The organism is Paenibacillus sp. FSL W7-1332, assembly GCF_037969785.1.
Taxonomy (GTDB): Bacteria; Bacillota; Bacilli; order Paenibacillales; family Paenibacillaceae; genus Paenibacillus_AQ.
The window spans coordinates 3,257,189-3,372,531 of the sequence record NZ_CP150209.1; the positions used below are offsets into that span (position 1 = coordinate 3,257,189).

A 115,343-nucleotide genomic window follows, 5' to 3' on the forward strand; every position below is an offset into this window, starting at 1 on the left:
CCCCGTAATGACGGAGTAAAATATCCTGGTAATAACGAAACATATTCAATTGAAGCTGATGGATGACGGTACCGATCTTGTCACTGTTCGCCGGCGGGAGCTCGTTATGATCACGCGATATGTAATATCCATGCTCGATGAAAAAATCGAACTGATAAGCGATCTCTTCAAGAAATGTTTCCCTGCGGGATAACCCTTTTTTGCGGATCTGTTCTACGGCATCAATCATATCCTGCTGTCGTTTCTCCAGAATACGGATGTATAGCTCTTCTTTGGAACCATAGTATTTATAGATTGAGCCTTTAGCAATGCTGCAATCATCCGCGATATCTTGAATCGAAGTCGCTTGGTATCCTTTTTCGGCAAAGGAACGAATAGCCGATTGCAATATTTTTTCTTTTAACAAACTCATAGCGCGGCCCCCTTAACGATGTACAAATATACCGGATTCGATCACTATCATATCGTTTTTTGCAGAGCTAATCCACAGGCACAAGAAAGATGCCTCAATCTTGAACGAGCTCGATATCCGGATATTCCTTCGATAGTTCATCCATGGCGTTATGCCGTATTCCCTTGAGATGCTGGTCAAAGAAAGCAACGCTTACCTCGTTTATGATGTGATGAACCGATTCTGGATCCTCTCCCGGGTTAGGCAGCAGCGGAGAGAACAGATGAAAATCCGTATAACTCATATGGGAAGTATGTGGAATCGTCATCGTGTATCCGCCTCCCTGCAGAGCATTCATGCGACGCCTTACCGTCTCCTCCCAAAAATCTTCGTAATACTCCCGTGTATGGCCGCTTTGCGCCATAGCTTGATCCAGCGAGTTATCGAATATCGACTTGTCGATACTCTTCTCACCATTCATCTGTAGATATGGCTTATTAAGTCCCGTGCTCGGCATAGGTTCTCCATATAAGGTCCCATCCATATTGATCGCAGCCTGGATACGAGAATCCTTCAGCAGCATCTGGGCTGCAGTCGCACCGCCGTAAGAATGACCGAACATGCCGATTCGTTCCAGATCAAAACGACCGGTAAAACGGTCCTGTTCATCCTGTCTATTCAATTGTTCCAGCCGATTCAAAATAAAAGATACATCCTGAGTCCATAATGTCATGTGCTCGTCAAGCGCTTCAAAACCTGAAAGCTGGTGCTTGTTGATCAAAACCTCCCGGCCGTCCGGGAATACGGTTGCAGCCGCATCATAGGCATGGTCGATTCCAACCACGATATATCCATGGCTGGCCAGCTCTTCGATCTGGAAGGTATTCTGGTTGCGGAAACCCGTCATGCCATGTGAAAAAATCAAGATCGGATATTCCTGCTCCATGGAGGACAGCGGGGCATTGCTGTAGGCATGGGTCTCCACGAGACCCAGATGGCTTAACGTCCAGGCTGGGAAGGACAAGGCCTGTTCGAGACCTTGTGTAATCGCTGTTACATTGCGGATATAGGGTTCGGCTTCTTCCCCCGTTTCGGGCTCGGAAGGATACCATAACTGTACCATCAGCTCACGGTGATCCGTCGGATCGGCAGAGTACTCATCGGGCCGGTCATTGTCAATGAAGTGGTATACCGCAGTTCCCACAGGATAGGGTCCCTGAGGTTGATGAAATCCGAATACAGGGAGCAGGAGAGGCAGTGCGACCATGACTGATGCGTATAGGAACAATACCGTGGTCCATAACCAGGCTAACCATCTTCTCCTGCTCTTCTTACTGGACGGTTTCTTTTCGGGTTTTCTAAAAATGATGACAACCGTCAGGATAACGGAAGCCGCGTAACAAGGAATCATTTGCCACCGGCAATCCTCAACGATGATCTGCACAACCGTAACGATATATAGCGCTATTAACGAGTAGATCAGCCGGCTTTTCTTCGATTTTGGTCCCCAAATCGTAGCTATAGCCAAAGCGTTAATGAATAGTATGATAACCATTTCTCCGAATCTCAAGTAAGCTCCTCCTATGTGTAACGGTTATTGTGGTTTATTCGATGTCTGCTGTTCAATGGAACGAAGATTCCTCGGTTATTTGTTTGGGTTTTCTAAGAAACAAGCTGAGAACCAGTCCTACACAAGCAATGCAGGCAGCCAGGAAAAAGGTGTCCGAAAAGGATGCAGCATGGGACTCCATAGGGTTGGTTCCAACAGAGTTACTCGGCAGGCTAGATGTCATCCGGGAAGATAAATATCCCGTGAAGCCGGCTACGGCAAACGAGGCGATGACCTGCTGTGATGCACTTGTGAGCGGAGTAACCCGGCTTACAAGGTGCTTAGGGGTTGCATTTAATACATGCGTATTCAAGGACATCATCGATAACCCCATGCCGGAGCCCATGAAGAACAATACGATCATGATGAGTAGTACAGGGGTATCGGTTCGAACAAAGGACATCGTGAACAACGCAGCTGTCATCAGCGTCATTCCGGCCACAAGCGGGGGACGTGCGCCCACCTTATCAAAAAGCTTTCCTGCCAGAGGCATAAAGATCATGGAACCGACTGCCTGCGGCAGCAGAATGAGCCCGGTTGTCAGCGGAGTAAAACCTCTAATCTGCTGAAGAAGCAGCGGGAATAGTAGCACGGAGCCGAACATCGCTGCCTGCATGATCCAGGAGATGATGATGCCACGTGTAAAATCAGCCGATCTGAACGCACGCAGCTCAAGCAAAGGCTGTTCTTGTTTTAAGCAAGACCATATGAAAAGAACAAGTGCTAACCCACCAATGATAAGACCGGATAAAGTCCTGGTGGAAGTCCAGCTTACCCCTCCCTCACTGACTCCATAAGTAATCATGGCAAAAGCTGCGGGTCCAAGAAGTATGCCGACAATGTCCAGAGACGGAGCTTCCTTTTCTGAAAAGGAAGGCAGATGTCTGATGCCCACGAATAGTCCGATCATGCCAATGGGGAGATTGATCAGAAAGATCCATTGCCAGCTGACAAACTCAATCAGCCATCCGGACAATACGGGACCGAGCGCTGGGGCAAGCAGTAATGGAATTCCAAACATTCCTATGATAGAACCTCTTTTGTCCGGAGGTGCCAAACGGTATACCATGGCCATCCCGATCGGCGATACCATACCGCCACCCATGCCTTGAATAACCCGAAAGGCGATGAGCTGCTCGGCTGTCTGGGCAAAAGCACATAACACGGATCCTATCGTAAACAATCCGATCGATATGAGAAACACCCGTTTGGGCTGAAATTTATCCGATAGCCATCCCGCGAGTGGGATGACCGCGGACAATGCAAGCGTGTATGCGGCGATCGACCATTGAATGGTTTGCAGGGGGCTATCAAAATATTGAACCAGCGTAGGTACGGCGACATTGACAACCGTGCTGTCCAACAGGACCATGAAGGTGCCGATGATGACGGCAAGCAATGGCGCAAGGATGTCTTTAATTGCAAAAGCTCTTTCTTCTGAGGTGTTACGGATAATTGCAGATGGATCTGACATGATGGTGAACCTACTTTCTTTTAAAAATTTCGAGTTTTGCACTATTTGGTTTTTTAAAAAACCATTGAGTCATTTATAATAGTAACGATGAACGTAATTTGTGTCAAACGGGCACCCATCAAGTTTTTTTCGAAAAATATAACATTTCGGTATACTCGTCCATCTAATCTTATAGAGGGCCCTCAAGAAGGAGATGAATATCGTGCGAGAATTGGAACATGAAGTCAAGAGAGCGCAGCGAGGAGATCTTGAAGCGTTTATCCGGCTCTTCCGGAGGCTGGAACCCGAACTGTATGGCTTGGCGAAGTCCATTCTAAAACGCGATGAAGATTGTGCGGATGCTTTTCAGGAGACAACACTTAAAGCATATAAATCTTTATCTACATTACAAAAACCAAAGTATTTTAAAACCTGGGTGATTCGGATTCTGATCAATGAATGCAATCAGCTGCTTCGAAGCAGAGAGCGTACTGTAGTCATGGCAGAAGTGCCTGAGCGCGTAGGAACATCCAACTATTACGAGGACAGCCACAAGCTGGATCTTCGTGAAGCGGTAGAACGCTTAGATGAATCGCTTCGAATCGTTATACACTTGTTCTATTTTCAGGATTTGCCCATTAAGGAAATCGCAAGCGTGCTTGATATCACGGATGGAGCGGTAAGGGCACGACTTCACAGAGCACGGGGAATATTGTTTGATCAGGTAAAACAAAATCGGAAGGGGAAGCTGGCCTATGAATCCTTTTGACTTGGACAAAGAACTTCGGGAGATAGGGAAAGTGCCTCAGCGCGAGGTTCCGGATATAATTCGCCGTCATCAGGACGAGGTTTACGCTTCTCTGACAAATCTTCCGATGTTAACGAGATCGAACCAGCAACAGCGTTCCACTAAGATACGCAGAATGGTAGCAGCTACAGCCGCGGCGGCCATGATTGCGGTGATAAGCAGTGCTTACGTTTCACCGGCAATGGCAGAATCGCTAAAAAAAATTCCGCTGATCAGCAGTATTTTCAGGTTAGCCGATGATTTGGGGCTACAAACAGCGGGGGAGCGGGGGTTGGCATCTGAACCGAACGCTAGCGTAACGCATCAAGGTGTGACCCTTCGAATACCGCAGGTTGTATATGACGGGACTCGTTTGTCCCTGGCGGTGAAGCGCGAAGGTGAAGGATTTACCGGGGGGATATCGGATGTTGAAGTTATCCAGGAGGACTTGGATACAACGCATAGATTTCAAAGAGGAGCCATCACCGATGTGGAGATGCTCATTGACGGTACCTCCATCCATGACCCCGGCCTAAGCGATAAACCGGGTCTGATTGGCAAGCCGACTTCGGATCCCAACGTCGTACTGTACGAACTCATAGGATTTTCACATTCAGAAAATCAACATCAATCCCTGCCGGATCAATTCCAGTTAACGGCCAAAATTACGCTTGAAGGAATTGATGCCCCTTATATCTTTAATGTACCTGTTCGGAAAAATACAGATCAAATTACGGTCTCGTCTGGAGAAACAAGAGAATGGAACGGATTTCAAATTACGCTGGAGCAGCTGAAGTTCACTCCAATCACCACAGATCTCATCTTGAATCTGGAACGTACGGACAAGTCAGGAGAGCTTGGGCTTGGTGAGCATCATCTGCTGTTCGAGGTTTGGGATGATCGGGGGAGAGAGCTCGGCCGGATTTCCGGGAAGGGAGTCTACCGGGATGATCGACAACAACAAGAGCTGCTGGAGTTGATGTTTGACCGGTTTGAAGATGCGCCAGAATCCATAACGATCAAGCCATTTCTGCCCGTCTTTCAAGATCCCGCAGCTAACAGCGGCTTGTACAAAGTCGATAGTACCGGAGAAATGGCCAAGGCGTACCTGAAGGAATTGGAGATTACCATTCCAGTGGATCATCTCGGTTTGGATAAGCTCTATGACGTTCAATGGTAAAAATATAAAAAGACATATCAAGGAGATCCTATGAAAAAAAAATGTAAAGTCATGTCTACGGCAGCACTCGCTGCGATGCTTCTTGGGGGAACGGTCTTGGGTCATGCTGACGCAGCCGCCGAGAAAACTAGTGCCAACAGCAATTCTACGCAGATAATGGCTGCTGCTTCAGCTATATCTGTTACCCAATCCGGAATCACTCTTCGGGTAACCAAGGCAGTATACGACGGGAACCATGTCAGCATTACGATCAAACGGAGTGGCAAAGGATTTACTGGTGGAATTACGGAAGGGAAGCTGGATAGTAAGACCGGTGAATATATTATGGAGAAAGGTTCCATCAGCAATATGAACATCCTGATCGACGGCAAATCAATCCATAGTACCGGAAGTCTGTCACAAAGACCGAGTTTAAGCTGGAAAGCAGGCGGTGATCCGAACACAGCGATCATTACCCTGACGGATGCATCACAGCTTGGAGGAAACATCAAGGCTTTTCCCGATAAATTCAAGCTCAATGCCGCTGTTACCCTTGAAGGTGTAAGCAAACCCTTTACCTTGGATATTCCGATACAGAAAGGTTCGAGCAAGCCGGTTGTCTTAAAGCCAAATCTCACCAAGAAATCGAATGGTCTAAGCATGACATTGAACAAGGCTACCCTTACGACTACTTCGACAAGATTACAGCTCATACTAAAAGGTCCTGGCAAGAATTCGATTTCCTTTGATGTTGTGGATGATCAAAGTAGACAGCTTAACATGATCAGTGGCAGGGGGACCGACGAGAATAATAAAAAAGGTGATTACTATTATGATATCCTCCTTGATGGGCTGGGCAAAAATGTGAACTCATTGACCATAAAGCCCTTTAAGCCTGAGCTGGAAGATGACGCCTCCGGTCAATATAAGTTGGACAGCAAAGGCAACATCATCAAACAATACATGAAAGATATTGAGATTCGCCTTTTGGTCAAATAGAGCTCATAAGATAAATCCGGATTAGAAAAGAACAAACATAAAAAATAGAAATCGAATGGAGAGAAAAAAACATGAAAACAATGTATAAAGTAATGAGTACCGTGGCACTGACAGGTATGATTCTGGGTGGAGCAGTATGGGGAACTGCTCAAGCGGCGAGTATAACGGCAACAAAGCCTCAAGCGTCCAAGAGCATGGTCCAAGACGAATCCAAGGTAGCTAGCGATACCCAACAAGGGATTACCCTTGGAGTGTCCAAAGCATTATACGACGGCAACCATGTTAAAGTTGAACTGCAGCGAAGCGGTAAAGGACTTTCCGGCAGTTTAACCGGTGGCCATTGGGATGAGCAGATGGGTGAATATATCCATGATAAAGGTTCTATCCGCCAAATGGACGTCTTCATTGACGGCAAATCCATACACGAATTTGCGGGAGGGGATTTGTCGAAAAGACCAAGCGTAAGCACATCGCCGGGTTCAGATGCGAATCATGCGATTATGATACTGAGCGATGCTTCCCTGCTTGGAGGCAATCTTGAAGCTTTTCCTGACAAGTTCAAGTTAACGGCTAAAATAGATCTGGAAGGTGTTCAAAAACCGTTTACATTGGAGCTTCCTATTCAAAAAATGGCGAACAAATCGGTTGTTCTTCAGCCTAACATAATTAAAAAAATGGATGATCTCCGCTTGACGCTAAAGCAGGTTCATTCAACAGCTCACTCCACCCGAATTCAGTTCGTTCTGAAGGGCGGACATGATTCAACGATCCTGTATGATTTCTTTGATGATCAAGGTAATGAACTGGAGCGAATTTCGGGAAGAGGCACCGATGAGAACAACAAGAACGGTGATTACTATTACGACTTTATTCTGGAGGCTCCGGAAGCGAACGCAAAATCGATTATCATGAAGCCGTTCACGCCTGAATTCAAAGATCCCAATGCAGCTTCAGGCGAATTCAAACTGGATAAGAACGGAGAGATCGTCAAAAATCACTTGAAAGATCTTGAGGTGAGTATCCCTATTAAATAATTCACTAGACTACTCATTTGGAGCAAGTGAAGAAGTGCCCGCAAAATATCTCGACGGGCACTTCTTTTTTATATTTCGCTAAATTACGAAATTTAACCAAAAGTTAACCTAAAATCGCAATGGATAAGAAATATACCTGCATCTGGCATGCAATGCTCTGAAGAGAAATGGAAGTCTTAGAAGCAATCTGGTTTTGACGTTTAATTTACTTATACGAGGGAGTGTACCAATCGATGATTAGCAAAGTTGGTCAAATATTGGTGTACCTGAATAATCAGGATCAAGCCGTAAAGTATGAAGAAAACTATTTTGCTGTCATGGAAAAATAATAATAACCGGTCCGCAAGAACAACCATAGATCACATGGATGTGAAGTCGCCTATTTGGCGGCTTTTTTTGCATGTTCTTTTATAGGGAAGAAATGCTCCCGCTGACAAGCTTTAGCCGCCTGATTCAGACCGCTGAAATGATGTGCGTTATACTTTTTCCCTGCATTCGCTATAATGGATACAGTGATTTAAGGAAGGGAATGTCATGCATGAAGAACGTGATCGTCATTGGTTCGGGAATACTTGGGGCATCGACTGCTTATCAGTTAGCCAAAATGGGAGCGGAAGTGCTTATTATAGACCGCCATGATAAAGGACAGGCTACGGATGCCGCGGCAGGCATTATCTGCCCCTGGTTATCGCAAAGACGGAATCAGGCTTGGTACCAATTAGCCAAGGCCGGCGCGCGTTATTACCCTGATTTAGTGAGAGAACTCATCAGCGAAGGTGAGACAGAAACGGGCTACGCACAAGTCGGGGCCCTTAGCATTCACGAGGATTTGGATAAAATCCGCAAGATGGAGGAACGGGCTCATAACAGAAAAGCGGATGCTCCGGAAATCGGTGAGATCACCCGGCTGAATGAGGAAGAAACCCATGAGCGTTTCCCATTGCTTCGAGATGGCTATCATTCCGTTCACATTAGCGGCGCCGCCCGTGTCGATGGTCGTGCACTGCGCGATGCGCTGATCCGGTCCGCTCAGAGGAACGGGGCCAAGCTTATAAACGGGGATGCCGCATTGTTATATCAAGCTAATCGCGTAACCGGAGCCGCTGTCGGAGCAAGGAGATTTGAGGCAGATGAAGTCATTGTTTGTGCTGGTGCATGGGCTAATCAATTGCTTCAACCACTAGGCATTCACTTTCAGGTTCGTTTTCAAAAAGCGCAAATCATGCATGTGCAGGCGACTGACCGGCAAGATACAGGCACCTGGCCGGTCGTAATGCCGCCATCGGATCAATATTTACTCTCTTTTGATAACCAGAAGATTGTGATCGGAGCAACTCACGAAAATGAAGTCAAAGGCTACGATACGAGAATAACAGCCGGCGGCATGCAGGAAATCCTGAATAAAGGATTGGCCTTGGCGCCGGGACTAGCTGACAGCACGTTTCAAGAGGTCCGTGTCGGATTTCGTCCGTTTACCCCCGGATTTCTTCCGGTTATAGGTGCTGTCCCTGGCTGGGAAGGCCTTATAACCGCAAACGGACTGGGCGCGTCCGGATTGACGATGGGCCCCTTTATCGGTAGTCAATTAGCGAAATTGGCTCTTGGAATACCACTGGATATCGACATCGATGCTTATGATATTCGTACAGCGATCGAAGAGCGTTGAAGCATGCCGGCTAAATCGATCTGAGCATGCAATTGGTGAGCGGCATCTTCAGTCACTATAAAGAAAGCCGCGAAAATCGCGGCTTTTGTTGTTGAGAGAAATTGTATTCCAATCGATTATACGGCAGATAATGATTCGTTCACGCGTTTTGCTTTCAACCTGCCAAACAGGAAGCGAACGGTCGGGCCTACAATGAGAAGTTGAAGCGGCAGCGCAAACACGAAATTTTTAATGAAAATGGAGAAGTAGCTTCCAAGCAGTGATTCCCCTCCAAGCTGATTTGCATAATAGGAGGAAGCTAGCCCGTACATGGACATAAAAGTAACCATGCCGATCACCATACAAAATGCCATCATCACAATCATAAGGATTTTACTGGATTTATTACGCAATAAGGAAAAAACAATTTTCTTTGCTATGGGTCCGACAACAAACGATTCCAATAAGAAGGCAATCACGAAGCCCAACACCAATTGCAGGAGTATGGCCATAAACGATATGTTCCCAATTAATCCGTTTGTGAACAAATTGTAGGAGGTCATCATGATAACCATCCCCAGACACATCATCAAACCAAAATAAAAATTTTCTTTTTTTGTTGCTGGCAATTTCATCATCCTTTCTAGTTACCTTTGTCATTATAGAGATCGGAGAAAGTCTCTCGTAAGTGAAAATTCTGTGAACATTTTCTGAAAACATTCCTTTGCAAAGTACAGCAATGACTAATTTCATTGCATTTCAGGGTGGGAGATCCTTTATTTGGTTTTATAGTCCTAAAGGACCTACGGCTGATATGCGTGACCTTCATATCGTGATAGGGTAAAGGCTAGGATAAGACAGCCAAGCGAAGTGGAAACTAACGAAGCCGCCGTCAATCCTCCTTTTTTATCGCAAAATGACCACATTACGATATTGGTCAATGAGTACTGGATGCGATTTCACCCGTCCGGTCAAAGGGACGCATACTAAAGAAACTATGGATCATGGAGGGAGATCGAATGTCGCATATGAAGCAAGTACCTCAACCTAAAACTTACGGACCGCTCGGCAATCTGCCGCTGCTGGATTCCGCTGCTCCGGTCCAATCGCTTGTGAAGGTCGCCTCGGAACTTGGGCCGATATTTCAATTTCAATATCCGGGTGGACGCAGGGAGCTGTACGTCTCCGGCCACGAATATGTCAAGGACGCGTGTGATGAGAAGCGTTTTGATAAACGAATCTGGGCGCCGCTTCAGAATGTCCGTCCTTTTGCAGGTGATGGATTGTTTACGAGCGCTACACACGAGCCCAACTGGAAAAAGGCACATAACATCCTGCTCTCCAGCTTTAGCCAGCGTGCGATGCAAGGCTACCATACCAAAATGGTTGATATCGCGATGCAGCTCATCCAGAAATGGGCTAGGCTCAACCCTGACGAATCTGTGGACGTTCCTGCCGACATGACTCGTCTGACGCTGGATACCATCGGCCTGTGTGGTTTTAATTATCGCTTTAACAGCTTCTACCGGGAAGACAATCACCCGTTTATCGACAGCATGGTGCGGGCCCTTGATGAAGGCATGAATCAGCTGCACCGTCTCGGAATACAGGACATGTTTATGATTAAAAAGAAGCGGCAGTTTCAGGAAGATGTCCAGAACATGTTCTCGCTAGTTGACGAGCTCATACAAGATCGCAAGAAGTATGGCGGTGAAGAAGGGGATTTGCTCGCGCATATGCTGGAAGGCGTCGATCCAGACACAGGCGAGCGCCTGGATCAAGAGAATATTCGTTATCAGATGATTACCTTTCTTATCGCGGGGCATGAGACGACAAGCGGATTGCTGGCCTTTGCTATTTATTATTTGCTGAAAAATCCGGATAAATTGCATAAAGCGGTAAGCGAAGTGGACCGCGTTCTGAAAGATCCCGTGCCGACTTACAACCAGGTGCGGGAGCTCAAATACGTCCGCATGGTTCTTAGCGAGTCGCTGCGTTTATGGCCAACGGCGCCTGCCTTCTCGTTATATGCGAAGGAAGATACGGCAATCGGAGGAACCTATCCGATTCAGAAGGGGGACAGCGTAACGGTCCTGATTCCGGGACTGCACAGGGACTCCCGCGTGTGGGGAGACGACGTGGAGACGTTCAGACCGGAGCGCTTCGAAGATCCCAGCAAGGTACCGCATGACGCGTATAAACCATTTGGCAACGGACAACGCGCATGCATCGGGCAGCAGTTTGCGCTGCAGGAGGCAACCTTGGTGCTTGGCCTGGTGCTCAAATATTTTGAATTGATCGATAACCAGTCTTATGAGTTAAAGGTTAAGGAAACACTCACTTTGAAGCCGGAAGGGTTCCATATTCAAGTTCGAAGCCGTCAGGACGGGGCTGCACTGTTGGTTCCGGCAGGAGGCAAGACGGGGGCAAACGATTCGGAGAAGCGGGAATATGCCACGTTGTCCGATACAACCGGGACTAATGCTCATCATACGCCGCTCCTCGCGTTATACGGGTCCAATCTGGGCACGGCAGAGGGAATTGCCCGAGAGGTGGCGGATGCTGCGAAGCACCAAGGGTTCGACAGCCAGGTGGGCACACTGGACGATTATGCCGGAAGGCTTCCGAAGGAAGGCGCCGTCATCATTGTAACCGCCTCGTACAACGGGCAGCCCCCTTCCAATGCCAAAGCATTTATGGAATGGCTGGAGGATGCCGATGTATCAGAAATTGAGGGTGTGCGATATGCGGTATTCGGCTGCGGAGACCACAACTGGGCAAGCACCTATCAGCGGATTCCGCGCTTGATAGACGATCAGCTTGCAATCAAAGGGGCGCAGCGACTGCTTACGCGTGGTGAGAGTGATGCCAGCGGAGACTTTGAGCGTGAAGTCGACGAATGGACGGAGCATTTATGGCCGGATCTGATGCAATCGCTAGGACTCCCTCTTACGTCCGTCAATGTGGCGAAGCGCAGTGCCCTGTCCGTCCAGTTCGTGCAGGGAGCGGCCGCCGTGCCTCTGGCTGAAACCTACCAGGCTGTAACCGGGCACGTTGCTCATACCCGCAATCTGCAGCATGCGGATAGTGGAAGGATCACGCAGCATATCGAAATCTCGCTTCCCGCGGGAACGGATTATCGTGAAGGAGATCATCTGGGGGTGCTTCCGGTCAATCCGGTGACGCTGGTTCAGCGAGTGCTCCGAAGATTCAAACTGGACGCGGGTGCTCATCTTATCTTGTCTGCTGAAGGAAGAAGCGGTGCGCATTTGCCGACAGGCATTCCTGTCCGTCTGGACGACCTGCTGTTCCGCAGCGTGGAGCTGCAGGAGCCAGCCACAAGAGCACAGATTCGGGAGATGGCCGCTTACACGGTATGCCCGCCGCATGCCAAAGAGCTTCAAGAACTGCTTGCGGAAGCGACCTATCAGGCTGAAGTGCGGGCCAAACGGATCACCATGCTCGACCTGCTGGAGCGGTATGAAGCCTGCGAGCTGCCGTTTGAACGGTTTCTTGAGCTCCTGCCACCATTGAAGCCGAGATATTATTCAATTTCCAGCTCCCCGAAGGTTAGCCCGAATACGGCAAGCATCACGGTCAGTGTCGTTCGGGGCAGTGCTTGGAGCGGTCAAGGGGAATACCGGGGCGTGGCTTCCAACTATTTGGAACAGATGGAGACGGGCGCAGAGGTTCTGATGTTCATTCGTTCTCCGGAGTCGGGCTTTGCGCTGCCTGAGGATCCGGCAACGCCAATGATTATGATCGGTCCAGGCACGGGCGTGGCTCCGTTCAGGGGGTTCATCCAGGCAAGACAAGCGCTTCGGGAGGCTGGGCAGGAGCTGGGTGCTGCGCATCTGTACTTCGGCTGTCGGAATCCGGAGCAAGACTATCTTTACCGCGAGGAGTTTGAGCAGGCGGAGAGAGAAGGCTTGGTCACCTTGCATACAGCCTTTTCAAGGATAGACGGTGTAGATAAATGCTACGTCCAGCATTTAATGACACAAGACGGAGCGTTATTGCTGTCACTGCTTGAGGCAGGAGCACGAATGTACATTTGCGGTGACGGTTCCCGGATGGCCCCGGAGGTAGAGCAAACACTAATGCTTTCCTATCGGGAAAGACATGGCGTTAGTGCAGAAGAGGCTGCCGCCTGGCTATCCGAGCTGGAGGCGTCGGGACAATATGTAAAAGACGTCTGGGCGGGATGAGGGTCATTCCAGCGAATTTGTTCTACAGATCTCCTTTCGATCCAGTACTGTTTTTATGTTAAGATGATCAGTACATGAGTAATGGAAGAGATTCGAAGGAGAGTGTGACTTATGCACGAAGAAACCTGTGTTCCGACTGGCGTGAAACCTCAAGACACCGGCTTTGGTTATACGTTATCCTTGATCGGCGGTAAATATAAAATGATCATCTTGTACTGGCTGTCTGAAAATAAGGTGATGCGGCATAATGAGCTGAAGCGAAGCATTGGTTCTATATCCTTTAAAACGCTAAGCATCATGTTAAAGGAGCTGGAGGCCGATGAGCTAATCGTTCGCACGGAATATCCCCAGGTCCCTCCAAAAGTCGAATACACCTTGTCGGAACGCGGACTATCCCTCATTCCTGTGTTACATATGATGTGCGAGTGGGGAGAGAAAAACAGTGTGCCGGCTCTGGAAGCTGTGCAACTGGAAGCATGAGGTTTTGTTATATTCAAAGAAGTATTTCCTGAACAAGGAAATACTTCTTTTTTAACGGCTTCATTCGGTTTATTTATCACATGTTGTCTATGAACTTCAAATAGTCTCGTGCACTTATATCCAGTGCGTTATCAGGAGGCGATAGGTCCATGTCAGGCGTGTTGCCTCCAGGAGCAGCCTCTTGCCCATAGTAGGCAAAGAACGAACGATAATCTGCGTCGCAGTACAGGAAGGTCGTTTCAAAAGGAGTTAGGATCTGGGCAAGCGTGTAGCGATACCTTCCGTCTTCCCGATAATCTTCTTTCTTGATGCCGGCGGATACAGCTAAAGCCACTTTCCGATTCTTTAATTTATCGCCTCTTGAACCGTAAGCCCAACCATAAGCAAAAACATCGTCAAGCCATTTCTTGAGGAGTGGCGGGCAATTAAACCAATAGATCGGAAACTGCAAAACAAGATGGCTATGCGATTCAATAAGCTGTTGTTCTTGTTGCACATCAATGTTTCCGTCGGGATAAACCCTATGCAATTCGTGTACGGTATATTTTTCCGGGTATTGTCGGAGTTCTTCTACCCACTTCTTATTAATGACGGATGTTTCCAGGTTTGGGTGTGTAACGATAACAAGTGTTTTCAATGATGTATCCTCCTTGAGTATGATTGATATTCTTGAGTATAAAGCGCGCACTGCAATTATGTAAGTATGCACTTTTAGTACAGGTACTTACCAAAAGGTGAGTGTTGGCGGAGGATATCGTTGATTGTAAATTGTAGAGTTTTCAGAAAAATAAAAGACAACCATCATCGCATATTATGATATATAATAATTTGCACTGGCTGCATTAGAATGAACGCACGCGGGTACATAATTTCTAGATCACCCTCTGAATAACCGTTAAATGTATGTAAGGTCTATATTCGGAGATATTATCTGGTATCATATTATTTTCATAAAGGAGTTCTTGTTTAATGGTAGATTTTTTTATGAAATTCAATCCCATTATCCAAGCATTACTAGCCACCTTGTTTACTTGGGGAATGACGGCGTTAGGGGCGGCTCTTGTTTTTTTTACAAAAACATTGAACCAGCGTCTGCTGGATAGTATGTTGGGTTTTGCCGGCGGTGTCATGATTGCGGCCAGTTACTGGTCCTTATTGGCTCCAGCCATCGAGATGTCGGAAGGCAATGCGATTGGAAACTGGTTTCCGGCGGCCTTCGGATTTTTATTAGGTGGAGTTTTTATATGGGGAATCGATAAGGTATTACCCCATCTTCATCCCAATTCTCCGATTGGAGGAGCGGAAGGATATAACCCCAAAGTGAGAAAACGGAGTACTCTGCTGGTCCTCGCTATTACCCTCCACAACATTCCGGAAGGGTTAGCGGTCGGGATCGCATTCGGTGCGCTTGCCAATGGAGGGACTGAAGCATCGTTGGTAGGGGCTTTGACGCTGGCCTTGGGCATCGGTATTCAAAACTTCCCGGAAGGCGTTGCAGTTTCCATGCCCTTACGAGGTGACGGAATGTCCCAGAGAAAAAGCTTCTTCTATGGACAGTTCTCGGGTATGGTGGAACCCATTGCCGCGGTAATCGGCGCGGTAGCCGTTGCCTTTATTGAACCCATGCTCCCTTACGCATTGAGTTTCGCGGCCGGTGCGATGATTTTCGTTGTAGCCGAAGAGGTTATTCCAAGTTCGCAAGAAAAAGGGAATAAGGATTTGGCTTCCATGAGTTTAATGTTCGGTTTCGTATTGATGATGATTCTTGATGTGGCGTTGGGATAGCGACGAGAACAGCCAGCCGGGTGCGGACTGGCTGTTTTGTCGTTCACCCCGGCTAAGCTATACTGGACTAAAGTCGAGGTTCTCGTCTCATTCGCTGGACCAATGCTCAAGTCTCTAAATGGATGCTATACTGAATAGGACTTCAGGATTTGGCAGAAGAGAGACAAAAAGGGACGACGGAAGGAATGGGAACACATTATGCAAAAGAAAACAGGTATATTGATCGTAGTGGCCGGCGTACTGCTGTTGCTCTTTACGATGAACCCGAGGAACATTTTTTCGGATGTTCAATTCGGATTTCCCTTTAAGACCAAGAAAATTAATGATGAGAAAACATTCGCCGCTGATGATTACCGGGATTTGTCCATTCAAACTGGAAGCTCCGACATTGAAATCACAAAAGGAAATGCAGACGAGATTAAAGTCCGGTTGAACGGAAAGGTAAGCACAAAAAATGCAGACCAAGTGAAATTGAAGGTCGAGCCGAACGGAGATACGCTGGAAATCGGGGTTGATGTTCCTGACGGTATTGAGTTTGGTGTGAATATTATGGATATCGTTTTATCCGTGGAAATACCGGAAAAGCAATGGACAGCGGCCCAAATTGAAAGTGGAAGCGGCGATATCGAGATCGGGAATATGCGTGGAGATGCTGTCACCGTTAAGGCAGGCAGCGGGAATATCAATATTCAGGAAGTAAATGCAGGTTCACTTACGGTGTATACCGGCAGTGGTGATATTGAGGCAATGGAGATTGAAGCCGAATCCTTTATGTTGGAATCCGGATCCGGCACTATAGAGGCGGAACGCTACCATGCCACAACGCTGAACTTTCAGACTGGAAGCGGCGATGTTGAACTGAAAGACGGGGAGTCGGACGTACAAGGAACGACAGGTTCTGGAAACATACACCTGGAATCGGAGCGGTTGATCCATAATACCGACCTCCGAGCCGGAAGCGGGAACGTAAACATCGATTTGGCTCAAGAGCCTTCCTCCCTGGAAGTTGATTTTCAAGGAAGCTCCGGTGAAGGAAAAATCGAGTGGGACGGAATACAGTATGAGGTAAAAGACGAAGACGAAGGCAGGCTGAAGGGGACGTTCGGCAATGGCGACATAGCACTGAAAGTTCGCACTGGCTCTGGAAACTTCAAGCTGGAATAAAGTTGAATACAATAGAATCGACGATTTGAAGAGAAGACACCCCGAATTGGAATTCTCCCCTCATGGCAGACAACGAAAAAGAGACATCTGTTAAGATGGCTTTACATGTTGTCTGCTGGAGGGGATTTTTTCATTGGAATAAAGGACGTGCTAACAAGAAACTTTCAGTCGGACACGCCGGTGAAAAAACTGGTCAGGGATATTGTCTTCATTCGTGCGGGGGAGCGCAAACTTACGGAGACTGTTCAGAAAAGCTAAACGACCGCTTCCCATTGGAGTTCCGGGAAACGGTCGCAGCTTACAGATGTCACTTTATTGGCGTCAACTTGGCAGGGGTATGACCAACTTCGATGTCTCTTTCATTAAAAGCCAAAGGCTTGTTGAACCAGTCTCGCATAGATGGCGGCAGCTTCCTTGCGCAGAAGTTTGTCGGACGGCCGATAATCGGCGGCCCCGTTTGCGTCTGTTGTCACCTCGGGTCCATGCATCCCGGATCCGACCATGAACTGTACGGCTTCGTCTGCCCATGCAGCCGGTTTTGAGCTGAGTTTGGCAGGAACCGCCTTGGCGCCAAGCGTGTTTTGGGCCACACGCCATATTATAGCAGCAGCCTCTTGGCGCGTGATCGGCTGATCCGGTTCAAAGTTCTGGCCTGGTGTGCCGGTGACACCTCCCATGTCCGCGACATTCTGCACATAACCAGCGAGAGGGTGCCCTTGCATATCCTTAAACGAACTCGCGCTATCGCTAGGCTTCATCCCGGCCAGCCGGCTGATAACACTGACAAACTCTGCCCGCGTAATCGGTTCATTCGGTCGGAAGGTGGATTGCTCATTCTCCCCAAAAGCCTTGAGGGACTGCATGAAGTAGATATCCATGGCATAAGGATTCTCTTCCGGAACGTCGTTGTACGCAGCAGGCTCCGCGAGCTTTTCGGACATGCTGTCTATCGCCGTATAATACATATACGCCACATTGCCGTTATCATCTTCCTTGAAGGCGGCAGGCGTACCGTTCTCATCTACGAATCGCAGCGGACCGACCGGCGTGAGTTTATGTTCGCCCAATGCATCCGAGACTAACAACTCACCTTGGCCGGCCTTCACCTGTGTGGCGATAATCGGTGTTCTCAAACTTCTGAACATGCCCTCGAATTTCTTGAGCTGCTCCTGATTAAGCGGGAAGTCGTCCGGCTGAACCTGCTTCTTCGGATAAAAATGATCCATAAATGCGGTGAAAAATTCGGCTCGGATCGATGTGCTCGCGTCACTGTTAACAACGATCAGGCCTCCGACATTCTGGTCGGGAAGGAGCCAAAGCCAGGAATGATAGCCATCCAAATCGCCACCTTTGCCAATCAGGGTTTGGCCGTTATGGCTGCTGTGCATGAACGATTCAAAACCGTATGACATCAACGGAAGACCAGCTGCATCATAATGCGTCTGATGCATCAAACGCATGGTCTCTTCCTTCATAATGTGGGAAGATCCGAACTGGCCCTTATTTAGATGGGCAGTGATGAAATTGGCCATATCGGTACCGGTGGCGAACATGCCGCCTTCCGGCGCGATGGTAGGTATGTTTTGGTACGGCTTAAACGGATGACGTTCGGCATTGTAGCCAGTCGCAAGGTTTGCGATGATATCCTCATCCATCCGAAATGCAGCGTGCTCCATTTGTAGCGGGGTGAAAATATGCTTTTTTACATAATCTTCAAACGGTTCTCCTGATACCCGCTCGACAATGTAGCCCTGCATGGAGGAGGCAAGATTATCATAGCGGTAAGCCTCTCCTGGCGTGCGAACCACAGCCGGTGCATTTAACCGGATAAAGTCGGCAAGCGGCATCTCGCCCTTCTGAATGATATGCTGCGGAAGCGAGTAGTCGTCCGTAAAGTCGAAGCCTGTTGTATGGGTCAATAAATGCTCAACGGTGACGGGTGTCCCGGTGTTGTTGGTGATTTTAACATCCGGCATATAATCGGTTATGTCTTGCTTCAGGTCGATTTTTCCTTCCTCTACCAGTTGCATGACCGCCGTCGCGGTTATCGATTTGGATATCGAGGCCATGCGGAATAAGGTTCGATCGGGGTCAATCTTTTTCTTGGATTCAAGGTCGGCATAGCCGTAGCCCGTATTCAGCAGCACCTTGTCGTCTTTTACGACCACAACAAGCGCACCAGCCAGCATGTCCGAAACCTGGGGTTTGGCAAAATAGGCGTCGGTGAACGCCTTGACTTCTTTGGCACTCAGTACCGGTGCTCCCGTTTGCTGTGTTAAAGCTGTACTTGAGGCGGGTTTAGCCGTATCGGCAAAGATATCGGCAGGGAAAGCCAGCAGGCTAGCGGACAGTACGGAGGCTGCCAGGGCACGAATGGTTCTGGATTTGCTTTGTTTATTTGGCTTCATGGGTTCCTCTCCTTGTCAATCGTATTTGATTTCCACTTCATGGTAGACGAAGGAGGGAGATGGAAGAACGGTCCGCAGAATGAGTTTTAACTGGCTCTTCGGAGGGAACCAGGCCTCGACTTTGGTCCAGGGGAGATAGAATAACCGAGGCGAAATCAATCGTTTTATATCGATTGTTTTTAATTAGTACAATTTGATTGCGTTATTTAGGTAATATACTATCAAAATTTATACTTGTTATTTTATAATAGTATAAACATAGAGATGTCTGGGGGATGAGGAAACTGAATCTATACATCAAGGAGAGCGGAAATAAGCAGGCAGCAAGGATGATCGTTTTTTTGCATGGCGGCGGTGTAAGCGGATGGATGTGGAGCAAGCAGATTCCCTTTTTTGAAAACAGCTTCTGCCTGATACCTGACTTGCCCGGACATGGGCGCAGTCCCGGCAATCCGCCTTTTTCCATAAGCCGCACCGCGGAGCAGCTTAACGAGGTCATTTCGACCAAAGCTGATGGACGGGAGATTGTTGTCTTCGGCTTTTCACTAGGTGCGCAAATTCTCGTGGAGATGATATGTCAGCGACCCGGCCTTATTGATTACGCCATCGTAAACAGCGCATTGCTGAGGCCGATGCCGACAGCGCTTAAGCTGATTGAACCTTCCGTTCGAATAAGCTTCCCATTAACAAGATACAGATGGTTTTCCAGATGGCAGGCAAGCACGCTGTATGTGAATGAGGTTGACTTTGAACAGTATTACGCGGAAACTCTGCATATGAAGCGGGAGATGCTGGTTTCGGTGCTGAAGGAGAATATGTCCTATTCAATCTCTCCGCGGATTCAAGAATCCACAACGAAGCTATTGGTCACGGTTGGGGAGAAGGAGAGAGGCATTGTTAAAAAGTCGGCTGAAGATCTCGTGCAGCTGAGCGAAAACGCTGACGGGATCATCTTTCCCGGTGTTGGGCACGGCATACCGCTTGCTGATCCGGCGCTGTTTAATCGGGTAGTGAACCACTGGCTTAACACCGGTACAATTCCGGAGGGTACTCCTCATTTATAGCGGGGACGGGCAGATCATAATCCTCCTCATAAAATGGCTGTAGACTTTGCCCTTAGGGCAAGGTGTATAGTGATCTTGAACCAAGAGCGATAAACCAGAAAAGAGGTGAACCTTTGCTGTCGATTGGAGAATTCTCCAAAATATGCGAAGTATCTACAAAGACACTTCGATATTACGATGAGATCGGATTAATTCATCCGGACCAGATCAATCCGGAAAACGGTTACCGATATTATTCCATTAGTCAATTAAAGAAAATGCTCTATATTAACCGTTTGAAGTCTTATCATTTTTCGCTGGAAGAAATCAAGGAGATTCTGGACGAGGAAGCGGATCCATCCGAAGAGAAGCTTCGCTTCGCCCTTCATCGCAAACGTAGGGATATTCAGGAGAAGTTAGACACGTATGAATATATCCTAAAACAAATGAACCAGGATATCTTGATTCTGGAGCAGGGCATACATCTGATGTCATATCTGGATGATATCGAAGTACGGCTTGTTGAAACAGGACCAATGAATATCCTTTACATTCGTCAGATGATGAGCAGTGATGACTATGCTTTAGGATATGGCGGGTATTACAGCAGATTGTACGAAAAGATTGCCAGGGAGCAGCTTACCTTGGTCGGAACACCCATGACGATATATCACAGTCCGGAATTCCACCCTGCAGGCAATGACACCGAGTTTGCCCTTCCGGTCAGGGAGGCTGTAAAGGGAACGAGAGTGTTGTCCGGTGGCCTTTGCGCGAGGTCTGTTTTAAAGGGGGCTTATTCCAATTTGACATCGGTATATGCCAAACTGAGGGAATGGATAGAAGATGAAGGATATGCTTTGACTCAATCGCCCTATGAAGTTTATGTAACCGACCCCTATCAGGCCTTGACTGCCGAGGAATTGGTGACCGAGGTGTATTTCCCCGTGACCAAAAAATAAGAGATTTACATATACCATATAGCTTGTATAACGAATTCTGCGAGGTATCTATTATGAAAAGAAGCTGCTGGCCAACGACATTATGGCAAACCCTAGCCCCGGCGACGGTGGGAATGGACGCTGACAAGCTTTCAGGGCTGGATTCATGGATCAAAACCGAATATCCCGATATTCATGGCATAGTCGTGGCTCGACACGGAGCTATCGTTTATGAAAAATACGATCATGGTTATGGCCCGGAAGATCGGCACCATGTTGCATCGGTTACAAAGAGTATCATATCTGCACTCATTGGCATTGCTATAGATGCAGGCTATATACAACATGCAGATCAGAAGGTGCTTGATTTTTTTCCCGAATATGAACCTAAGGCTGACGCTCGACAACAACGGGAAGTAACGATACGCCATCTGCTCACGATGACGGCTCCATATCCATTTGAGGATTGGCACGAACCGCTGGACAAACTGTGCATGCAATCGGATTGGGTTCATTATACGCTGGATATGCTGGGCATCGGTGGAAGTCTGGGAGCATTTAAGTATTCTACTGCAGGGGTGCATCTCCTCTCAGCTGTCATAACTCGCAGCACAGGAAAAAGTGCCCGCGCGTTTGCTAACGAATACTTGTTTAAACCGATCGGCATGAACGAAATTCCGGATTATGACATGAATTCATTCGGATTTGATGATTTATTCGGAAAAGACGTCAGGGGATGGGTCAAAGATCCAGCCGGTAATTCTACTGGAGGATGGGGGCTTACGCTAAGTCCTCGAGATATGGCTCGTTTCGGCTTTCTTTATCTGAACCGCGGCACATGGGACAATCAGCCCATTATATCGGGGGCATGGATTGACCAATCAACGGCGATGAATCCCAACCATTATGGATATCTATGGTGGTTGCGCGATGAGGACGGAGTATCTGCATACTCGGCAGTAGGCGATGGAGGCAATATCATATGCTGCATTCCGAAGCAAGACTTGGTCGTAGCCATTGCATCAGCATTTACCGTCAATCCGCGGGATCGATGGACACTGATTAAAGAACGCATTATCCCGGCGGTTATCGACTAAATAGATCATCGCAATCTTTGTCTCGGTATCAGTTTCAATATGTGGTTGATGTCAAAAAAACAAAAATATCTGCGCATCTGAAGCCGCCAAATTGGCGGCTTTTACGGTTGCTGCACACTCTTTCAGGCAAAAATCGCAATCGGTGGCCCTTCTTAGCCATTCTGATGTTACGTGTATTTTCATACATTGTATGGACAAGCGAAAACAGAAATAAGCAGAGGGTGGGGAGGAATCGTTGTGAAGCTGCATCAAATCCAAGTGACGGGCATGACTTGCACGGCTTGTGCAGCCCGGATCGAGAAAGTCCTTCGTAAGGTGCAAGGCATTCAATCTGTCCGTGTTAGCCTCGCCTTATCTCAGGCCACGATTCATTATGAACCGACGCAGATTGGTATAGAGAAGATCATGGAGAAAATCGAAAAACTTGGCTATGGAGCGACTGACAGGCTGTCGCATCCACAGGCCGGGATCGGTGCGGAGACGGGAGCTTATCGCATCCGGTTTATTATTGCCGCTTGTTTATCCATGCCGCTCATATGGGCGATGATGGCGCATGTTGCCGATTGGCCAGCACAATGGATACCGAATTTGTTGATGGAACCCGTATTTCAATGGGTGCTCGCTACCTTGCTTCAGTTTGGCGTTGGGTATCCTTTCTATTATGGAGCTTACCAGGCATTGATCCATCGTACGGCAAACATGGATACTCTCGTTGCGTTAAGTACCTCGGTGGCTTACTTCTACAGCCACTATGTCATGTTTGAATCCCGGGACAGCTTCACGCATCCAACGCTTTATTTTGATACGATCGCGATGGTGATGACCGCGGTTCTGCTGGGCAAGTGGCTTGAGACCATGGCCAAAGGCAGAGCGCTGAAACAGCTTAGTGCCTTATATGAGCTTCAGGTTAAACGGGTTCGAGTTTTACGCAGTCATGGGGAAGAATGGCTTTCAGCGGATCAGGTGCAGATCGGAGACCGCATCCGGGTGAATCAGGGGGAATGGATCTCCATTGACGGCTTTGTTCAGTCGGGATCGGCGGATGCCGATGAATCTATGCTGACAGGTGAAAGTACAGCAGTGGCCAAGGGCATGAAAGATCGAGTCTACGCCGGAACGCGTTGTCTGATCGGAAGTTTGGACATCGTGGTTGATAAGTATCATGACGAAACCCGCCTGTCTCAAATGATTGGGCTAATCGAGTCCGCGCAGCAGGGGAAACCGGCCATTCAGCGAACCGTAGATCGTATAGCAGCGATTTTTGTTCCCTTGATGATCGGTTGTGCTGCGCTTACATATGCGGGGTGGCTCTGGATTTCCCAATCTCCCGATGCATCCGAAACGGCCATGCGCCACGCGCTGTCTGTTTTACTGATCGCCTGTCCCTGTGCGCTTGGGTTAGCTACGCCGGTATCCGTCCTGATCGCAACCGGCTCGTCAGCCCAAAGAGGCGTTCTGTTCAAAGACGGCCGTTCTCTGGAGAGTTTGCGCCGAACCGATGTCGTATTGTTGGATAAGACCGGCACGTTGACGGAAGGAACGCCTCAACTTACGGCGATTCACACTGCGGACGGCGTCAAAGCCAAAGCTGCCTACGTGCTATCCATGTCGGCTGCGGTGGCTTCCCGGTCCGCCCACCCGTTAGCACAAGCCATTGTACGAGCTGCCCAAGACAAACATTCCCCCATTTTGGAAACCCAGAAATTTCAAGAGCGGGTTGGGAAAGGGATGGAAGGCTATGTCAGAGGTGAGCACGTATGCGTGGGAAATCGAAGATGGCTGCTGGAGCAGGGCATACAGCCGGAGAGTCCTCCAGATCACCCCGGCTATACCAGGATTTATGTCGCCGTGAACGGGAAGTGCATCGGGTCGCTTGTATTGATTGACAAGCTTAGAAAAGACGCCCGGAAGATTGTACAGGAGTTAAAGCGCCGAGCCGATGTGTGGATGGTGACCGGCGATGAGGAGCAGGCCGCCGTGGCGGTGGCTGCCGCGGCTGGGATCGATCAGATGCGTGCAGGCATGCTTCCTGAAGACAAGCTGGCATTCATCCGCGAGCTTCAACATCAAGGGCGTTCCGTTGCGATGATTGGCGATGGCATAAACGATGCGGCTGCGCTAGCCGTGGCAGATGTCGGCATGGCGATGGGCGGGGGAGCGGACGCCGCTAAACAGGCCGGCGACATCGTACTGATCGGAAACAAGCTATTCAACATCATCGATGCGTATAGGTGGAGCCGCCAAACGATGCGGAACGTTCATCAGAATTTGCTGTTTGCTCTATTGTATAACGCCGTTACCGTACCATTGGCCGCATGCGGTTATTTGGATCCGCGCATCGCTTGCATCGGCATGGCGGCAAGCTCCGTGATTGTTGTTGCGAATGCGCTTAGATTGCAGCTGAAGGTGCAGAGACTGGATAAGAGCCGCATAATAATGTGAAGACGGAGTCCCAACCCGTTGATATGCAGCCACCGGTACGAGTCCGAGAGCCTGGGATATCACCCGCACCTGGAATATGGTCATACCTTTGGCTAGATAAAGAGCAGGGATGTACGAGGTGTGGAAGACATAACAGCTTATTGGCAGGGTACCGTGTTGACTCTACCGCTAACTGATCCTGAGTAGCCTCCCTCTCAGATGTAAACCGTCATTTCTTGCGATGTAATAGCGAATTGAGATCTAAAAGATAACAGGAAAAGCCGCAGTCCGGGGACTGCGGCTTTTCCTCAAGCCAGAGTTGTGTGCCATCACTCATCTATGGCAGGAACGATCACTACGCCAGCTCCAACACAACCATTTGGTGATTATCCAAATAAGGAACCGTGTAGTTAATCTCGTCTTGATTGTTGACAGTATAAGGAAGTTCCTCCATCGAAGGAGCTAAATAGACCCGTTTAACCGAGGCCTGAGACGGGAGACGCAAGCCGACGGAAACATCCCGCAGCGGAACGATGTCTTCAATGACTTCAACACGCCCCTTCAACACAGGGGTGGCATACAGCAGGTGATTTATGTAGCGTTTCTCACCCTGCTGATACTGAAGCGTCGCAATGCCTCGTGCCGGCAAATCGCAGCTCAAGGAAGGCTGCGGCAGGAGCCGGGCAAGAGCATGCAATACCATCTCTTTCAGAATGAGGTGTCCGTTGTCCGCGTAGTCGCCGAACACATTCCAAGCGATATAGATACCGCTTGTGCTTTCGATCATGCCGGGTCCGCTGTCCTCCCCCGCGCTTGGCGTGTGCTGATGAGAACAGAACGTGAACACGTCCCGGTTAAAGTACGGATTCTCCCGGCTGCCAAGCGCACGGCCGCCGTTCAGTTCAACCTGCTGTCCCTCGCTGTACATGACAAATGAAGCAGGGAGGAGGGGCCCTGGAGTAAAGTCCGGACGGAAATATGACGGACGGTAAGGGCTGGCGCCTCTCCAGTTCAGTCCAAGATCAAGCGCAAAAGTGCTGCCGTCCGGCTCCAAACCTGAGCGACCCGTGGCCAGAAGCTTGCCGCCGCTTGCGGTAAAAGCGCGGATAGCTTCTCCCAATGCCGGCCATACCGGCACATCATCAGGCAAAATCAGCACTTTGTAGAGGCTGAAATCAGCACTGGCATCCACGATGTCGTACAGGTAATGTCCTTCGGTCAGGATGCGTACGGCTCCGGCATCCGCCAGATTGTTACGGTCTTCCGATTTTCGTGCTTCGGGACAAGCCTCCCAAGCAGCCTCCAGCGACAAGACGGCGATATCCGCTACTGAAGATGTTTCGCTGCACCATGGCTCCTTCGCTTCCACCTCCGCATAGGCGGTGCCGATCAAGGCGTAAGTCGCTTCATCCATCATGCCGGAAGGGTGAAGCTGATCGCCGATTGAGCACTTGGCGCCGTGGGCGAGACTGAGCGCCGTTTCGAAGCGAAGCGCGTTCGGATGCTTGTAACCGCCGAATTCGCCCCAGGAGGTATGGAATTTGCCCGTCATGCCGAGATAGTCCATGCCAAGCGTCTGTGCATAGCGTGCGGAAAGCGGGAAGTGGTCGTAACCCCAGCCTCCGGTCGGCAGCGATTCCAGTTCCAGATGACTGTTGACTTGGGCAAGGTCGCGGCGTCCGCGACGCTGATGGCCGCTGTTATGGAAAACCGGAAGACCGGGCTTGATCTCGTCCACCGTTTCCCGAACGCGGCGGGCATAGTTCAGGTAGGTCGCCTCGCCCAGGGCGGCAACGGCTGCTTCATCGCGAGGGTCTTGACCGGCTGATCGCAGGGCGGCTACGCAATGCTGGCACCGGCATTTACGGGTCCCGACGATGTCAAGGAAAATGCCGTCCGCATCATATCTGGAGACTACCTCACGAATTTGCTCAATCAAGATGTCCAGGTAAGGCGTATTAAAGCAAAACTCGTGGTAACCGGGGGTCATGAAATCTTTCACCCAGCGCGTACGATCTTCCGCGTCGCGGATCAGCCATTCGGGATGGCGCCGCGCCAGCTTTTCGTCCAGCCCCGCGGATAAGTACACCGGCGTTTTGACGTCGATTTCGTGGGCGGCAGCAATCATCTCGCCCAGCAGATCGAATGAGAGATGCGGGTGCATTTCATTGGCTTCGCTCGGATGGTATGCCCACCCGTGATGGCATTTTGAAAACACCGTGATGGAATCGACGTGCCCGGCACGCAGCATGTTCTGGAACTGGGATTTTGAAAAACGGCTTCCGATGTCGGCGATGGCCTCGGATGTATGGAAGTCGAGATGAACCTGACGATAACGCATGCGCAAACAGCCTCCTTAGTCGCTATATGGTAGCGGTTACTTGTGATCAAATGTACCTCTTTTTCATGCGGGCAACCAGTGATAATATAGACTTTAATTAGCACAAAATGAACTTGCGAAAGGAGGGGATGGCCTTGCTGTGCTTAGAATTCGCCATACCGCCGCTGCCGCAGTTCGTAACGGCCGGACATGCCGTATGGAAGCCGGGAGACAGGCATTTCGCTCGTACCTTCGGCGTTTATGACCTGCTTCTGGTCACGAAAGGAACGCTTTACATGAAGGAGGAACAGACGGAGTATGAGGTCGGCGCGGGAAAGCTGCTGGTACTGGAAGCAGGGCTGCCGCATGTAGGGCACCAAGCCTGCTCGGAGCATACGGAGATTTATTGGGTGCATTTCATCCATGGGCATCCGGCCGTTCACATCCGGCGAGAAGATATTCCCTGGTCGAACCTGCTGTCCAAGGGCACGGTCGAAGACGTTGAGCCCTCATCGCAGCAGCGCATGTACTTGCCGAAGTTTGCATCCGTCGAGGTGCAAACCGTGGAGCCGATGCTGCGCGGTTTGAACGATACCCACAACAGACTTAACGGGGAGAATGCGCTCCAGCTCCATCTTTTGCTGACCGAGCTGTTTGCCGCCCTGCAGGCAGGCTGCGCTCGGACGTCCGAGCCGGAGCCTTCCGTCCGGCTGGCCCAAGCCGCCGCAGCCTATTTAAACGAACATTGGAAGGAGCCGTTTGAACGGGCCTCGCTGGAGGAAAAGCTCCACTTCCAAGCGAGTTATATCGCCAGATGCATGAAGAGGCATATCGGCAAAACGCCCCTGCAGTATGTGCTGCACCTGCGCCTGGAGGAGGCCAAGAAACTGCTTGGCGGCACGGTGCTTGGCATTTCCGAAATCGCGGAACGCGTGGGAATCCGAGATTCCAACTACATGACGCGCCTGTTTACCGCCAAGCTTGGCATGACGCCCGGTGCTTATCGGCAGATGCTTCGGCAGAAGAAGGAAAGTGGAGGAACGCGTCACCTGGGCAACCCTGATAAGTAATAAGGCGATCCCGGAGATACGGTGAGTGCGTATCCCGTGCAGGGTAACCTTTCGAAAGGTCTTTTGCAACATGGTTCGTATTTTGTTAGGGGAGGAATTGCACCGGACGATTTTGTCATTTGGGGTGATGATTTCTTGCTGGAGGCGCTCATGCGTTTAAACAACGGGCGGCCCGGTTACTGGTATGAACCCGAGAGGTCAACCAGAGAATAATTTTCATTATTCCTAAAAAGCGAGAGGCCCTGTGATTTAAGACTGACAGGGCCTCCCGATACGATGAGCCCTTGCTATGCAGGGCTTTTTTTTATTGTACCTAAAGAACTGATACAGGCCAGCCTTACCGATGAACACGGATAGGCAGCTGAGTTAACATTTGTCCTGCGGCAGAAGGACTCAGGTTATCTTCCAGTTTAAATTCAGGAACCGGTTCAATGCGCGGGAAGAAATCCATGAACCTGCTTATCGCTATATTTGCTTCCAGCCGTGCCAGCGGAGCACCCAGACAAAAGTATGTTAAACCGATAGCGAAGCATTTCCTCGATGGCATTGGGAAGGAGCTCGCGGTTAGCCTGGATTTCCCCGTAAATTTGGTTGTTGTCATATAAGAAGGAATAAAACGTATTGGCTAGCAGATGAGTCGTCGTTTCAATGCCTGCACCCAGGATAAACATCGTCGTTCTGACGATCTCATCGTCCGATAACCGATCCCCGTCCACCTCGGCTTGGATGAGGTCGGAGATGATATCGTCCGCGAGAGTGGCTCTTTTTTGGACGATATGCGGATAGAGATAGTTGTAATATTCCTTGGCAGCATGACGTTTCAGTTCTTGTACATCTTCCGAATGGTTTTTGGGCAGGGGAAGGAACAGATCGACCAATGGATGGCCTTTATCAGCGATAAAAACGCAGAGAACATCGTGAAGCGTACTTCGCTGCAGATCGGGATACATGACTATGCGCTGCTTGAATATGACAAGGGCAGGGTGAGCATGACAGATGATGATCTAGACAGATCGATGCCGGAAGACAGATGGACACCTGGTGAGCCGTTGACCGAAGAACTTGTGCGAGAGCACATCGCTCCTGAGCTATCCTCTTATATGCAGCGTAAATTGGATGAGATGCCGAGCTCTATCATCGATTATCAGTTTACGTTTAACGGCAAGTTTCGAGTGCGGGAAGGCGACCTGAACCTTTGTATTCTTACAGATGGGACAAAGAAGAAGCAATTACAAGAACGAATCTCAATCTATATAGCCAATAAGCTAGAAAAAGGAACCTATCCGACCAAACCGTTGGAGACGTTTTTCCTGTCCAGACACATCCTGGACGAGGGGCTGTTTCCAGACGCGGATCCCTACTCGACTGGATCATTGGCGTCTATGGATTAAGCAGGAAACAGGGGAGAGTTACGCTCGCGCGCTCCGGTTTCTGACTCACCTCTTCGGCTTGGGATTCCCGAAAAGCTGCCAAATCAAACTGAAGTCCTCAGTGAAGCAGAAGCTCCCGATTAAAGGCTTGGCTAAGTCGGGAACGCATCGATTCTTTGCCAATGCTGTGGAATATCCCGATCTGTATCCTCTAATGGAGGAGTATGCCAAAACTGCAATAGAGCCGTTTGAATGGTACGCGGATACGGAAGGGGAGAAAAACTGCATGCCGGGAAGCTATGCCGTATTTGGCCTCGGATTGAAGGATAAAACGTATTTCCCGTTGGTGGAAGAATATATGGGTAAAGTCGATGACGAACACCAATCCGTTCAAAACCATTTTACTTTAGCTTTTACTGAGCGGCATGGTGTTAGTGCGGAAACGATTCCAACCTTGGTAAAGTGCATGCTGCACTGCACCGATTGGATGAAACTGAAGATTCAATCGGACATGGAAACCGACGTAAACGTCAAACTGCTGCTCGACCAAGTTCGCGGTCTTCCGTATTACCAGGTGGAGCATATCGTATATTTGGTCTGGGGCGGAATGGGCAAGCTCAAGAAGATAGCCGCCAAAGCCGAAGGGGAAACCTCCATAGATGTGGAGGTTATTTGGGTTGGTCGGAAAAAGTATATCACGAAAAGAACTCATCCAAGCTGAAATGCTTGACAAACATTAGCTGGTTTTTTTCTTGGTTTTAGGATTAGAAGTCATATCCAACCGCATTTTTCACATAAAATGTACAAGCTTGGTATTCGTAGGCGGGAGTGAATGCGATTGAACGTGAATTTATTAATTAGCTACATTATTCTGGGATTAACATTGGCTGCTCCGATCGGGCCCGTGAACTCGGCCAGGCTTGATAAAGGCATTAAGAACGGCTTTTGGCATGCTTGGGTAGTCGGAGCTGGATCCATGCTGGCAGACGCAGCTTTTATGTTGCTCATTTATCTAGGTCTCGTTCAATTTCTTAATATTCCGATCGTTCAGATCTTTTTGTGGCTCTTTGGCGGATTCGTGTTAATTTACAGCGGGGTTGAAAGCATAACGAAAGTGAATAAATTGAAAATCAGCTCGGCGGCAAGAAAAAAGGATTCGCTGTTAAGCTGTTTTCTGCTCGGTTTTTTCATGTCCATCACGAGTCCTTTATCAATCCTGTTTTGGCTGGGGATTTATGGCTCCATCCTGGCCAAGACTGCCTCAGCGTTCGGGACGAGCCATTTGCTGTTGTATAGCAGCATGATCTTTTTGGGCTTAACCCTTTGGGATCTATGCGTTGCCGGTCTAACGACAGGCCTTCGTCGCTTCCTCAACGAGAACATGCTGACTGCGATTTCGGTCATATCGGGAATATCACTGATCGGTTTCGGTGTGTACTTTGGTATTCAGGGCATTCTTGCGTTAACAGGATAACCAAGTGGTCATCTGCCCAATTCCGTTCAATATACATGGGACAAAGCGACAGTATTGGAGGGTAAACATAAACTGTTCTCAGACAATTAGGCAGAAGTTTACATTTCAATACGTTGTGAAGGGGCGAAAAACGACTTGCTAAGATCTATCGTGATTCCTGAGCGTTACCAATCCAGGCTAGACAGGATGGAAACGGCTATCGCCATACAAAAAACCAAATCGTATTTTAAGACCGGGCTTGAGAAGGCGCTCCGCTTAACCGAAGTCTCCTCACCCGTTATGGTAAAAGAGGGCACAGGCATTAACGACAATTTGAACGGCACGGAACGGACCGTATCTTTTGATGTGATGGATATGAAGGAAGGCCGTGTCGAAATTGTGCAATCCCTTGCAAAGTGGAAACGGTCGGCCCTTGCCCAATACGGCTTTAAGAATGGGGAAGGTTTATACACCGATATGAAAGCCGTCAGGCGGGATGAAAACATGGATAATCTGCATTCCATATTCGTCGATCAGTGGGATTGGGAAAAAGTGATATGCGAAGACATGCGTACTCTCGCCACCTTAGAACATGAAGTTGTAAGGATATATGATGTGATCAAATCCACGGAAGAGCACCTTTATGAACTTCATCCCTTCTTGAAGCCGATCCTCCCGGAGCGGATTTTTTTCATCACGACGCAGGAGTTGGAAGATCGTTTTCCTAGTTTAACGCCGAAGGAAAGGGAAAATGAAATTGTCAGGATACATGGCGCCGTATTCATTATGCAGATAGGCGGAACGATGAAGTCCGGTCAGGTGCATGACGGCCGCTCGCCGGATTATGATGACTGGACGTTAAACGGGGATATTGTTTTGTGGTATCCGGTATTGAATTGTGCGGTGGAGATCTCATCCATGGGGATCCGGGTTGATGCTCAATCGCTGTGTCAACAGCTTCTGGCAAGCAGCAGAATGGAACGTTTGAGCCTTGACTTCCACCAAGCCGTCGTAAAAGGAGAGCTGCCGCCAACCATCGGGTGAGGCATCGGACAATCAAGGCTGTGCATGTTCCTTCTAAGAAAAGCCCACATCGGCGAAGTACAGGTATCCGTTTGGAATGAGAAAACCCTGAAAGAATGCGAAGAGGGGAACATCCTGCTCCTATAAGAAGCAAAAAGAAAGGATATCTTACAATGAAGATATCCTTTCTTTATTCATTGGGGATGGTGTTGGTCTGCATCTTATTCCATATCTTGACCATAATTAGCGTCACGATGGCCACAAGTGCAGCCAAGATCAAACTGACAAAAAAACCGGGCCGAATGCTCTTCTCCATGATGGTTCCGGTTACGGCACCGAGCAGGAGGATGATGCCGAATCCACCCAGAATCACATCCCACATTCTGACCTTTAGAATTTTGTAAGCCGAAATGATAATGAACGACCAATTATACATCTGCAATATCCCGGCAGCAGTTGTAATGTATTCGTATATTTTTCCGGGCAATAGGAGTGCCGTAACGATTGAAGCCGATAAACCGATCGCGGCAAGCACCAAGGAAGGGAGCGGCAGCTTCCGGAAATTTTCCAGCTTCTTCGTAAAAATACTCGGTGCATCGCCGTCTTTAGCCATCGTCACAAGCAAGTTCACTACGGCAAACAATGAAGCGCTCATCGTCGAGAATCCGGCCATAATGATCGCTCCATTGAATACATGGGGAAAGAAAGTTAGCGGATAGCTGGATAGCGCTGTAACGAACGGGCTTTCTTTCTCACTCAAGAGGTTGTAGGAAACCATGAAGACAGCAAGCCCGATGGATATCATGTAAATCACGGTCAGTCCGATGAGCATGACTTTTCCTGACTTGGGAGCATCCTTTTTGTTTTTGAGCTGCAAGGACATCAAACCAATGGTTTCGACACCCCCATAGGCATAGAAAGCATATAAGAGCGAGGACCAGAATGCGGGAAATCCGCCAGGGAACACTTGTCCAACCGAATCGGGAAATCCGGGTCTACCATCGCTGCCCCCGCGAATCCAGCCCATAAGCGCGGCAGTTGAGAGAAGAATAAACATGAGAATCGCCGCTGTTTTTATGACGGCCAATACATTTTCCACCTTATCGAAGCCTTTCGTACCCAGCAGAACGACGGCAATCGATAATACGGCATAGATGGCTGCAAAAATCCATAGCGGAATATCAGGGAACCAAAACTTGGTCAGGATGGACAGAGCCGTCAGCTGACTGCCCATGATTAGAATTTTCGTGCTCCAGTAATTCCATGCGCTTCCGAAACGTGCCCACCGCCCAAACGCTTTTCCCGCATAATAACAAAAGGATCCCTCTTGAGGATCCGCCGTCGTCATTTTGGCCAAAAAATGAAAGACGATATAGGTTCCTATAGCAGCGATAAGAAATGATACAACCATGGAAGGTCCCGTCAGCTTAATACCAATACCGGAACCTAGAAAATACCCCGTACCAATCGTACAACCGATGCCAAGCAGTGAGAGCTGCCACCACTTTAAGCTGCCTTTGCTGCTCTTTTGATCCGATGATGCGGAATCGTTCGGTCCTGCACACCCAGGTGAATCCATAGCACATACCTCCTCTATGGTTAAGTTGTTCATGTATCGAGCAGAGTATGCATCTGGTTTGAGCAGATTAACCATTATTGGAATAATTATTATGTAAGTCCCCATAATAGCTATAGATTGGTGGGGAGTGAGTGTTATGTTAAGCCGATTACTGATAAAAGCGCTGAAACGAAGCATACCAAAGAACAGAACAAAGAAAACAACGGATACACCACATCCGATAACCACGTCACTTCAAGACTCCATTCAAATATTGGAGCAGAAACTGGGGAATAGCTCTGATTTTATCGTCAGAATAGTACCAGGTCGCGACGGTATACCGGAAATTGCGGTGTGCTACATAGAGGGACTTGTTGATATGGATCAGCTTAACGGTATCATGGAGGCTTGGTTAACCGTTACAGTGGATACTGCTGGAACGCCTGATATGGATGCCTTGCTGAAAAAAGTACTGCCAGCAAGGCAGGTAAGTCAGCTGCAATCCGTTCACGCCTTAATTCCGGCGGTATTAGAAGGTAAAGCCGTTATCTTAATCGATGGCTTGGATGTCGCTTATTCAGCATCTGTTGCAGGTCTGGAGAAGCGATCGATAGTTGAGCCGAGTTCACAGACCGTGATTCGAGGACCTAAAGATGGCTTCACTGAAGATATTTCGACGAATCTATCCCTTATCCGAAGAAGGCTTCGAACACCGGATTTGCGGATTCAAACGATGGTTATCGGCAAATATACCAATACCAGAGTGACGATAGCTCATATTGAGGGTATTGCGGATCCGCAGGTTCTATCAGAGATTATGTCGCGGTTACATTCCATTGATACGGACAGCGTGCTGGAAAGCGGATATATTGAAGAATTTATTCAGGACGCTTCCGTGACATCTTTTCCAACGATGATTAACACAGAACGCCCTGACGCAGTGGCTGGAAGCCTTCTGGAAGGACAAGTTGCCATTTTGATTGATGGTTCACCTTTCGTACTGATAGCCCCTGTTACTTTTTTTAAGTTCCTCCATTCTAGTGAAGACTACTATCAACGGTATGATTTGACCACATTTTTGCGGGCCATTCGTTTTGTTTCTCTTGTGGTATCCCTGCTGCTTCCCTCATTATATATTGCCTTCTCGACGTTTAATCAGGAGATGATTCCGACTCCACTTCTCATTAGTTTGGCAGCGCAAAGGGAAGGCACTCCGCTGCCTGCGCTGGTTGAAGCCTTCATGATGGAATTAACGTTCGAGATCATTCGTGAAGCTGGGGTTCGGATGCCAAGGGTCATTGGTCCCGCCATTTCGATTGTGGGGGCGCTCGTATTGGGACAGGCTGCCGTTCAGGCGGGCCTTGTGTCCGGTGCGATGGTGATCGTAGTTTCCTTTACGGCTATTGCGAATTTTGCGATCCCGGCTTTTAGCATGGCAGCAGCCATTCGCTTAATTCGTTTTGTCCTGATGCTGCTCGCAGGTACGCTTGGTTTGTTCGGTATTCTGGCAGGCATCGTGCCTCTTTATGTTCATTTGGTGTCCCTGACTTCGTTTGGGGTTCCATATCTGTCGCCTATGACACCGCTTCGCTTCTCTGAATTGAAGGATCTGTTCGTCCGTCTACCATGGCCATTGCTCAAGACCAGACCTAAGGAGATCAGTCAACGTAATCTAGTCAGGCAGAACGAGAATCTACGCTCTAAGGATACGAGAAAGGATCAGACGAGGTGACTTTAATTAACTAGAGGTGAAATATGCGCAATTTCGCTCACATAACACTTTTGCTGGTCATGATGTTTTCAATGACAGGCTGCTGGAATCAAACCGAGTTAAACGAGATCGGCCTCATCTCAGCGATCGGTATAGACCGGTCAGGGGATCGGTGGATCGTTTCATATCAATTAATTAACCCATCGGCGATTTCATCCGGTGCTGGCGGTGCTGGCAAGGCTGGAGGCTCAGAGGCTCCAATCCATGTGTTCTCCTCAACGGGCCCAACGCTTCGGGAAGCGATTGATGTTAGTTATACGGAATCAGCCAGACGTCTATATTTTCCGCATACGGATATTCTTGTGCTTGGTCAGCAGGCAACGGAAAAGGGGATTAGCGAAATCATGGATTTCTATTGGAGAAACACCTATATGCGTGAGACCGTCAATGTCCTCGTTACGAACGGGCAGGCAAGTGAGCTGCTAAAGCAACTTGTACCGACTGAACGATTACCGGGTGCAGCTATCGCTAATATCTTGGACAAAACGGATCAATTTAATGGCAATTACCCCTCAACGAAAATGTATGAGCTGGCTATTAGTTTGGATTCGGAGTCACAAGCAGCCGGTGTTCCCCAGATTGAATTAGTGGGTGGGCCGGAGGCTAAAGTGGATTCCGTGGATCAATTACATAAAACTTCAACCCGCGGAAAGCTGAAAATTACGGGATTATCCGTATTTGATAAAGACCGGAGAATCGGAACGTTAACGCGGAGTGAAAGCTTCGGAATATCCTGGTTAACTGATAAAGTGAGCATCAGTACGTTATCCATTCCTTGTCCAGAATCGAATACAGAAAGAGAACAATTCTCATTCCAATCGGCCTCTGCAAAAACCAAAGTCACACCTCATAAAACGGCAAACGGTTATCAAATGCGCGTTTCTGTTAAAGTCAAAGGTACAATATCGGAGTCTCATTGTCACGGTAACTTAACCAGCTTGCCTACACTTCATGCGGCGCAGAGGGAAATTGAGAAGGTAATCAAGGACTATATCGAACAGGGATGGGAAGCCGCCAAAAGACTTAAAGTCGATTTGCCACATTTTGCCGACAAGATCCATCGTAAATATCCGAAGGATTGGCAGAAGTTAAAGGACCGTTGGGAAGAAGAGGAGATGCAATCTCTCCAACTTGTACTAGAGGTGGATGCTACGATCAGTCAAACCGGAATGTCACAAACGTCTTTCAGAGAGACGGGAGCTCTTAGTAGGCCTTTGCTCTTTTCATTGGTAAGGGCACAGAAAGGGAAAGCTGCTTATGAACCAATCCATTCGAGTTACCGAGTTAGTATGTTATCTAGCTCTTTTTGAGGTTGGAAGCACAACCTTGTTTTTTTTGGGAGCTGAAGCCAAGCGGGATGCTTGGCTAGCCATGGCCCTAGCCGCCTGCGCTGGACTGCTCCTACTCTGTATATATCTGATGATACACCGCACAGATCCTGATCTTGATTTGTATGATTTATGCAAACGATATTTTGGTAAAATCATCGGTTATGTAGTAAGTTTTGCCTTTGCCGCTTATTTCACTTATGAAGCCTCTCGTAATCTAAGGGATTTAGGTGAACTTACGGTGTTGACTTTGTTAAACCGGACACCGCTGGCATTTATCATGTTGATCGCCATTCTCGTCATTACAAGTACGGTGATGTATGGGCCTCGTGTTGTCTTTTTGGTCAGCGCTGGCCTGCTGCCCATCGTAATATTGAGTTATCTCACCATATATTCACTGCTGCTAACGACAGGACTTATGAAAACGGAGATGATGCTGCCGGTTTTAGAGAATGGTTTTAAACCAGTATTCTCTGCAGCCATACCGGAGCTGGTGTCATTTCCGTTTGGACAAACGCTCTTGTTCCTGGTGTTTTTTCCTTTGGTGCATAAGAAGGGGGGGTTGCGGAGAGGCGTGATAATCACTTATATCATTACGGCGATTTGTTTAATATTGATCAACCAAGTCAATATTTTGGTCTTAGGGCCGACAATTGCTGCCAGTAGTACGCTTCCTTTGCTGCAGGTGGTTCAGCTGATCGAAATTGCAGATGTCTTTGAGCGCATCGACGTTTTATTCGTTCTTATACTATTTCTGGGACTGGGCGCGAAAATGACTGCTTTTTCTATGGGTGCCGTAATCGGCCTCACTAAACTCACAGGAATCCCCTACAAGATAAGTACTATTTTCTTAGGGGTATGTTTATATATGCTGGCATTCTTGTCCCCCAATTACCCTCATCATATATGGCTTGGGATTAAGTTTGTCGTGACATATGTAACACCCATCTTCCAGGTGGCGCTGCCTTTGATGCTTCTCCTTACGATATGGATCAGACAAAAGATGGAAAAACAACATCAATGAAAGTTTCAGCACCAACAAAACTTGTGTTCGCTAAAAATACCCTGAATACTTTCGGCTTGTTTAATTAACAATAAACCTGAACTGCAGAAAAGAAGCCGTTATCCAGCTACCACCTTGTTGAAATTACTTGATTGACATGTAAGCAAACCATATTAGGAGGTACGACAATGCAATTCGAACAACCACAAAATCATCAAAACATGGAGACCGGTATGATTCCTCCACAATTGAACCACGGCGGTCATGAGATGTTTGATGTCCACGAAGTATTGGCAGGGGCTATCAATGCCATGAACACGTATACCATGCTGAGCGGACATGTGCAGGATCCGGAGCTTCGGGATATCCTGCAGCGCCAGAAGCAATTTATGGCTGATGAGTATAACATCACCTTGGAGTGTTTTAAATCAGGACAAGATCCTTCAAAGCCGACGCAAAGCTATAAAATGAAGCAGGGCAATGACTTTATTTACGGCATGAAACCAGGCCAGCCGAAAAAACCGATGCAGTCCACAGCCGAGATCAACGATGAAACCATCGCGCTCAGCATGTTGAATGCAGTGAAATCGGGTGCTACAATGAAAACCAATGCAGCCATGGAATCCACGAATCCGGTCGTACGCCGCGTGCTTGCCGATTCCCTTCCTAACTGCATCGAAATGGCTTATGAAATTTCGCTATATCAGAATAAGCATGGATACTACCAAGTACCGCAGCTGCCTCAGCAAGATATGCAGTACATGCAGAATAGCTACGGCACAGCCCCAATGCCTGGCAATATGGCCCCTCACTAATAACCAAAGCGCTTTGTCCGTATGGACAGGGCGTTTTTTTTATTTCTTCTAAAAGGAAAGGCAATACATAACCTCAGCGACTGGATATTAATTGAGAATGATTATCATCCGGATTATAATAGGATAAAACAATGTTACAGTCTGAAAGGATGACCGTCAGCATGGAAGAGACGCAATATTCGCTGTTTGGAGTTCGCTATATTAAGCTTGGTCATACCGAAGAGGCTGCCGGCGGATTCATGGAAACACATACCATGTTATTGGTAAGTAAAGGTTCAGGTGATTTGTATTTGAATGGAGTTAGGCATCGATTGAAAGCGAAGACGATCTGTTATTGTCCGCCGGGGACGATTGCCGACATACGCTGGACTCCAAACTCGTCGGTTCCGCTCGAGCTTTACGAATTGCAATACGATGTATGGGAGTTCAAGGAGCGGACACCAAGCCGAATCGTATACGGCAAGCGAATCTCTGCACTGATGGGTACCGGCAAGCTTCCCGTCGCCGCTACACACGAGGCTCTTGTTCTTGTTCAAGAACTATGCCAATTCAAGCAATTTCACGGAGTCAGCAGCGGGAAACTCGCTGCAAATCTTCGCATAGATGCGGTATTTAAACAACTGTTGGGTACGCTGCTGCAGTCAACCGATGATGAGGAGCGGGAAGAGGATTGGCTGGAGCGCATGAGACTTGCGGTGGATTATATGGAGAAGCATTTCGCCGAGGCGATAACGCGAAACGACATGGCGAAGAGGGTAGGACTAACGCCGGAACACTTCTCTGTATCGTTCAAAAGAGCAACGGGATCCGGCTTTACGGAGTATCTGACGCGGCTTCGCCTGGAGAAAGCCAGGGAGGAATTGCTTAGCGGCGACGATCGTAATCTCGATCGAATCGCGCGGGAAATCGGCTACCAGGACGGTTTATATTTAAGCCGAAAATTCAAGCAGTATTTCGGTTACTCTCCTCGCGATTATATCCAGCGTCCGAAGCGTATTGTGGCCCTGCAATATGTGGGTCATCTGCTGGCTCTTGGACTTACGCCCGCAGGAACTTCGACCAATCTGCTGCGTGCACGCCCCTATGTCGGAAAGCTGGGGAATGCAGCGGACGTAGGAGATGCTCGATCGTTACAGACGATATCCTCGTTGCAGCCCGATCTGATCGTCACGTGCGGACCGAACAGCGAGCCCTTATCCCAGCTTGCTCCAACCATATCACTTCCTTGGGGACAGGAAGACCCGCTCGACGAACTGTTACGATTAGGCAGAGCACTCAATCGTGAATGCGAAGCGATGAACTGGATGGATGGGTTTCGAGCGAAGGAGGAGCAAGCTGCTGCTCAGGTAGCTAAACTAATCGATTCACATGCTACGGCTGCCGTGTACGAGTTTTGGGCGGATCGGCTGTGGGCGGTTAATATGGCGTATGGCAGAGGCCTGCGCAATTTATACCAGTCGTTCTCGTTTCGGCCACCAGAGCCGCTTGCAGAACACGTATTAGGTGAGGGAGTCGGCTTGGAGTTAACGCCGGACATGCTGGCAGCGTATGCCGCAGATTATATGTTTGTAACCATCTGGGAAGGTGGTGGAGGTGCAGGCAATGCAGAACGTGTCATGAACAGCAAAGAATGGAGAAGCTTGCCTGCCGTTCAAAACGGGAATGTGTTCTTTCTCGATCTGGAGTTATTTAAATATAATGATCCGCTTGCTTTGGAGCAGCAATTGTCCATACTCACCGAGCTTCTAACAAATGTCCATAGAACCGCTTACGGAACGCAATAGACTCGTGCAACCCTTGCCGTTATTATGATAACAATGATAATCATTATCAACACGATGGAGGGTTCAAAGATGTGGTTGCTTAAAGGATTGATGCTGTCTCTGATCGGAAGTATGGTCATTGTGCTGGGCGCCTGTGGAGACACACAGCAGCAAGGTGATATTGTTAAGGCCAATGGCGACCCGCAAACAGGGGCAACACGTAAATATGAAACGGTCATGGGCGAGATCGAGATTCCGAAGGATCCGAAGCGAATTGTCGCGACGCAATATCTTGGCCATCTGCTAACCTTGGGCGTTAAGCCAGTCGGCGCCGGTACGGCCAGCCTGAATCAATATTTTTTGCAGGATCTGACCGATGGCATCGAGGATATCGGTGACGATCAGGCGGCGCTTGAGAAAATCGTATCCCTTGATCCCGATCTCATTATTAGACCTTCCGATAAGAACTATGAGCAATTCGCCAAAATCGCACCGACGATTGTTATTCCCTGGGGAGCAAAAGATCTGTATGCCGAGCTGCGTGAATTCGGAGAATTCCTCGGGAAATCGAAGGAAGCGGAGGAAGCGATTCGGCACTATGAGGAGAAGCTTGCAGAGGCCAAGGCGAAGCTGGACGGAGTCGTGAAGGAAGGAGAAACGGTTGGCGTCTATGAGATTTGGGCGAAAAACTTCTGGGTCGTAGGTGAGAGCTTTGGGCGCGGTACCCGCAATCTGTATTCGGGTCTCGGCTATCAGCCGCCAGAAGCCGTGAAAGAGCAGATCGTAAACGGAGGAGCCGGTCTGGACATTTCCCTGGAATCGCTGCCGGAGATGGCCGCGGATTATATGTTCGTGACGGTCTACGATGCGGACGGAGGCGGGGATCGTGCCAAGGAGATTATGGAGAGTGCCATCTGGAAGTCCCTGCCGGCTTACAAAAACAATCGCATCTACACATTGGATATCAATCAGTTCTCGGCAGGCGATCTCATCTCGCTGGAGAAGCAATTGGAGATCCAGACGAAGCTGCTGCTTGGCAACGGGAAGTAGCTGCATAGTTACAAGGCGTCCATTTGATATTCATACTTATTCATTTGCGAAAGGTTCTCGGAAATGCCGGCCGGATGCAGTCGATAAAGTCTCGGAGGATAAGGAATAGATAAGCTTGAGAAGTCGCGATTCTTGCGGCTTTTTTTAGCGGTAAAAAAGGACTTATCTCTAGCATTATCCTAAGTTTATACTTGGTTTCTTGGAGTTTGGGAATTGTGGAGGATCTTCTCACTTTGTTAACAACTTTAAATCGTTTATAATGATTAGATAATAGTAGGTATTTTAATCTATCAATATTTATAATAGACTATAATATGGTGATAATTGACACAGAAAAGGTGTGTTTTCAGAGGACGCCTTGCTTTTTAATGACATTTTTAGCGGGGATGTCTATTCTTTTTTCAAATATATGGGATAAGGAAGGTTTATAATGAGCAACATGGAGAAAAAAACAGACGTAATCTTAATCGGTGCCGGCGTCATGAGCGCAACATTGGGAGCCTTACTGAAAGAATTAGTACCTGAGTGGGAGATCAAAGTGTTTGAGAAACTCGCAAGCGCTGGGGAAGAAAGCTCCAATGAATGGAATAATGCGGGGACCGGCCATTCCGCATTGTGCGAGCTTAACTATACGTCCGAAAAACCTGACGGATCTATAGACATCAGCAAAGCAATCAATATTAACGAACAGTTTCAGGTTTCAAGACAGTTCTGGTCTTATCTGGTAAGCAGCAATCTGATTCGCAATCCGCAGGACTTTATCATGCCTATTCCGCATATGAGTTTAGTGCAAGGCGAAAAAGACGTGGCTTTTTTGAAAAAACGTTTTGAAGCGCTGTCAAACAACCCGCTCTTTCAAGGAATGGAATATTCCGAGGATCCGGATCAGCTGAAGGAATGGATTCCGCTTATTATGGAAGGGCGTACATCGAATGAGCCGTTAGCGGCAACCAAAATCGACTCCGGGACGGACATTAACTTTGGCGCTTTAACGCGCATGCTGTTTGACCACTTGAAGAGCAAAGACGTCGAAATAAACTACAAGCATAGCGTCAAGGATATTAAACGTACACAAGATGGTTCGTGGAAAGTGAAAGTCCATGATATCGAACACGGTAAAACCGAATATCATACGGCGAAGTTCATCTTTATCGGCGGCGGGGGCGGAAGTCTGCATTTATTGCAAAAAACCGGTATCCCCGAGTCCAAACATATTGGAGGATTCCCGGTAAGCGGATTATTCATGGTATGCAAGAACCCGGAAGTGGTAGCGCAGCATCATGCCAAAGTATACGGAAAAGCCAAGGTTGGCGCTCCGCCGATGTCGGTTCCCCACTTGGACACAAGATATATTGACAACCAAAAGGCATTGCTCTTCGGTCCGTTTGCCGGCTTCTCGCCGAAGTTCTTAAAAACCGGGTCGAATCTTGATTTGATCACATCCGTCAAACCGAACAATCTGTTCACCATGCTGGCGGCTGGCGTAAAAGAAATGGCATTGACCCGATACCTAATCCAGCAAGTGGTGCTATCGAATGAAAAGCGCATGGAAGAATTACGCGAGTTTATTCCGAACGCCAAAAGCGAGGATTGGGAAATCGTCGTGGCGGGCCAACGTGTGCAGGTGATTAAGGATACACCGAAGGGTAAAGGAACGCTTCAATTTGGTACCGAAGTGGTTAGTGCCGCGGATGGCTCGGTCGCTGCCTTGCTCGGTGCTTCCCCAGGCGCTTCGACAGCTGTTCACGTCATGCTCGAGGTATTAGAGAAGTGCTTCCCGCAGCATATGGAAGAATGGGAGCCGAAAATTAAGGAAATGATTCCTTCATACGGCATGTCTCTTACGAAAAACCCGGCCTTATTTGAGGAAATTCAAGAATCCACTGCGCAAGCGCTAGGTCTAAGCTTAAAAGTACTGGTGCATAGCTAATAGTAGACAGGTAGAAAGCGGCAATTAAAAGAAACATCGCGCTTTTTCTGGATAACGCATTAATAAGGAACATTCCATATACGTATCGGCCTTATGGCCAAAGATCCAAGCGGTTCATCCATTGAACCGCTTTTTTACGTTATTTAACAGCCGAGTATCACAGATATCAATATTTCGGATATTATTGAAAGTTTGCAGGATATTATGAATGGGCCAAGCCTCTTATAATGAAATCAAGAAATGATAACACTTACATAACGATCATAGGAGGCTTACCCATGAAAATTACCCGGCATCCGGAGAATCCGATCGTAGTGCCTGGACTTTACGAGTGGAGAAAGGTGACGGTATTCAATCCGGCCGTCATTATCGATAACGGAAAATTCTATATGATAGAACGGACGGCAGGCTCGCTGACTCCCTGCAAAAACTACCTGGGTCTTCTGGAGAGTGCGGACGGGGTGCATTTCACTCATGTGCTGGACGAGCCTGTCGTAACGCCGGACCAGCTGGGATTCCCCTACGGCAGCATCCAGGACCCGCGGATCGTCAAGATCGACGATACCTTTTATTTGAACTATGCCTTACGGCCATGTGCCATGAATTATTACCCGACGGGAGCCGGCATCCCCGAACGCTCGATTCCCGAGTATCCGGACGGTTGGGGCGAAGAGGAAGGCCACTGGCTGACGCGTTCCGGGATATTGACTTCCAAGGATCTCATTCACTGGGAGTACCTGTGCGATACAACGCCGCTGGATATCAATGATCGCGACAACATTCTGTTTCCGGAGAAAATCAACGGCAAGTATGTGCTGCTTCGCAGACCGGAAGAATACGTAGGGGAGGAATACGGAACCGAAAAAGCAGCCATGTGGATCAGCTACTCCGAAGACTTGGTGCATTGGGACGAGCCCAAGCTGCTGGCAAAGGCCGAGAACAACGATTGGGAGTTTAAAAAAATCGGCGGCTCTACGCCTCCGGTGCGGACAGATAAAGGATGGCTGGTGCTCTATCACGGCGTGGACCAAGATACGGTGTATCGTGTAGGGGCCTTGCTGCTGGATTTGGAAAATCCGGAAAAAATCATCGCGAGAACCCGCCGCTTCATTATGGAGCCGGAGACGTATTATGAGAAGTTCGGCTATCAGATTCCGAATGTCGTATTCCCGACAGGCAATGTGGTCAAGGACGGGCTCCTCTATATCTATTATGGCGTGACGGATACGGCGATTGCGCTCGCTACGGTTCCTCTGGATGACTTGGTTGATTATATTTTGAACGAACCGCAATAACGAGAGGAGTGAGGGCGTGGCAGAGTAGTTGGTTTCTCTGTCGCGCTTCCTCTAGAACCAATTTGTAAGCGATACCATTCATTTGAAAATTTGTGAAGTTTATGTTACTAAAATTAACGTTAGAAATGAAAATATGCTTTTTATAAGTTATCGCTATTTAAAATGACTTAAAAAAATTAGATGAAATCGTTTTTTTAATGGATATTGGGATCGAGAACCCGATTGTATAATTAATATATCTTATATTGTTAAATATAAGAACATGATATGTAATATATAAAGAGAGGGGTATATCAAATGAAAACATCTAAGAAGCTTAGAACGTTGCTGCTCACCGGAACAGCCGCGCTGCTGCTTATGTCAACCGTAGCCTGCGGATCTGGAGAGAAAGACGCTGCCGAGCCGGAAAAGGTTACCTTGAACATCATGCATCCATGGACCTCGCCGAACGTGGATAACGAGGTGTACAAGGAACGGATCGCGGAGTTTGAAAAACAGCATCCCGACATTATCATCAAGCAGGACGGGGTAGCGGCAACCGAGTACAAAACGAAGCTGCGCACGCTGGCTGCCGCCAACAACCTGTCGGATATTAATGTCGTATGGCCCGGCGCCGATCTGGCTCCTTTGGTAGCCGGGGATCTGCTGATGCCGCTGGATGGCCTGATGGACAACTGGAAGGATATTTTGCCGGAGGACGCATTGGCCGGGTTCAACCAGAACGACAGTCAATTTGCCGTGCCGACCAAACAAACCTTCGTGGATATTATTTACTACAACAAGGAAATGTTCGCTGGAGTCGGTTATGACCAATTTCCGGCTACCTACGACGAGTTCATTGATGCGGTGAAAAAGCTGAAGGAAGCCGGCATTACGCCGATCTCTCTGGGCAACAAAGAGAAATGGCCGCTTCAATCGTCCTTCTTGTCGATTATCGGTGACCGTTATGTAGGCAGTGACTTCTTACAGAAAATTCTGAACAAGGAAGCCAAATTTACCGATCCCGAATATGTGAAAGCGATTGCCGTCATTGACGAACTCGCCAAGCTGGGAGCATTCAATACCGATGCAAACAACATGGATTCCGTGCAAGGCCAGGACTACTTCATACAAGGCAAAGCAGCCATGCATATCTCTTCTTCCACCGTTGACGGAAGAATCCGCATCAACAACGAGGAAGGGGACAAATTCGGCATTGCGCTCTTCCCGAGCGTACCTGACGGCTCCGGCGATCCGGTGAAAAGCGCGGGCGTCGTTCAGTACGGCATTTCCATTAAAAAAGGATTGAGCGATGAAAAGAAAGCGGCTGCCGAGGAATTCATTAAATTTTTTGTTAATGAGGACCTGTACAAAGATCTGATCAGTAAAGGCGTTGTCGTACCGGCCAACGTTGAAATTCCTGAAGATGCGAGCCCGTATCTCAAGGAAATGCTGGAGTTGACCAACAAGGGAACGGCGCCGGTATTCGACAGCGTGATTCCGACCCAAGTTACCGATGTCATGCAGAACGGATTGCAGGCTCTGACGATTGGCAGAGGAACGCCGGAAGAGCTCGCTCAAGAGGTTCAGGAAGCGTTCGACAACATGAAGTAAGGGCGCACTTCCTAAGTCAAGATCATGATGGTACAAAGAAAAACCCGGCAGCGGGTTTTTCTTATTAAAGGCAGAAAGAAAGGAGTTACGCCAATGCATACGCTTAAGCATACGAAATGGGCTATTTTCTTGGGCTTGGCGCCAGCACTCATTATATATATATGTATTGCCATTTTTCCTATCGGCTTATCGGTTTATTATTCCTTAATGAACTGGGATGGGATCACGCCTATGCGTTTTATCGGGCTGGACAATTTTGTTGATATTTTTAAGGACGATATTTTTTGGCTGTCCGTTAAAAACAACGTCATCATTATGTTTACAGGGATCGCGGGACAGATCCCGCTTGGCCTCCTGCTGGCCTTGCTGCTGAATCGAGGGCTGAAGGGCTCCAGTTTCTTCCGGACGATCGGATTCCTGCCCGTGGTCATCTCATCGGTCATGGTGTCCCTGATCTGGGGCATGGTGTACAACACGGAATACGGGATGCTGAACAATCTGCTTGGTGTTTTGGGACTCGAGAGCTGGCAGCAGAATTGGCTGGGCGATCCGTTTTGGTCCATGATCTCGATCAGCATCGCTTATATATGGCAAAACTGCGGACTGTACATGATTATTTTATTGGCAGCTTTGCAGAACATCCCCGATGAAGTCAATGAGGCGGCAGCCCTTGACGGGGCGACCGGATTAAACCGGATTATGCGCATTACCATTCCGATGATCCGCGGGACATTGCTCGTTTCCGTTGTCTACAGCATCAGCAATTCGTTCCGTGTGTTTGATCTGATCCAGATCATGACCGGCGGAGGACCGGCCCATGCAACAGAGGTTATGACCGTCTATATGTATAACAACTCATTTATGAATATGAGATTCGGCTACGGCAGCGCGGTATCCGTATTGATTCTTCTGTTTAGCCTTATCGTTATTACAATCGTGAATCGAATTGCTAGAGAAAAAGAATAGAAGGGAGAGGGAGGAGATGTACAGACAAACGAAATGGTTCCATTTATCGGCATACACATTTTTGGGGATATTCGCTATTATTAATATAATCCCTTTCTTTTGGATGATCGTAGATTCTTTCAAAACCGAACAGGAATATGCGGCGAACCCGTTCTCCATACCAACCGAACTGCAATTCTCCAATTACGCAAAAGCGTGGGAAGTTGCGAATATGGATACCTACTTTCTCAACAGTATCATCGTAACCGTGGTATCGTTGGTCGTGACGGTCCTTCTCGGATCGCTTGCGGCGTACTTCTTGGCAAGGTTCAATTTTAAACTGCGCGGAGCGACTTACGCGATATTTTTGCTGGGCATGGTCGTTCCGATCCACGCGACCTTGATTCCGATCTTTCTGATCATGCGGAACCTGCATTTGCTGGATACGCATTTATCGTTGATTCTACCTTACACGGCCTTCCATTTGTCGTTGACAATCTTTATTCTGGAAGGCTTCATGAGAGGATTTCCGAAGGATCTCGAAGAATCAGGCGTCATGGACGGCGCGGGCGTCTTCAAAATTTTCTGGTCGATCATTTTACCGATCACGCGTCCGGCCATTTCAACTGTCGTGATTCTAAACTTTATTTATAATTGGAACGAGTATTTGTTTGCGCTCGTCTTGATCAGTTCATCGTCGCTGAAAACATTGCCGCTCGGACTCGCCAACTTTGTCGGCATCGAGACGGCCAGCCTGACGCTGCAAATGGCGGCATTAACGATCGCGCTTATACCGATCATCATTTTCTACCTGCTGCTGCAAAAACAACTGGTTAACGGCATGACGGCAGGAGCAGTTAAAGGTTAAACAGGTTTCAATTCTACATCATGAGGACATCGAAAGAGGGAATGGACATGCGCAGCAGTTTTGGCTGGATCGGGAATTATGGTCTGAAACAGAAAGCACTGGTCATTTTCCTCTTTTTTGTCATTTTGCCTACGCTTGGGGTCGGCGTCCTTGCTCAAGACAAACTGAACGAAGTGCTGCGGGGCCAATTTATCCAATCAAGCCAGCGCAGTCTGGAGATTGTAACGAATCAACTGGAAGAGCAAACGACCATGATTGAGGATATTGCCGATTATTTGATACTGAGCAATGACATGCGTCAATATTTGCGGCTGGATCCACCGCCGGAGAGTGAGAGAGCGGAGCGGTTGAAGCAAAATCTCGAAGGTTTCCTGACGTTTCAGTTAATGTCCAAAAATTATATCAAATCGATTTCCATCACCGGCTTTAACGGCAATTCCATCGAGATGGGCGAGCCGATTCACGGCAACGAAGAATCATGGAACCAGCTCGCGGACGAGCACAAAGGCGGGATCGTGTGGAGCAGTGCCTATCCTTCAACCAGCGGTTGGTATGGAGAAGTAAGCCTCGTGTCCTTGTTCCGTGTACTGAACTCCTACGACGAGATCACGCTGCCGCTTGCCCGGCTCGTGATCCGTATGGATGAAGCCAGTATATTCAAACAGCTTCAACGGGGGTTAACGCGGGACGAAGGGATGGTATTCATTGTGGATTCCGATGGACGGCCTGTTCTGCCCTCCAAAGACAGGTTTCCCTTGAATGTCGGCGATGAGGCAGCGTTTAAGGATATCGTAACCGCAGGGACGATGGGTGCTTCTACTTACCGTCACGAAGGTGATGAATATTTGACCTTTCATCAACGGATGGAAAACACCGACTGGAATATCGTTTCCATGGTGCCTAAGGCTGCGCTGGATCAGGATCTACGCGGCGTAACCATATTGATGCAGGTCATTCTCGGCGGGATTCTCCTGTTAGGTTTATCGGCCTTGATCGGCTTCCACTATACGATTATCAGACCGATCCTGCGCTTGAAGATTGAGACCAACCGGGTAAAACTAGGGGATTTCTCCGCCAGGGTCCCTATTCGTTCCAAGGACGAGATTTCCGAATTGAACCGCAGGTTTAACGATATGGTATCCACGATTCAAGAATTGATCGAGCATAAATACAAGCTGGAACTGCGGGAGCGCGAATCGGAGCTGCGTCTGCTTCAGGAGCAGATGGATCCGCATTTTCTCTATAACACGCTCGATATGATCCGCTGGACCGCCAGGCTTGAGAAGGCGAGCGAATCCAGTCAGCTCATCGAAATCCTGTCTCGATTCTTGCGTTCCAGCCTGAACAATGGCCAGTACGAGACCAGCCTGGCAAAGGAAATGGAATTTGTGCGCTCCTATCTGTATTTGCAGCAGAGGCGGCTGGGTACAAAACTGAAATACGCACTTTACATGGAATATGATCTGGCAAATACGCTAACTCTGAAGGCTACCATTCAGCCATTGGTTGAGAATTTCCTTAAGCATGGCATCGATCGGGGGGAGCCGGTAGCGAAAATATCGGTCAAAGCATACAAGCGTGAGGATGAAATGTGGATCGACGTACAGGATAACGGGCGCGGAATGGACGATGTGACCTTAGAGGAGGTCCGGGAGACTCTCCGTAACGGGGCACAGACCGGTCACAATCGAGGAGCGCTCTGCAACATCCATGAACGTCTGTACCTATTTTTCGGAGAACGCTACGGTCTGGAAGTAATCGAGGCTTCAACGCAAGGTACCTTGATTCGCCTCAAGCTCCCACATTCTGAAACCTACGGTGGTGAATCGCATGATGCAACACGATAAGACAGTAAAAATGCTGATCGTTGATGATGAACCCGTGATCTGTCAAGGCCTGCGCTATACGATTGATTGGGCGGATCATGGCGTTGAAGTCGTTGCGGAAGCCTATGACGGCAGTGAAGCGCTGCAGGTGGTCCAAGAACAAGAGATTGATTTGGTTCTGACCGACATCCGGATGGAGGGAATGGACGGTCTTCAGCTTACTAAGGAGCTGAAGCGCTGCCACCCCCAGATTCGGGTCATCATGATCAGCGGTTATGAGGAATTCGAGTATGCACGCCAAGCCATCAAGCTTGATGTAACCGATTACTTATTGAAACCCGTTGATATTGAAGAATTGGTGGCGGTCGTGGCTGGAATCGTGGAAGACGTTCGCCGGAAGGATACCCGTCTTGATGGTTCAGTGAAGGATGCCGAGCTTTGGCTTGCCGAAATGGCCGCGCCGTACGAAACTTCAATAGCTAAGCCTGTGCCTCCATATCTACTAACCAGTGCCGAGTATAAACTCATAGCCACGCAGCTGGAGAAGTTCTCGAACCTCGCGGCTTCCGTGACCGAACAAGATTTTGCGATACTTCAGCAATTGTGGCTGCATACGATACGTGATAATCTGGAATCATGCGGAGTCCGTCACGTATCCGTATTCGTGCATAAAAATTTGCTGATGACCCTGCTGATGACGGATCAACCGCTATTGAAAGGGCAGTGGGATGAAATCCTGCAAAATATGCTGGATTCTTGGCCGAAAGAGCATCGCATGTATTGCGCGGTATCGGATGCCTACACGTCCTTGGGCCAAACCGCCGCCATGTGTTCGGAAGTTCGAAGCCTGCTGCCTTATCATGCTTTGGATAACTGCCCTTTACTGGATTGCGCATATAAGACCAAAGTGGATAACGGCCGGGTGCTGCGCGATTTTGACAGTGCGGACATGGTCTCGAAGCTGTCCGTGGCGTTATTCAAGCAGGATGCTGATATGCTGGAAGAGCTGGTGCGCGGCATGTTCCAATTTTTCCGCGATCAGCGCTATCTATTGACGGATATGGTGAAGGTCTGTGACGAATTATCGATTATGCTGCGGCAGCGCCTTCGACAAAGCGGGCTGACCCAGCTTGAGCATGGCCTGGAAAGGGCGTTCGATCTGGACGTATACAATCATCCCGAGGCGATCCGGCAGGCGATATCCACGGAAGTGTTTGACCTACTGCAGCTCATCGACAAGGTTGGCATCGACCGATCGTTCTGGATCATTGAGAAGGCCAAGAAGTATATGGCGGAACATTATCTTAGTGACCTGAAAGCATCGGAAGTGGCCGCGTATTTGAAAATTACGCCGAGCTATTTCAGCAATATTTTCAAACAAAGCACGGGAAAAAGCTTCAGCGAATACATGAACGAACTGCGCATTAACGAGGCGAGAAATCTGCTGTTGACAACGCAGGACAAGGTGTTTGAGATTGCAGATCGCGTCGGGTATAAAGAATACAAGTATTTTGTATCCGTCTTCAAACTGTACACGGGAATGACACCCAAGAAATACCGGGTCTTGAATATCAAAGAATAAGCATACTGACCAGATTGGAAGGAGAAGGGGAAAATGGATAAGTATCGGAATGCGGCACTTCCCGTTGACGAGCGCGTAGAGGATTTGCTGTCGAGAATGACGCTGCGCGAGAAGGTCGGGCAGCTGAACCAGCACTTGTACGGCTGGATGGCATATCGGCAATGCGAAGGGACTGAAACGGAGTTTGAACTAACCGAATTATTCAAAGAGCATGTCGAGTGGGGAGCAGGCATGGGGGCGTTGTACGGACTGTTCCGGGCGGACCCTTGGTCCGGAGTGACCTATGAGAACGGGATTCCTACGCAAGACAATGCCAAGGTAGCGAATGCCATACAGCGCTATGTGATCGAACACAGCCGGCTTGGCATTCCTGTTCTTCTCTCGGAGGAATGTCCCCATGGTCATCAGGCGCTTGACGGAACGCTTCTGCCCGTTAATACGGCTATCGGATCGACGTGGAATCCCGAATTAATTGAACGCGCCTATTCCCATGTGGCCTCCGAAATCCGCAGCCGCGGGGCTCACATCGGCTTGGTATCGGTACTGGACATCCTGCAGGATCCGCGGTGGGGACGCTCCGAGGAGTGTTACGGGGAAGACCCGTACCTGGCTGCGCGGATGACGGAAGCGGTTGTGCACGGCATGCAGGGAAGAGAGCAAGAAGAGTGGAAGCGCCCGGACAAGGCGGCAGCCGTGCTCAAGCATCTGTGCGCTCAGGGAGCAGGGCAGGGCGGTCGCAATGCAGGACCGGTTCCCGTTGGCGAGCGGGAGCTTCGCGAAATTCATCTGCCGGCTGCGCAAGCCGGAATCAAGGCAGGAGCGGCTGGGGTCATGGCTGCCTATAATGAGCTCGATGGCATTCCATGTCATGCCAATGATAAGCTGTTAACCGGCATTCTGAGAGATGAATGGGGGTTCGATGGGATTGTCATGGCGGATGGAACGGCCATCGACCGTTTGGTAGCCATAACGGGAGATTATGAGTCGGCCGCAGGACTTGCCCTGTCATCCGGGGTTGATCTTAGCCTGTGGGACAAGTCGTTCACCACGCTTGAACAAGCGGTGAAACAAGGGAAGGCCGATATGGAGTACATCGATCGCGCGGTGGCTCGAGTGCTTCGGCTTAAATTCAGACTGGGACTGTTCGAGCACCCATACATAGACGAAGGCTTGGCAGCTGCAACCGTCAATAATGCTGCCGCTAAAGACTTGAATGCATCCGTCGCAAGAGAAGCGGTTGTGCTGCTCAAGAACGACTCAAACATACTGCCGCTTAATAGCGGCCGGATCAAACGACTGGCGGTCATCGGCCCTAACGCGGACAGGCTTTACAACCAGCTTGGAGACTACACCAGCGTTCAGCGCGAGGGCAGCGGAGTCACGGCGCTTCAAGGCATTCGGATGGCTGCACCCGCAGGCACGGACATCGTCTTTGCTCCCGGATGCAGCGTGCGAGGTATGTCCACGCATGGCCTACCCGAGGCGGTTGAAGCAGCCCGTTCCGCGGATGCGGTCGTGCTCGTACTTGGCGGCAGCAGTGCCCGTCAATTCGGAGATACGTTTGATAGTAATGGTGCAGCCATTGTAGCAGAAGGGGATCCGACGGAAATGGATTGCGGTGAAGGCGTCGATCTAGCCGATCTCCGATTAGGCGGCATACAGGAGCAATTGGTCCGGGAAATTCACGCGCTCGGCAAACCAGTTATTACGGTGCTCATTCAGGGACGTCCGCTGGCCATCGGCGAGGTAGCTGAGCTCAGCGATGCACTGCTGTGTGCCTGGTATCCAGGAAGCGAAGGAGGCCGCGCCATTGGCGAGATCCTGTTTGGACAGGTGAATCCCAGCGGCAAGCTTTCCGTATCCATACCACGCTCCGTGGGTCAATTGCCGGTTTATTATAATCAGAAGAACGCTGGACAGCCTCGTCCCTATGTCGATATGCCGTCCAAGCCGTTATATCCGTTCGGATTCGGTCTTGGTTACAGCATGTTTGAATACGGAACTCCAACGATTTCGCAGAAGGAGATGACGCTGGAAGAGCTTCGATCCGGAGGCCGTGTCGAGGTCGGCGTGGAAGTGAGAAACAGCGGGGACATGAAAGGACTTGAAACCGTACAGCTCTATATTCAAGGCGATCAATCAGGGATTACCCGTCGTTTGCGGGAATTAAAGGGATTTAAGAAGGTAGCGCTGGAGCCCGGCGATGTAAGCACCGTCACCTTCGAGCTTGGCTTCGAGGAATTGGCTATATGGAATCGAAACATGGAATTCGAAGCAGTCCCTTGTCGAGTCAATATCGTAGTGGGTGCCCATTCGGATTGGGAAAGCGGCGTTGTTCAGTTAAGGTTAAAGTCCTAAAACGAAGCTGAAACAAAAAATGGTTCTTAAACATTAGCACGTGCATCGATACTTGGAGGCAGCATGTAACGCTGTCTCTTTTTGTCGTGAATGAGCACGTTCGTTGACTAGAAGAAGAAATTGGGATATGATTTTAGAAATCGCGGAAAACATTATCGTTTTATTATTTTCCGAACAGGGAGGTGTACCTATTGAAAGAGCGAATTGTTGCGGCGGCAAGCCATGAAATCAAGAGAAGAGGATTACGCTTTACGATGGGGGACCTTGCCAAGCGACTGGGTATGAGCACGAAGACGCTGTACGGATGGTTCCCGTCCAAGGATGTGCTGATTGCAACGATTCTTCGTGAGGCCATTATCGAACTTCAAGAAAAAGAAAAGGACATCATGACTAATCCTGATCTGACTACGCTCGATAAACTTAAGCGATGCCTTATCCTCATTCCGACTGATTTTCAGTTTATCGGATTAAACCTCATAACCGAGCTTCAGCGTTACTATCCTGATCAATGGAAGACGCTGGATGAATTTCTGAATAAACAGTGGGACAGCATCACTGAACTATTTGAAGAAGGAATCAATCAAGGTTTGTTACGCCCGTTTAATACCAAAATTTTTATTGATTTGTATGTTGGAGGCCTTTATCGCTTAATTGAGGACTCGTCTGAAAATAAAAGCAACATTACGCTTCAGGAGAGTCTGCGGGATATGGGAGAGATCCTGTTATCCGGTATTATTCAGAAGGAAGTTTGAACGATCATTATTCATTATGGAGAAGAGAGGGCAACACATGAGTAAATCATTAAAAGGTTTATTTTTATTTACGGATATCGGATTTATTTTGTATTGGGTCATCACCGCACTAGCGTTAATTCCCAAGGAATATTTATATCAGGATTATACCAATGAGCTGTTAGTAGCCTGGAATTGGTCGTTCTTCCCGCTCGATATATTCATTTCCATCACCGGAATGTACAGCATTTACCTACATAAACAGATGAATATAAAGTGGAGAAGCGTTGCCTTAATCTCGCTCATCCTGACATTTTGTTCCGGACTGCAGGCGATCGCTTTTTGGATCTTAAAGTCCGATTTTGACATCATGTGGTGGACGCCTAATCTGTACCTCATGTTATATCCATTGTTCTTCATCCCAAAACTGCTTGAGACCAAAGAGCCGTGTTAATTCACGGTTTTTTGATTTTCGTTTTACAAAGATCGGATGAACATTCGATAAAAGTTACTGCCGACCTCTTCTGAGCGCTGGCGAAAAAAAGGGCTAAAGGACCATGCGATTCGTCTAACTTTAAGTATTTTATACACGGGAAATTCCTGAGGTACATGGTAAACTCAATAGTGGATCCCCCATTTTTTGTAATGAAGCAGAAACTTGATTGGAATGAAACGATGTTTCTGTATAAAGAGAGGAGGAAGATATCCTATATCATGGCAAAAATGCCCGCATGAACCTTGTCTTTCGTGCGTTTTCGGGGGCAGTCCAATTTCTTTCCTACTATTAATGGAGGTGTATTGATGGTTGACGTTCAAGGGTTGAGGCATATGAATAGTCATTTAAAAATGCTAACGTCCGCAATACTTGCAGCTCTCGTGTTTTGTTTGTCCGGATTGCCCGCATTCGCGGCGACTCCTGAGAAAACAATCAACGCTTCAGCAACGCTCGCCTACAACTTAAAGGGACTTAATCATAATGTGGCCGTTCAGAAGGCTTATATCGCGGATAAATATCTCTATGTCACGCAGCGGTCGAAGGGAAATTGCTATCTTTCAAGATTGCTCATTAACGGGAAAGACGCTACTTATGTAGATGAAATGACCGTTACGAATACCGGCCACTGCCAAACGCTGGATATGTATACGTACAATGGCATCAATTACTTTTACTTTAGTTCCAAAGCAGATCCTTCAACGGATTATTACTGGTCGCTGCAGGTAGCTAGGCTGCAATATTCGGCTGGCAAGACCGTGGATTATACGGATTTGCATCGCTTCACCTACATGAATTACGCCAATAAAACGGGGGCAAGGCTTGGTGAGACCTACCGTGTGGATGGCGGCGGCAACAGTACGCATACGGTGTTCCGGGTTCAAACCAAAGAGGGAACCGTAACATGGTCGATTTATGACACGGTCGCACTCAATAAGCTTCTGGACAGTAATGAACAGGTGCGAATGGACAGCGCAGCTGCGGTTAACGCCGCCGTTGGCAGCTTTACGCAGTCGGGCAGTGCGATCGTAAGGCCGAACGGATCCTTCCAGGGGGCCGATATGCTGGGTCAGACGAAAATATATACGTCAGGCGGTGCCGAAGGCGATATCCCGCAGATTACCATGATGACCAACGCAGGGACATTCAAAACCCTCGTGAAAATAACGAATGTGGGGAACCATGAAATCGAGGGCGTACAGACAAAGAACGGCAATGTTTATTTTACGATCGTTACGGACCCGGTAAACAAAAGAGATACGCAAAAAGTGTATTACGTTCCGGATAGCATATTTAATTAACTTCCACCGAGTTAGCCTCTGATAACTGTAACAACAGTAAATTTAGCATAGTTGGCATTCGACTATGGAAGGGAGATTTGTCCATGAAAAAAGGCTTCGTCTCGTTTATCGCCTGCCTGTTGTTTGTTCCGATGTTTACAACGGGGGTGCTGGCGGCTGGAAAAGGACAAGGCAAAGAAGTAAGCACAACGGTGATGTCTTACAATATCCATCACGGAGTTGGATTGGATGAGCAGCTAAGCCTGCAAAGAATCGCCGATGTTATCCGTGATTCCGGCGCAGAGATTGTCGGCCTTCAAGAAGTGGACCGGTTTTACGGGGAACGAAGCGACTTTCAAGACCAAGCGAAGGAATTGGCAGGTTTGCTCGGATATCACTATGCTTATGGTGCGAATCTAGATCTGGAACCTGCGGAAGGTCAGACGAATAACCGCCAGTATGGTACAGCCATCGTAAGCAAGTATCCGATCCTTCGATCCGAGAATGTGCTGCTGAGCAGCTTCGGGAAGGAGCAGCGCGGTGTTCTACACGCTGTTGTCAATCTGAAGGGGATCCACGTGGATGTGTACAACACGCATCTTGGATTGGACGTCACCAGCAGAACGGCACAGGCGGAGGAAATCATTGAGCTTGCATCAGCTTCTGAGGGACCGGCGCTGCTGATGGGCGACTTCAACGCAGAACCAAACAGTTCAGAGTTTAAATTGTTGCTGGACAGCGGTTTATTCGTAAACAGCTTTCAGGGAATCGAAGATGCCTATACGTTTCCTGTAATCAATCCGTCGGCAACGATCGATTACATTCTGACCTCACCAGCTGTTCAGCATTCGAATCAGCGCGTGATCCATACGGAAGCTTCGGATCATCTGCCTATCGCAGCCGAAATATCATTCAAGCGTTAGGCCGTTTGGGTAAGCTTAAAGTTTAGGTTCCTGCATGATATATACAGGACATAACAATGGTCAAGAGGCTACCACTGGGCATTTGCTTGGGGTAGCCTCTTTCATATGAGGAGATGAATCGATATTCTTCCCTTTACAGTTTTTTTACCGTTCTGTCTATATCCACAAAATAGGTTATGCTACGATACAAGCACAAGGAGGGAGCGTGCATGATCATCTGGAGATTACCGCTGGTTGCATTGATGTGCTTGAGCATAACCGTAACGGGGTGCATGCAAGGTGGCAAAGGGCAGGGCTCTGGCCGTATATTTTCACAATCAACGGCATCAGATATGGCTGGTGCCCCAGAAAAGACAAAGCTGAGATTCTGGTCAACAGGGCGTCATGACGCGAATTATATCAAAGAGGTCATTCATCGTTATAACGAGGAGAATAGCGATTTAATTGAGGTTGAGATGACGGTTATGGCAGATGATTTTGCCCAATCGCTTGATTTGTCATTTGCCAGCGAGCAATCACCCGATATCTTTACCCCGATCGATCTCGCTGAAATGACCCGAAAAGGCTATGTGGAGCCGCTCAACCCATATTTAACGCCCGAGATCAGAAACAGGTTCGGGAAGCAAGCCTTCATCGAAGGATACAACGTCTTTGATCCATACATATACAGCCTGCCTAACAGCGGATCAACCTTGCGGCTTATTTATAATGTGGAGCTGTTTAAGCGGGCAGGCATAACCTCCCCTCCGAAATCACTTGACGAGTTGGTGGAGGCGGCAAGTCGAATCACCGAAATTGGAAAAGCGGACGACATTTACGGTTTTGCCCTCCCCTATAAAAATCCTGCCAGCGCTCTCGGCCGGTCAGCCGTTCCGATCGCGGAAATAAGCGGAATCAGCGGCGATGGATATGACTTTTCGACAGGCAGCTATGATTTCTCAGGCTTTATACCGATTATAAGCGCATTTCGGACCATGATGGAGAATGGCAGTACGCTGCCGGGATCGGAATCTCTGGACATCGATCCGCTTCGGGCACAATTTGCCGACGGGAAGATCGGGATGTATCTGTCCTATTCTTCGGAACCCAGCATTTATAAGTATCAGTTTCCTGCGAAGATCCAATGGGGAGCTGCTCTTCCCCCATCGATTGACGGGACCTATAAAGGAGTGATCAACCAGGGCGTTGGAGCGACGAGGTGGTTGTCGATTAGCAGCCAGTCGAAGCATAAGGAGGAAGCTTGGAAGTTTCTCCGTTATATGTATAGCGATGAAGTACTGATTGGGTATCAGGAAGCCGGACTCGGCATTTTGTCCGTGGAGGCGATAGCCGCTAAAGCCAGGAAACCCGATATCGACGGCATCACCAGCTTCTTCCCAGGTGAGTATGACGGAATATGGCCTGCATCGCCTCAAGGATTCAAGCCCAAGGGTAAGGAGTGGGAGGACGAATTCGTAAAGTTCATCATGATCGGAGGGGATCTTGATTCATTGGTTGAGGATCTGAACGCGCGTTACAACGCAGCATTAGATCAGGAACGGGCCGCCGGCAGAGTGGATATGAAAGCCATTCCTTCCTTTGACCCGCTGCATCCTCAGGATGTCTCATGGCTAAGCGATTGATCTACATTAACAAACAACTGCTGCCACAGCCGAAACAAAGAGACGGAGGATGTTGATCAATGCTCTACCGACTATCGTTCAGACGCCGAATCTGGATCGCGTTTATGCTCATTGTCATTTTTGCGGTTACAACCGCAGGCGCGTTAAGCTACATGATCGCGGAGGAAGTTGTAAAGGACAATGCCTATCAGCTTAGTCAGGAAACGATTCATAAAACATCCAAGGTGTTGGATGAGAAGCTGAATCATGTCACGCAAGCGGTTTACTCGATGATGGTCAATACGGCTTACCGAAGAGCGTTGGGGATGGACAGCAGCTACTCGGAGGCGGAGAACTACTATACACATTTGTCCGGGCTGCAATCGGCTTTTGTGCAGACCAAGCTGTATGAACCTATGATCGATTCTATTCTTATCGTCACGCGTGAGGGTGACTATTACCAGACAAGTCAGCAGCGTAACTTCTCCTATTCGTTCTATGATTCGGAGCTGTATACGCATATCAAAAGCGAGAAGCGCAAATTATGGGTGGCCGGTCATGAGGACCGTTTCTTTTCCAGCCGGGAGAACGTCATTTCTTTTGTGATGGAGGGCATACCTTCCCATTATATCGAGGATATTTTCGTTGTAGCGAATGTCAAAATCGACTCGATTCGATCCTTAATTGCCTCGGAGGATAAAAATCGCAAGCAGTTCCATCTCTTGGCCTCCTCCGATGGGAGCGATGTGCTGCTAAACGATTCCATCATCGCGGATACGCTGAAACATGAGCCTAAATACAGGGAGGCCTTGACTGCTGAGCAGGGTAGCTTTGAGTATTCGGATCAAGGTTATGAGTACCTCGTTAACTATACCAAGCTGGGGGGAGTGAAGGAGTGGACGCTATTCAGCTTCCTGCCTAAGTCAGAATTGATGAAGCAAATGGACAGCATCAAGCTGACCATTCTTGGGGTTATCACGGGATGTTTGCTTGTTTCGTTTGCTTTTGCGAATATGCTGACCCGATTGCTCATAAGACCGTTAAGCCACTTGCAATCACTAATGAAACGGGTGGAAATGAGCGATCTTAACGTACGTTATGAAAGCGAATACAATGATGAAATTACGCAGGTCGGTTATCGCTTTAACCGGATGCTGGAAGAGCTTAATGAAATGTTTGATGTTGTGAAGCAGGCAGAGAAGGAAAAACGCCAGTCCGAGATGAAAGCCCTGCAAGCTCAAATTGATCCTCACTTTCTATATAACACGCTGAACACGGTTTACTGGAAGTGCCAGTTGAATCAATTGGAGGATGTTCAGGAAATGGTGCTGTCCTTGTCACAGCTGTTTCAGCTCGGCCTCAATCGCGGCAAGGAGGAGACAACGCTTGCACATGAGCTTCAGCACGTGGAGCAGTATTTAAACATTCAGCAGAAATGCTACGAAACGCTCTTTACCTACATGATCGAGGTTGATCCTTTAGTGGATATGCAGCAGCCGATCTTAAAAATCATACTGCAGCCGCTGGTTGAAAATTCAATCCTGCACGGCTTTAACGATCGCAATGAGGGTGGCTTCATACGGATTCAGGTGAAACAGGATAGCTCTTATCTGTACTTCATCGTTGAAGATAACGGTATGGGGCTGAACGAAAAGAATACAGCTGATCCACTCCTTCGACAACCGTCATCCTCAGCTGGATCGGGTTATGCGTTATATAATGTCCGGTTGCGATTGCAGCTACAGTACGGTAGCTCGGCTGATTTGCACTTGGAGAGCGAACCTAATGTATGTACCCGAGTTTCGATTATCATCCCCCGTTACCCACAACTCGAAGGGAGTTGACTCAAGCCGATGAGCGCAAGAACGACAACCATATGCTTTATTGATGACATTCAGAGTGTCGTTGATGGCATATCCAAGCAAATCAACTGGGAACATCATGGGATATCCGTAAGCGGGACGGCAATCAATGGAGAAGACGGACTCCTGCTGATCACCTCGTGCAAACCGGATATCATCGTGACCGATATTCGAATGCCGAAGCTCGATGGTCTGGAAATGACCCGACGTGTCAAAGAACTGCTGCCTCGCAGCAAGGTCATATTGATGACAGGATTCAGTGATTTTGAATATGCGAAGCAAGCGGTTCAGCTTGGGGCGTTTGACTTCATAACGAAGCCCTTTTCACTGGCTCATATCGAGGAAATTGTCGTAAAGGCCAAAAAAGAAATTGAAGCGATACGAAATCAAGAGGATCATATCGCTGAATTAGAGCAGCGGGTTCAGGAGAGCATGCCGTTCCTGCGTCAGGAATTGTTCACGTTGCTGTTGCATCATAAGGTGAACGAACAGGAGGCGGAGCAGCGGTGGGAATATGTGAAGCCGGATTTGGAGTCCAGGCATTTGCTTGTCATGATTCTTGAAATCGACGGATTTGCTGACAAGCATCGAGATTCGCCGATGAATGAACTGGAGCTTGCCCGGTTTGCATTGAAGAATATTACGGAGGAGACCATCGCTTTGTATACAAAGGGGATGGTATTCCGGGATTCGGCTAACCGCCTAGTGGCGGTGTTGAATACACCGTTATCAGCTTCAGCGGCGGCCATAGCGGAGGCGTGCTGTCAGCATGTCAGATTATATACTTCCTTAACGATTTCAATAGGAATTGGCAGCCCCGTAACGTATATCCATGAATTAAACTCATCGTACGATCAGGCTTTGCATGCCCTGTCATACCATTTCTATACCGGCGGCAACGCGGTGATTTCATACGAAGATATAGCTAATACTGAAATCTCCCTGTCGCGCAGCATACGGGCCGCAGAGCAGGAAATGGTATATGCCATACAATCCGGAAACGTCCGCCAAGCTTTACTGATGCTTGATCATATCCTGACTGAGTTTACGGACAGGTCGCCGCTTCCGAAGCCGGAATACTTCATCAGCTTGTACTATGAGCTGGCGTACATGATGCTAAGGGCGATTCAAGACAAGGTACCCATGAACGAACTATCCGATTTGAACATGATCGTTCGGGAAGGGCGGGTCAGCTCGGAGAGATCCTTAACGGACATGAAGAAGCTTCTGCATAGCATCGTGACGCTAGGCTGTGAACGCATTGAGAATCAGAACCGCTCCGCCGCCGCAAAAATCATCCAGGAAGCCATTCATTATGTGAAGTCCAATTTGGATCAGGACCTCAGCATAAGTACTTGCGCGAAGGCAGTTCATCTAAGCCCAAGTTATTTTGCCGGCTTGTTCAAAAAAGTGACGGGAATGGCATTTAGTCAATTTGTCACTCAAGAACGGATGGAGATGGCCAAACGGCTGCTCTTGGAGGATCGGCAAATCCAGGAGATCGCGGAGTTGCTTGGTTATGTGGAGCGGCGGTATTTTACCGACGTATTTAAAAAATATACGCAGATGACACCATCGGAATTCAAGCAGGCGCACATAAGAAACAACATTTCATTGTAATGGGAGGGATATCGTGACTACCCGCATTGAGAATGCCATTGACTGGCCCGTGTTTATGTCCAGACACGATATGGTGTGGACCACGCGTCCGATCAGCTGGGATGAAGGAGCTTTTCTTGGAAACGGCATGCTCGGAGCGATGATCTACAGTGAAGAACATCGGGATAAACGGAATGTGCTGCGTTTTGTGCTTGGACGTTCCGATATAACCGCATCGCGTCCGGATGCAGAGGCTTTTCCTGTACGCGTGCCTATTGGCGAGCTTGCATTGGAGCTGGAGGGTTGGATTTATCAGCCCTATGAAATGCGGCTGGAGTTATGGAACGCGGAGCTCCGGGCGGTTATACCGACTACGAAGGGTGAAGTCAGAATTCGTGCGCTTGTGCATGCATTGGCGCCTGTACTTGTCTTGGAGCTCGATGCAGATGAAGGTGAACGCCATGCGAAGCTGAAGTGGTACGCCTATCCGGAAGTTGACCCTATTTTGAAGAACGCGGACGGGATCAATCTCAACCAATATATACCTGATACCACCGTTCAGCATATAGAATCCGGTGAGGTATCGACCGGCATACAGGAATATGGAAGCGGGGATGGCTGCACTACGGCTTGGATAACTCACCGTCCTGACCAGACTGAGCAGGGGGTGGAAAGCTCGCATCGCCAGATCTGCATCTTAACCGTAATGAATGGCACGGACGATTTCGTTCGTGATCAGGCGATACGGGAACTTCGGGCTGTGCCGAACTCACCCTCAGGCTGGGAAGCTTGGATTCATAAGCATCGCAGGTGGTGGCATTATTACTATCCGGAAAGCTTCATTTCCATACCGGATCAGCAGTTGGAAAGCTTTTACTGGATACAGATGTATAAGCTTGCGTCTGCGACCCGGGCAGACTCATTCCCTATCGATAATCAGGGGCCGTGGCTCACATCGACGCCATGGCCTGGACTATGGTTCAATATGAACGTTCAGATGAGTTACTCTCCGATCTATACGGCCAATCGACTCCATCTGGGCATGTCGCTGATTCGTTCTTTGGAGGGGCATCAGGATCAATTGATCCGTAATGTTCCCGAAGCATACCGTGCAGACTCGGCAGGACTTGGTCGAAGCTCAAGCTATGATCTGAACAGTCCGGTTACGGATGAGGTGGGGAATTTAACTTGGGTGATGCATAACTGCTGGCGTCATTACCGTTATGCCATGGATGATCAAATGCTGCGAAGCCTGGTATATCCTCTTCTGCGGCGCAGTGTGGGTTTATATTTGCATCTTCTTGAGGAAGGGCAGGACGGCCGTCTACACTTACCTCCCACAGTCTCACCGGAATACGGGTCCTTTAAGCAGGTGAAGACAACTGATACTCATTATGATTTAGCGCTGCTGCGCTGGGGATGTGAAACGTTGATCCGCATGGCGGATCAGCTTGGTGTTCATGACCCGCTTCATGACAGGTGGCGGGAAGTGCTAGAGCGCTTGGTACCTTTCCCGGTCGATTCATCCGGTTATATGATCGGCGAGGGTCAGCGTATGGAATTCGGACACCGTCATTTCAGCCATATGCTGGCGGCCTTTCCACTGCATATCGTCGGCGATACCGAAGAGGAGAAGGAGCTGATTCTTCGCTCGCTTCGGCATTGGATCGGCCTTGAAGGAGATTTGCGCGGTTTCAGCTTTACCGGAGCCGCCTCCATCGCGGCCAAGTTAGGTTTAGGAGATGAAGCTCTCGCGTATTTGCGAAGTTTAATGCATCTCATTAAGCCGAACACCATGTATAAAGAAGCGGGACCGGTCATCGAAACACCGCTGGCCGGGGCGGAGTCGATCCAAGATATGCTGCTTCAGAGCAGAGGGGAGCGGATCTATGTATTCCCTGCAGTCCCTAAAGAGTGGCCGGAGTCGGTATTCCATCAGCTGCGGGCAGAAGGAGGCTTTCTTGTTAGCGCAGCTCGGGAGGAAGGGCGCACAGCTTGGATACATATTTGCAGTCTTGCCGGAGAGCCCTGCCGGATCGTAACGGATATGGCCTCATCTGCGGACGACGACCTGGTTATTGACATCGGGGGAATCACGAGGAAGTGTCCAATCCAGGCAGACGGGACGATCGATCTGGCTATGAAGCCTGGTGAGGAAGCTTATATTTACAGAGCCGATGGGAGCGGATCCACTCGATTCCGCATCTCGCCTGTCCCTGCTGAGAAGGGCAAATGCAATCTGTTTGGCAGTCGTAAACCGTGGAGATTGTATGGGATTCCCCAATAATCGGTAGATCATCGTAAAAACCTGCAACCGTTCTCGTCTCAAGAGCAGCCTTATCCCTATGAAGGCTGCTCTTGTTATCACCAAAGGCTGTAAGGAGGAAAATCATATGTTCAGCATCCTTCGCAAATATAATCGCAGCGTCATTGTGGCGTGGCTGTTCTCTTATGTCACCGTATTAATGGTGCCGATTGTGATCAGCTTTGTGCTGTATTCATTCTCATACCACCAAGTGAAGAGCGAGACCAATCGGGCAAACGAATTGCTTCTTCAGCAGATGGAAATGTCCATTGACAGCAAGCTGAAAAGCCTGGAGCGTTTAAGTCTGGAAATCGCGCTAAACAAAGGGATATCGGCATTTTCCAGCGTGGAGTTACCACTTCGAGATCACCAGTATTACGATGTGTTCAGCATATCGGAAAGCCTGCGAACTTATAAAAATGCAAACGATTCAATTGAGGATATTTACGTCATGTATTTGAACAGTGATACGGTGATTTCAACCTATGGCCACACAAGCGGCATGGGCCTCTATCAAAAACTGCGGCGAAATGACGAACCCTCCTATGAGAAGTGGATGGGACTGTTTGAGCAAAGATATGTAAACGGTTACAAATCTATGGAGTTTCAAGATGGCCTTCAGAGCTTCCCGGTGGTTGTATTTGCTCATTCCCTTGTATTTAATTCCCCTGCACAGCCCCCTGCTGTTGTCCTGTTCTTGATCAAGGATTCGAAGCTCATCGAGAGCGTTCCCCTGCAAAAGGATGCGAGTATGTTCATTATCGATACGGATAGTCAGTATATCGCTGCATCACGACAGGATCCGACCGTACCTGCTGGCCTGAATTATGAGCAGCTTCAAGGAGATAGCGGAATGATCTACATGGACTCGGGCGAGGGGAGGTTCGCCGTTTCCTATATTACGTCGCAAGTAACCGGATGGAAATATGTATCCGTACTGCCAGCAGCATTATTTAATGAGAAGATGAAAGATTTACGTCATCTGACATGGATCAGCATCGCCCTGAGCTTGTTTATCGGAGGGATAGTTACAGTATTGTTCTTACGCAGAAACTATATGCCGGTTCAATTGATGCTGCAAAGTTTATCCAAGCAATTCGGTCTGAGGTTTGACGCGGGAGCCAACGAATACTCGTTCCTGCAGGGGACGATTCAGCAGCATTTTCATGAAAAGGCAGATATGCAAACGGCGTTTCACAAACATCGCAATACAATACGAGCGCATTTATTGCGGCGTCTGTTAATGGGGTACTCCGATCATGATCAGTCTCTCCATACCACGCTGCCTGCTCAGGATATTCAGTTTCATTCCAACCGATCTGTCGTCCTGCTGATATCGATTGATCATTATGGCAAGTTTGAGCAGTTTGGCATTCACGGGCTCCCGGATCAGAAGCAGCAAATGCTTTATTTCATATTGACTAACGTGCTTGAGGATACGGCTTCCGATGAAGCGCTCGTTTTTACAACAGAAGTGAACGATGCGCTTGCTTGTGTCGTTAACTTCAAAGCGAGCTTGTCAGAGGAGCAGGAGCAATGTGTGTTGAATCGAATACTGGCTCAGGTTCGCGAATTCATGCGAAAGCATATTGAAGCAGAGCTTACGGTGGCTGTGGGTCAGGTTCACTCGAGTTTGCATGGCATTGCCCTTTCTTATCAAGAAGCACAGGCCGCACTTGAATACCGGATTGTGATGGGGAGCGGACAGTTCATCCCATATACGGACACGCTTTCTGACAAGAGTATGCAAACCCGTCAATTTTATTATCCTTTGAGTGTCGAGCAGCAGTTTATAGGCTTGGTGAAGAGCGGGAGCTACGACAAAGCAGAAGCCATTTTGGATGATATATTCCAAGCCAATTTTTCAAAGCATCCGGTTTCGGTACCAATCGCCAAATGCCTGATGTACAACCTGGCAAGCACGATGCTGAATACGCTTGAGGAAGTGAAAGCGGGCAGCAAGCGAACATATGAAGAGCAATTCATCGATGCGGATCTATTGCTTGAGTGCGATCATGTTCCGGAGATGAAGGAGCGGATGAAACAGATGCTTTCGCAAGTCTGTGAATGGATTCTGGCCGAGAAACGGAATCATCACCGTTATTTAATCGAAGATGTCTCGCAGTATGTCCAAGAGCATCTGTATGACCCGAAATTGAATATTTCAATGATTGGCGACGCTTTTCAGATGACCCCCTCGTATGTATCGAGACTGTACAAGGAATTTACAGGAGAAGCCTTGCTGGATACCATTAACCGCCTCCGCCTGTCTAAAGCAAAAGAACTGCTAGTTCTGCAAAAGCTTACCGTCATTGAAATCGCTAACCAGGTCGGTTACTCGGATGTCAGCACGTTCCTGCGAATCTTTAAAAAATTCGAAGGAGTGACCCCCGGGAAATATCAAAAAGCCGCACTGTAAACCCGGATTTTGGAGGGAAATCCATCGATTTTTAAGGAATTGCCTGCGATTTTAGATTTTGTCTATGGTCAGGGACGCGGGTTTTATTGAACAATGACATCGGATAGGGCATCATGCTGGCCTAACCGCTACCTTAATCTTACAATCGGGGGAATGATGATGGTTCAACGTTTGCTGGTCAAAGACAGCTTGTTGCGAAATGTAAAGTCAGGACTGACCGCCATATTGTTAACAAGTCTGGTGCTTGCGGGATGTTCGTCGGGAAGTAAGAATGACACGCCGGATGCTAAGCCGAACGAGGCCGGGAAGGGTACAGCCACTGCAATCGGTTCATCGTATCCGCTAAATACAACCGAATCGATCACGTCATGGGAAATCTTGAACATGAATGCGGTAACCTTCTATTCCAACCTGGCCGATACGCCGTTTGGGAAAGCGCTAGCCGAAAAAACAGGAGTTCAGGTGGAGTATATTCATCCTAATGATCAGCAGACGGCGGAGCAGTTCAATCTAATGATCGCGTCCGATGAGCTTCCCGATGTCATTGAATACGATTGGACCGGACGAAGTGCGGGCTCTTATCCGGGCGGACCGGAGAAAGCCATTCAGGACGGTGTCATCCTGGAGCTTAATGATCTGATTGATCAATATGCCCCGAACTTGAAGAAGAAACTTGAAGCGGATCCGATGCTTGATCAAATGGTCAAGACAGATAGCGGCAAATATTATGTATTTCCCATGATTCGCAATCCATCCGGTCTCGTCTTCCGCGGTCCCATGATCCGTCAGGATTGGCTGGATGAGCTTGGTCTTCCAGTTCCAACGACCATAGAGGAGTGGGAGAAGACGTTAATTGCCTTTCGTGACGAGAAGGGTGCCAAAGCACCGCTAAGTGTCACTTACACCGGAGGGAACTTTGAGATCCGCGATGCTTTCATCGGAGCTTATCGCACCTCAAACTCCTTCTATGTCGACGATGAAGGAAAGGTGAGGTATGGTCCCATAGATCCGCAGTATAAAGATTTTCTGGCCTTATTCCGCAAGTGGTTTACGGAAGGATTGTTTGACAAGGACTTTGCGCTCACCGATACCAAAGCGTTGGACAACAAGATTCTCACCGGGCAGACCGGCGCAACGGTGCATCTTCTCAGCGGCGGCATGGGTAAATGGATGGATGCTATGAAGGCGCAGGATCCGAAATTCAAGCTGGTAGGAGCTCCGTATCCAACTCTCAATAAAGACGAAGTTCCCTTTATCGGACAACGGGATTTCAAGTACAATCCGGGACCAAGCAAAGCCATCACAACCGCCGCCAAAAATCCGGAATTGATCGTACGCTGGCTGGATTATGCCTACAGCGATGAGGGCGCGATGCTCTACAACTTCGGCATTGAAGGGGAGAGCTACACGATGGAGAACGGGACTCCCGTGTATACCGATTTGATTAAAAACAATGAGAAATATAGTCTGCAGCAGATGGTATCGCAGTATTCCAAGCCCAATGGACCTTACGAAGCGGATGAACGCCGGAATTGGAATACGTTCCCTGAGCAGGATGAGGCCGTGAAAGTATGGGCAAAGACGGATGCCGAGAAGCATATACTGCCTGGCTTCCTGACGCCAACCGTCGAAGAAAGCAAGGAGCTTGGCAAGATTCTAACCGAAGTAAGCAACTATAAAGAGGAAATGTTTGTTAAGTTCATTGTCGGCAAGGAGCCGATGGAGAGTTATGAGAAATACGTGGAGCAAATCAAGAAGCTGGGGATTGAACGTGCGGTTGAGATCTATCAAAGCGCTCTGGATCGATATAACAGCAGATAATGAATTGCGAGGGGAATGGAGCGAGCTCTCATCCCCTCGCTAACTTGAACCTTCAATAGACAGAACATAAGGAGTGAGCACGGCATGGCGAAACTTCCGCCTCCGACACGCACGTCAATTCCTTCTAACTCGGCAGGACTGGATCCTCGAAATTGGGGCTTGTTAAAGGACATTAGTAAAAATCGTTTCCTGTACATCATGTTAATCCCGGTACTCCTATACTTTGCGGTTTTTCATTATTTCCCCATGTACGGGGCGTCCATCGCCTTTAAGGAGTTCTCTCCACGTCTTGGCATCATGGGTAGTCCATGGGCCGGCTGGGAGCATTTCGAATCGTTTTTTAACGGCATTTATTTCTGGCGGGTCGTCAAAAATACGCTGTTAATCAGCTTTTATGAGCTCCTCTTTGGCTTTCCGGCACCCATTATATTGGCGCTTCTGCTAAACGAGGTGAGGAAAACCGCATTCAAACGCACGGTTCAAACCATAACGTATATGCCGCATTTTATTTCGCTGGTCGTTGTTTGCGGCATTATTAAGGAATTCACGATGAGTGACGGGTTAATCAACGATATTTTGGCTTTTTTCGGATGGGAACGGGTCTCTCTTCTGCTGGAGTCTGAATATTTCCGGACCCTCTTCGTAACCTCCGGAATTTGGCAGAACATCGGTTGGGGGACCATCATCTATCTTGCCGCCCTGGCCGGTATCGACCAGGAACAATATGAGGCCGCGAAGATTGATGGAGCCAATCGGTGGAGGCAGATGTTGAATGTGACTTTGCCAGGGATCATGCCTACGATTATCATCCTGTTCATTCTTGAAATCGGGAGGCTGATGAACGTTGGCAGCGAGAAAATCATCCTGCTCTACAACCCGTCAACCTACGATACGGCAGACGTGATCAGCTCCTATGTGTACCGGGTGGGGCTGCAGGAATTCAATTACAGCTTCAGCTCGGCGGTAGGGTTGTTCAATTCGGCCATTAATTTCACGCTTGTTATAGGCTCAAACTGGCTGAGCCGCAGAATGAATAAAACCAGCTTGTGGTAGGAGGTGAGGGGAATGGAATGGAGAGCCGGGAATCGATCGGTTGGTGAAAAGCTGTTTGATGTTTTGAATTACGTCTTGTTGACCGTAATCACCTTATGTACGTTATATCCATTGATATACGTGCTGTTTGCTTCCTTGAGCGATCCAACCCGTTACATGCAGCATTCGGGGATTCTATGGAAGCCGCTGGATACAACATTTAATGCATACCGGCTCGTGTTTGACAATCCGATGATTATACAAGGATACGTGAATACGTTTTTAATCGTTTCGGGCGGTTTGGTGCTCAATATCACGTTGACAGCGTTCGGAGCGTATGCGCTGTCCCGTAAGGGTTTGCGATATCGCAAGCAGCTGATGCTGTTTATCGTATTCACCATGTTCTTCAGCGGCGGTTTAATTCCGCTGTATTTTACAGTGAAAGGCCTGGAGCTCACCAATACGCTGTGGTCCTTGATTATCCCTCAGGCTATATCTGCTTTTAATCTGATTATTATGAGAACGGCTTTTGAGGCGGTGCCTGATAGTCTGGAGGAATCGGCAAAGATTGATGGAGCCAATGAGTTCGTCATCCTATTCCGGATCATGATGCCGCTGTGCATGCCGGTCATCGCCGTGATGCTGCTGTATTACGGAGTCAGCCACTGGAACTCGTGGTTTCAGGCCATGATCTATTTGCAGGATCGCTCCTTGTACCCGCTTCAGCTCGTCCTGCGAGAGCTGCTGCTTCTCAATGATGCAAGCTCCATGGCAAGCGGAGCGAGCGGAGGAGAGGTTGCCGTTATCGGCGAAACGCTCAAGCATGCAACCATTATCGTGGCAACGGTACCGATTCTGCTGGTCTATCCGTTTCTGCAGAAGTACTTTGTGAAAGGTGCCCTAATTGGTGCCATTAAAGGATAACGACAGGAGGATATGATGAGTAAATTAAAGATTCAACATGAACTCGACTTGGATATGTGGTGGAACGCTGCGCGGTTGAAGGTGGACCGGATGCTGGCTAGAGAGCCTGAACTTGCACCCCATGCAGCCAAGGATGGGGAATACGACGGCTTGACCTTGGACAACTGGATATCGGGGTTTTGGCCGGGAACGCTGTGGATTTTTTACGATATGACCCGGGATGCGAAGTATAAGGAAGCGGCGTGGGAGTGGGACATACGGATGGAACGATTGACCTTAGAAGAGAGTCGCTTCCATCATGATGTCGGGTTTCAGTATTTGCCGACAGCCGTATTGAAATATAAGCTAACCGGAGATGCCGATGGCAGAAGACGAGGACTTGCGGCGGCTAACTTTCTGGCCGGACGATTTAACTTGGCTGGCCAGTACATCAGGGCATGGAACAAGGATCTCCCGGGTTGGGCTATTATCGATTGCCTCATGAACCTGTCCCTCTTGTACTGGGCTTCCGAAGAAGGTGAAGACCCGAGATTCCGCCACGTGGCGAATGCTCATGCGAATATGGCTTTGGAGCATATGATCCGTGCCGATGGATCCACCTGTCATGTGGCCGTGTTTGATACGGAAAGCGGGGAATTGCTGGAGTATAAGGGTTGGCAGGGCTATGCCCCGGAATCCTGCTGGTCGAGAGGGAATGCGTGGGCGCTGTACGGGATGGCTAACGCTTACCGTTTTACGAACAACAAGAATTTTCTGTATGCCGCCGAGCGGGTAGCTCATCATTTTATAGCTTCTTTGCAGGGGCACGGGGTGCCGCCATGGGACTTCCGGGTACCGAATCCCGATACTGAGCCACGTGACACCTCCGCAGCGGCCATTGCTGCTTCCGGATTGTTGGAGCTCGCTGCCTTGACCACTCCGGAGGTTGGGGCTGTATACCGGACAGCCGCTGAGCGAATCGTTCTGGCATTATCGACGGAGTATGCAGCATTTCAAGTCCATGAGCATGAGGGAATCCTGTTTGGCGGAACCGGCCATAAGCCAGCGGACACCAATATCAATGTGTCGCTAATTTATGGGGATTATTATTATATCGAGGCTCTGGCGAAGCTTCGGGGCTGGGTTCATCGCGTATTCTGATTGGTTATGGTTATGGGCGTTAATATTCGAAGAGAGGTGAACGGATATGAAAACGTTAATAAACGCATTAAACCAACGGTGTCACAGATTGATATGTGTAGGGCTGGTCTTAATCCTATTGGTCGGAACACTGATGATGTCGTCTTCAGAAGCCCAAGGGGCATCAAGTGATGCAGGAGGGAGCGGCATGAACCGAATCGAGAGCACGGTAACGGCAAGCAGCCACCAACCGGGCACAAATTATGTGCCTGGGAATGTATTGGATGGGGTATGGGGCGAGGACGCGGAGAGCCAGCAAAGCCGCTGGTCCGCATCGGGACAAGGTCAATGGCTGCAGTTTGATCTAGGCACGGAACAAACCGTTACTTATGTGAACATTGCGTTTCTGAATGCTAGAGAGCGTCAGTCCAGCTTTGAGATATTAGCTTCGAATACTGAAGATTTCCAATCCAGCACCGTTGTTTTTGAACGACAGTTCAGCCGGCAGCTGAAACCGGAAGATAGCATCATGCAAACCTATGGATTACAGCCTACGGTGAAGGCAAGGTATTTGCGGTTGATCGGATATGGCAATAATGCCAGCGGCAGCTCGGGAAACTGGAACAGTATTATGGAAGTAGAGCTTTACGCAGGGAAAGTGCCGGGTGAATCACCGGAAGAGCCGCAACCTCCGCTTCCACCAAACGCGGGCGAAGTGAAGGAGGAGGATGTAAAGCCTCCGGAGATGAAGCGCGTCTCGGTCAGCACGGCGGAACAATTGCAGCAGGCGCTGGATCAGGCTGTGGCTGGTACGCTGATTGAACTGAAGGATGGGACATACGAGCAGAACGGTCCGTTTGTTGTGAAGGATAAACACGGCTCTGCCGTCTATCCGATTCGGATTACCGGGAAGTCCGGCAAGGCAATTATTAGCGGGAATAGCTATATGCACATCGAAAATTCAAATTATATTGAGGTCAGCGGACTCACGTTCCGGAACGGGATCGGCGATGAGAATGGAAAACAGACCTTGATGGATCGGGGTTTGGCGCATCGGGCGCTCACCGGAGTTCATCCAGGGATTCAGCTGGAAAGCTCCAGCCGAATCTCTATTTTGGGCAACACCTTTGCCTTGGATGAAACGGGTCAGCCCTACCGATTTAAAGCTCAAAACCGATATGTATGGTGCTTGCTCAATGTGGAGAACAGCTGCCGGTACAGTGAAGATCGGTATAATCCGAACGGAGAAGTATATAAGGGGTTAACGCCATTTGAAGATCCGAAACTCATAACGGACAATGGCACGCACAGACATTACATCCGTGTTGAAGGAACGAGCAGCCATAACCGGATCGCTTATAATGATATTGGACCGAAGAAGGGTTTTGGCGCAGTCCTGATTTATGATGGCGAAGGGCATAGCGGACAGCATATTTCGCAATACGACGTCATCGAGTATAACTATTTTCACGATATTGGTCCCCGGGTAACCAACGGGTTGGAAGCCATCAGGCTCGGGCTTTCCAGTACCTCGCTCGCATCCGGTTATATTACGGTTCAGTACAATTTATTTGACGGCTTTAACGGTGAAGATGAAGTGATATCGGTGAAGAGCAGCGACAATATCATTCGGAACAACACGATTCGTCATTCATACGGCGGGATTGTGTCTCGGCATGGAAACCGTAACAGCTTCTACGGTAACCATCTGATCGGGGACGGGGTGACACCCGGCAGCAGCGGATTCCGGATCTACGGCAATGATCACAAAATCTACAACAATTACATGGAAGGCCTTACGGACAAAGTGATTCGTCTTGATGGCGGAACACATGACGGCGGACCTGAAGGCAGTACGAATCCAATCGTTCGTTGGGGTGGAAACCAAGAGCAAACTGCAAGGCTTGGCGATCTGCCGGCTGAACAAAGAACGGAACTTTTGCGGGGACATTGGCGGCAGTATAATGTTCAAGTCTACAATAATACCATCGTGATTGTCGGCAATCAAACAACGACTTTCAATCTGGGCGGCAGAACTTATCAGCCTGTTGGGACAAAGATTTATAACAATCTGATATTTAGCCATGCGGGTACCATGTTTCATGAAACCGATGCGGTGATCCAAGCACCCGAACAGGAACGGGCTGTGTACAAGGGGAATATGCTTTCGGGGAACGCACCGATTTCGAACAATCCCGTCGTGGATAGAGAGATGACCAAACAAGAGCTCCATTTGGTGCGCAGTATGGACGGCCTCATCCGCTTATCCGTCTATAGCCCGGCCGTTGACGCTGCCCTGACTCCATTCGTTGCAGCGGACGACATGGATGGCCAGTTCCGCTATATACCTGACGTGGGTGCAGATGAATATGCTCCAGGCAAGCAGCGGGCCAATCCCCCGCTCACTGCTCATGATGTCGGCCCGGACGCCTGGATGAAATAAAGCAACTCCATGGGGACCCATCATGTCTGCTGTCCCACGACGTTTTTCGTACGCATTCTGCATCATCATTCCGCCTTCATGCCGACTCTTCGGACTTTCGATGTCACACGGAAATCAAAAGTTGTATTTTTATAAATTTCACTCCATTGATCCGCGGTTTTGACATGGCTATTCCAATAGGTTGGTTTTCTGGCTCGTACCAATTCGCCGAATCCGAAAATATCGGATTCTTTTTTTTGCGTTTTTTGGATGAGTCCGAGCATGAGTTCTTTAGCGGATCGTTCGTTCTCCCTCGCAATTTCCTCAAGAATATGCGAGTTATTGAGCGGGAGGGTTTCCGTATTTTTTTCTTCGACATTCACTTCCGTCACTGCCGTGATCGTAAAATGAGGAAGGCCGTTCTTGATGTCCACCTTGATTTCTGATTCCCGGTTCGTTGCATGAATGGTAACAACCTGAGAATCGTCTCCGATATGAATGATTCCTCGGTATCCTGCCGGACTGATTCCCTTGATGACTAAATATCCGGCAATTTCAAACGGTTTCGTCACGCCGACCAATTTGGCCCCTTTGAAAAAAGCCATGCCGCTGATTTCCACGTTCTCCCCCTTCATGATTTGGATATAGGGCAGAAATCCTTCCTGCCCCTTCTTCGAAGAATTGTTCCAAAAGGTTCCGATATAGTCGATCGGGAACTTGCCATGCTTAACGGCATCGTCCAGCGTGGAGGACAAATACAATGCCGGGACGCGCTCCAGCTTCGGAGCAGCCTCCATCAGTTCCTTTGCTTTCCCCTTGGATACCATCAACCAGGCCATACGGCGAACTTCCGCGTTTCGGTGAAGATAGTCGTTTAAATTCTCCATTCCCTTTCTGGCAAACTCTTCAGACACGACGATGACGCGGAGATGTCCAAAAAACAATTTGCCTGATATTTGCTGCTGGAGATTCATCATCGCATCATCGACGGTATGCCCTACAACATCAAGCACCCACACGGTTTCTTGGGCGCCTTCTCCCGAAGCACCGCCTTCGCCGGGTCCGAGCGGTATTCTTCCGGGAAGAGCGATTTGAACGGATAATTGGATCATTTCCTGTTTCGGTGCGGGATATTTCCCTCGAAGATGAGAAATTTCTTCTTCACGAATCTCGGCATCCTTGTCGGCCGTGTCGATCGATATACCCAGAACGACCGCGCGTTCCTCTATCTCCATCCGATCCCAGCAGCCTGTCAGAAGTGAGCAGAGGAGAAGAAGGATCATGAATTTTAGGTTAAGGCGGGCATTTACTCTCTTACTCATTGAGATCCTCCTGAACTCAGACATTTAAACTCACACGAAGACTTTAACAAGGACGATAATTAGAAACCAAACCGTTACGATTCCGATGTTGATCCAGCCCAGCACGCGGGATACCTTTTTTTCCTTGGTCATGTTCGATTGTCTGTACTTATTCGTGTCGATGAACAGATTGAACAAGCCGGAGAAGAGCCAGATCAGTATGGCAACATCCAAATAACCGCTGTAAATTTCCCCGATCATTTGGCTGCACCTCTTTTTTTGCGCAGGATGGCGATGACCAGCAGGATTCCGGGATACGCGATAGTAATCAGCAGTCCATATTTGGATATCATGCTGTTCACTTCATTCAATTGAATCAAGCTTTGGGGCAGCATGGCCAGGACGAATAGAATGGGCAGGATGAAGAAGGATATCATCCCGTGATCCGCTAACCGGAAGAGCTTGCTTATCGAGTAAAGCGTAAAGTAGTAACAAGAGAACAAGGATGTAAATACAGCCGTTACCCATACGGCTAGAAAGACTGCATCCAAGCGTTCTAGCACATTGGCAGGCAATGAAGTTGCTTTGGCAAGCTCCAGTGTCGGCCACAACAGCTTTTTGGTTTCCTCGGCTCCAAACACGCCCACGGTGGCAGCCACGATCAAAATATACAAAGCGCCGGTTACTACCATGGCCCATAGGCTGGACCGCATCGCTCTTTCAGGTTTGCACATGGCCGGAATGACCATCATCATAATAAAGTATCCATGGAACACGGTGGAGAGCGTAATAATGCCTGCCGGTATGCCTCCGGGCTCATTTCCCCATACAGGGAGAACATTGACCAAGTCTGCATTTTTTAATGAAAGGGCGACGATCAAAAGCGCAGGTATCAGAATAAAGGGGCTGTAGAATAAGTGGATATATGCAAATGTCATAATATTTCGGCGTGAAGAAAATGCAGCCAGGAGCAGCATGACCAGCACGGTTACCTCCAGCGGTGTATTCTTCAGGACGGCCGTAACGACAACCTCACCGAATTCTCTTGCAACCAGAGAGCTCAAAACCGCAAAAAACGCAATCGAGATCACGCTTGTGATTCGACCGAACCACTTGCCGATGATGACTTCGCTGTACTCCACATATGAGTCGTTCGGAAACCGCATGCCGAGCCGGGTCATGAAGAAAAGTCCGACAAACGCCAGCAGCATTCCCAAAAAAGTAACGAACGGAGCCCCGGCATCCGCAGCTTTGACCGCAGACAAAGGGAGTGCAAGCACGCCTACTCCCACAATGGTGCTGATCGTAATGGCAGAGGCCTGCAGGACCGTGATTTGGCGCTGTTCATTCATGGTTATCGACCTTTCTCGTCGTTAGGTTGGATGGGATTCATGATATTGGTTGAGGAATGATCCACCTGCTCCTTCATTTGATCACCGAGCCTTGATGTGTTCAGCGGTTGGAGGAAGGAAGGCCTGTTCTTCATCTTCCACAGCGGTCCGCGAGTCAGAAGATCCCGCATGCCTTGAAAGTTGCCTGGCACGAATGGGCTTAGATACGGAACCCCGAACGATTTAAGCGACAATAAATGATTGGCAATCAGAATGATGCCGACCATGACGCCGTACAAGCCGAAGATCCCGGCTAATATGATCAGCGGAAAACGCAGAAGACGGAGCGCAAGCGCCGCGTTGTAGGCCGGCGTTGCGAAAGACCCGATGGTCGTTAATGCGATGATGACGATGGTGATCGGACTGGCGAACCCGGCAGATACCGCGGCCTGTCCGATGACGAGCACGCCGACAATGGATAAAGCGCCGCCCACTTGTTGCGGCAACCGGATCGTAGCTTCCCGTAAAACCTCCATCGAAATTTCTATAACGAGCACTTCGACCATTGCAGGAAACGGGACGCCTGCACGTCCACCCGCGACGGCAACCGCAAATTCCGTGGGAATCAGCTCAGGATTAAAGGAGATAATCGCTACATACAACGAGGGAAAAACCAAGGAAAAAATCAAAGCAACCAGACGGGACAGCCGGATCGCACTCATCAATAAAAATCGCTCGGTATAATCTTCGACCGTTTGATAGAACTGGCTGAATACCGTTGGAGCGATCAAGGCGAGCGGGGAACCGTCGACCAGAATGGCCACTCTGCCTTCCAGCAGATTTGCTACGACTTTGTCGGGCCGCTCCGTATACTGGATTTGCGGAAACGGAGACCAATGATTGTCTTCGATAAACTGTTCCAGATACCCCGAATCCAGCACGGCATCGATTTCAATGGCGTCCAGGCGCTTCTTCACTTCATTAACGATGCCGGGATTAGTGATGCCATCCATGTAACAGACCGCTACCTTGGATTTCGTTTTCGTTCCGATCTCCATAGATTTCACGCGGAAATCCGGCGTTTGCAGCCGGTAACGGAGCAGGGAAATGTTGGTGCCGAGCGTCTCGATGAATCCTTCCCGGGCCCCGCGGATCACCTGTTCTGTAGCGGGCTGTTCTATCGAACGCTGCGTTATTTTTCGTGTATCAATGATAATAGCCTCGTCCAGCCCTTCGATCGCTACAACTGACTGTCCCCTTAGAAGATTGTCGGTGAGTACGCGGATTTTTCGTTCCGAGTATCCTTCGCTGTGATAGAGCGTATCTTTCATCAACGTGTCCATCAACGCATGGCGAGGCAGGTCTGAAACATCGAGATGGAGAGGGCCATATTTAAGAGGTCTCAATAAAGTATTATTAATGACGGCGTGATCCGTCATATCGGAGAAATAAAACAACACGGCCGGATGCTGCCCGAACACATGGAAAGGATGTATCATAAAATCGTCGTTATCGCCCAGAATATTTTTGATTTCGGATGTGGTCTCTTCTAGACTCTCCGATATGTTCCGGCCCTCTGAACTCGCATCATTTGAATTGGAAGAGACTTCGTTATGGGATTCGTTCGAACCCGTCCATGTGGAAAATGGCATTGTTGTTTACACCTCTCTTGTTAAAGGGTGGTTCTTAGCAGTTAGATAGTTTGGTTAAGTATTTCCTCTGATTGTTATTTTTATCAAAGGAAGCCATCTAATGTATTGTATTTAATATAAGTATGCGATATATTGCATATAACAAACTTGATTAGTAAGGATGATTAAAACTATGCCTGTACCTAAGAATTTTGTCTCTCCCGTACGGATGACTGCAAAGGAAAGAGCGTTCTCCCAAATTCAACGGTGGATTATCGATGGCACGTTGCAGCCCGGAGAGAAATTGCTTGACGCTGAATTGGCGGAGTCCCTTGGCGTAAGCCGAACGCCTATCCGGGAAGCTTTTCAATTGCTCGAAGTACAAGGACTCGTGTCCACGCATCCTGGAAAAGAAACAAAAGTTACAGCCATTGAGAGGGAAGATATCTTTAAGATGTATTCGACCATGGCTGCTCTTCAAGCATTAGCTGCCGAAGTGGCCGCTACCATTATTGTTCCGGCGCAGCTCCAGCAATTGCGAGCGATTAATCTGGATTTTGAGAATGTCATGAAAAGCGGGCAAGTCTATCAAGCTATGGAGTTGGATGAGCAGTTTCATAACTTGATTGTGGAACTCTCCGATAATCCATATGTCGCTACATACAGCGCTTCTCTTCAGATGCATATCCGGCGGTTTAAATACGTGTTCCTAAAACAACCGATCGCTGCTACACAAGCCTCGGTCGATGAGCATGCATTAATTATCAGCGCCTTCGAGCAGAAAGACAGCGAGCGGGCACAGGCCATGATGAAACAAAATTTTATACGTCCCATGCAGGAACTTCATGGGTTACTCTAAATAGACAGGAGAGGGAAGGATGACAAACAAAAAAGACTTGCGTATTCGCAGTAAAGTAATCAGTGAGGGGGTCAATCGGGTACCGAACAGAGCGATGCTTAGGGCTGTTGGTTTTACAGATGAGGATTTCAAGAAACCGATGATTGGCGTAGCCAGCACCTGGAGTGAAGTGACTCCGTGCAATATGCATATAGACAAGTTAGCCATAGAGGCCAAGCAAGGGGTACGCAACCATGGCGGCGCTCCGCTTATTTTTAACACGATCACGGTTTCGGATGGCATTTCGATGGGACATGGCGGAATGCTGTTCTCCCTGCCCAGCCGTGAAGCCATCGCGGATTCGATTGAGATCGTGACGGGGGCCGAACGATTCGATGGTCTCGTGGCGATCGGCGGTTGTGACAAGAATACGCCCGCATGCCTGATGGCGATCGGAAGGATGAATATTCCTGCGGTTTACGTTTACGGCGGTACCATCCAACCTGGGAAACTCGAAGGCAAGAACGTGGATATCGTTACGGCTTTTGAAGCAGTGGGGCAATATCATGATGGAAAAATGTCGGACGAGCAGCTCCATAAGGTTGAGTGCAGCGTCTGCCCGGGACCGGGCTCCTGTGGGGGCATGTACACAGCCAACACGATGGCCGCTGCGGCAGAAGCCATGGGGATGAGCCTGCCCGGGTCATCCTCCACACCGGCTATTTCACCTGACAAGGCAGCGGAATGTGCTGCCGCTGGAAGGCAGGTCATATCCCTGCTGGAGCATGAAATCTATCCCAGGGACATCATGACCAAAAAGGCATTTGAGAATGCGATAACGGTTGTCATGGCTTTAGGCGGTTCAACTAACGCGTTCCTGCATCTGCTCGCCATCGCTCATTCGGTTGGCGTAGATTTGACATTAGACGATTTCGAGCGAATCCGTTTGCGCGTTCCCCACCTCGCAGACCTCAAGCCAAGCGGACGACATGCCATGCAGGACTTAAACGAAGTGGGCGGCATACCGGGCGTCATGAAATTGTTGCTCGCGGAGGGGCTTCTGCATGGGGATTGCCTGACGGTTACAGGCAAAACCTTGGCAGAGAATCTGGCGGAGGTTGCACCGTTAATGGACAGCCAGGAAATCATTCACCCTATCGATAAGCCGTTGAAGCCAGATGGGCCATTGGTTGTGCTAAGTGGTAACCTCGCACCTGAAGGTGCGGTTGCCAAAATGTCGGGTATGAAGAAGCTGCGTTTTGTCGGACCGGCCAAGGTGTATGACAGCGAGAAAGATGCAACCGAAGCGATCTTGAAAGATGAAATCCGCAAGGGTGATGTGTTAGTTATTCGTTATTGTGGTCCAAAAGGCGGACCGGGTATGCCGGAGATGCTGTCGGTAACGGCTCTCATTGTAGGCAAAGGTCTCGGTGGGGAGGTAGCGCTGATTACGGACGGCAGGTTCTCGGGAGGATCGCATGGGTTCGTAGTTGGCCACGTATCGCCAGAAGCACAGGTAGGAGGGCCGATCGCCCTGCTGAAGAATGGAGATATGATCACCATCGACAGTGAAACGCAAGAAATGAACTTCGACGTATCGGATGCAGATTTCGCTGTACGGGCACAAGCATGGCAGCAGCCTCCACTCAAGGTTTCCACAGGCGTATTATACAAATATGCACGATTAGTGTCCTCAGCATCTAAAGGTGCGGTCACCGACTCAGCAGAATAAGATCATGTTCCAGCCTGAATGATGGGCTATTGCCAACAAGCTCTTGCCAATTCGCAAGAGCTTGTTGGCATATGAATGGACCAGGGCCATATTCGCAACTTTTGGATTCTCTATATTGAATAAACAGAGGGAAGTGCTTTTGACATAAATAGATCAAAATGCTGGCAAAAAAAGCATGGGGAGACTAAAAATTATGGCTAGGGTATGGTATGATTTTTAAATCATTATTTTTGCAAGCGTTATCATAAGAAGACTACATATCGATTTATAATGTCCTGTTGGTCCTGTTCTTTACATCCAATACCAAGAAGGAGCAGACGATATTGGGAACATTCAAATCCAAAATACTCATTTATAGTTTACTGCTGGGATCCTTCCCGACGATTCTTATCGGATTTTTCTCTTATTTTATAGCCGCCAAAGATGTGGAGGAGAAGGTAAACGAGGGAAATATGCATCTGTTGAACCAGACCCGGATGAGGGTCGAGCAAGTGCTCGATTCCATGCAAAGAACCGCCCTGCAGTTTGAGAACTCTTCGCTGCTGAAGTCTGTGATGGACAGCAAGTTAAGTGGACAGGACTTTATTAAGGTCCGGGAACTGATGAAAGAAATGTTTAACCTGCAGACGCAGACTATATTAAATCAGGTGTATGTCGTTAATCTGAAGCATGAATGGGTCGTGGATTTAAATTCCCTCAAACCTCTGGAGGGATTGAACAAAACCGAGTTCGAGCGGTATCTGGATACCAATGATAGCATATTCTGGGCAGCGGGCTCGGGAGAAATCTCGCAAACCGCGAATCCGGTGGAGACGGATCATTGGAACAGCGCCGAACAAACGGCAACAACCCTTCGGCTGGTGCATAAAATACCGCTGCTGTCGAAGAACGCGTCGCCGACGGGTATTCTGATTCTGCAAATCACCGCCAAAGATATCCGGAGCATGCTGGAGCCCGTCAATTTGCGGGCCGCCCAGTATATCCTAAACGAGCAGGGAGATGCATTCCTGTCGCCAGTTCAGGATCGTGAGGCTTACCGTTCGATCAACGGAGAGATTTCGGCAAGGATTCAGCAGTCCGATCAGCTCCAAGGTGCATTCCATGCCGAGAGCGAAGGTAAAAAGGTGAGCGTGCTGTATGCCAAATCGGAATATAACGGGTGGACCTATGTATCCGTCGTATCCCTGGATAAAGTAACGGACCAGACAGGAAACATTGCGCTGATTACCGCCGCCGCCTGTTTCGGGATTATTGTGACCGTGCTGATTGCTTCCTGGTTTGGCAGCCGGAGGATGTATTCTCCAATCCGCAGACTCCATGAGTTCGCGACGAACGTTCAGCCGCAGCAGGCCGATGCCAACCGCAAAGATGAGTTTGAGTTCATTCGGGAGAGCCTGACCTCCCTTGCCGTTTCCAGAAACGAGCTGGACAAACAGATGAAATCCCAAACGGTCCATTTGCGAGAGTTCTATGTCCTGAAGCTGTTTACTGAGCAAATGTCCGGAGCCGATGACAAGTACGCTTCCGAACGCTACGGGTTTCCAACGGGCTGGGGAAGCCTCGGGGTGCTGCAGCTTGAGCTGGATAACCTTCAGCAGTCGCGGTTCCAGGAACAGGATCGGGAGCTTCTTCTGTTTGCGGTAAGCAATATCGTCTCGGAAACCCTGCCAGAAGAGGCCCGCTTCAGTCCGATCGTGCTGAATCATTCCCAGGTGACGCTGCTGACCTGTAAAGAAGAGGATGCCGAAGCCGGGCAAGCTTTGTTCTATGAGACCGCTCAGCACATCAAAACCAAGGTTCAGGAATACCTCGGGCTCGAATGCAGCATCGGCATCAGCCTTCCATTCAAGCGGTTGTCCAATGCGAAGCGCGCCTATAAAGAAAGCAGCCAGGCACTCAAATTACGATTTATTCTCGGATCGAATATCATCGTACGCTATGCCGATATTGTGGATCAAGGAAGTGCAGAGAAGACAGTATACACGAAATTAAGACTGATTGAAGAACAGATGATGCTTGCCCTTGAAGAACGACAGCTTGAGAAGGTGGAGCAGCAGTTTCAGCGTTATTTGGATGAATTGCTGTGCAAGGACGGGCTTTATCAAGAGCATCATTTATTGCTGCTGCAGCTCGCGTCCAGGACCGTAAGCATAGCCCAGGAGCAGGGACTGTCGATGCAGCAATTATGGAATGGCGAAGAGGAGTTGAAGCTTCTGTTCAGGCTGCAGACACGAAGCGAAATTGCGAGCTGGTTCCACTCCAAATTGTTTAAACCTGTGATCGGGATTCTGGAGGACATGGCAGATAAGCAATTCGTAAGCATTACCCGCCGAATCGTGGAGATCGTGCAAGAGCAGTATGATAAAGACATTTCACTCGAATACTGCGCGGCGGTCATGAATTTTAATCCGGCTTATATCAGCCGGGTATTTAAGAAAGAGATGGGTGTGTCCTTCAGTGAATACTTAAGCGAGTACCGAATGAATATAGCCAAAAATCTGCTGGCCACGACCGAGATGAAGGTCTCGGAAATCGGCCAGAAAGTGAGCTACACAAATATCAGCGCCTTCATTCGTACGTTCCGTCGGACATTTGGGGTAACTCCCGGCCAGTACCGGGAGCAGCATAGTGAAGAAGGCTAGCTTGAGAATGAGCAGCTCGATCCGAAGATGAAGACATACCCGGCTGCATGATGGCTCAATTTTGAGTAAGCCACCATAACAAGAACTTAATGGAGCTGTTCCATCCGTAGAATGTTCTGCGGTGGAGCAGCTTTTTTGCACGAAAAAGAACGCCCGTACGGTGCCATTATAAATATAGATTCGGGACCATTTATTCCATGGCTAATGTAGACGGCAAAGATCCTGTTCTTATCTGCATGTCATATGCGGCATATAGAAGGTGGAATACGGCATATGCAGGGGAATTGGTGAAATCCTGTAACCCTTGCTGGAAAGGCATTTACCGAGGGCTGGTGCGTGAAGTCATGAACGGAGTATAGCCGGACACGAGGATGGTGACGGATAATTAATCCATGAAAACGCATACAACCAACAAAAACGATGTTCAAACAGGCAATGCCCATGCTTCCGAAGCGAGTTTTGTTCGAAGCTGATTAAGGAAGTAACGCTCACAAAACTAAGCGCGTGCTTCCGATGTGAGTTTTGTTCGAAACTGATTCAGGAAGTAACGCTCACAAAACTAAGGGCATGCTTCCGAAGTGAGTTTTGTTCGAATCTCATTCAAGAAGTAACGCTCACAAAACTTTGAGGAGAGGTGCTATGAAAACAAATCAAGCTCCGGCAACAGTCGGCCCGCAAGTAAAGAGGGAACTGCGCCTGGAGAAACGAAAGCTCTTACTAAGGGATCTGGTCAGGGACAGGTGGATGTATCTGATGCTGCTGCCAGGCGTGCTGTATTTTATCGTATTTAAATACGTGCCGATGTACGGGGTGACGATGGCTTTTCAGGATTACAAGCCGCATACCGGGTTCTTCGGCAGCCCGTGGGTCGGGTTCAAGCATTTCGAGCGCTTTTTCAGCGAACCGCAGTTTTGGATGCTTTTTCGAAACACCATCATTTTAGCTTTATATAATCTGATCTTTTTCTTTCCGCTGCCGATTATATTGGCGCTCATGCTGAATGAGCTAAGGCGGGAGCGCTTCAAAAGGTTTGTGCAAACCTTGATCTACATTCCGCATTTTGTATCCTGGGTTGTCGTTGTCGGTATTTTCTATATATTGTTTACGACCGAGAACGGCATTCTGAATGAAATCATTTATCAGATAACGGGAGAGAAAATCGCATTCCTGCTGGAGAAGGACTGGTTCCGGACGATGATTGTGTCCCAGTCGATCTGGAAGGAAGTAGGCTGGGGCACCGTGATCTTTCTTGCCGCCCTTGCTGGCGTAGACCTGCAGCAGTATGAAGCCGCACGGATCGACGGAGCCGGACGCTGGCGTCAGCTGTGGCATATCACGCTGCCAGCCATCCGCAGCACGATCATCATTTTGCTTATTCTTCGTTTAGGCAACTTCCTGGACTCGGGCTTCGAGCAAATCTTCCTGATGATCACGCCGACAAACCGGGAAGTGAGTGAAGTATTCGATACGTATGTATACACCAAAGGGATGACGCAGGCACAGTACAGTTACAGCGCAGCCGTCGGTTTGTTTAAATCCTTTGTCGGATTGATTCTGGTTCTCGGTTCAAACTGGATGGCCAAGCGATTCGGGGAAGAAGGGGTGTACTAGGAGGATGCCGCGGATGCATTTTTTGAAATGACAGGAGGGAATAAACGTGCGTCAAGATCAAACCTGGGGCAATCGCCTGTTTGATATCATTAACCATTCGATTTTATTCATCGTTGCGATCGTGTGTGTTCTTCCATTCGTGTATGTGCTGGCGGTTTCGTTTGCCAGTCCGGCTGAAGTCGCCAAGGGTGGGTTGATTCTATGGCCCAAAGAATGGTCGCTCGTATCGTACCAATATATTTTCTCGTCCGACACACTGCCGCGAAGCTTGCTCGTTTCGATCTATATTACGGTAGTAGGAACACTGATCAACCTGGCGTTTACATCGCTGATGGCTTATCCGTTGTCCAAGCCTCATCTCCGGGGCAGAAATCCCATCCTGCTCGGCGTATTGATCACGATGCTGTTTAGCGGGGGGATGATCCCAACATACTTCGTCGTGAACGGGTTGAATTTGACCAATACGCTGTGGTCCTTGATGATACCAAGTGCCATCAGTGCGTTTAACCTGATCGTGCTGAAGAACTTCTTCCAGCAAATTCCCGACGGGCTGGAGGATTCGGCTAAAATCGATGGCTGCAATGACTTGGGAGTTCTGATTCGAATTGTGCTTCCATTGTCGCTGCCAGCGATGGCCACGTTCGGTTTGTTTTACGCGGTTGCTCATTGGAACACGTTTTTTAATGCCATTCTATACATCAATGATAACGAGAAATGGCCGATTCAGGTTCTGCTTAGGGAAATCGTGATTTTGGCACAGAGCCGGGTAGGGGATTCCAGCTTCGACGAAATGGACGTGCAGCCGTTAACGATTCGTATGGCGGTCATCGTTTTTGCCACCGTGCCCATTCTGCTCGTGTATCCTTTTCTGCAGAAGCATTTTGCGAAAGGCGTCATGCTGGGCTCAGTGAAAGGATAACCGGTTGGATGCGCCTTCTTCCCAATAAGAGGGTTTCAATAGAAATGAATATGATGGAGGGCTAAAGATGAAGAAAAGATGGATGACAACCGTTATGGCAATGCTGGCGGGGATGATGGTTGTAACGGCTTGCGGAGACAAAAGCGGCGGGAGCGGGGTCAATGGCGACGGACCTTATCCGCTTACGCTGGTGGTTAATCAGGTTGGGGAAATACCCGACCCGAAAAATCAGATGGAGGAAAAAATACGCGAATACACAAATACGGATCTGCGGATTCAGTGGATTCCCTACTCCGCATACGACGAGAAGGTTAACGTCATGGTCGCTTCCAATGAGCTTCCGAAGCTCATCAAGCTGAACTATACGCCAACGACGATCAGCTCGCTCGAAGCGGATCTGTTCTGGGACATCACCGAGCAATTGAAAAATTACCCGAATTTGGCCGCGCAGCCGCAGGCCTATTACGACAACATCAGCGTGAACGGCAAAGTGTACGGCATCCCCCTGTTCCGGGACATGGGCCGGGCGATCGTCAGCTACCGCAAGGACTGGCTCGATGCAGCCGGCTTGAAGGAGCCTGTCACCCTGGATGATTGGTATGAAATTATCCGGTACAGCACGGAGGAGGATCCGGATGGCAACGGAAAAAGGGACACCTACGGAATGATGCTCGACAAAGGCTATAACCAGGGTACGGCATCGACCTTGACCCGGCTTGCCGTTTCCCAAGGCGCACCTAATAAATGGGGCATCGACGAGCAAGGCAATTTCTATCCGGAGTTTGTATCCGAGCAGTTCTTCGATGTCATGAAGCTGTTTAGAAGATTATATGAAGAGAAGCTGATTAATCAGGATTTCGCCGTGGTTGATTCCTCCGAGCTCAATAAGGTGTATGAATCGGGCCGCGCGAATATCCGGATCTCCGGCGGTAACGGTCAATCGCTGCAAACCAAGCTGGAGAAGGTTGTTCCGGAAGCGGTTGTCGACGTATCTCCGCTGCAAGGTCCAGAAGGCATTCGTGTTCCGGGGGAAAGCGGAAATACCGGCTTCCTGGCAATCCCGAGATCGACGGTCAAGTCTGAAGAAGAACTGGCTAAAGTGCTGACCTTCGTTGACAAGCTGCTGGATCCCGAGATGGTCAATGTTATTAATAAAGGCATCGAAGGCGTGCATTACAAAGTCGAAGGAGATTATACCGTAACGATCGATGCGGATAAGGACGCTCAAGAAGTCAAGCCTTATCGCGATACGTTTCCGCAACGGGGCGATTTGTACAATATGGAGAAGAAACCGAAAGGAACGGAGCTGTTCAACAAGAACAAACAAATCGTGTATGAGAACGAGAATTACATTGTACCGAATCCGGCGCTTACCCTGAAATCGACGACTTACAATGAACGCGGCGGAGAGCTGGAGCAGATCATCACCGATGCGCAAACCAAGTTCATTATGGGGCAGATTGACGAGGCCGGCTGGAAGGCGGAAGTGGAGAAATGGAGAAAGAGCGGCGGAGATCAAATGGCTGCAGAATATAAAGAATCTAACACGAATCAAAAATAGCGGTCATTGAGGAGCATGTAAACGAGAGACAAAGCTGGCAAGTAAAAGGAAGTGCCTTTGGTGTACTTGGCTGCTTTGTCTCTCACTACTAATATATCTGAATTAATGATCGAAAGAACATTTCACACGGCTGCCTTATAGGCAAATCACTCATTCAACTTATATAATGAGGCAAATTAGGAGCACTCGGTTCATGGGCTGTCCATTTTCGTTCCAATTAGCACGAGATCAAGATGATTCGTTCTAAGCGCGCCAGCCGGCTTGATTTGCAGCACAAGACCATCGCGGTCAAAACGGCAGGTAAGGATAAACATCTGCTGTTGTTCCAGCAGTTGAATGTGGATCAAGCAGGTCGACGGGTCTGCCCATACGGCACCACAGGCGGAGGGAAGGCCGAAAAAAGGGTCGGGACCGATATGCCAATCATTCATGGAGCAAACAACCTTGGGACGACCGGTTTCATGAATGAAGGTGAGTTCACAGGATTGCTCACTGAACGTAAAATGACATCCTGCCCATCCCGGCTCGTTAGCAGTTAGGCGATATTGCTGCCCCGAGACCTGCACGGCTGTACTGGAGATGGAGCTTCCCTCCGGCAGATGGAGCTTCAAGGCGCTTAGACGCTGCTGCATCCGCTGACAACCGGCATCATCTAGGGGGCAGGACTGCTGCATGGAAGAAACCAGATGGGTCCAAACGCAGTCGAGGATTCCTTGGTGTTCATCCCGGTTCAGCATGGTGTTGGCCGTCGAGACAAAAACGGCGTCATGGTCCGGGATGATAAGGACGAATTGCCCGCCTGCGCCGAAAGCGCAGTAGGCTTGACGCCTGGCTCGCCAGAACTGGTATCCGTACCCGCTTCGTCCTTCCAGCAGAATTCCGGCGCTGGAGTTATCAACGACCTTGGACGTGCTTAACTCTACCCAGCCCTCCGGCAGGATCCGGATTCCGTTCCACAGCCCGTCCTGCAGATAGAGCTGACCGAATTTGGCCAGATCCTCCGTGGTGCAATAGGCTCCGCTGCCGCCCTGGTTAATTCCGAGCGGGCAGGTCTCCCACTCGATATCCTGCATCCCGAGGGGCTGAAACAAGCGGTCATCGAGATAGTCATGCACGGTTGTCCCCGTAACCCGTTGGAGTATGGCGCAGAGCGTATGCGTACCTGTCGTATCGTAGGCAAAGACGGTCCCCGGGGGATGACTCGGTGGCGTATGAAGATACTCGAACACGATATCCCGGGCCTCTTTATTGGTTGATTTTCGGTGGACGGTTTGCATACTCAGCAGATGCCGGATGGTCATATCGGCTGTGTACGGGTGTACGGTCTCCGGCTGCTTATCCGGAAAAAAATGAATGACCTTGTCCTCCAGGGAGATCCGTCCTTCACCGATGGCAATGCCGACGGCTGCCGATGTCAAGCTCTTGCTGACGGAGAAGATCGGATGCCTTAAATCCTTGTGAAAAGGGGAGTAATAACCTTCGGCAGCTACTTTGCCATGCCGAAGCAGCATAAAGCTGTGCAGGTTCATATTCCTTTCCGTCATATCCTCCATAAAGCGGAGAATGGCGGAAGGAGGAATACCGACGTCCTCCGGACGGACTCGAGCCAGTGCAGTCATCATCATCAACCTCTCGTCTGATTGGATGTACCAGGAGTGTAGGGCGGATACCAACGGTCTTGGCCACTGAGCACATGTTCGATGGTAAACCGTTTAGCCTCGGTCTCAGTGAGCTGCCTGGACCACGCAACCCGCAAGGAGGGGGATGCTCCGGGGCCGCGGCTGCCGAATTCGGCATAACGCGATGTTTCTTCACGGTCCGGTTGGTTCCAGTTATGCCAGCCCTGTGGATGAACGGAGCCGTCCATCTCGGATCGGATGAACACCACATTGGCATAAGCACGCCAAGGCCGGCCAAGGTATACGTTCTCAACACCGGGTGCTCCCGAGATTTTGCAATCGATAAAGACATAGCCAAACTCCGCTTCCTCCGGCGTATTGGCTGCGGTCAGGTAACCACCGGACCGCTTGCAGTGGATGGTGCACCGGTCGAATACGGCCGTTGCAGGCCCAAATATAAAATCGACATCGCCCTCGATATAACATTCGGCAAAGAAATGACGTCCGCCGGACACATAGAGCGTATCTTGATCACCTTCAAGTTTTACATACCGAAAGGACACCCGGTCGGCATCGATAAAGGCAGCGACTGCCTGACCCGTCCCAGGACCGGAATCATTGCGGATGGTCAATTGTTCGGCGCTGAAATCATTTGCGCAGATATAGAAGCTTCCGCTGCGAAAGGTCCCGAGGGGTTGTCCATCTTCATCTAAGGTGTGGGCGTTATCCGAATATGTAAGAATCGTTTCTTCAGGTCCTTCACCGATCATACGGATGGCTGGTTTCGATGAAGGAATGTTGATTTTCTCACGGTAAACACCTTTTTTAATTTCGATGATGACAAGACAATCGGACTGTTCGGGAATCGAGTCGATTGCAGATTGCACCGTCACGAAGTCGCCTTGCCCGCTGGGATCTACTGTGATTTTCATCGATGAACACGCTCCTCTATGGATTTTATATCTATGTTATCGAATTGGAGATTCCAATAAAAACATCTCCGATGTTTAAATCGAGTCATTCTTTGCCTTTTTTGCCGGATTTGAAAAAAAACAGCTTCTTAGACTTGTTTTCTAGAGGGAAAGTAAACAGAGAAACAGAGCATAAAATGCAAAAAACGCGATTGATTCAGCATCAAATCCGGAATTTTTATCGTTTATGTTTCTTTATAATGAGGCTTGAGATTAAATCTTCCAAGGATATTGAGGTGAGGCGGTATTGAAGCAAGAGAACAATTGGTCCGTCCGGACGGCGGAAACCATTCTCCGTCAAGCGGACAGCGAGGGACTTCACCCGGAAATTGCCCGCCGGTGGGCGTATGTTCCCGGGATGATGCTCATGGCGGTCGCCCGCACAGGGGACTTTTATAACAAGGACGATTATTTTGATTTCATGAAGCGGCATATGGATCTGTTTGTTCAGGCTGATGGGGACATTCGGGGGTACAGAATCGAAGAATATAATCTGGACCAGATCAACCAGGGGAAAAATTTATTTGCGCTAAGTGCCAGATTTCATGACTCCCGTTATGAAAAGGCTTCCCATACGCTAGCCGCCCAGCTGATCAGCCAGCCCAGAACGACGGACGGCGGTTTTTGGCACAAAAAAGTATACCCGTTTCAGATGTGGCTGGATGGGCTCTATATGTCATCGCCGTTTCTGGCCCAGTATGCCAAAACTTATAACCGGTCTGAACTGTTCGACGAGGTAGCTCACCAGCTTCTGCTGGTGGAGCGTAGAACCCGGGATTCCAAGACGGGCCTGCTCTATCACGGATGGGATGAAGCGAAGGAACAAGTATGGGCCGATCCGGAAAGCGGGCGGTCCCCGCATTTTTGGAGCCGGGCCTTGGGCTGGTATGCGATGGCGCTAGTGGACAGTCTTGAATTTTTTCCGGTAGATCATCCGAAGCGAGGTACAATGATTGGCATATTCGAACGCCTAAGCCGAGCGCTGGCACGTTATCAGGAGAAAGAGAGCGGGCTGTGGTTCCAGGTGCTCGATCAGGGCTTCCGGGAAGGCAATTATCTTGAAACCTCCGGCTCCTCCATGTTTATTTACGCTTTGGCCAAGGGCGTTCGGCTCCAGTATCTGGAACAGCCTTCAAGACCTGTTGCGGAGCGGGCTTACGAAGGTTTGATCCAGCGGTTTGTTGAGGCTGGCAAAACCGGCGTGCATCTTCATTCCATATGTCATGGAGCGGGGCTCAGCGATGACCGCAACGGCTCGTATGAATATTACATCAGTGAACAAGTGGTGTCCGACGCCCAGATTGGCGTAGCGCCTTTCATCCTTGCCAGTCTGGAAATGGAGCGGTTAGCAGATTCGTGATAGGAGGAGGAACTAAATGATGCACTCATCGTCATCGCTGCAAGCATTACAGAACAAATCATGGTTGTCGGATCAGGGAGACGGGACGTTCGTGAACCCGGTGCTTCATGCGGATTATTCGGATCCGGATGTGATCCGGGTCGGGGAAGATTTCTATATGACGGCCTCCAGCTTCGGTCATCTGCCGGGACTGCCGATTCTGCACTCGAAGGATTTGATTAACTGGAGGATTATTAATCATGTGCTGCCCCGGATGGAGCTGCCGGGCTATGACGTCCCTCAACATGGGAACGGCGTCTGGGCTCCGGCCCTTCGGTTCCATGACGGCAAGTACTGGGTGTTCTACGGGGATCCGGATGTCGGCATCATGATGAGCACAGCTGCGGACCCGGCAGGCAGCTGGACGCCTCTGCATCTGGTTCAAGAGGGGAAAGGCTTGATCGACCCGTGTCCGTTCTGGGACGATGACGGCCAGGCCTACCTGGTTCACGCGTTTGCCAAAAGTAGATGCGGCATCAAGCATCTGTTAAGAATGTGCCGGATGTCCCCGGACGGAAAGCGCCTCTTGGATGAAGGTCAGATTGTCTTCGACGGGACCGAACGTCATCCGACGATGGAAGGGCCGAAGATGTATAAACGAAATGGTTATTACTATATTTTTGCGCCTGCCGGGGGAGTATCAACGGGGTGGCAGACCGTGCTTCGGTCAACCTCGGTCTTTGGCCCTTATGAAGACAAAATCGTACTGCATCAAGGCGATAGCCCGATTAACGGCCCGCATCAGGGCGGTTGGGTAGAGCTGGATTCGGGAGAATCCTGGTTTATGCATTTTCAAGACAAAGGGGCCTACGGAAGAATTGTTCATCTGCAGCCGATATGCTGGGTGGATGATTGGCCGGAAATGGGTGCCGATACGAATGGAGACGGGATCGGCGAACCGGTTCTGCGTTATCCGAAGCCAAACGTCGGCGGGGAACACAGGATTGAGGCACCGGACGATTCAGACGAGTTCGAAGACGCTCAGCTTGGCCTTCAGTGGCAGTGGCAGGCTAATCCGAATCCGGCCTGGTATGCATTCGAGGAGGAAAGCCATTTGCGATTATTCGCCTTCCCGGTGCCGGAGAACCAGCCTTCGCGCACGATCTACGATGCTCCTCACTTGCTGATGCAGAAATTCCCGGCGGAAGTATTTCATGCGGAAGCCAAACTGGATGGAACGGCGCTAAAGCCTGGTGAACGGGCGGGCTTGATCGTATTCGGACGAACATTCGCTTATGCGGCCATTCAGATGAAGGCGGACGGCTCCGGCATGGAAATCATCCAGGCCCAAGGGAACGGCTCGGAGGAGAATGTGGTGTGGTCCGACGGATTGGATGAAGGGAAGGTAACGATTCGGGTGACCGTTCATCCCGGTGCTCAATGCCGCTTCTATTTTGCTTCTGCCGATGGTCCTTTCTTGCCGAGCGGAGATAGGGAGTTCGAAGCCGAAAAGGGGCACTGGGTCGGTGCCAAGGTCGGATTGTTCGCGGCAAGTACGGAAGAACAAGCGGATAGAGGGTATGTGGATATCGACTGGTTTAGGGTTGGAAGAGGAGAGATATAGAAAGAGAAAGATTACGGGGCTGCTCCAAGACGGTAACAACTTTGGAACAGCCCCGATTCTATCCATGACGCTTGCGGTACTGAAGAGGCGTGGTCCCCGCGATTTTTTTGAAGGTTTTATTAAAGTGGGCAATATGCTCAAATCCGGCTTGCTCGGAGATGAATTGTACGGATTCTCTGCTGTTCACGAGCATTTTCTGTGCTTCGCGAATTCGTACCACCTGCAGGTATTCGCGAAAGTGAAAGCCTGTCAGCTTGGTGAACACTCTGCTGAGATAGGAAGGGCTGATGTAAAACTGCTTGGCGACCTGCTCCAGCGTAAGTCTTTCATGATAATTGGATTTGATGTATTGGGCAATTTCTGAAATTTTCTGATGCATCGGATGCTCATATTCATGGGTTTGGAATTGAAGCGTGGTCTCGATCCGATGAAGGCGGATGAGCAGCTCGTTCATCCATGCGCGAACCAATGAGCTGTAGTGAGTCTGCTCCGTTTGGCATTCTGCGAGCATCGAGAGGAGCAGCCGTTCGATTTCGGGCTGATGCTTCAGCGGAATGCGAACGAGTCTGGACGTCCCGTGATCGAGCAGCTTGGCGACGCCGGCATCGCCTTGTTCGATGAAGCTTCTGGAGAAGCTGATCAGCACCCGCTCGAAGGTCAGCTTATCGGAGCTTGCCGTTGAGTGGAGATCATGCGGGTTCACGATCATCATGTCCCCTTTTTTGACGGTAAACACGTTATCGTCCATGAAGTAGACCCGCTCACCGTTAAGCAAGTAATACAGCTCGAAGTAGGGATGCTCATGCGGACGGGGCATGCTGCTGGAACCGTTTTGCGACATGTATTGGATGGAGAAATCATGGTCTCCGATGTGGTACTTGGGCTGCAGCCGGTCATTCATTCCTCATTAACTCCTTAGTTCGCATGGTTGGATTACCACCGATTGTGATCGTAGAAAATTATATATCATGCCTGCAGCCGATCTTCAAGGGCTTTGAACGCAATCGGCAACAATTTTTAAGATGAAAGAAAGTATGAGTTTTCAGAGGAGCAGAAGTTTTTTTAACCCCGGATGGAATAGAGGTCCCGATGGAACGCCATGGCCATGTTATCGAAATGCCTACCGAACAAGGCGGAAGGTATATCGTCCTGCCGGTATAAATCGAATAAGCAATCTTACAAATACGGAGGTACACATGATCAAACAAACAGAAGAAGCGATATGTCCTGACTTGCCAGTGATCCCGGAGTATATCGTAACGATTACGGACTATGGAGCCGTTGGAGACGGCGTATATGACAACACCGAGGCATTTCATCAAGCGATTGAAGCCTGCGTTAAGGCCGGTGGTGGGAAGGTGGTCATCCCTCCCGGGATCTGGCACACCGGTCCATTGACCCTGCAGAGCCGGATTGAGCTTCACGCCTCTGCCGGTGCGCTTGTTGTGTTCAGCAAGCAATTCGAAGCTTATCCGATCCGGATGTCTACTTATGAGGGCCGGCAGATGTTCCGCTGCCAGTCTCCGCTCGATGGAGAAGGGCTGGAGGATATCGCGATTACCGGCAGCGGCATCTTTGACGGAAGCGGCGAAGCCTGGAGGCCGGTTAAGCAAGGGAAGCTGACCGAAAGCCAGTGGGATCGTTTAATTCACAACGGTGGTGTCGTGGATGGCGAGGGACTGTGGTGGCCAACGCCGGCTGCCCGGGACGGGAAGGAGAACTTGGCCCGGATCGAACAGACAGGCAGCGAGGATCCACATGACTATGCACCTGTGAGAGACTACCTGAGGCCCAATCTGCTCAGCTTTAGAAAATGCAAGCGGATCCTGCTCAGCGGCCCGACCTTTCAAAACTCCGCAGCCTGGTGCCTGCATCCTTGGGCATCAGAGCAGATTACCATTCAGAACATTACCGTCCGCAATCCATGGTATGCCCAGAACGGGGACGGTCTGGACATCGATTCATGCAAATGCGTAATCGTGGAAAACAGCTCGTTTGATGTAGGAGATGATGCGATTTGTCTGAAGTCCGGTAAAAATGAAGCCGGGCGCCTGCTGGGAAAGCCGAGTGAGCGGATCAACATCCGGAACTGCACCGTTTATCACGGCCACGGCGGCATCGTGGTCGGCAGTGAAATGTCCGGAGGCATCAAGGATGTATACGTATCCGATTGCACCTTCATCGGCACCGATATCGGCATTCGTTTTAAAAGCTGCCGCGGTCGCGGCGGCGTGGTCGAGAACATCTTCATTGAAAGGATCCGGATGCGGGATATCGACGGGGATGCGATCTCCTTCAATTTATATTACGAAGGGAAAGCCGGCTCCGGCGAGTATCAAACGGAAGTGATGCTGCCCGTTACCGAGGAAACCCCCGTGTTCCGGAATATTGTCATTCAGGATATTGTGTGCAGCGGCGCGCACACTGCGCTGCTCATCAACGGCTTGCCGGAGATGCCGGTGGAGAACTTGACGGTGAAGAGGACGGCCATCACAAGTCGGGAAGGCATTGTATGCCGAAATGGAAAGAACCTCAGCATTCAGGACATCGTCCTTCGTAATCAGGAAAATCAGCTGCTTCTCTTTCACCAAAGCCGAAATGTTCAGGTGGCGAATGTAAGCGGAGAAGGGGGCTCACAGGATGACCGCCTGCTGGTGGTGACGGGGGAACGGTCCAGGCAAATCGAATGCTCGGGGCTGAAGGCCGATAAGGCTAGGCAGATTATGATTTCTTCTGAAGTGGAACCGGAGGAGGTCGTGATCAAGTAGCTTTGCTGTTGGATTCAATAAGGCTTAGAAAGGAGGTGATCGAATTATAACCGTTGCAAGCATCTCAAAATGATAAGGAGGTATGCAATTGATAGCAGCAAAATGGTTAAAGCAAATGCTTGTCCTCACCATGCTGTTTACAAGTTTTTCCGGCGGAGCCGCTTATGCTGAGGAAAGCCCTGAAACCGTAACCCCGTCCAATTCCTCGCGAACGCCGGCATTTCCGGGTGCCGAAGGCGGTGGAAAGTATACGACTGGCGGCCGGGGCGGCGACGTGTACGAGGTAACGACGCTGGCCGACTCGGGTCCAGGCTCGCTTCGTGATGCGGTCAGTGCTGGAAACCGGACCGTTGTATTTAAAGTCGGCGGCGTCATCGAGCTGAAATCTCCCCTTAAGATTCTCGGAGACAATCTGACGATTGCCGGCCAAACGGCGCCGGGCGATGGAATTACGGTCATCGGGTATCCAACGTCCTTTGATGGAAACAACCTGATCATCCGTTATATGCGATTCCGTCTGGGCGATATGAATGAAACGGAAGCAGACTCTTTTGGCGGACGGTATAAGAAAAACATTATCATCGACCACTCCTCGTTCAGCTGGTCCGTCGACGAAGTGCTCAGCCCTTACGGTAACGAAAATGTCACGGTGCAGTGGTCGATCATAGCAGACGCCATGCACATTAGCAAACATGTCAAAGGCAGACACGGCTACGGCGGGATATGGGGCGGCAAGAACACCAGCTTTCATCATAATTTGATCGCCCACAACTCCAGCCGCAACCCGGCGTTTGACAGCACGGCAGGCAATTCCCATGATTTCCGCAATAACGTTGTTTACAACTGGGGATTCTTTGCTTCGTACGGAGGCAAAGGCGCGGTTACCAATATGATCAACAATTATTACAAGCCCGGACCTGAAACGGAAGTGGTTCGGTTTATGAATGCGGAGAGCACCGGGAGCTACTATATTGACGGCAACGTTATGGACGGCTATCCGGAATATACTCAGGATAACTGGTCCGGCGTTCATAAGTATCCGGATTACGTGAAGCTGGAAACTCCCGCTTCCTTTGCCAATCCACTGCCGACCGAATCCGTCGAAGAGGCTTATGAAGCGGTTATGCAAAGCGCCGGAGCCACCCTGCCGAAACGGGATGCCGTCGATGCCAGAATCATCCATGACGTTATTCACCGAACCGGCATGCATATCAACTCTCAGAATGAAGTAGGCGGATATCCGCTAGTAGAGATGGTCAGATCCACGTTAGAAGATAATGATCATGACGGTATGCCGAATGATTGGGAGATCGCTCGCGGGCTGGACCCGAGAGATCCGAGTGACCGCAATCTGGCCAATAAGGAAGGATACACGAATCTGGAGCTGTATTTGAATTCCATGACGGGAAACGGATCAGCTAATCCCTCTGCAGTCATTACCGCTCCGGCAAACAACACGGTGGTCAAAGCCGGATCGAACGTGACGATTGAAGCGTCCGTGTCCGATGAAGACGGAAGCGTATCGAAGGTCGAGTTTTACCGGAACGGAGAGAAGGTTGGAGAGGATGACAGCATGCCGTTCCGCTATGAGTGGACGGACGCTGTGGACGGCACCCATTATTGGGCCGCGAAAGCGATCGACGATACGGGAACGATGGCGTTCTCGACGAGCGTGGTCGTTCATGCGAACACCGAAGGGAGCATCGAGCCTTGGAAGTCGGCCGATATAGGCAGTCCGGGAATACCGGGACACACCCAGCTTGGTGACACCCTCGGCGAAGTGACCGTCAAGGCGGCAGGAGATATCGGCGGCACGAAGGACGTCTTTCATTTTGCCTATCAGGAGATCGAGGGGGACGCTGAAATTGTGGCCCGGGTTGAAAGCATTACCCCTACGAATGAGGAAGCGGAAGCGGGCATCATGTTCCGCGAGAGTCTGAAGGAGGATGCTCCATTCGTTTCCCTTGTCGTCCCTTATATTCGTACGGGGAAAAGAGGTGTTACCCTTAGTCGAGCCGAGGAGGGCGGAGATGTTGCGAGAATTCAGCCGGAGCAGGAATTTCAGCTGCCTTATTGGATCAAGCTTGTCCGTAAGGATAACCAATTCACATCAATGATCTCTCAAGATGGAACCAGCTGGACCACGGTCGGAAACGTCCAAGTCGATTTGCCTAAGCAAGCCTATGTCGGCCTCGTGGCGGATGCGGGTAAAGTGAACAATGAGACGTGGAAATACAATACCTCGACATTTACTAACATCAATATATCGGCAGATACAGGCAGCGGCCCGAAAACCGTATATTATGTGAACGATGATTTTGAAAACCTTGAAGCTGGCTCCGTACCTGACGGTTATGGAGTGATCCCGGATCCGCAGGATGCCGATCATACGGTCACGGTGGAGCAAGTACCTGCGAATTCTACGGGCAACGATTCCGAGAAGTCGCTAAAGGTATACGATAATGCAGTAGGCAGCACAGGGTTTACAATCAGCTTCCCGCAGCAGTTGGGTACGGTTGTCGTCGAGACGGATTTCATGTCACCGGCCATGCCCGGCACTTCGGTGCTGCTTCAGATTAAGGATGCAGAAGGTACCAAGACGCCGATTGCTCTTGAGGTGCGCAAGCCGCAGTTACCGATTCAGGAGGATGCGTACGCCCTGGTTTACAAGAACAAGAATGGGCAAGACGTAAAGTTAACCGACCTTCCGGCCGCTAACCGCTGGTACAATCTGAAGGTCATTGCCAATGCGGCGGCTAACACCATGGATATTTACGTAGACAACGCACTGGCAGCCGAGCAGGTTGAGTTTAGAGACGATATGCGGACATTAGGACTAGGTAGCGCATTGTTCGGCAGAACGCCCGGAACCGGCAAGGGAACTTATTACTTCGACAACATCAAGGTATACGTGGAACCGGCAGCCGCACCTAAAGGACTACGGGCGATCCCTGGGAATGCGAAGGTTCAGCTGAATTGGGATAACGCCCAAGGTGCTTTATCGTATACCGTCAAAAGAAGCACGACAAACGGGGGGCCGTACGAGACCGTGGCATCCGATCTGAGTGCTTCCAATCCATCGTATACGGATACAAGCGTAATTAACGAAACCACTTATTATTATGTGGTTACCGGAGTGAGTGATTTAGGAGAAAGCGATCCCTCGAACCAAGTGCGTGTTACGCCATCGGTGAATGCCGTGAAGCCGCAAGCCCCGGCGGAGCTCGCGGGACTTAGCCGCAACACACAGGCTGATCTCACCTGGCAGCCGGTGGAGCATGCGGTCACCTATACGGTGAAGCGAAGCGAAAGTCAGGAAGGGCCTTATATTGAGGCAGGACGCGCAGAAGAGCCTTTCTTTAGAGATACGGGGCTTGTAAACGGTAAAGTCTACTATTATACGGTGACGGCGACAAGCGTTGCCGGCGAAAGCGAGGCGTCCGACCCGGTCGAGGTCCGTCCGGTGGCGCCGCTAGAGTCGCCAGCGGATGTTAAAGCGAGTGCCGGCGATGCATCGGCGGTGATCTCGTGGAATGCCTCACCCGATGCTTCGAGTTATCAGATCAAGCGAAGCACCGTTCACGGCGGCCCTTACACGGTCATTGCCGATCAAGTGAAGGATATCCGCTATGAGGAAAGCGGCTTGGAGAACGGGACGGCCTACTATTATGTGTTTCCGCACATAACGGCACCGCCTCCAGCGCGAATTCTGAAGCGGTTCGGGTCATTCCATTCCCTGCGAATACCTCGCCGCCTCCGGGTGATCTTCGACTAAACCCGGCCAAAGACCACGTCAAGCTGTCCTGGTCAGCCGTAGAAGGTGCAGCTTCTTATCAAATCAGAAGGTCGGAATCAAGAAGCGAAGCAGGAAGTGTCGTCGCCTCCGATTTGCGGCAGCCCGAATTTATCGATACGGATGTCGTTGCCGGCACAACTTATTATTATTCGGTGCAGTCGGTAAACGAGAACGGGCCGGGCGTCGGAAGCGATCCTCAAGGAGCAACGCCTGCTTCCGTCATCGTCGTGGCGAAAGACGGCACAGGCATGTTTACCAGCGTTCAAGCCGCGGTGGACTCCATCCCGGATGGCAATACGGACCGAACGATAATCTATATCCGTAATGGAATCTATGAGGAGCAGGTTACCGTTCCCAAGACGAAGCATGCCGTGAGCTTTATTGGCGAGAGCAAGGAAGATACGGTCATTACCTATACCGGGATAACGGGCACCGGATTCAATGAACGTGCCACCGCCGTCGAATCCGATGATTTTACCGCCGAGAACATCACGTTTGCGAATGGAGCGGGTCCTCAAGGCCCGGCGCCTGCGCTGGACCTTCGGGGAGATCGGGCCTTTTTCAACCATGTCCGCATGATCGGTTATCAGGATACGTTCTTTGTGAACAATGCCGGGAAACGGGTGTATGTGAAGAACAGTTATATTGAAGGAGCGGTGGATTTTATCTATGGACCTGGAATCGCCGTGTTTGACCAGAGCGTCATTCACAATGTCCGTTCAGGCGGATATATTACCGCTGCCAGCACGCCGGAAAATCAGCCCTACGGATATTTGTTCCTCAACAGCAAGATTACAGGAGCGGACGGAATCGAAGATGTCTACCTCGGGCGACCATGGAGACCCTTTGCCCATGTGCTGTTCATGAACACGGAAATGGAAGGAATCGTGCACGATAAAGGCTGGCATAACTGGGGACGACCGGATAACGAGAAAACCGCCAAATACTATGAATATAACAATACCGGACCTGGTGCGGCAGCCGAAGCCCGCGCGAATTGGTCGAAGCAGCTCACGCCGGAGGAAGCGAATCTGTACACGATTCCAATGATGATGAAGGGATCGGATGGTTGGGATCCGACTAGAATGCCTGTTCTTCCGCAGCCTTACGGGGAAGAAGACAATACAGCTCCGCACACATCGTCCCAAATAACACCTGAAACACCGAACGGCCTGAACGGCTGGTATACGGTGCCGGTTACCATTGAATTGAGTGCGGAAGACGACGGTTCAACTGTTACCGAAACCGTCTACAGTTTAGGCGGTATCACCTGGACTCCTTACTCGGGGCCGATCGTTCTGGACCGGGAAGCGGCCGCGGCTGCGATATACTATCGCTCCGTCAACGCTGCAGGTCTTGAGGAAAGCATCCGATCCATTGTATTGAACATGGATCTGTCCCCACCGGATATTCACGTAGAAACACCGGTACAGGAGGGAGGATGGAATGTCTCCAGGGATTGGACGCCGATCATTGAAATGAGCGATTCCGTTTCCGGCGTCGACGACAGCCGGACGGTTATCAAGCTGGACGGTAATCCCGTTCAACCCGGTGAAGCCATCCCGCTGTATCAGCTCCCGCTCGGGAGTCATGTCTTAACCGTTGAAGGAGCAGATCTTGCGGGCAATACGTCAGTAGCTGAGATTGAATTTCAGACGGTTACGAGCACCGGCGATATGATCGCTTTGATCGAACGGTTCCTGAGCAGCGGAGAGATTGGGAATGCCGGTATCGCCAACAGTTTGACGAAGAAGCTGGAGAAGGGAAATATGGATAGCTTTGAGAACGAGGTCCGGGCACAGCGGGGCAAACATGTGTCAGAACTGGCGGCGGACATCCTGCTGCGGCATGCCGAGGCATTAAGATAAGAGATTATATAAGTTCTAAAGCCCTCAAATTTTGAATCACGCTGGATATCATGATGCTTTTATTCCAGAATCCACAAAACAGGGATGATGAGATCCCTGTTTTTGTGCTGCTCTGGCTCCCGTAGTTCTCGGATCCTGAACGTTCACATAGTGTTCCATTTCAGTATGACTGCAATCACATGTACGGAGACAGGAGTTTCATATACTTGGGTTGTAAGAGTGAAATAGTTCACAAAGATGGGGTTTAGTCTAAGGAGGTTTGACTATGAGTTCATTCACGCTTCAGAGCCAGGTATCCGATATTGTTACATCCATCCCGCAAACGGCGGATTTATTCCGATCACTCCGGATTGATTTTTGTTGTGGAGGGCAGGTGCCACTGGAAGAAGCAGCTAAACAGCGTAATTTGGAACCTGCCGCCGTACTGGAGAAGGTTCAAACCCTGGAGAACAAGTTTGCCGATTATCAGGAAAGCCGTCCGGCTTCACTGAGGGAATCCGAACTGATTGAATACATCCAGCATAAACATCATGCCTTCTTGCGGGATGAATTACCTGCTTTAACGCCGTATGTGACGAAGTTGGCACGCGTTCATGGAGAGCATCATCCCGAGCTTCTCCGGGTGCAGGAGCTTTTCTCGGATCTGAAAAAAGAACTGCTGGAGCATACGATGGATGAGGACGAGCATGTATTCCCGCTTATCTTGAAATTTGTTGCAGAGCCTAACCACCAAGCTGCAGCGGAGCTTAAGCCGCATGTGTCTGAGCTGGAAGATGAACATGCTCACGCCGGCAGATTGCTTCAAGAGCTCAGGGAAGTAACCGCTGATTTCGAACTTCCGTCGGATGCCTGCGGCACGTATCGGCTGGTCTATCAACGGTTGGCCATGCTTGAAAAGGACACCTTCGAGCATATCCATCTGGAAAACAACATCTTGTTTGAGCGGATTCGCGAAGCGGTATAACATTGGTTAGAACCCCTTCTAAGCTGGGTGATGTATTGCTCGGATGACGATCGAACGTGTAAAATAACGCCCTAACAATAACGCCCTAACCTTATGGTTAGGGCGTTATTGTTTTGTCATGATTAGCGTGCAGACTCCTTCCCCGGGAGGGAGAAGAGGTCAAATAAAATTCACTTAACTATTCCCTGTATTCAGTCGATAAATATATCAGTTGGAATTATTCGACACAGGAGGGCGCATATGGATTATTCGAAATTGGGAAAACAATTCATAGGCGGGGTATGGCGAGACGGTAAAAGCGGTAAAACGCTGCCTGACATCAATCCATATAATGATGAGGTCATTACGGCTTTTCAAATCGCGAGTGTTGCAGACATTGATGATGCCTATCAGGCTGCCTACCAAGCTAAGCTGGAATGGGACAAGGTTAACCCTTACCGTAAACGCGACATCCTTGAAAATGCGGTTAAATATATGGAGTCGCATGAGGAAGATATTACGTCCATTATTGTTCAGGAGCTGGGCGGAACGCGTCTGAAGGCGGCATTCGAGATCGGTCTTGTGAAAAATATGATTAAGGAAGCGGCAACGTTTCCCCTAAGAATGGAGGGAAAGATTTTACCATCCACTGAAGATGGCAAGGAGAACCGACTGTATCGGATCCCGGCTGGCGTGGTTGGGGTAATCAGTCCATTTAACTTTCCTTTCTTCTTGTCCATGAAGTCCGTCGCCCCGGCATTAGGTGCCGGCAACGGCGTCGTGCTGAAGCCGCATGAGGATTCGCCGATTACGGGTGGAACGCTGATCGGCAAGATTTTCGAAGAAGCGGGTATACCGAAGGGCCTGTTGAATGTAGTGGTGACAGATATCAAGGAGATTGGCGATGCGTTCGTTGAGCATCCGATTCCGAGAATCATTTCTTTCACGGGTTCGACTAAGGTTGGAAGCCATATTGGCCAGCTGGCCGTCAAGCACTTCAAAAAGCCGCTGCTGGAGCTCGGCGGGAACAGCGCGTTCATTATCCTGGAAGATGCTGATATCGATTACGCGGTACAAGCGGCAACGTTCAGCAGATTCACGCATCAAGGCCAGATCTGTATGTCGGCCAACCGGATTCTTGTACAGAAGCCGATCTATCAGGAATTTGTAGATAAATATAAAGAGAAGGTCTCTACCCTTACAACAGGTGATCCAAGCGATCCGCAGACCATTATCGGGCCCGTCATCAACCATCGGCAGGCAGAAACGCTGGAGAAGCTGATTGAGAAGGGGATTGAGCAAGGTGCAGTTCCACTGGTACGGGGTAAAATCACCGGCAGAATGGTGGAGCCTACCGTCCTCGTCAATGTCAAACCGGATATGGAGGTAGCGCAAGAGGAATTGTTCGGCCCGGTAGTATGTATCATCCCGTTCGAAACGGAAGAGGAAGGAATCGAGATCGCCAACGATACACGATTTGGGCTTAGCGGGGCTATTCACACCTCCAATCTGGAACGCGGGGTAGAACTGGCGAAGAAGGTCCATACAGGTATGATCCATGTGAACGATGTCACGATTAACGACGAGCCGATTGTAGCATTTGGCGGAGAGAAGCAGTCGGGATTGGGTCGTCTGAATGGGGAGTGGAGCCTGGATGAATTTACGACCATGAAGTGGATATCGGTTCATTACGGACAAAGGAAATTCCCGTATTAAGGGTTGGGGGAGATAGGCATGAATAATGTGACTGAAGAGCAAACACAGCATGAGCTGATCAGCGCCTTTGTAAAGGTAGCTCCATTGCTGAAAAGCCTTACGAATGATGACATCACAATTGGCATTTATGATACGGAGAAGCTTATCATCAACATTCCGGGAAGAACCTTTTCGCTGAATGTCAAGCCTGGGGACCCGCTAGTGGAGGGGGATATCGTAACCGATGCCATCCGCAATAATAAAGCTTTATCGGCTGTCGTTCCGAAAGAGCTGTTTGGATTTCCGCTAGCTGCACGCGCGATCCCCCTTCACGACGAACAAGGCAGGGTTATCGGCGGTGTAGGCATGGGGACAAGTCTTCAAAAAGCGAATGCGCTGTTTGAGATGGCCGAGAGTTTCTCGGCAATTGTTGAACAGACCACCGCGTCCATTGAAGATATCAGCCAATCGATTGCTCACCTTACCGAACGTGTAACTGATGTAACGAACCAAATGACGGACGTCAGCTCCAGCGCGCAGCAGATTGGGAAGATCTCCAGCGTTGTTAAGGAGATTTCGGATCAGAGCAACATGTTAGGGCTTAATGCTTCTATCGAAGCAGCAAGAGCTGGGGAAGTCGGAAGAGGCTTCTCGGTCGTTGCTGATGAGATTCGGAAGCTTGCGACAAGCTCCAAAGAGAACGTGGACCAGATTAATGGCATTACGAAGAATATTCAGGAATTTTTGCAGCACTTAAATCATGCTTTTTCCGATATCCACACGCTAACCGATACCCAGTCAAGGGCGATTCAGGAATTCTCTGCAACGATCCATGAGATTAGTATCAAAGCAGAGGAGTTAGCGCAGGTAGCAGAAGAAAGCCTGTATGCAAAAGAAAACAAGCAATAGAAACTCAGAATACTCTGTGTAACTTAATTTTATACAGGCAGATAGAGCAGAAAAGAGCAGAAATACACCTATGATGTATTTCTGCTTTTTATTAGATATGCTGTGGCAATGCACCATGATGCCGATGAACTCAAAAGATATCCGGTTCATATCTAATGTTAATATGCTTTTTAAACTAATCGCTAGGGTATTTTCGCTTCGCTGCTTGGTTTATCATTATGTAATGGGTAATTTTGAAAGCGGTAACATTCGACGTGAAAAAGATCCGTATAGGTCCACGAATCCATTTGAAGAAAGGTACAGTGAAGAGGATGACGAAGACAAGCAAAACCATATTGTTTCAAGGTGACTCCATAACGGACGGGAATTGGGGGCGCGACAACGATCTTAATCATATTCATGGACATGGCTACGTATATCTTATTGCTGCTGAGCTGGGCTATGAACTAGCGGAAAGCCAGCCACAGTTCATCAATCGAGGAATCAGCGGCCATCGCGTCTCAGATTTGTACGCGCGTTGGAATGAAGATGCGATTAGCCTGCAACCTGACCTGATCAGTATGTTGGTTGGCGTTAACGACGCAGGCCGGATCATCGAAGGCTCGCCAAGCGGAGCTACCGACAGGTTCGAAAAAGCATATCGTCACATACTGGAGGAAACGAAAGAAGTGCTTCCACAGACAGGACTGGTTTTATGTGAGCCATTCGTACTGAAAACGGGCGCCACCGTGCAACACTGGGACGAATGGCGTCAACGGCTGAATGAATATAGCCTAGTTGTCCGGCAATTGGCTCAAGAGTTTGAAACACTGTTTGTCCCCCTGCAAGAAGCGTTTGATCATGCGGCAAAACGAGTAGGCGCAGAGTATTGGATATGGGATGGCATTCATCCCACGACAGCCGGGCATCAATTGATTTCACGTGAATGGCTGAGGGTCGTGCAGAATAGTCCATTCGCTATAAGTTGAACAGATACATAAAGTGATCTCGCTCGAAAGTCCACAGATAATCAAATCAGTCATGTTCTCAGCTGCAACTCTTTCACCGAAAGGCTGGAAGGGTTTTTTCTTGCACTGAAGTGGCCTCAATTGTGGGTTGGCAGATCAATCTATAAATATATTTATACAACTAGTATAATAATCTGATTTGTCTTATTAAAAGACGGCTTGTAGAATAATCTCTGTAAACAGCCAACAAAAAAAGGAGGAAGTACAATGGAGAAAAGCATACTAATTGTCGTTACCAATCATTCAGATATACAAGACGGAAGAAAAACGGGCATCTGGTTAGCAGAATTCGCTGAAGCTTATATTGAGTTTATAAAGAAGGGCTATCAGGTTACAGTGGCGAGTCCGCTCGGCGGACAAAGTCCAGTAGATCCAAACAGCGTGAATGAGGATACCCCGAAAGAGATATGGGAAGCAGCAGTACATCTGGAAAACACGGTTCGTATCCGTGATGTTTCTGCCCATAATTTCGATGCTATTTTCCTGCCGGGTGGTCATGGAACGATGTATGACTTGCCGGACGAACAAATGCTGCATCAATTAGTCCGTAATTTTTATGAAGCTGGAAAAATAGTCGCTGCAGTGTGTCATGGACCTGCTGGATTGACAGGAGTCACATTATCGGATGGACAGCCCCTAGTTGCTGGAAAACGGGTGAATGCTTTCACAGACAGGGAAGAGGCGGAAACCGGACTTAGCGAAATTCTTCCTTTTCTACTTGAAAGCAAGCTTCGGGAATTGGGAGCCGTTTTCGTGGCGGCGCCTAACTGGACTACCCATCATGAAGTTGACGGGAATTTGATAACAGGCCAGAATCCTCAGTCTACCCTGGCTGTAACCAAAGCTGTTATTGAAAAACTCGGATAAGGAGCACGGAGGCTGCTGTTTGTATAAAACAGTGGCCTCCATGCTTTTCTTTTGTGTAGAATGATTAGGAAGTCTATCATTGTAGTAAACAAACCGGTATCAAAAAAGCGCAGCATGGACCGACATTGCGCTGATATTTAGGGACACCACGATTGAGTCCATATGCAAAGGGGTAGGAATATAATGGTGGATTTTGAATGGTACCGAAGCTTTATCAGTATCTATAAACATAGATCCGTATCGGAAGCCGCCAAAACTCGGTTAATGACCCAGCCCGCAATGAGCCAGCATCTTGCCGCATTGGAAGCCGAACTGGGTGAATCATTGTTTACAAGAACCTCTAGAAAGATGGTTCCCACCGAAAAAGGTAAAGAACTCTATACTCAAGTGGTTCCGTTGATCGAAGCCTTGGAAGAAGCAACGCAAACATTCATGATGAACACTTCTGTAACAGCTCCCGTCATCCGAATTGGGACAGCCCACGAATATTTTCGGGAGAAGCTAGCTCCCCATTTGGGGGAGTTCCCCTTTCGAATGATTGCTCATTTTGGCGTTGCCTCACATATTTTGGAGTTATTATTGGAAGAAAAGGTCGACATACTTATAACGTCCCAAAAAATATTGGCTCCCGGCATTGAATATATCCAATATGTTCAAGAAGAGTTTGTGCTGGTTGCACCCTATAATTTTAAAGAAATCGACTTCGAAGATCCCGACCGGTTCGAAGCCTGGCTGTGCGCTCAAGATTGGATCAGCTATGGCAGTGATTTACCGATCATACGCAGATTATGGAGAGAACACTTCAAGAAAAGACCACATATGCAAATCATGCACGTTCTGCCGGACCTTCATTCCATATTAGCCGCCATAGAACACGGTTCGGGAATAAGTGTCCTCCCCACTTATATGCTGGAAAAATCAATACACAACCGTCAGGTAAAGATCATTTATCCTTCCTTCAAGGTAAGCAACGAGCTGTATCTGGCTTATCCTATCAAATTTCGAAACCTTCCTATAGTGAAAGCGATGATTGAAGCATTGCGAAAAACTTTCTGAACCGCTGATTCAAAACGGAATCCAGTGGTTTTTTTTGTTGTGTCCATCGGCATCATCGATGCACTGCCCGAGAAGGAACGTTCGCAAGGAATCTCGTTCTATTCATTGTTTTCCTATATTCCCGGCGTGATCGGCCCCGTTCTCGCATTAGGCCTCTGGCAGACCGGGGGGATGGATTCATTCACCGTCATTTTTGTAGCCATCGCAATCTGTACCGGTTTGTTTGGATACAGCGTCAAGATGGATAGAGACAGTTTGCATCAGCATTTCTTCAGAGCAGGGAGCAGCTTTTCTTTATACTGGCGCTATTCTCATGGGCATTACGCAGGCGCTCTTATACCCAACGTTAACTACTTATTTGTCCTTTGTTTTACCTTCATCCAACCGCAATGTGTTAATCGGGCTGTTTATTGCCATGGCTGACCTTGGCGTATCCATGGGCGGGGTTGTGATGGGGCCCATCGCGGATTATTTCTCTTACTCCGTCATGTATATGATATGCGCTGTATTAAGCATGGCTATGGTAATTGTTGCGTACGAGCGAAGAGGAAGCTTGGTGGCTTCGAGCAACAACCTTGCCAAGGAGAGTGAAGGGGATGTGTAGCCGTTTAACAAGGTTCAAGGCGGTGACAGCCTGCTCTTGAAGTGTCAGTCTAGGTCCGTCGGAAGGTTCATATCATCTCTGCTCGTTGGTTGAGCAGAGATTTTTAATGAACATTGTCTCTTATCTGGCTAAGTGATAGATCGACTGAGCCATCTTCTATGATCCCTGTATGGGTGGGGAATAATGTATAAGCTCATCCCAATGAGGCGTAGCTATGTTTGCGCGTATCTTCAAATGATCAAAAGCTTGCTGTAAAGCGGTCATCTCGTCTGCCGACACCGCCTTATCACTTAACAGGATTCTGCCAATCGGGCTTGAGAGCATCAGCTTCAGCAGGATGTAGAACAGCTTTCTTTTGCCCCGGGCAAATTGCTTCTGACCGGCAGGCGTAACCGTAAAGCCGTTTTTCTCTAAGACTTGATGCCCCTCATCTACCGCATGGATGACCAGATTAAGAAGCTTCTTGTCTTTTGCGGCTCTGCGCAAATTACCGTTATATGAAGAAGCTATGGAATTCAAAGGCAAGATGATCACAAAATGACTTTTCAGCCACTCATCCATATTTGTAATGTAATTCCATTTATATTTAGTGTTAACCAAGGCTTCATCGATCAGTGTGCGCCATGACAGATCCTCTCCTAAACCACCGATCGTTAGGTTGGTTTTTGGGCCGTGCACGCTAATGATCCGGCCATTCTCTCTCCAGCCGGCAATCGACTGAAAAGCGAACGCAACCTGTTTCGCTACCGGACTATGGGTTTGCAAATACTTCTCCATTTCCCCAGGGCTTGCATTGTTGCCCATTATAACGATATGGCAGCTATGATTCGCCGCAAGGGCAGGCAGCACAGCCTCGAAATCCGGATATTTCATTACAACAAAAATAAGGTCATAAACATCGTCCGGCTGTAGTTCTCGGATGACCCTTACTTGATTAACCGTAGTTTGAAACTGAAAATAATGCCGAATGACATTGCCGTTCTTCTCCAACTCCTCTGCTCGTCGTCCTCTTGCCAGCATCGTGACGTTGTGCCCTCCACGCACTAGCTCGTGGGCTAAATAACTGCCCAGAACCCCTGCGCCGTAAACCAATATTCTCATCGCGGGTCCCTCCATTTTGGGTTAAAGGATTGAATCAAACCATGTTTGCTCAAGCGTTTATCCCTTGTCTCTTTAACAAAGTTTTTAAATATTATCTTCAAAATTTAAAAATCATAGCTTGATTCTATATGGACATCAACCAGGATGTCAACAAGTTTTTAAATATTGGATGTGAAATTTAAAAACTATTCGCATTATGTTAAACTACTTGTAGTGATGAACACGGGAAGTGAGTGAAGAGTGATGAATAAATTCGAAATCAGAACGCAGCAAAAGAAGGATGCGATCATTCATGCGGCATTAAAGCTTTTTAAAGAAAAAGGCTTCGTCCATGTTAGCATTAAGGACATTGCCGATGAATCCGGCGTATCGTCGGTATCGCTGTATAACTACTTCGGCAGTAAAGAAGGGGTGGTCAAGGAGTGTGCGAATGTTCTGATGCAAAATACGATCCGAATGGCTGAGGAGCTTTTGCATCAAAATATCGACTTTAAGGATAAGATTTCTCGGATTTTGGAAATCTGTGCAGATCAAGACTATCAATTGCTTGGTACACAGGGTGCCGTTGAGGATCAGGTGTTAGCGAGCTTATATAGTGAAAACACGAATCAAATTAGAATAGAGCTTATTCAGGAATTTATTGAGCTGGGGAACAAGGAAGGGGCGATTCATTCCTCTGTTTCGCTGGAGACCCTATTGGAATTATTAAGTGTCGTCGGGACGCTCCAAGCTTCCTGGGCCAGAGCCGGGAATTATAAAAACAAGATGGCGGAACTTATCCAGCTACTCTTATATGGTTTCGTTGGACGCCGCTAAATAGTCAGATGGAAAGTGCCTTTCCGATTCCGGAAGGTTCTTTTTTGTTTTTTATTTTTAACTTTACTGAGAAGTTTGAGGGACAGCTTACGTTTATAGGTTGTACTAAATGAGCAGGGAAATGAGGTGAAACACATGACAGATGCGTCTTCCGAAACCGAGATCATTCGTCGTATCGTCGGAGGCGAAAAGCAATTATTTGCCGTTATCGTCGATCGTTACAAAATTAAAGTATACGGAATCATCCGCAGCATGGGGTTAAATCATCAGGATTCTCAGGACATTGCGCAGGAAGCATTTGTTAAAATCTACCGCAGCTTGGCGAATTATCGGGACGAAGGGCATTTTTCGGCCTGGGTATATAGAATCGTCGTTCATGCGGTGAAGGATCTTCAGCGCCGAAATCGAATCCGTTCTGCTTCAAATGAAGGGACCCATGAACCAAGCCACCAGCATACGCCTGAACAGTTTGTCCTTCAAAAAGAAATGCAGAGGGAATTATATCACCAGCTACAGGAATTGCCCTTTAAGTATCGATTGGTGCTCCTTCTCAAGTATACGAATGACCTGACATATGAAGAAATCTGCGAGATTACCGGATTAAATGCTGACCAAGTTCGAAATGCCATGCACAGAGGCAAAAAGAATCTCAAGAAACAAATCGAGAACAAGGGAGGGATATGGTTTGAAACCTATATTAAAGGCTAGTGACGAGGAGTATTGGGGCTCCAAAATATATGAGGAAGGACCGGACCCCGAATTTACTTCAAACGTGATGAAAGCATTAGAGAACATCGAAATGGACCCGAGGGGGCTTGGCGGAGGCTTGCAAAAGAAAGCCGCTTTCAAGCAGGTATTGCGGCGAATGGTGATGACCGGAGCTGCTGCCGTAATACTCATGGGCGGAGCGTATATGGTATGGCAGAATTCGCCTGACAGTACCTCTATGATCGGCGAGCATCGGTATCAAGGAAGTGACTCTTTATCCACCAACGGATATTGGTTATGGGATGAGGAATATGAAAGAGCTCGACGCTTTGATCTTCTTCAAATGCAGAACGTCAAAGTGGAAGATGGCGGATACTCGATGGAAATCATGGCCGTGTTGAAGGACCGTTCCCATATTGTTATCATCACGAAGCAATTCGGACCAGATGGCCGTTCACTAAAAGACAGTGTGCGCGATCCGTTCTTGATTACGGACACGCTGGGACGCCAAGTTGCAATTCCCGGTAGGCATCTTCGCAACACGGATCCGGGAATACAGGATTATGTTTATGTATTCAATGGCACGGTTCCGGATCACATTGTTATCCAGGGTAAAGCAGTAGAAGTAGTAGCTGATCCAGAACAACAACCACAAGAACGTGTCCTGGTTAATTGGCCGCTGGAGTTGACGATGGATATGACAAATGCCAAATCTTTATCGGTATCTAAACCTTTAGAGGATACATATTCAACGCAGGAAGGGCTCAATATGGACATGAAACAGCTTCTAGTTACACCAAACGGTATCCGCTTTGATATGTCGATATCCCTGGCTCCCCAGATGCTCGAACAGGTCCCATCGAACTGGCATAACGGCCTGGAGGTTTTGTATCATGTGAAGATTAAGGAAGGTAACCGGTATAAGACCATCGGATCCTATATTAAAAAAGTGGAATCGCAGCAAATGAATACTTCAAGCGGGACCCTGGAATGGTCCAATGAATTCGATTCGACCGTGATTCCTCCGGATTCCAGTCATGTGAGGGTGGTGGTCGACGGATTGACCATGCGTTTCCTAAACGAAGGCGCCATTCAGCTTAACCCCAGAGAGCTGGATAAGAATCCCGCTGTGATGATGGATGGAGGAGACACCCTTACGTTTACAAAATCTTCGCTGCTGAAAGATCCTTCTACAGGAGAACAAATTGTTGCCCTGTACGCCAAGGGAAGGTTTATGAATCAGCCATTACTTGATGAATGGGTAGCAGTTGATAATAATGGGCAGGAATACAAGGTCCATATCGGTGGAGCTTATACGCAGGGGGAGCCAGTAACATCGGAATATTTGGAATTTGCGATTCCAGGTTTAACGAACATCCCGCCATCAATTACATTAAAACGAACCGTTATTGGCAAGAAGCGAGATTTCCAGTGGGCATTCGACTTGCCTGCCGTTTCGAATCTGCCTTGGTAAAGTTGCTGGGACCTCCGACCATGAGTTAACGAACAAACCCTAAAAAGGAATTTCGCCCCCTAAGGAGAACCATATATTACTTGGAGGAGGATGCATCTATGCCTAAAACCATACTTGTAGTCGATGATGATCCGGATATCATTGACATGCTTAAACTTTATCTGGACGCAGAGGGATATAAGACGCTCGAAGCTTTCGACGGGAAAACTGCCCTAGAGCATCTGCGAAGCAGGCACGTGGATCTCGCACTCTTCGATATCATGATGCCGCTCATCGACGGATTCCAGCTGCTCCGTATGATGCGGCAGGATTATAAAATCCCGGTTATTCTCATCTCGGCCAAAAATCAGGAGCTTGATAAAATAACCGGACTCAAGCTGGGGGCAGACGATTATGTGTCCAAGCCGTTCAGCCCGCTCGAAGTGATGGCGAGAATTCAGGCACAGTTAAGACGCTCCTGTGAGTTTAATGAGCCGTTGGAAGCTCCAGCGGTATCCGAAACCTGCGTCGGGGACTTGCAGCTGGATCACCGGGAATGCATGTTATACATCAAGGGAACGCCGATTTCGCTGAGTGCGATCGAGTACAAATTATTGAAGCTGTTCATGGGGGAGCCGGGGCGCGTATTTACGAAGAAGCAAATTTTTGAGCATGCCTGGGATGAACTTTATTTGGCTGACGATAATGCCGTGATGGTCCAAATCAGCAGGCTTCGCGACAAAATCGAGGCTTGTCCCAGGAAGCCTGTCTATATCAAAACCATTCGCGGTCTCGGTTACCGGTTTGCGAAGAAAGATGAGTTACAGCCATGAATTCACCTAATCGTCTGCAGCGTTCGCTGATTCGCCAATATATTTTTTTCTTTGTTACCATTGCGCTTATTGCCGCGTTTTCGCTATTTGTATTAAATGCGCTGATCATGGATTATTTTATGGAGGCTTCCGGACCGGTCAAGGCGGAGGCTGGAGTCATAGGCAGTCCAACAGCCGTGCCAGGCATGGACAGCGATCAGCATGAGAAGGTGTTTTATGGAATGGCACTGAAAACGCTGCTGCTGTTTCTCGCTTTGTTTGCAATTACCGTATATGTCTTCGGAAGATGGACGGCATCCCGGCTGACGACCCCGCTCCGATCGATTGCGGATGGTATCCGCAGCATTGCACGTGGACATTACCATGAAAGATTACATTTTCGAGCGAGCTATGAACTTGCGCAGATTCAGGATGATTTCAATGATATGGCTGCACGGCTCGAACGGATGGAGAGGGAAAAGCGAGAGCTTGCAGAGAGCAAGCAGCGAATGCTGATTGACATTTCCCATGACCTGAAGACACCGATGACCACCATTCAGGGCTATATCGAAGCGATGGAATTGGGGCTCGTTAATTCGGAAGAGAGAAGGCAAAAAATCCTGCGTTTGATTTCCGACAAAGCCAGCCTGATGTCGGAGCTGATCGACGGTATCTTCGAGCTGTCCAAGCTGGATAGTCCCGACTATCCTTTTGCCGTTGAGGCATCCGACATTACAGAATTCACAAGGGAAATTGCAGCCGAGTATTACGAGGTGTTCGACGAACAGAAGTTTCATTTCCATTACGATATTCCTGACAGTGAAATCATCGTACCATTCAACACGACCTGGTTAAATCGGGCGGTTTCCAATATCCTATCAAACGCTATTCAATACAATCCGCCCGGTACAGCTGTTGAACTGAAATTGGCAGCAACGGGGAAAGGAGTCGAAATTCACATTACAGACGATGGCATCGGAATCCCGGATGTGTTGAAGGAAAAGGTCTTCGATGCCTTTGTCCGCGGAGACCAAGCCCGAAAAAGCGATGGGGGGACGGGTCTGGGTCTTGCCATTGCCAAACAAGTGGTTGAAAAACATGGGGGTAACATCAGGCTGATCACGAACGGGCACACGAAATTCATTCTTTTTCTTCCTAACGAATTGTAAGATTACTGAAAGATTCAGGAAAGCGGAGCGAAAGAGTTATCCGGTAACCTCAGAAGTAGAACCAACCACTTTAAGGGATACAGGAGGACTGGAGAGATTGGAAATACACAAAGAGAAAGAGAAAGAAAAAGGCGTTACTTTTTTTCGAAGAATCATGGCAAACCGGAAGCGTAGGGGGCCGTTATCCCCTGGATGGAAGGGGGCGTCGCTTGGGCTTGGCGCCACCGGCTTTATTCTAATTTTGATACAGGCCAACTATCTATTGACGGGGCATGGTGTCGGTAAATTCATCGTGGGCACATTCCTGTTTCTCTTTGCGGCTGCCCTTATAAGCGGCCTAGCATCAATGTTGCTGCACGGGGTCAAGAAACTACCAAGCCGTTATATTTGGATGTTGCTGTATTCCCTGATCATGTTTTTGTTCTGTTTTATTGTGCAGCCGGGCGTATCGGCAGTCTTCATCGTCTCTTTGGCCATTGTTTTATCTTTATTTGGTGCATTGGCTTATAAATTTGCAGCGGGAAGCTACAAGCAAGTGTCTAAAACCAGGAAAATCGGCTCGATGGCCTGTTTGTCCTT

At 49.0% G+C, this 115,343-nt stretch carries 85 protein-coding genes and 3 pseudogenes (2 of these 88 running past the window's edge); 71 read left to right on the plus strand and 17 right to left on the minus strand.

The genetic code is table 11. The features are described 5' to 3' along the window. The 3 genes from MKX98_RS14580 to MKX98_RS14590 all read right to left on the minus strand — a co-directional run. On the minus strand, positions 1-412 hold the 5' end (the start) of the coding sequence (locus tag MKX98_RS14580; protein ID WP_194542405.1) for a TetR/AcrR family transcriptional regulator. 476 nt of this gene lie to the left of the window's left edge; 412 of the gene's 888 nt are visible here — the first part of the coding sequence; the start codon lies at positions 410-412; the stop codon falls past the left edge of the window. Between the two features lie 94 nt (positions 413-506). Further along, positions 507-1,961: an alpha/beta fold hydrolase gene (locus tag MKX98_RS14585; protein ID WP_339223721.1), complete on the minus strand. Its 1,455-nt coding sequence runs from the start codon at positions 1,959-1,961 to the stop codon at positions 507-509. A gap of 52 nt (positions 1,962-2,013) precedes the next feature. Then, positions 2,014-3,474: an MDR family MFS transporter gene (locus MKX98_RS14590; RefSeq protein ID WP_339223722.1), complete on the minus strand. Its 1,461-nt coding sequence runs from the start codon at positions 3,472-3,474 to the stop codon at positions 2,014-2,016. A gap of 193 nt (positions 3,475-3,667) precedes the next feature. Between MKX98_RS14590 and MKX98_RS14595 the strand changes: the two genes are divergently transcribed. The 5 genes from MKX98_RS14595 (at position 3,668) to MKX98_RS14615 (ending at position 9,098) form a co-directional block, all read left to right on the plus strand. Further along, complete coding sequence (locus MKX98_RS14595; RefSeq protein ID WP_339223723.1) at positions 3,668-4,222, plus strand: sigma-70 family RNA polymerase sigma factor; 555 nt, start codon at positions 3,668-3,670, stop codon at positions 4,220-4,222. Continuing rightward, positions 4,209-5,420, plus strand: coding sequence for a DUF4179 domain-containing protein (locus MKX98_RS14600; RefSeq protein WP_339223725.1), 1,212 nt, complete (start codon positions 4,209-4,211; stop codon positions 5,418-5,420). Before MKX98_RS14595 ends, MKX98_RS14600 begins: the two co-directional genes overlap by 14 nt. Positions 5,421-5,450: 30 nt before the next feature. Then, positions 5,451-6,398 (plus strand): DUF5643 domain-containing protein, encoded by a 948-nt coding sequence (locus MKX98_RS14605; protein WP_339223727.1) that lies wholly within the window; start codon positions 5,451-5,453, stop codon positions 6,396-6,398. 71 nt (positions 6,399-6,469) lie between these two features. Beyond that, the gene (locus MKX98_RS14610) at positions 6,470-7,432 is read left to right on the plus strand and encodes a DUF5643 domain-containing protein (RefSeq protein ID WP_339223728.1); all 963 of its coding nucleotides are present in this window, start codon (positions 6,470-6,472) and stop codon (positions 7,430-7,432) included. A gap of 538 nt (positions 7,433-7,970) precedes the next feature. Continuing rightward, a complete protein-coding gene (locus MKX98_RS14615; RefSeq protein ID WP_339223730.1) occupies positions 7,971-9,098 on the plus strand; it encodes an FAD-dependent oxidoreductase in 1,128 nt (375 codons plus the stop codon). 116 nt (positions 9,099-9,214) lie between these two features. On the opposite strand, the gene MKX98_RS14620 is transcribed toward MKX98_RS14615, so the two are convergent. Further along, complete coding sequence (locus MKX98_RS14620) at positions 9,215-9,706, minus strand: hypothetical protein (protein WP_339223732.1); 492 nt, start codon at positions 9,704-9,706, stop codon at positions 9,215-9,217. A gap of 390 nt (positions 9,707-10,096) precedes the next feature. Here MKX98_RS14620 and MKX98_RS14625 point away from each other — a divergent pair, with 390 nt between their 5' ends. Together MKX98_RS14625 and MKX98_RS14630 are read left to right on the plus strand one after the other, a co-directional pair. Beyond that, on the plus strand, positions 10,097-13,285 hold the full coding sequence (locus MKX98_RS14625; RefSeq protein WP_339223734.1) for a cytochrome P450: 3,189 nt from the start codon (positions 10,097-10,099) through the stop codon (positions 13,283-13,285). 111 nt (positions 13,286-13,396) lie between these two features. Further along, a complete protein-coding gene (locus MKX98_RS14630; RefSeq protein WP_194542412.1) occupies positions 13,397-13,765 on the plus strand; it encodes a helix-turn-helix domain-containing protein in 369 nt (122 codons plus the stop codon). Between the two features lie 76 nt (positions 13,766-13,841). Here MKX98_RS14630 and MKX98_RS14635 read toward each other — a convergent pair whose 3' ends face one another. After that, complete coding sequence (locus MKX98_RS14635; protein ID WP_339223736.1) at positions 13,842-14,402, minus strand: NAD(P)H-dependent oxidoreductase; 561 nt, start codon at positions 14,400-14,402, stop codon at positions 13,842-13,844. A 332-nt stretch (positions 14,403-14,734) separates the two neighbouring features. Between MKX98_RS14635 and MKX98_RS14640 the strand changes: the two genes are divergently transcribed. Both MKX98_RS14640 and MKX98_RS14645 read left to right on the plus strand, forming a co-directional pair. Beyond that, positions 14,735-15,550, plus strand: coding sequence for a ZIP family metal transporter (locus MKX98_RS14640; protein ID WP_071221625.1), 816 nt, complete (start codon positions 14,735-14,737; stop codon positions 15,548-15,550). A gap of 198 nt (positions 15,551-15,748) precedes the next feature. Next, positions 15,749-16,714 (plus strand): DUF4097 family beta strand repeat-containing protein, encoded by a 966-nt coding sequence (locus MKX98_RS14645; RefSeq protein ID WP_339223739.1) that lies wholly within the window; start codon positions 15,749-15,751, stop codon positions 16,712-16,714. 362 nt (positions 16,715-17,076) lie between these two features. On the opposite strand, the gene MKX98_RS14650 is transcribed toward MKX98_RS14645, so the two are convergent. Next, positions 17,077-19,122, minus strand: coding sequence for a serine hydrolase (locus MKX98_RS14650; protein ID WP_339223741.1), 2,046 nt, complete (start codon positions 19,120-19,122; stop codon positions 17,077-17,079). Between the two features lie 275 nt (positions 19,123-19,397). On the opposite strand from MKX98_RS14650, the gene MKX98_RS14655 reads away from it, so the two are divergent. The 4 genes from MKX98_RS14655 (at position 19,398) to MKX98_RS14670 (ending at position 24,642) form a co-directional block, all read left to right on the plus strand. Further along, positions 19,398-20,186 carry an alpha/beta hydrolase gene (locus tag MKX98_RS14655; protein ID WP_339223743.1) on the plus strand — a complete coding sequence of 263 codons (789 nt, stop codon included), beginning with the start codon at positions 19,398-19,400 and terminating at the stop codon, positions 20,184-20,186. Positions 20,187-20,299: 113 nt separating this feature from the next. After that, the gene (locus tag MKX98_RS14660) at positions 20,300-21,124 is read left to right on the plus strand and encodes a MerR family transcriptional regulator (RefSeq protein ID WP_339223745.1); all 825 of its coding nucleotides are present in this window, start codon (positions 20,300-20,302) and stop codon (positions 21,122-21,124) included. Positions 21,125-21,177: 53 nt separating this feature from the next. Further along, positions 21,178-22,200, plus strand: a complete 1,023-nt coding sequence (locus MKX98_RS14665; protein ID WP_339223747.1) for a serine hydrolase — start codon at positions 21,178-21,180, stop codon at positions 22,198-22,200. Between the two features lie 237 nt (positions 22,201-22,437). Beyond that, complete coding sequence (locus tag MKX98_RS14670; protein WP_339223749.1) at positions 22,438-24,642, plus strand: cation-translocating P-type ATPase; 2,205 nt, start codon at positions 22,438-22,440, stop codon at positions 24,640-24,642. Positions 24,643-24,976: 334 nt separating this feature from the next. On the opposite strand, the gene MKX98_RS14675 is transcribed toward MKX98_RS14670, so the two are convergent. Beyond that, positions 24,977-26,962, minus strand: coding sequence for an alpha-amylase family protein (locus MKX98_RS14675; protein ID WP_339223751.1), 1,986 nt, complete (start codon positions 26,960-26,962; stop codon positions 24,977-24,979). A gap of 134 nt (positions 26,963-27,096) precedes the next feature. Between MKX98_RS14675 and MKX98_RS14680 the strand changes: the two genes are divergently transcribed. Next, the gene (locus MKX98_RS14680) at positions 27,097-28,011 is read left to right on the plus strand and encodes an AraC family transcriptional regulator (RefSeq protein WP_339223753.1); all 915 of its coding nucleotides are present in this window, start codon (positions 27,097-27,099) and stop codon (positions 28,009-28,011) included. Between the two features lie 51 nt (positions 28,012-28,062). Beyond that, a pseudogene (locus MKX98_RS14685) lies at positions 28,063-28,224 on the plus strand (glucuronyl hydrolase); the annotation flags it as partial. 215 nt (positions 28,225-28,439) lie between these two features. Here the strand turns inward: MKX98_RS14685 and MKX98_RS14690 are convergent. After that, positions 28,440-28,961, minus strand: coding sequence for a cytochrome P450 (locus MKX98_RS14690; protein ID WP_339223755.1), 522 nt, complete (start codon positions 28,959-28,961; stop codon positions 28,440-28,442). Here MKX98_RS14690 and MKX98_RS14695 point away from each other — a divergent pair. The 4 genes and pseudogenes from MKX98_RS14695 to asnA all read left to right on the plus strand — a co-directional run bounded on the left by MKX98_RS14695 (position 28,893) and on the right by asnA (position 32,004). After that, entirely contained in the window at positions 28,893-29,402 is a 510-nt protein-coding gene (locus MKX98_RS14695) for a DUF6138 family protein (protein ID WP_339223757.1), read from the plus strand. The genes MKX98_RS14690 and MKX98_RS14695 overlap by 69 nt on opposite strands. Positions 29,403-29,442: 40 nt before the next feature. Then, entirely contained in the window at positions 29,443-30,102 is a 660-nt protein-coding gene (locus MKX98_RS14700) for a DUF6138 family protein (RefSeq protein ID WP_339224445.1), read from the plus strand. Positions 30,103-30,219: 117 nt separating this feature from the next. Continuing rightward, the gene (locus MKX98_RS14705; RefSeq protein ID WP_339223759.1) at positions 30,220-30,855 is read left to right on the plus strand and encodes a LysE family transporter; all 636 of its coding nucleotides are present in this window, start codon (positions 30,220-30,222) and stop codon (positions 30,853-30,855) included. Positions 30,856-31,041: 186 nt separating this feature from the next. Next, positions 31,042-32,004 (plus strand): annotated as a pseudogene (gene asnA / locus MKX98_RS14710) (aspartate--ammonia ligase). A 43-nt stretch (positions 32,005-32,047) separates the two neighbouring features. On the opposite strand, the gene MKX98_RS14715 reads toward asnA, so the two are convergent. Further along, positions 32,048-33,436 carry an amino acid permease gene (locus MKX98_RS14715; protein ID WP_339223761.1) on the minus strand — a complete coding sequence of 463 codons (1,389 nt, stop codon included), beginning with the start codon at positions 33,434-33,436 and terminating at the stop codon, positions 32,048-32,050. Between the two features lie 136 nt (positions 33,437-33,572). Between MKX98_RS14715 and MKX98_RS14720 the strand changes: the two genes are divergently transcribed. The 28 genes from MKX98_RS14720 to MKX98_RS14855 all read left to right on the plus strand — a co-directional run bounded on the left by MKX98_RS14720 (position 33,573) and on the right by MKX98_RS14855 (position 74,094). Beyond that, positions 33,573-35,147, plus strand: coding sequence for a spore germination protein (locus MKX98_RS14720; protein ID WP_339223763.1), 1,575 nt, complete (start codon positions 33,573-33,575; stop codon positions 35,145-35,147). Positions 35,148-35,170: 23 nt separating this feature from the next. After that, the gene (locus MKX98_RS14725) at positions 35,171-36,496 is read left to right on the plus strand and encodes a Ger(x)C family spore germination protein (protein ID WP_339223765.1); all 1,326 of its coding nucleotides are present in this window, start codon (positions 35,171-35,173) and stop codon (positions 36,494-36,496) included. Continuing rightward, positions 36,444-37,538, plus strand: a complete 1,095-nt coding sequence (locus tag MKX98_RS14730; protein WP_339223767.1) for an endospore germination permease — start codon at positions 36,444-36,446, stop codon at positions 37,536-37,538. Before MKX98_RS14725 ends, MKX98_RS14730 begins: the two co-directional genes overlap by 53 nt. Positions 37,539-37,705: 167 nt before the next feature. Further along, complete coding sequence (locus tag MKX98_RS14735; RefSeq protein ID WP_194542427.1) at positions 37,706-38,332, plus strand: spore coat protein; 627 nt, start codon at positions 37,706-37,708, stop codon at positions 38,330-38,332. Between the two features lie 161 nt (positions 38,333-38,493). Continuing rightward, positions 38,494-40,116, plus strand: coding sequence for a helix-turn-helix domain-containing protein (locus MKX98_RS14740; RefSeq protein WP_339223769.1), 1,623 nt, complete (start codon positions 38,494-38,496; stop codon positions 40,114-40,116). Positions 40,117-40,185: 69 nt separating this feature from the next. Further along, positions 40,186-41,145, plus strand: coding sequence for an ABC transporter substrate-binding protein (locus MKX98_RS14745; RefSeq protein WP_194542429.1), 960 nt, complete (start codon positions 40,186-40,188; stop codon positions 41,143-41,145). 430 nt (positions 41,146-41,575) lie between these two features. Further along, positions 41,576-43,075, plus strand: coding sequence for a malate:quinone oxidoreductase (locus tag MKX98_RS14750; protein WP_339223772.1), 1,500 nt, complete (start codon positions 41,576-41,578; stop codon positions 43,073-43,075). A gap of 278 nt (positions 43,076-43,353) precedes the next feature. Beyond that, a complete protein-coding gene (locus tag MKX98_RS14755) occupies positions 43,354-44,370 on the plus strand; it encodes a glycosidase (RefSeq protein WP_194542431.1) in 1,017 nt (338 codons plus the stop codon). A gap of 297 nt (positions 44,371-44,667) precedes the next feature. Then, positions 44,668-45,963 (plus strand): extracellular solute-binding protein, encoded by a 1,296-nt coding sequence (locus MKX98_RS14760; protein ID WP_194542432.1) that lies wholly within the window; start codon positions 44,668-44,670, stop codon positions 45,961-45,963. 93 nt (positions 45,964-46,056) lie between these two features. Continuing rightward, positions 46,057-46,929 carry a sugar ABC transporter permease gene (locus MKX98_RS14765; RefSeq protein ID WP_194542433.1) on the plus strand — a complete coding sequence of 291 codons (873 nt, stop codon included), beginning with the start codon at positions 46,057-46,059 and terminating at the stop codon, positions 46,927-46,929. Positions 46,930-47,032: 103 nt separating this feature from the next. Next, positions 47,033-47,776: a carbohydrate ABC transporter permease gene (locus tag MKX98_RS14770; RefSeq protein WP_233354854.1), complete on the plus strand. Its 744-nt coding sequence runs from the start codon at positions 47,033-47,035 to the stop codon at positions 47,774-47,776. Between the two features lie 47 nt (positions 47,777-47,823). Further along, entirely contained in the window at positions 47,824-49,623 is a 1,800-nt protein-coding gene (locus MKX98_RS14775) for a sensor histidine kinase (RefSeq protein ID WP_194544767.1), read from the plus strand. Further along, complete coding sequence (locus MKX98_RS14780) at positions 49,607-51,184, plus strand: response regulator (protein WP_339223774.1); 1,578 nt, start codon at positions 49,607-49,609, stop codon at positions 51,182-51,184. Before MKX98_RS14775 ends, MKX98_RS14780 begins: the two co-directional genes overlap by 17 nt. Positions 51,185-51,217: 33 nt before the next feature. Beyond that, a complete protein-coding gene (locus MKX98_RS14785) occupies positions 51,218-53,542 on the plus strand; it encodes a glycoside hydrolase family 3 N-terminal domain-containing protein (protein WP_339223776.1) in 2,325 nt (774 codons plus the stop codon). Positions 53,543-53,733: 191 nt separating this feature from the next. After that, complete coding sequence (locus MKX98_RS14790; protein WP_339223778.1) at positions 53,734-54,294, plus strand: TetR/AcrR family transcriptional regulator; 561 nt, start codon at positions 53,734-53,736, stop codon at positions 54,292-54,294. A 37-nt stretch (positions 54,295-54,331) separates the two neighbouring features. Further along, a complete protein-coding gene (locus MKX98_RS14795) occupies positions 54,332-54,727 on the plus strand; it encodes a YvaD family protein (RefSeq protein ID WP_339223780.1) in 396 nt (131 codons plus the stop codon). 374 nt (positions 54,728-55,101) lie between these two features. Further along, complete coding sequence (locus MKX98_RS14800; protein WP_339223781.1) at positions 55,102-56,067, plus strand: helveticin J family class III bacteriocin; 966 nt, start codon at positions 55,102-55,104, stop codon at positions 56,065-56,067. 83 nt (positions 56,068-56,150) lie between these two features. Continuing rightward, a complete protein-coding gene (locus MKX98_RS14805) occupies positions 56,151-56,969 on the plus strand; it encodes an endonuclease/exonuclease/phosphatase family protein (protein WP_339223784.1) in 819 nt (272 codons plus the stop codon). Between the two features lie 209 nt (positions 56,970-57,178). Next, complete coding sequence (locus tag MKX98_RS14810) at positions 57,179-58,591, plus strand: extracellular solute-binding protein (RefSeq protein WP_339223786.1); 1,413 nt, start codon at positions 57,179-57,181, stop codon at positions 58,589-58,591. Between the two features lie 59 nt (positions 58,592-58,650). Beyond that, entirely contained in the window at positions 58,651-60,414 is a 1,764-nt protein-coding gene (locus MKX98_RS14815) for a sensor histidine kinase (protein WP_339223788.1), read from the plus strand. A gap of 9 nt (positions 60,415-60,423) precedes the next feature. Continuing rightward, entirely contained in the window at positions 60,424-62,052 is a 1,629-nt protein-coding gene (locus MKX98_RS14820) for a response regulator (protein WP_339223789.1), read from the plus strand. Between the two features lie 13 nt (positions 62,053-62,065). Beyond that, complete coding sequence (locus MKX98_RS14825) at positions 62,066-64,318, plus strand: glycoside hydrolase family 95-like protein (protein WP_339223791.1); 2,253 nt, start codon at positions 62,066-62,068, stop codon at positions 64,316-64,318. Positions 64,319-64,424: 106 nt separating this feature from the next. Further along, entirely contained in the window at positions 64,425-66,755 is a 2,331-nt protein-coding gene (locus MKX98_RS14830) for a helix-turn-helix domain-containing protein (RefSeq protein ID WP_339223793.1), read from the plus strand. A 153-nt stretch (positions 66,756-66,908) separates the two neighbouring features. After that, the gene (locus MKX98_RS14835) at positions 66,909-68,576 is read left to right on the plus strand and encodes an extracellular solute-binding protein (protein WP_339223795.1); all 1,668 of its coding nucleotides are present in this window, start codon (positions 66,909-66,911) and stop codon (positions 68,574-68,576) included. Positions 68,577-68,660: 84 nt separating this feature from the next. Then, positions 68,661-69,629, plus strand: a complete 969-nt coding sequence (locus tag MKX98_RS14840; protein ID WP_071220961.1) for an ABC transporter permease subunit — start codon at positions 68,661-68,663, stop codon at positions 69,627-69,629. 12 nt (positions 69,630-69,641) lie between these two features. Then, positions 69,642-70,532: a carbohydrate ABC transporter permease gene (locus MKX98_RS14845; protein WP_339223797.1), complete on the plus strand. Its 891-nt coding sequence runs from the start codon at positions 69,642-69,644 to the stop codon at positions 70,530-70,532. A gap of 12 nt (positions 70,533-70,544) precedes the next feature. Continuing rightward, on the plus strand, positions 70,545-71,672 hold the full coding sequence (locus MKX98_RS14850) for a glycoside hydrolase family 88 protein (protein WP_339223799.1): 1,128 nt from the start codon (positions 70,545-70,547) through the stop codon (positions 71,670-71,672). A 187-nt stretch (positions 71,673-71,859) separates the two neighbouring features. Then, positions 71,860-74,094: a chondroitinase-B domain-containing protein gene (locus MKX98_RS14855; RefSeq protein ID WP_339223801.1), complete on the plus strand. Its 2,235-nt coding sequence runs from the start codon at positions 71,860-71,862 to the stop codon at positions 74,092-74,094. Positions 74,095-74,159: 65 nt separating this feature from the next. Here the strand turns inward: MKX98_RS14855 and MKX98_RS14860 are convergent, their stop codons facing one another. Genes MKX98_RS14860 through MKX98_RS14875 form a run of 4 tightly spaced genes read right to left on the minus strand, consistent with a single transcriptional unit; the run spans position 74,160 to position 78,357 of the window. Continuing rightward, positions 74,160-75,395 carry a Ger(x)C family spore germination protein gene (locus MKX98_RS14860; protein WP_220685440.1) on the minus strand — a complete coding sequence of 412 codons (1,236 nt, stop codon included), beginning with the start codon at positions 75,393-75,395 and terminating at the stop codon, positions 74,160-74,162. 30 nt (positions 75,396-75,425) lie between these two features. Beyond that, positions 75,426-75,635: a CLC_0170 family protein gene (locus tag MKX98_RS14865; protein ID WP_194542439.1), complete on the minus strand. Its 210-nt coding sequence runs from the start codon at positions 75,633-75,635 to the stop codon at positions 75,426-75,428. Next, positions 75,632-76,726 carry an endospore germination permease gene (locus MKX98_RS14870; RefSeq protein WP_194542440.1) on the minus strand — a complete coding sequence of 365 codons (1,095 nt, stop codon included), beginning with the start codon at positions 76,724-76,726 and terminating at the stop codon, positions 75,632-75,634. The genes MKX98_RS14865 and MKX98_RS14870 overlap by 4 nt, the downstream gene beginning before the upstream one ends. 2 nt (positions 76,727-76,728) lie before the next feature. Then, positions 76,729-78,357: a spore germination protein gene (locus MKX98_RS14875; RefSeq protein WP_339223803.1), complete on the minus strand. Its 1,629-nt coding sequence runs from the start codon at positions 78,355-78,357 to the stop codon at positions 76,729-76,731. Between the two features lie 172 nt (positions 78,358-78,529). On the opposite strand from MKX98_RS14875, the gene MKX98_RS14880 reads away from it, so the two are divergent. The 6 genes from MKX98_RS14880 (at position 78,530) to MKX98_RS14905 (ending at position 87,639) form a co-directional block, all read left to right on the plus strand. Then, positions 78,530-79,195 (plus strand): GntR family transcriptional regulator, encoded by a 666-nt coding sequence (locus tag MKX98_RS14880; RefSeq protein ID WP_339223806.1) that lies wholly within the window; start codon positions 78,530-78,532, stop codon positions 79,193-79,195. Positions 79,196-79,214: 19 nt separating this feature from the next. After that, positions 79,215-80,906 (plus strand): dihydroxy-acid dehydratase, encoded by a 1,692-nt coding sequence (gene ilvD, locus MKX98_RS14885; protein ID WP_339223808.1) that lies wholly within the window; start codon positions 79,215-79,217, stop codon positions 80,904-80,906. A 323-nt stretch (positions 80,907-81,229) separates the two neighbouring features. After that, complete coding sequence (locus tag MKX98_RS14890) at positions 81,230-83,548, plus strand: AraC family transcriptional regulator (RefSeq protein WP_339223810.1); 2,319 nt, start codon at positions 81,230-81,232, stop codon at positions 83,546-83,548. Positions 83,549-84,187: 639 nt separating this feature from the next. Beyond that, entirely contained in the window at positions 84,188-85,159 is a 972-nt protein-coding gene (locus tag MKX98_RS14895) for a sugar ABC transporter permease (protein WP_194542445.1), read from the plus strand. A 46-nt stretch (positions 85,160-85,205) separates the two neighbouring features. Beyond that, positions 85,206-86,078: a carbohydrate ABC transporter permease gene (locus MKX98_RS14900; RefSeq protein ID WP_194542446.1), complete on the plus strand. Its 873-nt coding sequence runs from the start codon at positions 85,206-85,208 to the stop codon at positions 86,076-86,078. 67 nt (positions 86,079-86,145) lie between these two features. Continuing rightward, positions 86,146-87,639 carry an extracellular solute-binding protein gene (locus MKX98_RS14905; RefSeq protein WP_220685436.1) on the plus strand — a complete coding sequence of 498 codons (1,494 nt, stop codon included), beginning with the start codon at positions 86,146-86,148 and terminating at the stop codon, positions 87,637-87,639. Positions 87,640-87,830: 191 nt separating this feature from the next. On the opposite strand, the gene MKX98_RS14910 is transcribed toward MKX98_RS14905, so the two are convergent. Continuing rightward, on the minus strand, positions 87,831-89,264 hold the full coding sequence (locus MKX98_RS14910) for a serine hydrolase (protein ID WP_339223812.1): 1,434 nt from the start codon (positions 89,262-89,264) through the stop codon (positions 87,831-87,833). Continuing rightward, positions 89,264-90,190, minus strand: a complete 927-nt coding sequence (locus tag MKX98_RS14915; protein ID WP_113061725.1) for a pectinesterase family protein — start codon at positions 90,188-90,190, stop codon at positions 89,264-89,266. Before MKX98_RS14915 ends, MKX98_RS14910 begins: the two co-directional genes overlap by 1 nt. Positions 90,191-90,476: 286 nt before the next feature. Between MKX98_RS14915 and MKX98_RS14920 the strand changes: the two genes are divergently transcribed. Beyond that, positions 90,477-91,589 carry a glycoside hydrolase family 88 protein gene (locus MKX98_RS14920; protein WP_339223815.1) on the plus strand — a complete coding sequence of 371 codons (1,113 nt, stop codon included), beginning with the start codon at positions 90,477-90,479 and terminating at the stop codon, positions 91,587-91,589. 16 nt (positions 91,590-91,605) lie between these two features. Next, positions 91,606-93,192, plus strand: coding sequence for a glycoside hydrolase 43 family protein (locus MKX98_RS14925; RefSeq protein WP_339223816.1), 1,587 nt, complete (start codon positions 91,606-91,608; stop codon positions 93,190-93,192). A gap of 58 nt (positions 93,193-93,250) precedes the next feature. Here MKX98_RS14925 and MKX98_RS14930 read toward each other — a convergent pair whose 3' ends face one another. Further along, the gene (locus MKX98_RS14930) at positions 93,251-94,093 is read right to left on the minus strand and encodes an AraC family transcriptional regulator (protein ID WP_339223818.1); all 843 of its coding nucleotides are present in this window, start codon (positions 94,091-94,093) and stop codon (positions 93,251-93,253) included. Positions 94,094-94,388: 295 nt separating this feature from the next. Between MKX98_RS14930 and MKX98_RS14935 the strand changes: the two genes are divergently transcribed. The 10 genes and pseudogenes from MKX98_RS14935 to MKX98_RS14980 form a co-directional block, all read left to right on the plus strand. After that, positions 94,389-95,960 (plus strand): glycoside hydrolase family 28 protein, encoded by a 1,572-nt coding sequence (locus MKX98_RS14935; RefSeq protein ID WP_339223820.1) that lies wholly within the window; start codon positions 94,389-94,391, stop codon positions 95,958-95,960. 88 nt (positions 95,961-96,048) lie between these two features. Then, a complete protein-coding gene (locus MKX98_RS14940; RefSeq protein WP_339223822.1) occupies positions 96,049-99,735 on the plus strand; it encodes an Ig-like domain-containing protein in 3,687 nt (1,228 codons plus the stop codon). Between the two features lie 113 nt (positions 99,736-99,848). Beyond that, on the plus strand, positions 99,849-101,624 hold the full coding sequence (locus MKX98_RS14945) for a pectinesterase family protein (protein WP_339223824.1): 1,776 nt from the start codon (positions 99,849-99,851) through the stop codon (positions 101,622-101,624). Positions 101,625-101,889: 265 nt separating this feature from the next. Beyond that, positions 101,890-102,588, plus strand: coding sequence for an iron-sulfur cluster repair di-iron protein (gene ric, locus MKX98_RS14950; protein ID WP_339223826.1), 699 nt, complete (start codon positions 101,890-101,892; stop codon positions 102,586-102,588). A gap of 240 nt (positions 102,589-102,828) precedes the next feature. Beyond that, positions 102,829-104,283: an aldehyde dehydrogenase family protein gene (locus MKX98_RS14955; protein WP_220685430.1), complete on the plus strand. Its 1,455-nt coding sequence runs from the start codon at positions 102,829-102,831 to the stop codon at positions 104,281-104,283. An 18-nt stretch (positions 104,284-104,301) separates the two neighbouring features. Next, on the plus strand, positions 104,302-105,171 hold the full coding sequence (locus tag MKX98_RS14960; protein ID WP_339223828.1) for a methyl-accepting chemotaxis protein: 870 nt from the start codon (positions 104,302-104,304) through the stop codon (positions 105,169-105,171). A gap of 311 nt (positions 105,172-105,482) precedes the next feature. Then, positions 105,483-106,139 carry an SGNH/GDSL hydrolase family protein gene (locus MKX98_RS14965; protein WP_339223830.1) on the plus strand — a complete coding sequence of 219 codons (657 nt, stop codon included), beginning with the start codon at positions 105,483-105,485 and terminating at the stop codon, positions 106,137-106,139. Between the two features lie 246 nt (positions 106,140-106,385). After that, on the plus strand, positions 106,386-107,045 hold the full coding sequence (locus tag MKX98_RS14970) for a type 1 glutamine amidotransferase domain-containing protein (RefSeq protein WP_194542460.1): 660 nt from the start codon (positions 106,386-106,388) through the stop codon (positions 107,043-107,045). Between the two features lie 183 nt (positions 107,046-107,228). Beyond that, the gene (locus MKX98_RS14975) at positions 107,229-108,101 is read left to right on the plus strand and encodes a LysR family transcriptional regulator (protein WP_339223833.1); all 873 of its coding nucleotides are present in this window, start codon (positions 107,229-107,231) and stop codon (positions 108,099-108,101) included. 39 nt (positions 108,102-108,140) lie between these two features. After that, positions 108,141-108,705 (plus strand): annotated as a pseudogene (locus MKX98_RS14980) (MFS transporter); the annotation flags it as partial. 156 nt (positions 108,706-108,861) lie between these two features. On the opposite strand, the gene MKX98_RS14985 reads toward MKX98_RS14980, so the two are convergent. After that, positions 108,862-109,806, minus strand: coding sequence for a 2-dehydropantoate 2-reductase N-terminal domain-containing protein (locus MKX98_RS14985; protein WP_339223835.1), 945 nt, complete (start codon positions 109,804-109,806; stop codon positions 108,862-108,864). A 243-nt stretch (positions 109,807-110,049) separates the two neighbouring features. On the opposite strand from MKX98_RS14985, the gene MKX98_RS14990 reads away from it, so the two are divergent. From MKX98_RS14990 to bahA, 6 genes are all read left to right on the plus strand, one after another. Continuing rightward, on the plus strand, positions 110,050-110,622 hold the full coding sequence (locus MKX98_RS14990; RefSeq protein ID WP_339223837.1) for a TetR/AcrR family transcriptional regulator: 573 nt from the start codon (positions 110,050-110,052) through the stop codon (positions 110,620-110,622). Positions 110,623-110,757: 135 nt separating this feature from the next. After that, complete coding sequence (locus MKX98_RS14995; RefSeq protein WP_194542471.1) at positions 110,758-111,330, plus strand: sigma-70 family RNA polymerase sigma factor; 573 nt, start codon at positions 110,758-110,760, stop codon at positions 111,328-111,330. Further along, positions 111,308-112,804: a hypothetical protein gene (locus MKX98_RS15000; RefSeq protein WP_339223840.1), complete on the plus strand. Its 1,497-nt coding sequence runs from the start codon at positions 111,308-111,310 to the stop codon at positions 112,802-112,804. Before MKX98_RS14995 ends, MKX98_RS15000 begins: the two co-directional genes overlap by 23 nt. A gap of 98 nt (positions 112,805-112,902) precedes the next feature. Next, positions 112,903-113,616: a response regulator transcription factor gene (locus MKX98_RS15005; RefSeq protein WP_194542473.1), complete on the plus strand. Its 714-nt coding sequence runs from the start codon at positions 112,903-112,905 to the stop codon at positions 113,614-113,616. Next, positions 113,613-114,764, plus strand: a complete 1,152-nt coding sequence (locus MKX98_RS15010; protein WP_339223842.1) for a HAMP domain-containing sensor histidine kinase — start codon at positions 113,613-113,615, stop codon at positions 114,762-114,764. Before MKX98_RS15005 ends, MKX98_RS15010 begins: the two co-directional genes overlap by 4 nt. A gap of 97 nt (positions 114,765-114,861) precedes the next feature. After that, positions 114,862-115,343 carry the 5' portion of a bacitracin amidohydrolase BahA gene (gene bahA / locus MKX98_RS15015; protein ID WP_339223844.1) on the plus strand. The gene runs 1,777 nt beyond the window's last position, so the window shows 482 of its 2,259 coding nt (coding positions 1-482); its start codon is at positions 114,862-114,864; its stop codon lies off the right edge, out of view.

Bases quoted from the DNA above. Each gene is read 5' to 3' on its own strand.
- MKX98_RS14810 (WP_339223786.1), top strand. From the start codon at position 57,179: ATGATCATCTGGAGATTACCGCTGGTTGCATTGATGTGCTTGAGCATA.
- MKX98_RS14770 (WP_233354854.1), top strand. From the start codon at position 47,033: ATGATCGTAGATTCTTTCAAAACCGAACAGGAATATGCGGCGAACCCG.
- MKX98_RS14600 (WP_339223725.1), top strand. From the start codon at position 4,209: ATGAATCCTTTTGACTTGGACAAAGAACTTCGGGAGATAGGGAAAGTG.
- MKX98_RS14665 (WP_339223747.1), top strand. From the start codon at position 21,178: ATGAAAAGAAGCTGCTGGCCAACGACATTATGGCAAACCCTAGCCCCG.
- MKX98_RS14830 (WP_339223793.1), top strand. From the start codon at position 64,425: ATGTTCAGCATCCTTCGCAAATATAATCGCAGCGTCATTGTGGCGTGG.
- ric (WP_339223826.1), top strand. From the start codon at position 101,890: ATGAGTTCATTCACGCTTCAGAGCCAGGTATCCGATATTGTTACATCC.
- MKX98_RS14745 (WP_194542429.1), top strand. From the start codon at position 40,186: ATGTGGTTGCTTAAAGGATTGATGCTGTCTCTGATCGGAAGTATGGTC.
- MKX98_RS14750 (WP_339223772.1), top strand. From the start codon at position 41,576: ATGAGCAACATGGAGAAAAAAACAGACGTAATCTTAATCGGTGCCGGC.
- MKX98_RS14610 (WP_339223728.1), top strand. From the start codon at position 6,470: ATGAAAACAATGTATAAAGTAATGAGTACCGTGGCACTGACAGGTATG.
- MKX98_RS14840 (WP_071220961.1), top strand. From the start codon at position 68,661: ATGGCGAAACTTCCGCCTCCGACACGCACGTCAATTCCTTCTAACTCG.
- MKX98_RS14910 (WP_339223812.1), bottom strand. From the start codon at position 89,264: ATGATGATGACTGCACTGGCTCGAGTCCGTCCGGAGGACGTCGGTATT.
- MKX98_RS14865 (WP_194542439.1), bottom strand. From the start codon at position 75,635: ATGATCGGGGAAATTTACAGCGGTTATTTGGATGTTGCCATACTGATC.
- MKX98_RS14795 (WP_339223780.1), top strand. From the start codon at position 54,332: ATGAGTAAATCATTAAAAGGTTTATTTTTATTTACGGATATCGGATTT.
- MKX98_RS14720 (WP_339223763.1), top strand. From the start codon at position 33,573: ATGTTAAGCCGATTACTGATAAAAGCGCTGAAACGAAGCATACCAAAG.
- MKX98_RS14645 (WP_339223739.1), top strand. From the start codon at position 15,749: ATGCAAAAGAAAACAGGTATATTGATCGTAGTGGCCGGCGTACTGCTG.
- MKX98_RS14605 (WP_339223727.1), top strand. From the start codon at position 5,451: ATGAAAAAAAAATGTAAAGTCATGTCTACGGCAGCACTCGCTGCGATG.
- MKX98_RS14590 (WP_339223722.1), bottom strand. From the start codon at position 3,474: ATGTCAGATCCATCTGCAATTATCCGTAACACCTCAGAAGAAAGAGCT.
- MKX98_RS14690 (WP_339223755.1), bottom strand. From the start codon at position 28,961: ATGTATCCCGATCTGCAGCGAAGTACGCTTCACGATGTTCTCTGCGTT.
- MKX98_RS15005 (WP_194542473.1), top strand. From the start codon at position 112,903: ATGCCTAAAACCATACTTGTAGTCGATGATGATCCGGATATCATTGAC.
- MKX98_RS14880 (WP_339223806.1), top strand. From the start codon at position 78,530: ATGCCTGTACCTAAGAATTTTGTCTCTCCCGTACGGATGACTGCAAAG.
- MKX98_RS14930 (WP_339223818.1), bottom strand. From the start codon at position 94,093: ATGAATGACCGGCTGCAGCCCAAGTACCACATCGGAGACCATGATTTC.
- MKX98_RS14860 (WP_220685440.1), bottom strand. From the start codon at position 75,395: ATGAGTAAGAGAGTAAATGCCCGCCTTAACCTAAAATTCATGATCCTT.
- MKX98_RS14715 (WP_339223761.1), bottom strand. From the start codon at position 33,436: ATGGATTCACCTGGGTGTGCAGGACCGAACGATTCCGCATCATCGGAT.
- MKX98_RS14990 (WP_339223837.1), top strand. From the start codon at position 110,050: ATGAATAAATTCGAAATCAGAACGCAGCAAAAGAAGGATGCGATCATT.
- MKX98_RS14800 (WP_339223781.1), top strand. From the start codon at position 55,102: ATGAATAGTCATTTAAAAATGCTAACGTCCGCAATACTTGCAGCTCTC.
- MKX98_RS14785 (WP_339223776.1), top strand. From the start codon at position 51,218: ATGGATAAGTATCGGAATGCGGCACTTCCCGTTGACGAGCGCGTAGAG.
- MKX98_RS14895 (WP_194542445.1), top strand. From the start codon at position 84,188: ATGAAAACAAATCAAGCTCCGGCAACAGTCGGCCCGCAAGTAAAGAGG.
- MKX98_RS14760 (WP_194542432.1), top strand. From the start codon at position 44,668: ATGAAAACATCTAAGAAGCTTAGAACGTTGCTGCTCACCGGAACAGCC.
- MKX98_RS14595 (WP_339223723.1), top strand. From the start codon at position 3,668: ATGAATATCGTGCGAGAATTGGAACATGAAGTCAAGAGAGCGCAGCGA.
- MKX98_RS14625 (WP_339223734.1), top strand. From the start codon at position 10,097: ATGTCGCATATGAAGCAAGTACCTCAACCTAAAACTTACGGACCGCTC.
- MKX98_RS14905 (WP_220685436.1), top strand. From the start codon at position 86,146: ATGAAGAAAAGATGGATGACAACCGTTATGGCAATGCTGGCGGGGATG.
- MKX98_RS14955 (WP_220685430.1), top strand. From the start codon at position 102,829: ATGGATTATTCGAAATTGGGAAAACAATTCATAGGCGGGGTATGGCGA.
- MKX98_RS14995 (WP_194542471.1), top strand. From the start codon at position 110,758: ATGACAGATGCGTCTTCCGAAACCGAGATCATTCGTCGTATCGTCGGA.
- MKX98_RS14755 (WP_194542431.1), top strand. From the start codon at position 43,354: ATGAAAATTACCCGGCATCCGGAGAATCCGATCGTAGTGCCTGGACTT.
- MKX98_RS14870 (WP_194542440.1), bottom strand. From the start codon at position 76,726: ATGAATGAACAGCGCCAAATCACGGTCCTGCAGGCCTCTGCCATTACG.
- MKX98_RS15010 (WP_339223842.1), top strand. From the start codon at position 113,613: ATGAATTCACCTAATCGTCTGCAGCGTTCGCTGATTCGCCAATATATT.
- MKX98_RS14765 (WP_194542433.1), top strand. From the start codon at position 46,057: ATGCATACGCTTAAGCATACGAAATGGGCTATTTTCTTGGGCTTGGCG.
- MKX98_RS14925 (WP_339223816.1), top strand. From the start codon at position 91,606: ATGATGCACTCATCGTCATCGCTGCAAGCATTACAGAACAAATCATGG.
- MKX98_RS14805 (WP_339223784.1), top strand. From the start codon at position 56,151: ATGAAAAAAGGCTTCGTCTCGTTTATCGCCTGCCTGTTGTTTGTTCCG.
- MKX98_RS14815 (WP_339223788.1), top strand. From the start codon at position 58,651: ATGCTCTACCGACTATCGTTCAGACGCCGAATCTGGATCGCGTTTATG.
- MKX98_RS14655 (WP_339223743.1), top strand. From the start codon at position 19,398: ATGAGGAAACTGAATCTATACATCAAGGAGAGCGGAAATAAGCAGGCA.
- MKX98_RS14675 (WP_339223751.1), bottom strand. From the start codon at position 26,962: ATGCGTTATCGTCAGGTTCATCTCGACTTCCATACATCCGAGGCCATC.
- MKX98_RS14835 (WP_339223795.1), top strand. From the start codon at position 66,909: ATGATGATGGTTCAACGTTTGCTGGTCAAAGACAGCTTGTTGCGAAAT.
- MKX98_RS14970 (WP_194542460.1), top strand. From the start codon at position 106,386: ATGGAGAAAAGCATACTAATTGTCGTTACCAATCATTCAGATATACAA.
- MKX98_RS14915 (WP_113061725.1), bottom strand. From the start codon at position 90,190: ATGAAAATCACAGTAGATCCCAGCGGGCAAGGCGACTTCGTGACGGTG.
- MKX98_RS14725 (WP_339223765.1), top strand. From the start codon at position 35,171: ATGCGCAATTTCGCTCACATAACACTTTTGCTGGTCATGATGTTTTCA.
- MKX98_RS14975 (WP_339223833.1), top strand. From the start codon at position 107,229: ATGGTGGATTTTGAATGGTACCGAAGCTTTATCAGTATCTATAAACAT.
- MKX98_RS14640 (WP_071221625.1), top strand. From the start codon at position 14,735: ATGGTAGATTTTTTTATGAAATTCAATCCCATTATCCAAGCATTACTA.
- MKX98_RS14935 (WP_339223820.1), top strand. From the start codon at position 94,389: ATGATCAAACAAACAGAAGAAGCGATATGTCCTGACTTGCCAGTGATC.
- MKX98_RS14650 (WP_339223741.1), bottom strand. From the start codon at position 19,122: ATGAAGCCAAATAAACAAAGCAAATCCAGAACCATTCGTGCCCTGGCA.
- MKX98_RS14740 (WP_339223769.1), top strand. From the start codon at position 38,494: ATGGAAGAGACGCAATATTCGCTGTTTGGAGTTCGCTATATTAAGCTT.
- MKX98_RS14960 (WP_339223828.1), top strand. From the start codon at position 104,302: ATGAATAATGTGACTGAAGAGCAAACACAGCATGAGCTGATCAGCGCC.
- MKX98_RS14845 (WP_339223797.1), top strand. From the start codon at position 69,642: ATGGAATGGAGAGCCGGGAATCGATCGGTTGGTGAAAAGCTGTTTGAT.
- MKX98_RS14730 (WP_339223767.1), top strand. From the start codon at position 36,444: ATGAACCAATCCATTCGAGTTACCGAGTTAGTATGTTATCTAGCTCTT.
- MKX98_RS14780 (WP_339223774.1), top strand. From the start codon at position 49,607: ATGATGCAACACGATAAGACAGTAAAAATGCTGATCGTTGATGATGAA.
- MKX98_RS14985 (WP_339223835.1), bottom strand. From the start codon at position 109,806: ATGAGAATATTGGTTTACGGCGCAGGGGTTCTGGGCAGTTATTTAGCC.
- MKX98_RS14615 (WP_339223730.1), top strand. From the start codon at position 7,971: ATGAAGAACGTGATCGTCATTGGTTCGGGAATACTTGGGGCATCGACT.
- MKX98_RS14775 (WP_194544767.1), top strand. From the start codon at position 47,824: ATGCGCAGCAGTTTTGGCTGGATCGGGAATTATGGTCTGAAACAGAAA.
- MKX98_RS14630 (WP_194542412.1), top strand. From the start codon at position 13,397: ATGCACGAAGAAACCTGTGTTCCGACTGGCGTGAAACCTCAAGACACC.
- ilvD (WP_339223808.1), top strand. From the start codon at position 79,215: ATGACAAACAAAAAAGACTTGCGTATTCGCAGTAAAGTAATCAGTGAG.
- MKX98_RS14735 (WP_194542427.1), top strand. From the start codon at position 37,706: ATGCAATTCGAACAACCACAAAATCATCAAAACATGGAGACCGGTATG.
- MKX98_RS14850 (WP_339223799.1), top strand. From the start codon at position 70,545: ATGATGAGTAAATTAAAGATTCAACATGAACTCGACTTGGATATGTGG.
- MKX98_RS14695 (WP_339223757.1), top strand. From the start codon at position 28,893: ATGGCCTTTATCAGCGATAAAAACGCAGAGAACATCGTGAAGCGTACT.
- MKX98_RS14820 (WP_339223789.1), top strand. From the start codon at position 60,424: ATGAGCGCAAGAACGACAACCATATGCTTTATTGATGACATTCAGAGT.
- MKX98_RS14965 (WP_339223830.1), top strand. From the start codon at position 105,483: ATGACGAAGACAAGCAAAACCATATTGTTTCAAGGTGACTCCATAACG.
- MKX98_RS14855 (WP_339223801.1), top strand. From the start codon at position 71,860: ATGAACCGAATCGAGAGCACGGTAACGGCAAGCAGCCACCAACCGGGC.
- MKX98_RS14875 (WP_339223803.1), bottom strand. From the start codon at position 78,357: ATGCCATTTTCCACATGGACGGGTTCGAACGAATCCCATAACGAAGTC.